The organism is Aliiroseovarius crassostreae (genome assembly GCF_025137635.1).
Lineage (GTDB): Bacteria > Pseudomonadota > Alphaproteobacteria > Rhodobacterales > Rhodobacteraceae > Aliiroseovarius > Aliiroseovarius crassostreae.
Genome location: NZ_CP080773.1, coordinates 1 through 115,343, shown reverse-complemented (window position 1 = coordinate 115,343; position 115,343 = coordinate 1). Strand labels below are relative to the sequence as shown.

The following is a 115,343-nucleotide window of genomic DNA, read 5'->3' as shown; positions in this document are numbered from 1 at the left end:
TTCGGGAACGGTTCCCATCGGGAAAATCCGGCGATACATGAAGCTGTGCAGGAAGAAATACTTGTCTCCCGATGCCACCGCGTCAAACGTAACCTCATTGTCGCGCTGCTTGGTTTCCAGATGACGCCGCAGAAACCGTTTGCCACGCCAGATGCCAGTATCGTGGCAGCAGGCCACATACTCTTCTTCCTGATCGAGGAAAGAGGCCTGAAGGTCCAGTTTGCGCTCGTCCATGTAGAAATCATCACCGTCGATAAAGGTGATGAACCGCCCGCGCGCCTTGGTGATCAGATCACTATGCAGGTGGCGGGCCGTGGGATAGCCAAGCCGATAAGTGTTTTGAAACCGTGGTGCTTCGTAAAGGCGCACGATATGCGGGGCGAGTTTTGCGGCGCGTTCCAGCAATTTGATGGTGCCATCGGTGGACCCGTCATCGCCCACAATGATCTCAAAGGTGAATTTCGTGCGCTGGGTCAGAATGCTTTCAATGCAGCGCCAGGCCGTTTTTGCGTGGTTGTAAGTGGTGACGATAACCGAAATATCAACGGCATTGTCATCGTGTTTGACGTCTGCAGGAGCGGTCTGGGCCGGGGTCGCAGGGATCATGACTGGTGCCCCTCTTCGTCGCGGATAATTTGCCGGATTTCTTCGATCTCCGGTGCGTATGGCTTGCTGCGTGGTGCGATCCGTCGCCGCTTTTGATAGGCACCAGCAGGCGCAGTTTCGGTCGACTCCATCAGATAATCGACCAGTCGCGTGACCTGCCCGGCGGGTTCCAATTGCAGAAAGTCAAAGATCTGCGCCAGCACGGCTTTCGGGTCGGCGACCAGATCTTCATAATCGAGGCTCAGCACCCGTGATGGGTAGCGGGCTTTCAGCAGCGAAGAGATCTCACGGAATTCCGCAATCTTTTCATAGCCGTAAAAGCTGTTTTCATCATTGCCGTTCTTTTGCTCGGCGCGGCGCCAGGTGTCTTCTGTCAACTCGTATTGGCCAAGTTCGGCAAAGGCCGTCAGCTGGGAGGCAATCAGATCTTCGGGCTTGCGATTGAGCAAGATAAGCTGTGCAAGCGGCGAGCGCATCCAGTCATTCAAGTGGTTGTGAAACCGGACCTGCTTGATCAACATGACCGGCGCTGGTCTGCGAGAGACGGATTGGATATGGGTGTCCAGATCTTCGCGGCGCCACTGGCGAATGAAGGGATCCTGGGTGGTGCGCAATTCGGTGGCAAGCGTTTCCAGCCCTTCGTGACCAAGATACTCCTCCAGCCGATCCCGATATTCGTATGACACCAGCGGCTGGTAGCGATAGGCAATGTCCGGATGCCCGGCCAGCAGCATGCCCAGAAGAGAGGTCCCGCTGCGTGGCAGACCGTGCAGAAGGGCGATGCCGTCATCGCGGTTGCGGGGAAGATGGGGTTGTAGGTTCATCGGTCCCATTCAGCTTCTTCCAAAGTATAGTTGCCCAGGGCGGCTTGTAGGTCTGCGATCGGATTGCGTGCAATCAGATCCAGAACAGAAAGGAAATTCCCCCAGCCTTCAGGTTGCCCCTCCGGGGCCATGCGCAGGAAGTTCAGTTTCAACCCAGCTTCCGAGAAGTCCTTGTTGAAGTAAAGCGTCTTGCCGCCGATTGGATTGATGTAATGGGTGCCACCCACGGCTTTGACCAGGCCGATGACCTTGTCAGTTGCGCGCAGGTCCGCGGACAGGTTCAGATCGCTGGACAGCTCAATCGGTGTTGTAATCCCAAGCACCTCACAGGTTTTGCGCAGGTAGTGGACGTTGATATCGCTGATCCGGGTAGAGGTTGGCATGTCGCGCAGGATATCCAGAACCAGTTTGCGGTTCGGGGTTTTTGCATAGAAGCTTTCAAACTGGCCGATGACCTTGCGCATATCCTTGGCAAATTGCGGGGTTTCAATCGCGTTGATATGCGCCTCGACAGGGGCCTTTTGCACCGTTACCCGAAAGTATTCAGGAGTGCCGTTTTTCGACAGCCGGTTTCGTGCAATCCACCCCCCTTTGATGAATTGAACATCGTCATGGATGATGAAACGGTCGGTGGCATTTATGTGCTGGAAATACCCGAAATAGGGGAAGAAATATGGCTGCATAATGCCAACAATCATGATGTCACCTCTATGTTCTGCCGTTTCGGCAGGCTATAGCAAAAAACCAAAACGCACTTGTACCAATTCATGTGGCCTCCTTGTTTCCGGTATTTTCTGAGAGGTCAACCCTTTCCCCCAAGAACATTCCCTCTTGGCAAACAAGAGCAACTTTCGTAGGAAAATACCTGCAATTTTAGTTTATTTTTAGGAGCAGAGCACATGGCGACATATACGCTTGGCGGATATTCATGGGGTTACGACGCAGCAGATAATCCAACGGGTTTTTCTACGACAACTGTTCAGGTTGTGGGCACGGATAACTTGCAGATTTTGTTTGACCCATTTGCGGACCAGTCCGCAAATCCGATGAATGATGTTGAAATCGTTGACGCGGTTGGGCGGACGTATAGCGTGGAGCTGGGGGACGCAGATCCCGACAATATCGAGGTCATCGTTGGCACCATCACCTGGGGTGGTGGACAGACAACCCAGATCCTGGATCTGTATGACTACGTGAACGATGTTGAATATGTTTTCTATCTTTCAGGGGCGACCCTTCCGGCCCTTTCCAGCGCGCAGGACGTTATGGACTTCAGTGATACCATGACTGGCATGTCCACCAATATGGGATCGACCTTCTCGCTCAACTCGACTTTCTCGATCGCCAGTATCCCCGGAACCATCGTGACGCATGATGACACGCTTTACGGGACCGCTGATAATGACATCTATTATATCGGGCAAGGAAATGACCTGGTGCTGGCGGGCGAAGGCAAGGACACGGTCTATGGCAGTGATGGCAATGACATCCTTTGGGGTCAGAACGGGGCAGACCTTTTGAACGGTGGCAATGACTCCGACCGGCTGCACGGCGGCAATGGCGATGACATCCTTGTCGGGGGCGCTGGTCAGGACAAGCTGTATGGCGGCAACTGGTCAGATCGCCTCTGGGGGGGGGATGATCGCGATATTCTCTATGGAGAGGCCGGGAATGACCGCCTCTACGGATCTCATGGGGATGACATCCTGATTGGCGGCAACGGCCAGGATCAGCTTTACGGTGGTATCTGGAGTGATCGCCTCTGGGGTGGGAACCACAACGATACTCTGGATGGCGGTGCGGGTAACGACCGTCTGGCCGGTGGGGCCGGAAATGATGTGCATACTGGCGGGGCAGGGGCCGACCTGTTCATCTTTGCCAGCAATGGCGGCATCGACCGTGTTACCGATTATGCCCAGGGTGAAGACCAGATCCGCATCGAAGGACATTCAGGCGGCTTTGGTGGTCTGACCATCACCAACTACAATGGCAACAAGATCGTGTTCTATGATGGCGGTCGCATTGTGCTGGAAGGGGATGCCGGCCTGACCCTGACTGTCGATGACTTTGTGTTCGGGTGATGGAATGGTTTGTCAGATCATCTGACAAGCCGGTGGAGTGCCACACTCCGTAAAAGTCAAAAGGTGGTCCGCAGGGAATTTGCGGACCACCTGTTTTCAAAGATCTACAGGTTCAGGGCGAACCGCCTCAGTGATCTGCGACAAGCGACAGCAGGTATTTGCCGTATTCGTTCTTGATGAACTTCTGGGCACGTTCGCGCAGCAGTTCTGCGCTGATCCAGCCTTTTTCAAATGCGATCTCATCGGGGCTGCCGGTTTGCAGGCCCTGCCGACGCTCAAGTGTGCGCACGAAATTCCCTGCATCCAGCAGGCTGCCATGGGTGCCGGTATCCAGCCAGGCATGTCCGCGCCCGAGTTTTTTGACCGTCAGAGAGCCTTCGCCGAGATACATCTCCAAAAGCGTGGTGATCTCAAGTTCACCGCGGGCCGATGGGCGCACCTGCCGGGCCCTTTCCGGGGCTGATCCATCCAGGAAATAAAGGCCTGTCACCGCATAGCTGGAGGGTGGGTGCTCCGGCTTTTCGATGATCTCGGTAACCTGTCCGGTGCTGTCAAACCCCACAACACCATATCGTTCGGGGTCTGCGACGCGATACCCGAACACGGTGCCGCCCTGATCCTGTGCGCTGGCCTCTTGCAGGATGCGCGACAGGTCGTGTCCAAAGAAGATATTGTCGCCCAGAACCATCGCGCTGGGGGCGCCATCCAGAAACTCTTCGGCCAGAATATAGGCCTGCGACAACCCGTCGGGAGTGGGTTGTTCGATATAGGTCAGGTCTAGCCCCCATTGGCTGCCATCCCCCAACGTGTTCTTAAACTGTTCCTGATCCTGAGGCGTGGTGATCACAGCGATCTCACGGATGCCCGCCAGCATCAGCGTGGTCAGCGGGTAATAGATCATGGGTTTGTCATAGATTGGCAAAAGCTGTTTCGATACGCCAATGGTGATGGGGTAAAGTCGGGTGCCAGAGCCGCCGGCCAGGATGATACCTTTACGCTGTGTCATGATTAAACCTTCCTGTAAATTTCGGCTTAGGGAGTGATCTTGTCCAGATCACTCAGAATATCGTTGAGACCCTTGCGCCAGTCCGGGCGGCAATATCCAAATTCCGCAAGGGTGGAACTATTATCGAGCCGCGAGTTCAGCGGACGTTTGGCAGGGGTCGGATAGGCCGCGCTGGGAATATCCTCGACCTGGCAGGGCAGGCCGGATTGCCGGAAAATCTCACGCGCGAAATCTGCCCAGCTGACGTCAGGGGCGCCGGAGATGTGATAGGTCCCGCTTTTCTCGGGGGCGTCAATCAGCTGCCGTGCGACCGTCAGGCAAAGATCCGCGATGTCGGCGGCAGGGGTCGGGCCGCCGATCTGATCGGCAACGATGCTCAGCTGGTCCCGCTCGGCCCCAAGTCGCAGCATGGTCTTGACGAAATTGTTTCCATGCGCGCTGACCACCCATGACGTGCGCAGGATCGCGTGGGGGCCAGCCGCCGCGCGCACCTGTTGCTCTCCCGCAAGTTTGCTGCGCCCATAGGCGCCAAGGGGGGCGGTGGGGTGATCGGTGTGAAACGGTTCCGTTCCTGCGCCATCAAAGACATAATCTGTCGAGATATGAACGAAAGGTAGCCCGCGTCCGGCGGCGGCCTGTGCCATACGGCCCGGCGTGCTGCCATTCACCACAGTTGCAAGTGCTTCGTCCTCTTCGGCCTGGTCAACAGCGGTATAGCCCACCGCGTTGATCACCGCGTCGGCATCTGTGGTCTCGATCAGCTGCACACAGGTATCGGGATCTGAAAAATCCGCACTGTCACGTCCGTGAACGTCCAGGATCACGGCACCGGCGCGGCGTTGCAGTTCGGTGGCCACCTGACCGGTTTTGCCAAATAGGAGGATTTTCATCTCAGTTCTTTCCCGAAGTCTGCCCCCGTTTTACGCCTTGGTGCCAAGCCGCTGGCCGACCCCCTCGCGATTTTGCAATGCCTGCCACCAGGAGGTGTTTTCAAGATACCAGTCCACGGTCTTGTCCAGCCCTTCCTCGACCGTCACGCTGGGCCGCCAGCCCAATTCAGTGCGGATCCGTGTCGGATCAATTGCATAGCGGGCATCATGGCCCGGGCGGTCGGTCACAAAGGTGATCTGATCGGCATAAGACCCGGTGTCGCGCGGGCGTTTGCGGTCGAGAATGGCGCAGATGGTCTGCACCAGTTCAAGGTTGGTGCACTCATTCTCGCCGCCAATATTATAGCTGCGTCCATTTTCACCGCGCTGCAGCACGGTCAGCAGCGCATCGGCGTGATCCTCGACATACAGCCAGTCGCGGATGTTGGACCCGTCGCCGTAGATCGGCAGCGGCTTGCCCGCCAGCGCATTCAGGATCACCACCGGGATAAGCTTTTCCGGGAAGTGATAGGGGCCATAATTGTTTGAACAATTGGTCAGGACAATCGGCAGCCCATAGGTTTCATGCCAGGCGCGCACCAAATGGTCCGAGCTGGCTTTCGATGCGGAATAGGGCGAGCGCGGATCATAAGCCGTGTCTTCGGTAAACTGTTCGGATGGGTCCGGTGAGAGAGAGCCGAAGACTTCGTCTGTGGAAATATGGTGAAAGCGGAACCCGTCGGGTTTGCCCTGCCGTTCCCACAGCGCACGTGCGGATTGCAACAGGTTGAACGTGCCCATTACATTGGTTTCGATAAACACGCCCGGCCCGTCAATCGACCGGTCCACATGGCTTTCAGCAGCCAGGTGCATGATTGCATCAGGGGCATGTTTGGCAATCACGGCCTCAACCGCCTCAGCCTCACGGATATCAACCTTTTCAAAGGTATAAAGCGGGTTGTCCGCCACCGGGGCCAGGTTATCCAGGCAGGCGGCATAGGTCAGCGCATCGAGGTTGATCACCTCATGCCCTTGCGCCACAGCCTGTCGAACGACGGCTGATCCGATGAACCCGGCGCCGCCGGTGACCAAGAGCTTCATCACGCATCTCCTTCATAGGTGAAAGGGCTGTCAAACTTATCCAGTGAAGGGGCGGTTTCGTCTTTTTCGGAAAGGACGGGGGTGATCCCTGTCAGAGGCCAGTCGATGCCACAGCTGTCCCATCGCACCGCGCCATCGCATTCGGGCGCGTAGTGATCGGTGCATTTATAGATGATCTCGGTCTCGGGCTCGAGGGTCATGAACCCATGCAGGAACCCTTCGGGGATCCATAGTTGACGACCGTTTTCGAAACTCAGCTCCTGACTGGCCCATTTCCCATAGGTCGGGCTGCCTTTGCGAATATCCACCGCCACATCGAAAAACCGCCCGCGCCCGCAGCGCACCAGTTTTCCCTGAGCGTGCGGAGGGGACTGGAAATGCAGCCCCCGGATCGTGCCGACAGTGGTCGAGAGTGAGTGGTTGTCCTGCACGAACTCGGGCAGGTTGACCCCGGCCGTTTCCAGGGCTTTCTTGTTCCAGCTTTCCGAAAAAAACCCACGGTTATCGCCAAATCGTGGAGGGGTAAGGACAAGCACGCCATCCAGCGCGGTCTTTGCGATTTCCAAACTCTGCTCCTCTACTCACTCAAACAAAATGGTCTTGCTGGGTGCCTACCAAACTGGTCGAAACATGTCATCCCCATTTTCCGCGCCCGCCCTGCGGGTGGGGGAAGTGCGCTCACAGCATTTCGGGATTTTGCCGCGGCGCATGATCTGTTCTGAGGGGCCATGACGGGACAGGCTGTAGCGGATGGATTTGGGGATTGCTTGAGGCCACGAGGGGCTTGCTGTAAGCCGGAGCATATGTGTGGCGAAGCTGAGCACGCGGAATTGTTGCCCCGCTTGCTCAGCCCGTTTACCCGGCCGCTTTCGTGGCCCGTTCTCTTGGTCGGTGAGGTGAGTGATTGTCTGATGCGTTATCGTGATGAGGTGTGATGTGAGCGACCACCCAAAAAGAACGCTTATTCTGCTGGCCACCTATAATGGGGGTCAGTATCTGCGTGCGCAGCTGGACAGTTTCCTGGCACAAACAAATGACCAATGGGACCTCTTGGTGTCAGATGACGGATCGTCTGACGATACATTGGAAATCCTGACTGGGTTCAAAGCGCAGGTGTCTGGCAGGCATGAGGTCACCCTATTGTCAGGCCCGCGAAAAGGCTGTGCTCAGAACTTTCTGTCTCTTATCCGCCATGTCCCCGAAGGCACGGGATTTCTCATGTTCTCCGATCAGGATGATGTCTGGTTGCCGGAAAAAATTGCCCGCGCGCAGGCGGCCCTTGCGCAGGAGGGGGCACAGCAACAGCCTGTCCTTTATGCGGCGGGAAGCCTTGTGAGCAATGAGAGCCTGACGCAGTCTGTCAAATCACCCGCCCTGCGGCGCGCGCCGAGTTTCGGGAATGCATTGGTGCAATCCATCGGCGGCGGAAATACGATGATGCTGAACGGTGCGGCTACGGCGCTTTTGCGTGCGGCGGCTGAGGATGTGGACACGGTTGTTGTGCATGACTGGTGGGCGTATCAGGTGATTTCCGGATGCGGAGGAAAGGTGATCCGGGAGCAATCTCATCTGCTTTACTATCGCCAGCACGGGGGAAATGTGATTGGGGCAAACAGTTCCATTCGCGGCAAGCTCTATCGCCTTGCCTTTGTTGCCGGGCGCCAGTTTGCGCAATGGAATGACACGAATATCAAGGCCCTTACCGCCTCCTCCCATCGGTTGACACCTGAGGCCAGAGAGGCGCTTTTCCAATACGGTGAAGCCCGCAAAGGGGGCGTGTTGCATCGGCTGCGGGCGCTGTGGAAATCAGGTGCTGCGCGCCAGACCTGGAAAGGCACCGCTGCCCTCTATCTTGCCTGCATCGCGCGCAAACTCTGACATTGGCCGACCCTTTCGTGCAGGGCCCAGCGGGGGAGGGGGCGTCAGTTTTCCAGCAGGCGCTGGTGATTGCGGTAAAGAAGCAGCAGCCCGAGGCACATGAGGGTCAAACCGGTGAGCACAGGGAAAGCAAAGGACAGATAGGCGCCCTCGTAAAGCGGGGCATAGATCCCTTTGCGAAGAAATCCCACCACATGCATCAGCGGGTTCCACCACAAGATCTCCTGCGCAATCCGCGGCATTGCTTCAAATGGCAAAAACAGGCCTGAGACAAAGATCAGTGGTCGGGTGAGGATCTGCCAGACCCGTTCCCATACCGGAAAGCTCATCATCACGTAGCAGTTGAAACATCCGACGCCAAAGCCCAGCACCCCGCCGACCAGATAGGCAAGGGCGATTTGCGTGTAATCCGGGTGCAGCTTCAGATCGAGAAAGATGACCATGCCGAAAAACACGATGTAACCCACAAGGATATGGGTCAGCAGGTGCAGCAATGCGCGCGCCATCAGCGCGTCAAGGAAGGTCACCGCCGGATAGCGCAGCAATGGCCGGGAATAATTCAGCGATGTGGCGGTCTTGTTGGCCACGTCATTGAACAGCATGAAAGGCAGATAGCCGGTGGCATAGAACAGTGGGAAACTGTCCCCAAGCGGAGGGGTGCGGATCACGAGGGAAAAGATGATCGACAGGGCAGACAGTGCCAGAACCGGCTCAAGGATGGCCCAGGCATAACCACCCGGCGACCGGCCATATGTGGTCGACATCTCGCGCATCATCAGGGCAAACACTGTCCTGAAGGTGCGAAATTTCCGGGCGCGCATGGTATCGCGTTCCAGAATGTCCTGGCTGGGCGTTTCACCGGTCACTTCATGTTCTCCATGTGATGCGCAATCCCCTGTTCCACATCGTCATACATTGTCAGGCGCCCGTTTTCGAGCACGGCCGCCTTGCTGCATAAATCGCGGATGACGGCCATGGAATGCGACACCACAATGGCGCCGGACGCGCCGATCCGGCGCTTGAACAGGGCGCTTGCCTTGCGGCGGAACTGTTCGTCCCCGACGCTGGTCACCTCGTCGACGAGATAGGTGTCAAACCGGATGCCCATCGACACACCAAAGGCCAGCCGCGACCGCATTCCCGAGGAATAGGTGCGGAAGGGATAATGGAAATGCGGACCCAGCTCGGCAAAATCCTCGACGAAATCATTCAGCATGTCAGTGTCGACACCGTAGATCCGGGCGACAAATCGCACATTCTGTGCCCCGGTCAATTCGCCATGGAACGACCCTGCAAACCCCACCGGCCAGGAAATGGTTCCGTCACTCCAGATCCGTCCGCTGGTGGGTTTCTGATTGCCCGCAATCAACCGCATCAATGTGGACTTGCCCGCGCCGTTTCGCCCCAGAAGCGCCACGGCGATGCCGGTGGGAAACACGGCATTGATGTCGCGGGCGACAACCTTTTCCTCCCCCTGCGTTCGATAGACTTTCCACAGATTTTCGCAGACGATCATGGTTCAGCGCCGATCCCGGATGCTGTAGAAAATCAACAGGCCGATTGACCACAGAAGGGTCATGAACAGAGAGATCACGACCAGCGTCGTCGGGCGCTTCGGATAGAGGCTTTTCTCAGCCAGCGTTGGTTTGACATGCGCCACCAGATAGCTGGCTTTGCGCTTGGCTTCTGACAGGGCCGACTGATAGGTCAGCTGGGCGGTGCGATACGCTTCCTCGGCAAAGGTCAGATCAGATACCAGCCGTTCGTAGCGGGAAAACAGCGTTGCATAATCTTCGCCTCCCGGCCCGTCCCCACCGTAGCCAAACTTTTTCTGCTCAATGTCGATCTGCAGTTGCAGGGCTGAGATTTTGCGGTTCAGGTCCTCCATCCGCGGATCATGTTCGCCCACGGTCTGGCTGAGCAGGTCTTTTTGAATAAGGGCTTCGGCCTGTTGGGTCTGCAATTGCGCAAGGATCCCCATCTGGGCCTGAAGTGTCGCATTGGGGTCAACGATCTGCGCGCTCAGGCGAAAGCTGGTCATGGCTTCGCGGGCAGCCCCCAGGCGCTCCTCTGCGGCCTGAAGCTCGTCGCGGCTGAAGCGGGTGGCGTCCAGCCTAGCCTCTTCGGACAGGCGATTGATCAGATCGCGGCTGTTGCTGTAGATCCGTTCGGTGATCTGCAACGTGGTTTGCGGATCATAGCTGCGCACGGTCAGCGTGACGATGCCATTTTCCGATTGTGTGGTGACATTGTTTTGCCAGTAATCCTGCAGGTCCTCAAACTCACCGGATGGATCATAGGCAAACACGAAATCCATCGGCCATTCCGCCGAGAATACCGAGGCCAGATCAATTTCGGAGTTTACGAGCTGGATCAGGTCGCCGCTGGCGATGAACTGGGTCAGGATGTCAACATCACTGCTGCTGCTGCCCGTGATCGAAGACAGCCCCCCCAGAAGGTCCGTTGCGGATTGCAGGCTTTCGGTGCGCACCGAGAAAGACATGCTTGAAACATATTGGTCTTTTGCAAAGCCCCACAGATAGATTGCTGCCAGAATGATCGGCGCAATCACGACGATTGCGAAGGACTGCATCAGCCGATAATGGCGGGGTTTCATCCGGGCTGGACCAGCAATGTTCGCGACATCGTTCATTACGCTTACCTTCATAAAATTTGTCTCGAACCCGAACGCACCATGTGGTGAGAGGACAGGGGCCGGTTTGCTCAGCCCATACTATTTCTACACCGCAAGCGCAAAATCAATTCATGGATCGGTGTTTTTGCCCGTGTCGAAAGGATTGCACCGGCAGAACGGGTGAATGTCATCGGGGTCTGAGTTCAGCCTTTTTCATCAGTTCGAGATGTTGTTAACCGAGGCGCCAATGCCAACCGCCGCGCCAATCACACCCAGCACGGTGCGGGCAGAGGACACAATGGTTTCGGTACCCAGCACCGTATCTTGCGGGTTGATCTGGAATTTGCGTGCCGCAAACAGCCCATCCGCCGTGGTCAGGTCAAACGCAAAGACAACCTGTTCTTTCTCGGGTCCCAATCCATTCTGGCGCAGTGCCGAGGGGGCATAGTCGCGCAGCACCAGCACCGCGTTGAGGTTTGCGCGCGTATCTGACAACCCCCCAATCATGGACAAGGCTTCCAGCGCCGTGATCTGGTCACGGTCAAAATAGACCAGCTCCTCGCGCCCGGTTGAACCCAGTGCGGTAAAGAACCGTTTGTCTTCTTCCACCACAATCTTGTCGCCGCCCAGAAGGGGGGTGTTCATCTCGGGGTTTGACAGCAGCTTGTCCACCCTGACCTCATAGGCGCGTCCGCGACGCAGAAGGCGCAGGATCGGGTTGCGCAGATCGGGCAGAACACCGCCACCTTCCGCAAGCAGGTTCAGCACCGAGTAGTCACGATTGAGCAATGGATAGCTGCCTGGACGCGATACGCCGCCAACCAGCGCCGCCGAATTGCGTTGCCCGGCACCAACCGAAAGCTGGACCTGCGCCGAGGGGGCAATATTCTCCATTGCCTTTTGAATCTTCTGCCGCGCTGCCTCCGGCGTCATATTGGCAATTTTGACGTCGCCCAGATAGGGGATGAAGATCATCCCGGTGGGGGAGACGAGCATTGGGGGCAGGGCGGCCTGTTTTGCGGTGGCCGGGGCCAGAAGGGAATTTTCCTGCCCTTCCCAGATGACAAGGCTGACCTCGTCCCCCTTGCGCACCAGCTCTGCCTGAGATCCCCGGGTGTTGCTGATCCAGCTCAGCGGCTGTTCCACAGCAGGCTTGGGCCAATCTGCAAGTTGCGGAACGTTGTCCCGACCAACCTGCACAACCTGATAGTCCTTGGTGGCATTGCTGTTTTCAGACAGGATTTCGGAGGACAATGCAGCCCCGCGCGGGATGGCGCAGCCGGACAGCCCCAATAGCACCAAACACAGAAGCACCTTACACGTGTTTCGCGACACTGACCTGACCTCTTTCGTTTGCCTGTCTCAGGCGGATCCCCGGGCAAAACAGCTGCCCGTTTCGTGCGAATATCTATGAACTTCCGACACCGTGCAACACCACGATTGGGCTGCCGGCGAATTTGTGTCGCATCGTTGCGTTTCAGCGATCCCGGCCGCCTGGTCTGTTGCAACGGCGTCACATAGGATCGAGGTTGATACCTTCCATAAGCTTGTGGGAGTAGCGATACGGGTTTTGGGAATTCTCTGGTGCCTGTGTGGTTCATATAATTACCATAACAACTATTATCGGTAGAGCGTTTGTAGCCGGTGGATTTGTCGGAGTGCGTAAATAATGAGACCGAATTGTTGAGGCACCGAATCGTATGTTCTCAACATCTTAGCGTTTTCGCAAAATTTTGAAGAAAACGGCCCTGCCCGTCAACGCAGCCTGGAAATTGTGGTATGAGCTACACCAAGATCCAATGAGATAGCGCGACAGCTCTCACCATTTGCCAAGCGCTCGCGGGCAATCTGGCGCTGATGCTCGGTCAGCTTCGGTTTCTGTCCAAATCTGACACCTTGCTTGGGGGCAATGGCGCGCCCCTCGTTTGTTCGGCGGATGGTACGTTCCCGCTCGTCTTCTGCAAGAGCAGACAGAAACGCCAGGATGCCCTTGCCCATCGGTGTGGTCAGGTCGAGCCAGAGCTTATCAAAAACTTCCACATATGCCCCGCGCTCAGCAATCCGCTGAGTGATGTTGATGCCGTCAATCATGGATCGCGTGGCCCTGTCCCACTCAGCGATCACAAACACGTCCCCTGCCCCAAGAGCGTCTATCGCCCGTTCGAGCTGCGGCCTGCCCTTGACGGATTTCCCTGATATCTTCTCACGAAATATCTTATCGACACTGGCGGCATTCAATGCGCCGATCTGACGATCAAGGGATTGCCCACGACTGGACACTCTGGCGTAACCAATAAGCATGGTTCAAGCCTACCAAACGCGCCCAATATATGCACCGGAAATATGCAACATCTGAATGGCCTTGTTTTCATGGGGCTGAGGTTTTGGTGCAAATATTATGAATTACGCAACAGAGCCGCCATCCGGTGCGTTGTGGGAGAACTGGTAAGGTGCGGACGAAGATAACTTTCACGGTGTCTGTACCAAAGACCGCTTTCGATTTGGTACGGTGAAAACGGTTGATACTGCTGAATAGATCGGCCTGATCAGACGCGGCCATGGGTCTTTGCGAAAATGTCCCAGTCTTTGTCTTGATGCCAGTCATACTCGCTAAACGTTGGGACTTTCTCGGTAGTCTCTTGGTCGTGCATTCCCGCGATTGACCCGCTCTGTACGTTGCGTCAGCGTGAACACGCGGTGGACTGATCCCGGACCCGTTTTCTATACCCTGACGCAAACCGTGTAGTATGTGCAGAAATGCTGGCCGAGATGCTGAGTTTAATCAGGATTTGCTTCGGTTCCTAGCAGCGATTGGCCAAGCACCCCGCGGGTCGAAACCCACGAGGTGCTATTATTGGATCAGAATTTCAGCTCATACAGAAGGCTGCCCCCCCATGTCTCGGATGCGTTGTCGCCAATGCCGTCATAGAACAGGTCAACACTGACGGATGAGCGCTCCGACAGGGTAACAAGCCCCCCGAACTCCACCCCGAACGAGGATGAACTGGTATGGGTTCCCCCATTGTCCGTGTCACTAAAGCGCGCGTGTATACCGGGGGTCAGAAGGATGTCGAAGTCGTTCAGCGTGACAGGGATTTCCAGATCCAAGCCAAGATGTGCTGTCTTCTGTTCCAACGTCTGTTCCGGCACCACAGCACCGACGCTGTTGGTATAGGCGTGTTGGTAATCACGCAGGTACAGAAGATCCACGGATGGGACCAAGGTCATGCCATTTGCCATCGCAATGCTGCCTTCCACCCCAAGCGTTGCCAGTGTGCGGGTGCTGTCAAAGCGATCGGTGGGCCGCCCAGCCAATGTCAGATCATTTTCGGTGCGTCCATGCAGCAGGCTGCCGGTAAAGACCAGTGGTTGATTAGCAAGGCGTGCAGCGAAATACGGCCCAATCAGATAGCCCCTGCTTTCGATGTCGCGCGTGCTGCTCTCGGAACCGGTCCAATCGAATTGTACCATCGCACCGATAATCAGATCCTCGGATACCGAGAAATGGGATCCGAATGTCAGATGCGTATAGGACTGATGATCGTCTCCCTCTTGGTTCCATAGCGCGGTGCCGTCCGCCCAGATATACGCGCCATAGCTGGTCGAGAAGTCGATTTTTCCACGCGTGGCTGTGGCCGAAGCTCTCAGCGAACCGCCACCGGGTTTCAGGAAACGCGACAGTTTTGGCTGCGCCCGGACCAAAAGCCCTGCACGGTATGACATGAAATCACGGATTTCTTCCTGTGACATCGCAACCGAGCTGCCAGCAATGCTGATGATCGCCGAGGCTTCGTTCAGGTTGCCACTTGCGCCAAGGGCACCGTCTTCCTGCACCCGAACCGTGACGGCCTGGTTCTGATCCTGTGGCGTGATCACCAGGCTGTACGTGTCACCGCTGCCCGTAACCCCAGTAACAGCCGCGTTCTGGACGGACACGTCGCTGGCCGTGAACCCGGTGACCGCCTCCGAGAAGAGAACAGTCAGCATGAAGGGCGTGTTGCCGTCATGATAGCTGGGTGCACCAGATAGCGTGACGGTCGGTCGCGTGGTGTTTGCGGCGCCGTTCACGGTGATCGTGACGGTGGAGGCAGGCGAGGCCTCGATGCCGTCATTGACGATCAGCTGGAAGGTCAGCAGCTCGCTTGCGCCAATCGCCACGGTGGGCGCGGTGAAGCTGGGGCTTTGCGCCGTCGCGTCCGACAGGGTGACGCTTGTGCCCGCGGTCTGGGTCCAGGCATAGGTCAGCGACTGCCCCACATCATTGGCATCCGACCCCGAGCCATCCAGCGTGACACTGCTGGCCGAGGGGACACTCTGCGCGCTGCCCGCATCCGCAGTGGGCGTGGTGTTCGCCGCGCCATTGACGGTGATCGTGACGGTGGAGGCGGCTGAGGCCTCGATGCCGTCATTGACGATCAGCTGGAAGGTCAGCAGCTCGCTTGCGCCAATCGCCACGGTGGGCGCGGTGAAGCTGGGGCTTTGCGCCGTCGCGTCCGACAGGGTGACGCTTGTGCCTGCGGTCTGGGTCCAGGCATAGGTCAGCGACTGCCCCACATCATTGGCATCCGACCCCGAGCCATCCAGCGTGACACTGCTGGCCGAGGGGACACTCTGCGCGCTGCCCGCATCCGCAGTGGGCGTGGTGTTCGCCGCGCCATTGACGGTGATCGTGACGGTGGAGGCGGCTGAGGCCTCGATGCCGTCATTGACGATCAGCTGGAAGGTCAGCAGCTCGCTTGCGCCAATCGCCACGGTGGGCGCGGTGAAGCTGGGGCTTTGCGCCGTCGCGTCCGACAGGGTGACGCTTGTGCCTGCGGTCTGGGTCCAGGCATAGGTCAGCGACTGCCCCACATCATTGGCATCCGACCCCGAGCCATCCAGCGTGACACTGCTGGCCGAGGGGACACTCTGCGCGCTGCCCGCATCCGCAGTGGGCGTGGTGTTCGCCGCGCCATTGACGGTGATCGTGACGGTGGAGGCGGCTGAGGCCTCGATGCCGTCATTGACGATCAGCTGGAAGGTCAGCAGCTCGCTTGCGCCAATCGCCACGGTGGGCGCGGTGAAGCTGGGGCTTTGCGCCGTCGCGTCCGACAGGGTGACGCTTGTGCCTGCGGTCTGGGTCCAGGCATAGGTCAGCGACTGCCCCACATCATTGGCATCCGACCCCGAGCCATCCAGCGTGACACTGCTGGCCGAGGGGACACTCTGCGCGCTGCCCGCATCCGCAGTGGGCGTGGTGTTCGCCGCGCCATTGACGGTGATCGTGACGGTGGAGGCGGCTGAGGCCTCGATGCCGTCATTGACGATCAGCTGGAAGGTCAGCAGCTCGCTTGCGCCAATCGCCACGGTGGGCGCGGTGAAGCTGGGGCTTTGCGCCGTCGCGTCCGACAGGGTGACGCTTGTGCCTGCGGTCTGGGTCCAGGCATAGGTCAGCGACTGCCCCACATCATTGGCATCCGACCCCGAGCCATCCAGCGTGACACTGCTGGCCGAGGGGACACTCTGCGCGCTGCCCGCATCCGCAGTGGGCGTGGTGTTCGCCGCGCCATTGACGGTGATCGTGACGGTGGAGGCGGCTGAGGCCTCGATGCCGTCATTGACGATCAGCTGGAAGGTCAGCAGCTCGCTTGCGCCAATCGCCACGGTGGGCGCGGTGAAGCTGGGGCTTTGCGCCGTCGCGTCCGACAGGGTGACGCTTGTGCCTGCGGTCTGGGTCCAGGCATAGGTCAGCGACTGCCCCACATCATTGGCATCCGACCCCGAGCCATCCAGCGTGACACTGCTGGCCGAGGGGACACTCTGCGCGCTGCCCGCATCCGCAGTGGGCGTGGTGTTCGCCGCGCCATTGACGGTGATCGTGACGGTGGAGGCGGCTGAGGCCTCGATGCCGTCATTGACGATCAGCTGGAAGGTCAGCAGCTCGCTTGCGCCAATCGCCACGGTGGGCGCGGTGAAGCTGGGGCTTTGCGCCGTCGCGTCCGACAGGGTGACGCTTGTGCCTGCGGTCTGGGTCCAGGCATAGGTCAGCGACTGCCCCACATCATTGGCATCCGACCCCGAGCCATCCAGCGTGACACTGCTGGCCGAGGGGACACTCTGCGCGCTGCCCGCATCCGCAGTGGGCGTGGTGTTCGCCGCGCCATTGACGGTGATCGTGACGGTGGAGGCGGCTGAGGCCTCGATGCCGTCATTGACGATCAGCTGGAAGGTCAGCAGCTCGCTTGCGCCAATCGCCACGGTGGGCGCGGTGAAGCTGGGGCTTTGCGCCGTCGCGTCCGACAGGGTGACGCTTGTGCCTGCGGTCTGGGTCCAGGCATAGGTCAGCGACTGCCCCACATCATTGGCATCCGACCCCGAGCCATCCAGCGTGACACTGCTGGCCGAGGGGACACTCTGCGCGCTGCCCGCATCCGCAGTGGGCGTGGTGTTCGCCGCGCCATTGACGGTGATCGTGACGGTGGAGGCGGCTGAGGCCTCGATGCCGTCATTGACGATCAGCTGGAAGGTCAGCAGCTCGCTTGCGCCGATCGCCACGGTGGGCGCGGTGAAGCTGGGGCTTTGGGCGGTGGTGTCCGACAGGGTGACACTTGTGCCCGCGGTCTGGGTCCAGGCATAGGTCAGCGACTGCCCCGCATCATTGGCATCCGAGCCGGAGCCATCCAGCGTGACACTGCTGGCCGAGGCAACCGTCTGCGCGCTGCCCGCATCGGCGGTGGGCGTGGTGTTTGCGGCGCCATTCACGGTGATCGTGACGGTGGAGGCAGGTGATGCCGCGATGCCGTCATTGACGATCAGCTGGAAGGTCAGCATCTCGCTTGCGCCGATCGCCACGGTGGGCGCGGTGAAGCTGGGGCTTTGGGCGGTGGTGTCCGACAGGGTGACACTTGTGCCCGCGGTCTGGGTCCAGGCATAGGTCAGCGACTGCCCCGCATCATTGGCATCCGAGCCGGAGCCATCCAGCGTGACACTGCTGGCCGAGGCAACCGTCTGCGCGCTGCCCGCATCGGCGGTGGGCGTGGTGTTTGGAGGCGTTGCAGCAACGCGACTGTTCACAAGTTGGGTGCCGCTCGCCCCTTTGACACCGATTTCGTAGTCATACCATTGGCCGCCATATTGACCGGTAAAGCTTACGCCGACAAAATCATCCGCCGCGTATGTCCCATTGGCACCATCCGAAACATAGTTCGTGATCCCTGTGATGTTGCAACGGGTCGCGATCTCGGATGCGAGGATATCACCTGGTCCCCAGCTCTGAATGCTCCCTCCAAGCCAATAGTTCCCCCCCGACGACCCGCTGGCGAAGTTTACCTGCGCCTCGCTTGTGCCCGGATCATAATATGGATTGAAGTTACAGTTGGTTTCGGTCACGCCAACCGGTTTCAGAACTGTGTCAAAGAAAGTGCCCCCACCAAGCGCGTGGGCTTGAGTGGCCGATAAAACCCCCAGTGTCAGGGCCATAAATGTATTGCGTCGCAAGCAGTTCAGTATCATCGCATCATCCGTTGGTAGTCGGCGCCGCACGCCATCAAAAACGATGATCAGGATAGTTTGAGAAAAATTTATTTCTGTGCGCCGAAGCACAGAGCACGCCGCGGCTGGTGGTTCAGGATTAAGGGGATCTCTGCCTTGGCGGGGACATGAAAGATTTACCCTATTCGGAGTTGACCCATGGAACCATTCCTTGCCCAAATCATGCTGTTTGGTGGAAACTTTGCCCCGCGCGGATGGGCATTCTGCGACGGACAGCTGTTGCCTATTTCTTCAAACAGCGCGTTGTTCAGCTTGCTTGGAACGATCTATGGCGGCGACGGGCGCACTACATTTGCCCTGCCCGACCTTCGTGGACGCGCCCCGATTCACGCCGGAACTGGTCCAGGTCTCTCCCCCCGGCGGCTGGGAGAGAAAATGGGGGTGGAAGACGTCACTTTGAATGTGACCCAGATGCCATCGCATAACCACGGTTTGATGGTTGCAAATCAGCCGGCCGACAACAGCCGTCCCAGTGCGGATATGTTGGCGCGTGCCGAAATCTACACCTCCAACTTAACGTCTCCGACACCGCTTGCCACGCAATCCATTGCAAATGCGGGTGGCGGCCAGTCGCACGAAAACATGCAGCCCAGCATTGCCATGAACTATATCATTGCGCTGCAGGGGATTTTCCCGTCGCGCAGCTGATCCGTTGAAGATCCCAACGTTAAACGTTTGGGCGGGATGCAATTCCCGCCTAAGCTGTTTTTTGAAACAACCACATAAGGCACTGAAATGAAAAATCCATTCTCGTTTTTCTCGGCAGCGATACTGTGTTCCGCACTTGTAGCAGGCGTGGTTTGGGCGTCTGACCATCGGGATGCACCAGCGACGCAAATGGACCCGATGTCCGACATTGGCGACAGTTTCTTGTTCCGTGGCGCGCAGACTGGTGGTCTGACCATGGCTTATACGCTGAACCCGCTGTCGGGCAGTGGCGCGCCGGGGACGCAGGCATCGGATGAAATCCGGCTCGATCCGGAACGTGTCTATATGTTCAAGCTGGATACGGACGGGGATCTGCTTGCAGACATTGCCTATAAGATCCGCGTCAGGGATATCGATGGCGAGAAACAGAAACAGCGTGTCGAGATGCTGCGCGCCGAAGGCCGAGAGGCGCAGTCCCATGAATGGATTGGAAAGCCGGTGGGCAAGGGCTTCACCACGGCGCTGAATGCACCACTTGAAGTGACCCAAGGCGAGAACGGAGAGCTTTTGTTCATCGGCCCACGCCGGGATCCATTCTTTTTTAATTTCACCTCGGTTCAGGCACCCGCTGCCCAGGCGATCAAACAAGCATTGGCCGGCGGCGATCATCTGCCTGCGGCCCCCACATCCCTTGGCGCGTTTGGCATCACCGATATGACCTTGATTGTGCTAGAGGTTCCAGAGCTGGCCGAACAGGCATTGGGCTACTGGGCCGTTGTCGCCGACAGCCTGGGCCATTCCGTAGACCGTATGGGCCGGGCGGGCGTTCAGGGGATCTTCTTCGTGGATCCCCCGGTGGGCTATAACAAGTGGCATTATCTGCCAGTTGAAAACAATGGGCGCCATTATGACACTGTCGGCGAATTCAATGATGCTTACAACGCGGCCAGCCCTGATCAGGGTCTCGAAGATTTCGGGGCGCAATTCCGGTTCAGTTTCAAGCGGCTGGAAGTGCTTGAGGACACAATCGAAGAACACGTCACCTTCTATGCCCCGGATATGCTGCGCTGGGACCCGACGCTAAAGCCCGGATATCCGAATGGTCGGAGCTTTGCAGAGGACGCGATCTATTGGACGATCAAGGATGTGAACCCGTTCATGTGGGAAGATCCGGACAGTTTCCTGCCCCGCACATCGGATCAGAATCTGAACCCTGAAAAATTCCCATATGCTGCGCCATCCATTAATCAGGCTTGGAAGCCCGGCGTGCCGGTGCGGCCTGTTGCCCCGATCTATATGGAGTAATCCTGTGCGGGCCGGAATATATTGACCGGCCCGCGTCCGCGCACGTCGATCTGGCCGTCGGATCGAAATGCGTTTGAGCGCCTCAGCAGCTCAAACGTGCTTTCAGACAACAGCATACTGTTCACATGGCTCGCCCTGACCAGCCGCGCGGCAAGGTTGACCGTATCCCCCCACACATCAAAGCTTAGGCGATCCTGACCAATGACCCCTGTCGACACGGGACCCGAGTTGATGCCGATCCGGATCTGCCACAGCGGCATATCTTCCGTGATCCCAAACGGACGCACGGTCTTGACGTATGTCAGGCAGTTCTGCGCGGCCTGGAGCATCCGATCGGCTGATGCAACATCATCGCTCAACCCGGCGACGCACATATAGGCGTCCCCGATGGTCTTCACTTTCTCGACGCCATGTTTGGCGGCAATGCGGTCGAACTCGGAATAGTACTGGTCCAGAATCTGCACCAGGATCATTGGATCCAGAGTTTCCGCATGGGCGGTAAACCCTACGAAATCCGCAAACATTACCGTTGCGTTCTCAAACCGGCGGGGCACCACGCCGCCATTTTGACGTAGCTCATGCGCCACGGTTTCAGGCATAATGGAATGCAGAAGCTTTTCTGTGCGACGCTGTTCCTTCTGCAGCTGCGCATGCAGTTTCTCAAGCTCTGCTTTTGCGGTCTCAACCTCGGCCAGAACGCGGCGTTGGAAGGACTGGCCCGTGTCAATCAGATGCTCCAGTTCAGCGCGGCGCAGTTGCGATCGTTCCAGCCTTCTCTTCAGCCGTAAGATCTCGCGTTCTGCTTCGCTGCTGGCCCCGGACATGTGCGGTTTACCCTTCTTTTTCCCCTATAAAGACCGCAACAAATGCATTGGTGTGGGTTAGTGGCGGTCCCCCCGGTGTATCCGGACTGATTTCACCATAGCAATAGAAACCGGCTGTGGGGACATCATGGCCAACGATTTCGCGGATCCCGTCGTATTCCTCGCGGGTGCGGGTGCCCAGTGTGGCACGACGTCCACCACAGGAGAACAAGAGCGCGGCGTCAATGCGTCCGCCATCAAATCCGGCCACCGCTTGCCCGGCGGCGTTGCGGGCGGCATCAATGATCTCTTGCCGGGATGCAGTGGCGATCTGCACGGTGCTACCTTCGGCCACCGGGTTTACAAGGTGAAGCGCTCCGGTTTCCGCATCGAAGTTCAACGGTGACGACAGCACCAGTGACTTGCGGCTTTCATCTTTCACAGCCAGCGGAAAGAAGACCGAGGGTTGTTGAAGGTATTCTGCATAAAGATCTGCGGCTGGCCGGTCATCGATGCAATGCACCACCGGGCCATCGGCTTTGGTGACTTTGTGTGGCTGGCCCAAGGGGACGTAACCGGTGGACACACCTGTCGAGACATTCAGCGCGCCAAACACCATCAACACAACAACGCCGTCGCTCATCACCTGATCATTGCAAAGCTGCTTGGTCCCTTCAAAGCGCAGCTGATCCCCGGCCGCGCCGCCAACGATCATCGCATCGGGGCCCGTCGCGTCGCGCAGCCCATCAAGCAGGTGGTGGATATTGGTGCCCAGCCCCTCCAGAAGCGCGACGGTAAGGGCGGGCGGTCCATCTTCACCGGCCTGCGCCATGTCGACAGCCGCTTTTGTGGCGCCTTTCGGGTCTGCGATTGCGCCGGACCCACAGCCGACCGCGAACCGAATACTGTCCGAGGCAAACAAAGTGATAACCAGACTGTCCTCGATAAAGCCTTCTCCGCTGGCGATCTCACCATCCGTGCTGCATCCAGCAATCACAATGTCGGGGAACCGGTCGCGCAGCACCTGTGCTGCGACGGCCAAATCCATGTCGACAGCCGCATAGACCAGCGCAGCTCGAGGCGTTTGCCCATCCAGTGCGTTGACGGCGCTGGTCAGAGCATCTTCTGCAGACAGCTTGGTATCCGGATCATCGGACCAACCGGTTCCAACTTTGAACATTGTATCTCCTTCAAACTCATCGGCTGATTGCCGTTACGGTGCTATCCCCTGGACAGGCCGTGTTCCTTCATAACCGCAAGCGCTGCATCCTGTGCAGTTTTACGGAAACTTTTTACCACTTCAGGCAGATAGTTTCCTTCAGACGTCGCCGAGACCCATGGATCCTGTGTTGTGGAAATCAGGAATGACAGCGCGGCACCTTCGGTCGGTTGCAACCCGGCACGCGCGCCGAAAGCATCCACGAACTCCTGTCCGTAATCGGGTACGTCAAACGCAGACGAGGTCACAAACATCGGCTGTTTCGGAACCGTCCCACCGTCAAAGACACTGATCGACAGCGCCTGATAGATTGCGGTGTTCAGCGCATTCATCAATGCAGGATCGCTGTTCCAACCGTCCCTGGTTTTAAAGTTCGCACTATAGGTAACGATGTTCTGATCCGAGCCCAGCTCTTTGAACAGTTTCAGCGCCTCAGGATCGTTCAGCAGGAACTCGACCAGCTCGTCATTCTGCTTTGGCACGATGTGATCACGGATAAAGGCAATCTGGCGGGCCACCTCGTCCGGCCCCAGCCCCTCTTTCTCAGCGGGCAGTCTTTGGAAGGGAACAACCTTGATGAAATCATCCGTCCCATCCAACGCGACAAGTTCCGCATAAAGACGTTTCGAATTGAAGATACATTTCCCAAGAAGTTTCCCATAGCCGGATTTATCCGGGCGGATCATGGCGTGGGACAGATACACACCTGCCGCCGCTGCGCCGGGCTTGGATCCTTCGATCCCGTAGACCCCGACCGTCGGATCGACACCCCCGTGATACACCACGGGCGCGGTGAAGGTGATCATGTCGCGCATCGCCCCATTGCGATAGCACAGCGCGCCCGCCGGATAGGGAATGAACCCCGCCTTGTGCGGGTCGACAGTTTGCGTATCGGCATGTTTGAAGGCGCGGTATTGGCGCAGGACATAGTCGCTCATGATCATGGCGGGGGTCTGTTCCCACGCACCCGCCTGATCCGGGTCAATGGGATCCTTGCTGTCGCGCAGCATCGAGGCGAAATACCCGCCCCACGCGCCATCCACATGCAAACAGAACTCCAGACCTTTGGCGCGGAATTCTTCGCGCAGCTCGACAATATCTGCCAGCGGGTCAACTGCGCTTTCCTCGGTCGAGCCGATGACGGCCACAACTTCGATCACAGGGCGCTTGTTATCCAGACAGTCCTGCAACATCTCGCGCAGGCGATCCATCCGCATCCGTCCGTTCAGATCCACATGCACGCGGTGCAGCTGGTTTGCACCCAGCCCAATCAGTGCCGCAGATTTCGGCCAGGAATAGTGCGCCGTCGCAGGGGCCAGAACAATCGGAAGGGCCTGCACATCTTTTGCAATGAAGCGTTGCTGATATTCCGCAAGCCCCAGATTCTGTACAGAGTACTTATCCAGTGCGGCCTTGATCGCGGCCTGTGTCACACCAAAGTCCGATTGCAGACGCGGGGACAGGGCAATCACGTCATCCACGGCGACGTTCAAAAGCTCCCAGCAGCTAAGATCCAGCAGCTTGGCAATCTGTCCGTTTGCCAGCGTGACGGTCACGTCCTTGCCTGCCGCCATGCCTGGTTCATTCCGAATGGCCTCGGCCAGAGTGATCGGCATGTATTTCAGATTGCGCGCGGCCCACATGGATTCACCATTGGCGACAGATCCATCGCAGGTGATATGCGCCCATGGGGTGATCTGGTTTGCACCCGAGGCATTATCCTCCGGGACCTCGTAGCCCAGCATCCGGGCCAGATCTTTGCCGACTTCGATTTCCAGCAGGGTTGTCACGGGCGACGCTTCGGCCGCGACATTGTTCTGGTTGTACAGCATCGCCGCGAAATAGCCGATCGCGCCGGGCATGGTGATGTCCCAGTACATATGCGACTGGTTGCGATAGCTGGACAGTGGGATGGAGCCGTGCAGCGCGCCCAGAAGATCGTCAAGCTTATGATCCAGTGCGTCAATGGTGCGCTTATACTCTCCTGAGGCTTTGATCTCGGGCGTTACAAAGGGAGGATCATCGAATTGCGCACCATATTCACGACGGGCGTTACAATGCGCCTCAACCGCGCGCCCCACCGAACGCGACAGGACGTCCTGATTTTCTGCCAGGGGCCCAAGGAACCAACCGGCAAGAGATTCACTGCCCTTGCTACGGTCAAGATCCATCCGTCCCGCATCTTTTTCTTTCTGATGAAACTCCGTCAGGACGGATTGAATGCGCGCCTGTTTCCCTGTCAAACTCATGGGGGTCTCCTCGTTTTTCCTGACGCCCCGATGTCAATGTCGACGGGCGTGCCTGTTCCCACAAATCATCATGCGGAGTTTCTGGTTTCCGACTGTGTCGAGGCGCACGTTTCTGATGGAATGACCTCGTTACATCTCTGCGGAAAGAAGCGCGTTCAGATCGCGAATGACGACCTTCTTGCGCGTGGTTTCGATCACACCCGCCTTGCTCAGTCGGGCCACTGCGCGGCTCACGGCTTCGCGGTTCGATCCGACATAGCCAGCCATCACTTCATGGGTGGGCATGTCCGTAATCTCGCCACCTTCGATCAATTGCTCTTGTTCTTGTGCCAGTTGCATTAACCGGATGCGCAGACGGGTTTCGACGTCGTGTACGATCAGACCAAACACGCGTTCATTCATGTGGCGCAGACGCTCAGCAAGATCACGTGCCAGATTGATGGCAACTTGCGGGAAGCGGTTCAGAAGGTCCAAGAAATCCTCTTTGCGAAGTTTCGCCAGAACGCAATCCGTCTGCGCCGAGATCGTGATCGAACGCTCGGCCCCATCCAACGCCGCCAGTTCGCCAAAATATCCACCCTGCCCGATTTTATTGAACAAGATCTCGCGGCCATTCTGCGCAACAATCTGGCCGATAATCGACCCCGAGATCAGGAAATATGTGTCGGTGGTTTGGTCCCCGCTCATCACGATCAGCCTGCCCTTGGGTGCGGTGACGATCTCGGCGTTCTGGGTAAAACTTTCGACGATTTGCGCAGGCAAATCAGCAAACAGAGAACACTGTCCGAGGGCAGTCGGAATATCTGATGGCTGTATCTTCTGACGCAACATTCTGGCCCCCAATTGGGCGCCCCGAAATACCCGAAAATCAGATTTCCGGCAGTTTTCCGGCCTCCTGTGCCCTGAGACACATATGCAGCACTGCTTGCGCGATAGTCAAGCAACACCATAAGGCGAGTAATCGTCATGGTCGAAACCGAACACCTTCAGAGGAGATTTATTATGTGTGTTAGTGTTGCATTTACAGCAGGTTGCACTTTCTCGGACGTCGCCGAGGCAACCAAAGCTGCTTCGAACGCTCAACTATCTGCAAGCGATAACTGCGTCAGCGTTCTGTTTACCGCTGGCTGCAGCTTTGACAGTGTTGCCGAAGCGCAGGCCGCAGCCCAGCCCCATCTGGATGCCATGGCGGAAGCCGCTGGCAGCTGCGGGAAGGTCATGTTCACGGCTGTCTGCTCTGTCTGATCAAAGCTTGGGGGCAGCACCGTCTGGTTGCTGCCCCTTTTTTCTGATGTTTGACCGAGGCCATCATGGAACCTGTTGCACGCAATATCATGCAAAAGCTTCTGGATCAGAAGCTGATCACAAACCGGGATATTGTGAACGGATCCATCGCCATTCTGATGGGTCGCCAGCGGAACCGTTTCTTCGCGTTCAAACAACTTAACGGCCCGTCCTTTTTTATGAAGCAGGCCCATGAAGCCGAGCCTGGCACGCAAGAGTCGCTTGCGCTTGAAGCGGGTATCTATCAGGCGGTCTCGGACCATCCAGCGTTTGGCAGCCTGCGCAAACTGATGCCGCGGTTGCTGCATTTTGATCCTGACAGCTCGACCCTGACACTGGAGCTGATCCGCGATGCAAGCGACATTGGGTCGGCATCACGAAACGCGTCACATATCGACCCAGAGCTTGTCCGGCAGGCAGGCGTAATTGCGGCCAGGTTTCACTCGGTACCATTGGCGGATATCGAGGATCTGAACCTGAATTTCGACAGAAAACCGCATTGGATCTTCCGCCTGGAAGAAGACCCAAGCCCGCTGCCGTCATTGCGTGGGCGCAGCAAAGCGAGCGCGGAATTGATCGATCTGATCCGCAGTCAGCCTGACCTGAAGACTTGCCTTTCTGACTGCTGCCAGGACAGCTCGTCCGAAGTATTGATCCACGGGGATTTCAAATGGGAGAACTTCCTGATCACGGATCACACTGCAACTGAAAAACTGAAATTGATCGACTGGGAACGCGCAAATATCGGTGATCCCGCATGGGATGTGGGCTGCGGTATAGCTGCGTTTCTGATCCATCAGATCATGCGACCGGACGCCCCCGAAAACCCCGAACAAATTCTTGGTGCCCCGGAAAACGTCAGCAGCATGCAGGCATATTGGTCAGGCTATATGTCAACCCGCCCCTTCACGATGGACCCGCTTGCAGACTTCCGCGCGCATTGTCTGAACATGGCCGCCGCGCGGATGTTGGTTGCTGCATATGAGTACTGCTTTGCACAGGATGAATTGCCGGCGCAGTCACGGGCATTCGTGAACATGGCGCAGTATCTGATTGCCGCTGAAGGGCAGGCTCAGGCGGTCCGCGCATTGTCCGGCACGGAAAGAGCAGCAGCATGAAACAGCGCTTGCAAGACTTCGTATCCCACATCCGTTTCGGCCCACAGGACGCGTTGATTTTCCGCGATCAGCCGACCCAGTCGACATCGACGCCCGAGGTTGATCAGCTGACGCAAGTGACTGAGTTTGTTTACAAATACCTCTATACGCACCCGTCTGGTGACATTGCCCAGGCCTTCCGCGCGACGCCGCCAGATGCAAAGCTGATTGCCAAGCTTTCAAACGCCAACACGACCCGCGCGGATGTTCAGCAAGGGTGGGTCATGCGGACAGCTCTGCCTGATGGCGCCGTAATTGCCGAGCGTTTTGGGAAAGTATGCAAGTTTCTGCCCGGCCAGTTTCTGGCGGATCCCATGTCGCTGCCAATCCGCACGGGCTCGGCTCTGACGGTGACGCATATGACGGGCACCGCCCTTATGCAGCCTGGCTTTTTCCATATGTTCGGGCAAGAACAGATGGATCTGGCAGAACAGGCCAGGACGGTCAGGCTGTATCTGAATCTGAAAGGCGCCGGGGCAGCCGAGCCCGCCGCAGCTTTGCTGACCGGTATGCTGAATAGCTACAAGATTCCGTTTACCTGCAAGTTTGCAACCCGATTGACGGACTATTCGCGCGCCGACACTGCCGTGTTGTACCTGCCCCAGCGATTTGTCCGCATCTTTCAGCTGGCATTTGCGGATGTCCAGACAGCTCTTGGTGCCCATTTGGGTGCCGAGGTCCCGGTATTCACACGCAGGATCGCTCCGGGGGTCGGCTTTGCGGAAGATCCGACCGGAGAAATCAGTTTCGGAGCGGCGCGCAGCAAACTTGTGGCCGAAGCGATGCTGTCCAGCCGTATCTCCAACCGGATGGATACAGACAAATTCTGGTCTGAGTTCTTGGCGCTCTGTGCCGCGCGCGGCCTTGATCCGGATGCGCTGCACCTGAACCCCGGATCGTCAGATACGTTCTATTTCCCCGCCGAAATCGCAGAGGTGGCCGCATGAATGATACCGAAATCCTGAACGCCGCCTTGACCATCGGCAAGATGTTGGCGCGTGACGCGATTTGGGACGGTGACCGTTGCAACTGGCTGGGTCCGGTCAACGATTTCTTCTTTGGCACCATGTTGTCCGGATATGGAACCATGGGCCCTGCGCTCTATGACGGAACCGCCGGCATCGCGTTGTTTTTGGCTGAGCTGGGCAACCTGACAGATGATCATGTCATCACCCAGACGGCGATCGGGGCGATGAACCACTCCGTGTCCCGATATCAGGATTGCCCTGCTTCTGTGTCCTTGTCCTTTTATACCGGGCATGTTGGGATTGGCTATGCCGCCATCCGGGTCGGTCAGCTTTTCGATCGCAAAGCGCTTATCGCCGGTGGGGTGGAGATCATCCGGCAGGCTCTGCACAGCGATAGTTCCGGCAAGTGCATTCTGGACGTGATGTTGGGTGTCGCGGCCTCTATTCCAGCGGTTCTTTCGCTACGCACCGCATTCAATGGGGACGAGCTTGAAGCGCCTTTGCTAAGCTGGGGGCATGCCATTCTGGGCCAAGGTCAGACGAATGATGCGGGCCTATCGTGGAACACCAGCGCCGAGATGAAACGAAATGCGGGCGATGCCGAGTGGCTTCAATCGGATTTGGCCGCGCGCCCAAACCTGCTGGGATATGGCCACGGCGCGGGGGGGATCGGGCTTGCATTGCTTGAACTGGGGACGGCGTTCGGTATCCCGGCAATGTCCAAGGCCGGGTTGCAGGCATTCGCCTACGAGGATCATTGGTTCGATGATGACCGGCAATGCTGGCCGGATTTGCGGTTTCATGACAATCCAGACGCGAAGGGGCGCACCGAAGTCGCATGGTGCCACGGTGCGACCGGGATCGGTCTGGCCCGTTTTCGCGCCTTCGAACTGACGGGGATGCCCGCACTTCTGGAAGATGCCCAAAAAGCAACACGACTGACCCGACAGGCGCTTGCGACGCGATTGACGCCTGCCACCAATCTATGTCTCTGCCATGGGGTTGGCAGTGACCTGGAGCTGATTTTGCGGGCGCGTCAAGAATGCTGCGGCGAAGACCACGAGCTTATCAACAATGTGCATGACTTCATCGCGGGTGACTTTCTGGATCAGCAGCGCCCCCTGCCATATGGAGGAGGGGAACGTCATCAGCCGCCGGGCTTGATGACGGGTCTGGCAGGCACGGGTTACACCTTTCTGCGCAGCCTTGAACAAGCACCGCCATCCTTGCTGTGCCCCGGATTGGGATCAGATGTGACGAGCACGGCCCAACAGCGATTAGCGGGCTGAGCGCCGCTGAAAAGAGCTACTCCAAACGCAGCGAGGTCTCGGTCTCGGACGTGCCGCTCTCATTGCTGAAAGCTGCGCGGTGTGCCGAAACAATGACCCCTGCCCCACCATGCTGGCAGAGGTCTTGCGCTCTACTCAAACTTCTCAGGCGATACTGGCGCCCTTCCTTCAAAGCTGCAGGGGAGCGCAATGTGACAGATCATTCAGTTGTTGTCAGATGATCTCGATGCCTGGTTCTCTGCAACCGAAAGTCTCAAGCAGTTTTCCGATGGTTGGTATCGCCAAGTGTATAATCTCGAATATGCAGCAAAGCGACTGGGGCTTCTGCCTGCCAGGTTGGCGTACCATCATGCAGTCGTTTGCACTGCGCAAGGGCATGCTGAAACCGCCATGAGGATAGCCGACACTGCGGTGGCAAAAACGGGGCCAAAGGCCACAACGCTTCGAGCGTGGATTAAGGCATTTCAGAAAGAGGTAAGTGGCACCTGAGAATTCGACGTTTCAGATTGAAAATCATTGGGTCTTAAAACTTAAGAATTCAAATCGCTAAGTGCTTGATCTTATTGCACTCGGGGTCTCGTCAATGAGCTGGTCCGACAGAATTTTCAAACGAAGCGCTAATTCAGTATCAAAACAGATGTTTGCTTGGGGGCGCTGACCTTCTGTGGACGCTTTCCGACCTAGTGAATGATTTCCTATTCCCCGGAAGATGGGCTTTCAAAGATGAAATGCCAGTCATTATAGGTGGTTAATATGACTTCCTGGCCAGATTGCAGGCGAGAAACCTTGCGCGCAGGTGTCCTGGTGGAGGCAAGAAAAATACCATGGATCTGCCCTTTGGCATTTCTCAAAAGCTCCCATTCGGCGTCCTCGAACGGAGAGACAGGTGCGCGACGCAGGTGGCGATGCTGTCCCATGCGGCTATCATTGAGAAGCTGGTCCAGGCGTGAGGGCAAGGTCGGGTTTGTTGGGTCCAGCTTCCAGTAAAACGCCAGCGCCCGGACAAACGCCTCTCCTTCGGCGGACACACGCTGGTCCAGATGCCGCCGGGCCGCGTGACTTTGGCGAAGCGCAACCCCCTGCCCTGCCACGGCAAGCACAAGCAAAACCCCAAGAATGATCGGATATGAAAACCCGCCCTGCCCCCTTAAAACATTTTGAGGAAAACCGGCGACACTGGGGTTGCTCGAAACGCGTGGAATCTTTTGATTTTGCACGCATTTTGAAATCATCTTGTGGCTCAAGTCAGTTTTGAAACGCTTTAGTTGGACCATGAGGTCAGATCCTGGTTTTCACCGGTGCCCCCCTCGACCCCATCCGCGCCATAGGACAGGATTTCAAAATGCCCGTCCCGACCGGGATACAGGTAAACATAGGGGTTGCCCCAGGGATCCAGGGGAATGTTCTTGCGCAGATATGGCCCGTTCCAACCGGAAATGCCGGGATTTTCGCGTAGAACTGCAAGCCCTTGCTGGGTTGAGGGGAACTGGCCGGTATCCACCCAGAAGCTTTCCAAGGCGGTGGTGAAATTGCCAATCTGCCCGCGGGCAATGGTCTGTTTTGCCGGGTTGATCTTGTTGTAAAGCAAGGGGCCGACAAGCCCGGCCAGCAGGCCGATGATCACCAGGACAACCAAAAGCTCCATCAATGTGAACCCGGCGTCGTCTTTGAGGCGGGATTTGAAATGGTTACCAATCTGCATAAATACTCCCATCAAGCGCGGTTTGCGTTGATCTGCTTTTCACATCCATGATGCCGGCCCGGTCTTCGGTCAGCACCACGTCCCAGTCGGATTGACCCCGCTCTATCGTGTCTTCCGGCAAGGCGCGCAAATACCCCTCTTTCACCAACGCATCGAGTGTTTCAGGATAGGCCAGGTGATCGGCATAATACTCGTCGAGCACCACGCGCATGGTTTTGAGATTGCCCCGCAAACTGGCCTCGCGCGCTTTTTGAACCGAGCTGGTCATCAGCGGGGCGGCCAGCCCGGCCAGCAGACCGACAATCGCCAACACCACCAGAACCTCTGTGATGGTATACCCCTTTTCGGATCGCAGCTTACCATTCATCTATTCTGGTCCCATCCAAGGCAATCCGGTCGGTATTGGCGCGCAGATCAAAAATATCGACCTTGTTCCACCGCGTCGCGTCCGGGGCATCGCGCAGGCCCAAAAGCCGCCATGGCATTTCGGGATCAAGCGCAAAGGGGTTGGGCGGCACCTGTCGTAAATAGCGGCGTGGCCCCTTGCCGTCGCTGGTCGGCACCCCTTCGGTCAGGCTGTCCCAATTGCGGGGATACCCGTCTGGGCTGACCCCCGCCGCCCCGTCCATCAAGGCCCCGTCCATCCAGTCGGCATGAAACCGATCTATGGCGTCGCGCACGGAAATCAGATCCCGGCGCAGCTGGTATTCTTTCTCGCGCAAGGCTCTTTTTTGCACCTGAGGAACAGCAATCATGGTGATGATCGACAGGATCAAAAGCACCATGATCATCTCGACAAGCGTGGCCCCACGCGGATCGCTGAGTTTACTTCGCCACAATTTTCGCAGATCCCAGTTCCGGTTTGACGCCCCCGGCCGGAGGTGTCTCCATCTCGATCAGAAAATAGGACAGGCCCGGCTTGCGGCCCGACAGGGTGAGCTGGGCAAGGGCCCCTGACCCGGTCCTGACCCCGGCGATCGTGACAATCCCTGCATCATTGTCATAGGTGACCTGCGCGCCGCTTCCATTTGCGGCGGTGCCGGATTTCACCAACACGATATTGCGGTTGAACCGGATGCGGAACGTTGCATTGGTCCCTGCGGGCAGGCCTGTTGCCTGCACATCAACCGTCACCTCACCATCCGATGGGATTTCATAGATTGAATTGCTGAACCCGATTTTTGGGGGTGTTGCAGAAGGCGCTGCACCGGCTGCGGGGGCTGTCCCCAATGTCGGTTTCGGAGGTGTTGCAATCACCGGGCTGAGGGTGGCGGGTTTTGCACCGGATTTGCCATCCATATCCAGACGAATGACGGCCCCTCCCGGCGCGCCACTGGACAGGAATTTGAATTCGTTTTCCGAACTCACCCTGCTGCCGGTGCCGGAATAAAACTCGGTATCCGCCGGTGAAGGAATATCCCATCCTTTCACGATCCGTGGTGTCAGGGTCAGCAGGATGTCGGTCCGCGTGCCCTGCCCGTCCCGCACCTGAAACAGCTTGCCAATGATCGGGATCTCTCCCAATCCGGGAACACGCTTCACCGTTGCGCGTTCTTCATCGCGGATCAGCCCCCCCATGATGGCAGTCTCATTGTCATTGAGCACCATATTGGTCGACACATTCCGGGTGCCGATGGAAAAGGCGCTTTCCTCGGCGGTGCCAAGGTTCTGCCCGAGGCTGCTGACCTCAAGGTTCAGGGCAACATCAACGGTATTGTCCAGTAAGACTTTCGGCGTGACCTCCAGTTTGATCCCGATATCGCGATATTCAAACGACGTGCGGGTCTGGCCATTTGGGTCCAGAACGGTGGCGGCGCGAAGTGGCACGCGGTCACCGATATGGATGGTGGCGGGTTTCTGGCTTACCGTTCGGATGCGGGGGCTTGCCAGTGTGCGTGCATCCACATCCTGTTTGAAGAACTTGATGCTGGCCGCCGGAAGCGTGACCACGGAAGAGGCAAGTTCGCTCTCGGCTGATCCATCCCGGATCTGTGAGAGGGTGAGTTTCGGCGGGGATACGGTGATCTGCGACCCGTAATCCACCCCGAGATTTTCACTTTTCGTGCGGTTGACCTCAAGGATCTCCACTTCCATCGACACTTCGGCCAGTCGCCGGTCATTGGCCCGGATCAGGCGATCGGCCAAGGCGAGTTTTTCGCGGGTGGCCCGCAGGGTGATCGAGTTGTTGTCGGTATTGGCGCTGACATTGGACACGTCCAGCACGCGCTCCACCAACCCGCGGATCTGTTCGGCGGGTGCGGTTTCAAGGAAGAAGGTCCGCACATGGTAATCGGAATTGGCCGCGCGCGCTTCCGGGCTGTCCTTGAAAATCAGCACGGCATTGTCCCCCATTGGGCGGAAATGCGTGCCGCTGGCTTTCAGCATCAGCCGAAAGGCCTGATCAAAGGACACCCGTTCGGCGTAAAGAGACAGGCGTTGATCATCGAGACCTGCGTCAAAAATGATGTTCAACCCGTAATTCTTACCAAGTGCCAGAAAGGCATCTTTCATATCCGCATCCCGGAAATTGACCGTTGCGGGCGCCGCGGATTTCAGGCGAATGGGTTTGGGCGCCGTGTGAATCGGGTTGCTGCCATAAGCCCGGTTCAACAGCTGCAGCGCCTCGCGGTTGTTCGGATCAACCTGTAGCGCCTCTTCAAGCTGGGAAATGGCCCGTTCAGTACGGCCGAGTTTCAGGCTGGAACGTCCCTGTGCCATCAGGGCCTGGGACCGGCGCCTGTCTTTGATGTCCTCGAGGGCCGCGCGCAAAAGCTGGCTTTCGGGCACCACCAGCAATCCCTTGCTGAACAGACCTTCTGCTGATCCCAAATCCCCTTCCGCCAGCACCGCTCGCCCGGATTTGAGGTAATGATCTTCCGCGCCTTGAATTGCGCTCAACAGGGCGGTGCGGTGTTCGCTTTGGTCGGGATAGGCATAGGCTTTTTCGCGGGCCAGAGAAACGGTGACCGGCCAATGCGATCCATCTTTCCCCGTTGCCACAAGGGATGGCGGGCGCGTGCGGTCTTCCATACAGCCCTGCAGGAGAAGCCCAATCAGCACGGCACAAGTCGCGCGCAATACCCAAGCCGAAATCGTATTCATGCACTCACTCGACAACAATGTCCCGTACCAAGTCCAATTCCGGATGTGAAATCCGCACCTCGGTCAGGCTCACCACCTCCAAACGCAGCCCTTCCCCCAGATCGGTCCCGGCCAGCGCCGTGCCGTTGAAGAAAGGAGCATTAACCATAGCACTTAAACCACTTTTGGACGAAAGAATACCCGTTATACGAATATTGCGCAGGTTGATGCGGGCGGTTTCAAGGGCGACTTCCCTTGGGTCAGGGGATTGGGGTGCCTTGGGCGGAACCGGTTGCGACAATTTCGGGGCCGTGGGCTGAGGTGGGGCTTTGACGAACACAAACAGGTCCCGTGGGGTCCCGTTCGCCCTCTCCGCGCGAAGTCCGGGGGCATGAAGGTCCGGCAGGGTCGTGGGGGCCAGCGATGTGGAACGCAGTTGTTCCTCGCTGTTTGGCAGTGCTGGCCCGGTCCAGTAGCGATAGAGGTTCAACCCTCCCAGTGTCAGGATCAATAATGCAGCGATCCATGCCCGTCTTGTCATTGCTGCCCCTCCCGCAGGAACGTCACAAGCTTCACCCGCGCCTTCTGTTTGCCCGCCTTCTGAGGTTTCCAGTCCACCTCTTCGATCACATTCAGATAATCGGACCCTTCCAGCAAATGCAGGAAATAGCGGATACCGGCATAGCTGCCTTCAACCGTCAGTTCCTGTCGGAACTGCATCAGCTTGTCCGAAACCGCCACCAAGGTGTTGTCACCGTGCACCACATCAATTGCGGCGCGGCGCACCAGCCGATTGGTCTGGGACACGAGCTGGGCCTGATCCAGCGGGTGAGAAATCAACCCGTCAAGGGTTTGCAACTCGGTGCGGGCCTCTTCGACCCTTTCTGCAATCGCCCGTCGGGATCGCAGATCACGCAATTGCGCGGTTGCGTCACGATGGGTCTGTTGCGCCGCATCAAACGCCTTCCTCTGCGTCTGCCATCCGGTCAGGAACAGTCCAAGATGCGCAATCAGCAGGCCCGCTACGATCATTGTCAGCAAGGCGATGGACGGAATTCTGAGATATCTGAGGATATGTCGGGTCATGGCATCACCCGGAGATCGTATTGCACCAGTCGGCCGGAGGCTCCGTCGAGCGTGATCTGCCGCTCAACCGCAAACTGATTGGGGGCGAGGATGTCACGCAGCTTATGAAGGGTGGCCAGCAGGGTCTGTTCGGTTTCAGACAGGATCGACAGTTGGACAAATTCCCCCGCCCGATCATATGTCAGCCCGCCCAGACGGACGTCTGGCCCGATCCCTTGTTCCAACCCGTCCAGAATTGCGGGCAGGTCAAGAGTGCGGGCCGGAATTCTATCATTGTACCAGTGAATGCGCTGCGCCAATGCGTCAATCTCGGCCTGAGAGGGCAGCGTGCCTTCAGCGGCCTGTTCCTGGGCAAGTTGCCCAGATACGCGTGCTGTTTGCGCCTGAAGGCGGTCTGTCTCGGCTCCAAGCTGTTCAATCTCATCAACCCGAACCCAAAGGCCAAGGATCAATAGAAGGGATATTGCCAAAAGCACCGTGACCAAGGGGCGTTTCAATGACCGTGGGGGGGAGATAACAGACAGTGTCAATTTGCATCCTCCGTCACAAGGCTAGACAGAGGTTTGCCCTTGCAGTGCGGCATGAAATCCACCTCAAGACCAAGCTCGCGCGCAATTTCTGTCACATGGGTAATATCCCGTTCCGGGTGATGTATCAGGCGCAGGATCCCGGCGTTGCCCCAGCTTGCCCCCTGCGACATCACCATCCGTTTCAGTCGCGACCAGACCGGGGCAAGTGAAGCGTCTTTTTCTGACCAGGCTGCAAAATAGAGCGGCGAAAGCCCGGTTCCGCGTAAATGGAAACGCCACCACCCGTTCCCTATAAACAGGTCAATCCCGTCGCTCTGCGCCTGGTGCGTGGGCTGGGCAAACAGGTAAGACCCCAACGCATCTATCCGTGAGGGCAACAGGGCGTGTTCCCACAGCTGGGATTGCAGGGCAGTGACCAGTTCCTGCGATACGGAATGGGCAAAAACTTTTGTTGTCCCGCCCTCAGTTCCACCCGTGACATGGCCCACCGCCCGCGTGGCGGGGTCCAGATCAAGCACTGCCGCATGTTGCCAGGCCACCAGATCATCCGCGGCCTTCTTCTGCGCGGGAAAAACCTCAAATTCCAGTTCTGTGGATTGGAAAAGCGGATCCGGAAGGGCGACATTCAGCGTGACATCAGCCCGTTTCACCGCTCGCGGGAAGCGGTCCACCAATTCGGCCAGGCAGGGTTGGAGATCCGCCAGTTGCCCCTGTCGCAGCCCGGTTTCACAGCTGAGGGTTTCGGTCTGAACGACCTGCCCCTGACCTGTGCGGTAACTCATAGAAAGCTCGTCGCTCCCCAGCACCAGACCCAACCGGCGTTTCTCAGTTCTCATGACGCTTGCCCAATACCCGTTCCACTTCTGCCTGCGAGGTGATGCCCTGCTGCACCAGCTGTTCTGCCGCCTGTTGCAAGCTGCGCATTCCCTTGCGGTTTCGGGCCGCGTTCAGATTGCCAAAAACAGATCGGTTCACGATCAGCTCGGCGATCTCTTCATCCAGAACCAGATGTTCAAGGGCTGCCAGCCGACCGCGATAACCGGTATCGGAACAGGATATGCACCCCACCGCCCGAAACAGGCCTGCCCCCGCTTCGTGGTCAGCTTCTTTGCAGTTCTCGCAAAGCCTGCGAAACAGACGTTGGGCAAAAACAGAGTTCAGTGCGGCGACAAAGTCATGCAAATCAATGCCCCAATGGGTAAACCGGCCGATCACATCCAAAGTATTGTTCGCGTGGATTGAGGCGAGCACCAGATGACCGGTCAGGGCGGCCTGAATGGCAATCTCGGCCGTTTCACGGTCGCGGATTTCGCCAACCATGATCTTGTCCGGGTCGTGACGCAGGATCGAGCGTAGCCCGGCGGCAAAGCTCAGTCCTTTCTTTTCGTTCACGGGAATTTGCACGACATTGGAGATCTGGTACTCGATGGGATCTTCGATGGTGATGATCTTTTGCATGCCATCATTCATTTCACCCAGCGTGCCATAAAGCGTTGTGGTTTTCCCGCTGCCGGTCGGCCCGGTGATCAGCATCAGCCCATAGGGTGCGCGCGCTTCTTCAAGCAGCACTTTCAGGTCTTCTTCGGCGATACCGAGCCCGCGCAGCGACAGCGGGTCACCGGTTTTGGACAACGACCCCTTGTCCAGCACCCGGATCACCACATCTTCGCCAAACTGCGTGGGCAGCACAGAGACCCGAAAATCGATATCCCGGTTTTCAAAGCGCATCCGGAACCGGCCGTCCTGGGGAATGCGCTGTTCAGCGATATCAAGCTCCGCCAGCACCTTGATCCGCGAGACAAGCTCTTCGTGGTGGCTGGCGTCAATATGATCGGTGGCAGGCTGCAAGATCCCATCGATCCGGTATTTGAGTTCCAGCCGCGCTTCGGCCAGTTCAAAATGAATATCGCTGACCTGTTTTTCCAGTGCCGCCATCAGGATCGAGTTCAGCAGGCGCACGATGCCAGTCTGCCCGACGACAGAAGCCAGATCCACCACGTCTTCTTTTCCGCCGCCCGTGTCACGGATCACCTGAGGTTGGAAATCGCGGGCCACATTGCGCAAGACCTGACCGCTGCCATCTGCCCGGCGCAAATAGGCCAGGATGTCGGATTTCTCGGCCACAGCAAGTTCAACCTCACCCCCGGCCAGATGCAGCAATTGATGCTCCAGCGCCATGTTGCCGGGATCAGTGATGGCAATGCGCACGGCCCCGTTATCTGCACGAAAGGGCGCCGCGGTCAGACGCAGGGCATGTTCGACAGACAGGATGTTGAACAGGTCCGGGTCGACCCGGCGGCCGGACAGGGATACCCAGTCAACACCCAAGGCCGCCGCCCGCGCCCGCAGCGTCTCGTGTTGTGACAGGTCTGTGTTGGTCTGGTCCATTTTCGCTTTATCCAATCACGTTTGTGATGCCGAAAATCGGCAGGTAAACCACGATCACGATGACACCGATGACCGCCCCGACCAGCACCATCAGAACCGGCTCAATCAACGAGGTGACCACGTCAACACGGTCCCCCAGATCCTGTTCGTGCAAGCGCGCGATGTGGTGCAGCATCTGGGCCAGTGCCCCGGTGCGCTCACCTGCCCTGAGCAACCCTTCTCCGGCCCCTGTAAACAGGCCATTTTCGTGGCACAGATCAGAAAAACGCCGTCCCGTATTCAGGCCGGCTCCGATCTGCTGCAGCGCGGCCACCAGCACAGTGTTCGGCAAGGTGTTGGCCATCAGGTCAATGGCGGATTTCAAGGGCATTCCCGAATGCAGGAGCAGGGACAGGCCAGACGCCAGCTGCACCATATACCCTTCGCGCTGAAGGGGGCCGTAGAGTGGAAATGAAAGCGTGATCTGGTCAAGCCATCGTCGCCCTGATGTGGTTCGTCCGAGCAGGTTCATCCCGAGCCAGCTGAACCCGGTGCCCGCGATAATCGCTCCGCCCCAGAGCGGGGCTGTTTCAACTGCCCGGATCAGGAATTGCGTGGCCCAGGGGAGCTCCGCCCCGAACTCTGAATACAGGTCAACGAAATTGGGCAGGATCAGGGTGAACAGCACCACTAGAACCACGGCAAGCAGGCCCAGCAGGAACAACGGATAGGTCATGGCCTTTCGAAACTTGCGGCGCAGTTCAATCCGGGTGGAAAGATCCGTTTCATAGCGTTCCAGGGCCATATCCAGATCACCAGAGGACATGCCGATCTGCAGGGTGGTGGCCAGCGCGGGTTCAAACATATGTGGTCGTTCCCGCACCGCCTGGGCGAGGGGCTTGCCACGCCGCACCTCCTGATTGATATCGCGTAGCGCCTGCGTCAGCGGCGCGTTGTTTGGCCGGGTTTCAACCATGCTCAGAGCCTCGGTGACCGAAAGCCCGGCCCCAAGAATGGTTCGCAATTCCCGAAGCAGGGACAGGATCCCGTTTTCCCGTAGGCTTTTGCGCCGGATTCCAGAGGTCCGACGCCAAAATCGCCAGACGCGCTGTTCCCGGATACATGACACCAGCAGACCTTCTGTCAGCAGGGTCTGTCGTAGCCTGTCTTTGGATGGGGCCTGGCGGGTGGATACGACCTCTTTACCGGTTGCATCACGGGCGGTGACCTCAAAGCTCTTCATGCCTGACCTCCGACCATCTGCCACAGCCATGCGCCGAAGATCGCCACGGAAAGATAGGGACCAAAAGCCAGTGGTGCCCCCTGCTTTTCCAGACCAAACATCAGGCCAACAAGTGCCAAGGCGGAGGCCGTGGTCAGAACCAGTGGCATCGGAGACAGGCCAAGCCACAGGGCCGCCACGGCATATAGTTTTACATCCCCCATGCCAAGCGCCTCCCGGCGCAGCAGCCGCGCCGCGATGCTTGCAACCAAGATGCCTGCCGCCAGCAAGCCGAGGCTGGCAACCATACGGGGTGCAATCCCCGCGGTGTCATAGACCCAAGAGAAACATATGCCACCAACAAGCAGGGCAAGGATATGGGTGTTCGGGATGATCCTGCGGCGCAGGTCTGTCAGGGACAGGCTGATCAGAACGGCAAACAGAAATAATGAGAACCCAAACCAGATCACAACACAGCCACGCCCAAGCAACAAAAATCACACAATTCTTGGAATAATGGTAACGCTTCGCCTTTTGGCAATCAACGAGGGAATGTTGAAATGCGTGTAGGCAAGGTGCCGCTGGCGGTTGGGCGTCAGAGCATGTGATGTCCAGACCCGCCAGCGTCCCCTGTGGGAGATACGGGGTTTGTTCGCCAAAAGGTTCAGAAACTGCGCCGGGTGCGTTCCAATAGGGAGGCCGGGCATGTCGCGTCGATCCAGCTGCGGCAGGGCGGGCTGCCCCCGTGGTTTTGCCAGTTGGGCGTTTGTGAAGGATCCATGCGCAGCGGAGGGAACCCGCTTAACTCGTGACAATCTCGTGCGAGGTTGCAACGCGTGGTCATGGCCCAGTTCACATCTGCGTCACAGGTCAGGTCAATGTCGCTGTCGACGAAAACGATGGTCTTCGTGAAGGGCATAACCGTGATAATGTCCCGTGCAAGGCCTGCCTTGTTCACTTTTGCCTCGGGTTTGAGTGCCACGTAAAGCAACAGCATGCCCCCACCTGCCGACGAATAGTGCAGATCAGCAATGTCGTCTGTCAGCTGATCTGAAAGCGCCAGAGAGAGCGCCAAACTGCCCCCCAACCCCAGAATGGCGGACTGCTCGCGTCCGGGTCCCAGCGTGGCTTGAAACACTGCCCCGGGCCGCTGGCTGATTGCGCTCAGGCGGATCACCTGCAGATCTGCCCCGGCCTGGCCGTCATATCCAAGAAACTCGGGCATTGTGACCCCCTTGGGGCGGGGGGAAAGGGTTTCTGCACAGGTTTCCGGGGTCAGGACCCCATGCAGGACCACCTCTGCGGACGAGAGGAATGTTGCAGGCGCGCGGGCATCCCGCGACAGCAAAACCGGTGCCTGTGCCAGACCACCCGCAAGGGAAAGCTTGTCGAAGGCAACAGGCAAATGCGCGGTGGCCGTCGCCGATGCAATCGCAACGGCCGGGGGCACGCCAATATTGATCGAAATTGGCAAATCTCGCCCCGCATCCCACGCGGATTGCGCCATATGCCGCAAATGCCGGCTTGAGAGCATGGAAATGCCCAGATGCTTTTGATCCAACACCAGCATGCGATGTGCGGACAGGGCTGGTGGCTGATCGGGTTCTTCGGCCAATACGAACCCCATGGTCACATAGCGCCCCGCGTCACGTGGGCTGGACTTCGGAATTGGCAGCCCCGCCAGATCAACCTGTGGCCAAAACTGATGATCGTGACCTGACGGGACAGGCGCACGCGGTGTCAGATTGCGAGCGGCAGCGGGCATGGGGGCAGACCTCAATGCCGGGGTCCAGTTGCGCAACCGCGTCTCGGACCCATACAGACCTAGCAGCAGATCCGGTGTGTCCGGCTGGGCATAGAGCACAGCCGGTTCGTCTGTTGCGGCAGGGCGCGCGGGCAAGCCCGCATGATGACGTGCGAAATCGGCACATGCGGCATCCGGAGCAAGGCCCCTTTTGAAAAGAAAAGGCGCAGGTTGCGTTGATCTTACGGCCGGGGCGGCGGTCTGAAGCTCGGCCAGAGCTGCCTGCAGATCGCATGCAGACCAGTTTTTTTCCATGAGATCAGGCTGTTGCATCTTGCGCCCCCAACTGTGCCTGAACCCTGTCCCCGGTTCGGGCCTTTAGGAATTTTGCATAAAGCATCAACACGGCCGGCCCGACAAACAGCTCTGACATCAGTGCCAAAATGGCTCCGCTGGCCATCAGCAACCCAAAGCTCTGAATGTTGTTCATTGAGGACAGGGTGAAGACGGTGAAGCCTGCGGTGACCACCAAGGTTGTGGTGAAAAGGGCGCGTCCGATGTCGGACATGGTATTGGCAATGGCCTTTTCCATTTCTTCCCCAGCGGCAAAACGTTCGCGCACCCCGTGGAAGAAATGCAGCGTGTCGTCCACGATCAGTCCGGTGATGATCCCGCCAATCAAAACGGTGAAAGTATCAAGCGGAATGCCCAGATATCCCATCAACCCCAACAGCAACGCAAAGGGCACAACATTGGGAACCATGGACACCAATCCCAATCCGACCGATCTCAGCGCCAGTGCCATCATCGTGGTCACCAGAGCCAAGGCAAGACCGTAAGAGATCGTCATGCTGTCCAGCACTTTCTTTGACGTTTTTGCCAGCAGCGCAATCAGGCCGGTGCTTTCGACTTTGGCGGTGGCGCCAAGTGCTGCGTTGAACCGCGCTTCGATTGTGTTGATCACGTCCGTATAGGCCTTTGCTTCCAGCCAAGGGGTTTGAAAGGATACCCGGCCCGAGGAGTAATCAAGGGACACATAACGCTTCATGTCGTCGATCCCCTGCCCTTCAAGCAGCAGAAGCTGGTCCCAAATGGCCTCCTGCTCGGGAATGCGCAATTCCTGCGGGTCTCCATCGTGAATGGCCTGGTTGGTCTCTTCGACAAAAGAGATGATGCTGGTGTGTCGCCCAATGGGGATGTCCACGGCGTCGTAAGATCCGCGGGCGGTTGTTTCCACCGCTTTCAGCAAGGTTTCATCGCGGAAATCAAACCCTTCGGTCGGGGTGATGACCATTTCCAGGTTCACGGTTCCCTTGAAATTGGCGTCCATGAATTCTGTGGAACGGCGCGCATCATTGTCCTGTGGAAGCCACAAAAGCGAGTTGTGGGAATAGCTGAGCTGTGTCATCGCAACGCCTGCTATCATCAGCAGAACAGACGTTGCCCCCAATGTCAGACCGGGTGCGCGCGCAGCTGAAACCGCCAAGGATCGCATGCCAGAGGCAATCATGCCAGCCGTGTCGCGCTGTGCATTCAGGAACCGTTCCGGCAGGGTGCGGAACACCAATGTCGCCCAGACCATGGCCAGAATATATGACAGGCCAACGGACACCGCCCCAAAGACTCCAAGCGCAAAAATGGGGGCAAGTGGGGCGGCTGCAAGGCCCATCAAACCGCCCGCCGTCGTCAATGCCGTGAACAGGATCGGCGTGTTGGTGGCCGCCACAGCCTTGGCCAGCGCGGTTGGGCCATGGGGTTCCGTGCTGCGGGTTTTCAGCAAGGTTGCGATGAAATGGATGTAGGTGCAAAGCACGACGACCAATGTCATCGGGATCAACAGCTGCGTGGGCGGCGTCATGGCAATTCCGGATGCAGCCACGGTTGCAAGGGTGGACAGCAGCGCCGAGGCAAAGGATAAAAACGCCCCTAGCGCGATAAGAAAACTGCGGTGCAGGATCAGCATCGTGAGCACTGTCAGCACGACACATGCCAGGGTGAAGCGCGGCATGTCCTGTTCCATCATCTTCACAATCTCGGTGGACAGAACCGGGGCCCCTGCGATGTGGATGTCAAACCCCTCGCCCTCGTATCTGGCGGCAATCTCTTGTGCGACTGCGGTCATCTCGGCGTATTGCGGTGCCCCGAGCAGCGCGCGTTCGGAGAGGGGGGTGAACACGACGGGACAGGTTATCCCCTCGGACGGGTTGGGCACACAATCGGCCTTGGCCGGCGCATAGCGATAGGGCTCAATCACCACGGCGGCAGTGTGGCCATCTTCGGAAATGATGAAGTTCCGATAAAGCGGTGTGGTCAGGATCCGATCCCGCAGCTCCATCGGATCGCGGCCCCGCGCCAGCAGGTTGCGCACCAGTTCTTCCAGATACACACCGCCATTTTCATGTTCGATGAACGGAATATTATAGGGTGAGAAGACTTCTGAAACATACGGAACTTTCTCGGCCAGTTCGCGGTGCATCTGCGAGAATTTTGTCAGGAATTCCGTGCTGAACACGGCGTCCGAGGTTACCGCCACGACAACACGATTGTCCTGACCAAATTCGCGGCGCATCGCATAATATGTGGCAAGCGCCGGGTCGTCGTCATGCATGAAAGCTTCGACGCGACCGTCTTTTTGAATGTTGGGCAGGTTGCTTGAGATAAAGCCGAACAAGGCGGCAATCAGAACAATGACGGCTTTGATCCGGTATGTGTAAACCAGAGTCAGCAATCCCGTCATCACCCTTTGAAACAGGGAGATCAGCTGCATGGTGGGTATCCTATTTTGGGGCAGGATTGGTCAGGAAAGTGATGCGGGAACCAAGGGGTTCCCGCGTTGGTAACCTGTCAATGCTCAATGAGAGGCGATGGAGGTGCTGCGAAAATCTTTGAAACCGCTTTCCGCGCGCCCCAGATCGTCGAGCGAGAACCATTCCGCAGGAAGGCCAATATTGAAACGTTCGCCTTCCGTATGGAAGTTCGAGAAAGAAACCACCCTGCCCTCTTTGATGGTTGAGACGCGGTAATGTTCCGGGGCAAAAACACCATCCACCCAGCGCAGATTGAGAGTTTCCAGCACGCGTTGCTCATTTGGCGCATCAGCGTTGAAACTGGAATAAAGCGGCATGAAGGTTTCGGTATCGACCCAAAGCTCTCCATCGCGCAGCCCCAGGCGGATCACCTCGTCTTCGGTGCGTGGGTTCACATAGATCTTGTAGATCGGGTAATTGAGGTACACATCGGTGCCCAGCATTTTGCAGTCATAATCATCTGCCTGGCGGATCAGCATTTCCCCAACAGCCAGATCGGATCCATACAGCCGTTGGGACAGGTCTTCGGATTTCACTTCGATGTTCTTTTCAGCCGATGGAACATGCAGCCACACCCGGTCCGGCACGCCCTCTTCAAAGCTGTCGCGCACAAAGGATTGCACATTCGCCAGCTCCTCCGGGTCGAACACATGTGAGCGCAATTTGCGATTGATGCCGTCATTGCGGTGCGCCGCGGCGATCCGGCGGGTTTTGATCGCGCCGGTTTCATCGGTGATTTCCATATGCACGATGCGCCAGCTGTCATACCCGTTATAGCGGTTCTGAACGCCTTCCATCACATCACGACAGGTTGTCAGCACGGGTGAGGTCGGGGTGGCGGGAGCCAGAAGAACGTCACCCTCCGCGTTGGCTGTGGAAGCTCCAAAAATGGGGAGAAGTGCTGCGGTCAGAGCCATGGCGGGTAAATTGATCTTGGTGAACATGATGTTTCCTTTGTCACAATTATGTCGGTCAGATTTCAAAAATGAACCTTGCGTTAAGTTCGCAGGCAGACTGGCGCGAAAAGGATCAGGAACAAAAAGATGATTGGTTCTTAAATCCAACGAAAAGAAACGGAATATTTTCCTCTGTGATGAAAAATTTCCGAAAATTCTATGGATCTGCCCCTCGATCCGCATGGCACCATTGTCAACGGATTTCGTTTCAATGGCTTAGGGCGTCTTTCCCAAGTCAACCGGGGCTGAATTATTTTGCGACCAGAGAAATAATTCTTCAGATCATTCAACACTGCGTCACGCAGAAAATCCGTAACCTTCCCCCATGCGCTCGCATTCATTTACGCATCAGGAGAAGAATTATGGATGTAAAGATCTGCGGTATTACAGAGCAGAGTGAGCTGGAAATCCTGCACCAGGAAGGGGTCCGCTATGCCGGGTTCTGGACAGGGATCAATGGGCATCCACGCAATCTGCACGATGCCCGCTTTGTGGAGCTGACAGGAAAATGCCGCGATGTGACCCCTGTTGCGGTTTGTGTGAAACGGCCGGTGCGCACTCTGTGGTCCATGTTGCAGCATACGGACGTGCGCCATGTTCAGCTGCACGGGTTCAACGCGCCAGGAGATGTGGCCTTTCTGAAGGCACAGGGCTGCACCGTCATCAAGACCCTGCATGTGACCGACAACGGCGATTGTCCGGGGGAACGGCTGATTGACGGGTATGCCAAAAGCGGGTGCGACGTCTTTCTGATCGATCGATTTGGTGGGCGACAGGCGGTTGGGTCCAGTGGGATCAGGCTGGAGCAGCCCATCGTGCAGCGTTGGCAGCATCATCTGCAAGGTCATCGGATCTGGCTGGCCGGAGGGTTGACCGCAGACAGTATCAGCACGCTGGCAGATCAACCCGGTATTGAGACGGTCGATGTTGATACCGCCGCCCGTCTTGATGGTGGTGCCATTCACCGCAAGGCCGCGCGGATGCTGGTTCTGGCCTCTGCGCCCTCAAGTCAAATTCAGGCTGCGTAATGGGCTATAAATCTGCCCCCCCCTCCCCCGCTTTCGTGCCCTTCACCGCTGGCCACCCGCGCCTGTGCCCGCTGATCATGGCGGGGGACCCGGATCTGGATACAACCCGTGCGCTGTTGACCCGCTGCGTTGATCTGGGGGTGCGTATGGTGGAGCTTTGCGTGCCGTTTCGCAATGCTTTCACCGATGGTGACACCCTGCGACGGGCCCATAAACGGGCCCTGAAAAATGAAGTTTCACCGAGTGAGACGGTCTTTGCCGTGCTCGACATGGTGCGTGCGTTTCACAAACAAATAGACATCGTGCTTCTTGTGGACAGCAGCCACACCCTGCGCCCGGTTGGTATGGACCTGCTGCTGGGCCGCGCCAAAGAGGCAGGCGTGTCTGCGGTTCTGCCCCATGGATTGCCTCCGCGGCTGGTAGATCCGTTCAACACAGCGGCCCGGCGGGTTGGTATGCCGGTGGTCGGCACGATCTATGCAAATGCAACGCCCGAGGTCCGGCAGAAGGTGCTGCATCAGACCTCGGCCTTTCTTTATCTGGTGTCGACCTATGGCCGCTCCGGGGGCGCGGTTGACCCCTGCGATTTGACCCCTCGGATTGAGATGTTGCGGACCCAGACGGATGTGCCAATTGCACTGGGGTTTGGCCTGCGCAGTCCGCAGGACGTGGCCCGCGCCTTTGTCGCGGGTTGCGACATTGCCATCGTCGGCAGCGCCATCTCTGCCGAGGTCGACGCAGCACTTGACGCGGGTGAAAGCGTCGTGGACCGCGCAGGATCATTTATTGCCGCCCTTCAGGCCGCCGTGCAGCCCACAAGACAGGAGAGCACAGCATGACGGTTCTTGACCGACGCATGAACCGCCGCAACATTGTCCTGGATTATGGTCAGGGAGATGTGGAGCAGAACCGCGCGCAGTTGATCGTCGACCAGACACATCCGTTCTTTTTTGACCACCCGCTGGATCATGTGCCGGGACTTTTGCTGCTGGAAGGGGCGGTTCAGGCAGCCCAGAACAGCGCCACATTCCCGTGTTTTGTTGCAGCCATTCGGGCACAGTTCGTCAAATATGCGTATTTTGAGCGGCCCATTCATGTCACCTGGAAAAGTCCTGATGAAGACAAGGGCCAGCAGAGTTGCCATGTCGAGATCTTGCAGGACCATACGCTATGTGCCCGGATCACCGTTGATCTGCGCCCGGAAACCGGTCTGGTCCGGGCGGGGCGATTGTCCGGGCGGCCAGCGGCCTCCGGGTTGGAAAACGGGGGTATATGCAAGGCCTCTGTCGGGCGTGATGCGGCCTGTGATGGCGGGACGCTGAACAAATTGCACGCCGAAAACGTGCTGATCACCACGCCCCATCTGGGGACAGAGCATGTCACGGCACAGCTGTTGCCCATGGCCGATACCTGTCTGTTCGGGGATGGGTTTGACGTGGTGCACCCGCTCTACCTGCTTGAAGCGTTCATGCAGGTGCAGCGCTATCTGAATGCAACGCAAGATGGGGATAAACGCATTCGCGATATTCTGACCGGGGTCAGCATTGATCTAAGTCGCCCCCTTGCGTCACTCACAAATGTAACTCTGCACGGCACCCGCGTTTTCCAGAGCGACAATCGCGGTCGCCTGTGGCGCGGCGCGACATTGCAGGCAGATGGGCAGGCCTTTGCCCAGTGCAGCATCGAAACCGCCCGGCTGACACGCGCGCGCAAATCCCGAACCAGCAAAAGAGACTGATCATGAAACCTGTACATATTATTGGCGCCGGTATTTCGGGCCTTGGCGCGGCGCATTTTCTGGCCCGCAAGGGGATTCCCAGCATTTTGCACGAAGCGGGCGATTATGTCGGGGGGCGTGCCGCCTGCCTGCAACAGGGGGCATATGCTTTCGAAATCGGGGGCAAGAATTTCTCCAGCGCCTGGCCACGTTTCAACACCCTCCTGCGTGAGTTCGGAATGAATGAGTTTGAAGATCAGCACCCTGGTTTTCACATTGTTCTGCGGGACCAGCTGATCGCGCTGGAGAAGTCCAAAACCCTGGCGGGGGATTTGCGTCTGGCGACGGCCCTGGGTCCACGCGGTGCGCTGCAATTTCGCAACTTTCTGTCCTTTGCCCGCAAGAATGCCGATCGCCTGAACTATAGCTCCGGCCTGATCGAAGAGGTGGAGCGACGCTGGGACCACGCCACGATCGACAGACATTTCAGCAAAGCCCTGAATGATGGGCCCCTGCGACTGTTCTCAATCATCATGGGGGCCGCGGAACCGAGCGAGCTTTATCCCTCGTTGATGATGTTGTTTGCCTCAGGGTTCGGCAAGGGCTCTCATCATGCAATCAAGGGGGGCATTGGTCAGTTTCACGACAAGCTGGCCGCCGGGAAAGATATTCGACTTGGCAGCCATGTTACGGGGATCAAGCTGGAAAACGGGGCGGTGTGCGGGTTGGAAATGGCAGGTGGGGACGTTCTCTCGACCGACAGGGTCATCTCAGCGGTGCCGGCACATGTTTTGCGGCGGTTGGTTGATCTGCCTGCCTATGGCCGTGTCGCCTTCGATGCGTTGCGTTACTACCCCCTTGCCATGGTGAATGTTGTCTACGATGCCCCGGTGTTCCGCAACGGGGTGCATTCCATCATGTTTGAGCCCGGCGCACCGCTTGGGCATTGCTCGGCCAACCGGCTTGATACCCCGAACCACGTGAGATTCACCCTGTCGGGACGTGCGGCGCGGGATATTCTGGATCGCTCGGATGATGAGCTGGTGACCATCGCAGAGGAGACATTTTCCAAGCGATTGCCCATCACCGCTCAGCGCGTGCAGGTGCATGTCGCGCGTCATCCGGGCGGGATTTGTGGCTATGCGCCCTATTTCAGCCGTGTGAAACGCGACATCCTGCGGGCGGTCGACAATGTGCAGGGGTTGGAGATTGCCGGAGATTATCTGGAAGGCCACACGATGGAAGGTTGTCTGACCTCGGCTGATTTGGCGGTTGAGCGTCTGTTGCAACAGCAGCCCCTGTCCCGGGTGGCTGCATAATGCGGATCCCGGTGTGGTCCTTTGCCCGGAACATCACGCCCGCGCCGGTGATCTGGGCTGCCAGTGCATGTTCGGTATTGAGCGGCGCAGCGATTGCACCGGCCCTTCCGGAAATCGAAAGGGCTCTCCTTCCTGTGGGGGCGGGCATTGGCGTGTGGGGGCGGTTGGCACTTGTTCTGCCTGCGCTGGTCATCATGCTGATTGGCCCCTGGATTGGACATTGGTGTGCAAGGGTGCGTCCCGGACGCGGATTTGTGCTGTCACTGGTGGCGCTGGCCGTCAGCGGTGTTGCGGGCGCGTTCAGTTCGGGCATGGCGGATCTTCTGATTTCCCGTGCGCTGCTGGGGGGCGCGACGGCTGCAGTCTTGTGTTTTGCAACAGCTGCCATCGCGGGCCTTTATGCCGGACCTGAGCGCGCAAGGATCATCGCCGGGCAGTCGGCCATCAATACATTTGGGGGCGTTGTGTTTGCACTTTTGGGCGGGGCGCTGGCGATCTGGGGCTGGGAGATGCCCTTTTTGCTCTATCTTCTGGCTGTGCCAATTGCCTATTTCGCAGCCTATCAGAATTGGGGGGAGGCGCCGGGGGTGGCAAAGGTTGCGCGGGATCGACCGGCTGTCATCTGGCCTCCCCTGCTGGCGCTTGCCGGGCTGATGATGGGGTTCTACCTGATCCCGACGCAAGTCCCCTTTGTGCCCCTTCTGGCGGCGGCCCCGGCCCAGACAGGTCTGGTGATTGCGACCGGCACGCTTTGCAGCGGGGTTGCCTCGCTTCTGCTGGCCAGGAGGCCAATGGCGCAGCACCCTGTTCTGATCAACCTGGCGGCAGGAGCGATGGTGCTTGGCCTGTTCGGACTTGCGCTGGCCCATGGTCTGGCCCTGCTTTTATGCGGTGCGGCGCTGGTGGGAGCAGGGTTTGGCATTCTTCTGCCCGTGAGTGTTCGTCAGATTATGGAAACGGCTGCACAAGGCGGCGCGCATGTCCTTTCCGGCCGGATCGCGTCCGCCCTTTACGCAGGACAGGTGGGCGCCTCGGTGCTGGCGGTGAGTGCCGGACCACTCCACCCCTCTGCGCCGTTTTGGATCATGGGTCTGGCGCTGGGGGGAGTGTATGTGTTTTGGCATGGTCGTGAAGGGACATGGAGACGCATTCCTCACCCTGATGGCCCCTCTTATCAGGGCACAGCCATGTCGGAACTCGATCGCTGAAGGAAAGACAGAATGAGTATTGAATTTTTGGTGACGGCTTTTGTGGTCTGCCTCGCTCCGGGCACAGGGGTGGTTTTTACCCTGGCCTGCGCCATCTCTCACGGCAGACAAGCCGCCTTTGCAGCGGCGCTGGGGGGAACTTTGGGGACGTTACCGCATCTCGCCGCAGGTATTCTGGGACTTGCGGCAATCCTGCAAAGCAGCCCGCTCCTTTACATGACATTGCAATATGCCGGACTGTGCTATCTGCTCTACCTGGCGTGGCAGACGTTGCGCGACCGTAGCACGTTTGAGGTCGGGACAGACATGAGCACCTCGCTCGTGCAAATAGTCAAACGAGGTGTCGTGATGAACATCCTCAACCCCAAGCTATCAATGTTTTTCTTCGCCTTTCTGCCGCAATTTGTCGACGCGAATGCACCTAGGGCAACGCAGGAGATGCTTTTGCTGGGGGGAATGTTCACCGGCATCACGTTTGTCGTGTTCATCGGATATGGGATGGCGGCTGTTTTTGTGCGCAGCCGCCTTTTGAACCAACCGCGTGTCATGGCCACAATGCGCTATGTATTTGCGCTTTGCTTTGTTGGCCTTGGAGCGCGGCTGGTGTTGCTGAGCTGATCCGGGCCGGTTCCGGGATCAGTCGGTGCCGGGGTCGCCCCAACGGGGGGCAAGATCCAGATGCAGCCCCATCAGATCCAGCCAACGCTGAACCTGATGATCAATCTGCGCCTCGATGTCATGACCTTTCGTGTAAAAGGCAGGCATGGGCGGGGCAATAATTCCGCCCATTTCCGTGACCATTGTCATATTGCGCAAATGGGCCAGGGTGAACGGAGTTTCGCGCACGCCCAGCACCAGACGCCGCCGTTCCTTCAGTGTAACATCCGCGGCACGAGACAAGAGGCTGCTGCCAATCCCGTTGGCAATTTCAGCAAGGGTTTTCACGCTGCATGGTATGATGAACATGCCCTGCGCCCGAAACGATCCGGAAGCGATCGCCGCCCCGATATCGCCGTTGGAATAGACATGATCCGCCAGCGCGCGGGCCTGTTCCAAGCCGTTTTCCGTTTCCACCGATAAGGTCTGCGCAGCGGCTTTGCTGGCAACAAGATGTGTTTCAATGGAAAACCCCTGCAAAACTTCAAGCATTCGCAGTGCAAACGGCATGCCTGAAGCGCCGGACAGGCCGACAATCAGCCGGGTTGGCGTGCTCCCCCCCAACGGGAGACCGGCAAAATCTCCGCCCGTCTGCGATTTGATTGACGTTTGGGAAGGATGCACGTGCAAGTTGGCTTGCTTCATGGCAGACTACCTTATAAATTGAAACCCGTTGACCTAGCTGTTTGTTACCAAAACGGTGTAAAAAGGAACGGACCTTCGTAACTGGGTAACTGGCCCGCCATTGACAGATCTTATTCCGAATGGTGGCCAGAGGCATATGTAGAAATGTGTTATTTTAAAGCAGAGTGTGAAAATGAAAGTCCTTCTGATTGATGATGATGTGGACCTGGCAGAAGTCACCCGTGACGTTCTGAAAAATTACAGCCTGGAGCTGGATGCGGTTCACACCCCAAGCGACGGATTCGCCGCGCTGGAGTCCAAGGAATACGACATTGTTTTGCTGGACATCATGCTGCCTGAGATAAATGGCCTGCAGATGTGCAGTAAAATCCGTCACAGCAACGCGCCTTACAAGGATGTGTCGATCATCATTCTGACCGCGCGCACCGAATTGACCGATATGGTGGTGGGGCTGGAAACCGGCGCTGATGACTATATCAAGAAGCCCTTTGAGCCGCGCGAACTGGTTGCACGGATCAATGCCATCTTGCGCCGGACCAATGCCGTTGATGCAGCCACGGTTCCCGGCCCTGCCCCGCGGGCAGATGCCCCTTCCGGGTCTGGCTTGCCTCAGACTGGCCGCGGTGGTTTTGAAATCACCCTGGAAGGGGACAAGCTGCAGATCGATACGCTGCGCGCGCAGGTTCTGGTCAATGGGCGCAAGCTCGAGACGACCTCGATGGAGTTCGAATTGATTGCGGCGCTGGCCCAGCGACCGGGCGAGATCTTGCACCGCGATGATCTTTTGGGGGAAGTGCATGGCACCAAGGTCATTTATACCCGCAGCATTGATGCGCTGATCTACCGTCTGCGCACCAAGATCCGCGAAGCCGGCGCCGAGGTTGATTTCATCCGCACCGTGCGCGGGCGGGGATATTCCCTTGTCGGACATGTCTTGTCAGCAGGTTGAGGCAGGCGTCAGGGTATTTCTCCATCTTTTGTCACGAAAGATCACAGAACGGATCTCGAATAGCGCTGTGAATTGATTTTTGCAGATATGTGGAGGGCCATTCCCAACACATATGGCCATGGCTAAGCTGTTGGTGTTTTCGGTTCAAAAGCAGCTTACGCCATGCCTCGCGCTCAGATTATACTTTGTCTTGCTCCCATTGTCCTTTTCGGTGCGATCGGAGGGTTCTTCTATGCCTATTCGGTATCGGTCATGATTGGGTTGGATGCCCTGCCCGAGCTTCAGGCCATCCATGCCATGCAGTTGCTCAATCAGGGAACACGCAACGCGGTTTTTCTGGTGACATTCCTGTTTACGCCGATCATCACATTTTGCTGTGCCATCGCACTCTTCTTCACCCGGCGCCGGTGGTCTGCACTTTTGTTGCTGGCCGCTGTAATCGTCTATTTTTTCGGCTCATTCCTTCCGACAGTTGGCATCAATGTTCCCCTCAACCATGCGCTTGAGGCATTGGTGCCCAGCGAAATCCCACTGGAGGACGCTCCGGGTATCTGGGAACAATACCGGGCAAGCTGGACCTTCTGGAACACCGTCAGGGCGACCATGGCTCTGCTGGCTTTGCTGTTGTCCGGTCTTGCCATGTATTTCCTGCCAAGACCCCGGACACCTTCACCCGAACAGCGTTGACATCAATAAAGCGGTTCCCGGTGGTGTGGCGACAGCGCGGGCCAGACCTCCTGCCTTCCTGAGAATTTCTGCGTGAGCCCCCCGCCGATCGTGGTGCCTCAGTTGCGCCCAGAATGTGATCTTGCCAACCGCGCCCGTTTTTGGAACGACCGAGGGGGATTTTCCCTACATGGCGAAATATGGCGTCTGTATGATCCTACATGAAGCGCCTGTCACAAGCCGACATATTCATAATTATATCATTCGGATTGCGCGTTTTATTTGCATTCTTTGTCGTTTGAAATCCGACGGTTGGTCTTTCACCCTAAAGCAAGATCGAAATTCAACCCAAAGGATTGCAAACATGAATACGGTTCATTCTTCAATCGCATTTGGCAGCAGCCCGGTGCCGGGCCAGCAGGCCCTGCGGGCATCTGCACAATCTGTTGTTCGCTTCAACAATATCTCGCGTATCTTCCGCATGGACAGCGTTGAGGTTCCGGCTTTGCGTGATGTCAGCGGTGAAATCGAACGCGCCACAACAACCTTCCTGACCGGCCCTTCTGGCAGCGGGAAATCCACGCTGCTGAACATTCTCGGCCTTCTGGATGCACCCAGCAGCGGAACGCTGGAAATTCTCGGGCAGGACGTGAGCACATTGTCAGACCAAGCCGCAGCGGATTTTCGCGCCAAGCATATCGGTTTTGTCTTTCAGAGCTTCAATCTGATCCCGGTGCTCAGCCTGCGTGAAAATGTTGAATTCCCCCTTATGAATCGCCGGATGCCAGCCAGCGCACGTAAAGCCAAGGCGATGGAATATCTGGATGCCGTGGGCCTGGGGGATCTGGTGGAACGTCGTCCCGGCGAAATCTCCGGGGGGCAGCGCCAGCGTGTGGCCATTGCCCGTGCGCTGGTCACCGAACCCACATTGGTCATCGCAGATGAACCGACGGCCAACCTCGACAGCAAGACCTCGCGTGACATCGTTGCCCTGCTGGAACGCGTGCAGCGTGACCATGCCACCAGCGTGCTGATCTGCACCCATGATACCGAGCTGATCGCCCCGGATGCGCAGGTGATCCACCTTGTCGACGGCATGACCGTCCCTCAACCCGGACAGGAGTAACATCAGATGATCTGGAAAATTGCCCTCCGCAACGTCATCAAAAATGCCCGGCGCTCCCTGACGACCGCACTTGCCATCGGTGTTGGCGGCATGGCGGCACTGCTGTTTGGTGGGTTTGTCACGTCGATCTGGTTCGGGGTGCAGACCTCGATGATCCAGGAACAGGGAAACCTGCAGATTTATCGCAATGGATTTCTGGAGTTCGGTGCGGCCAATCCCGACCTATATACGATCGAGAACTGGGATCAGGTGGCGGCCCGCCTCGCCTCGGATCCGGTTCTGGCGGAACAGCTGATCATGATCACCCCCCGCATCGACCTTGCGGGGGTTGCCGGGAATGCCGCCACCGGAAACTCCAAAACCTTCATTGGCACCGGCATTCTGCCTGATCAGGTTGATACGATGCGGAAATGGGATGGATGGAATATCGGCCAGATTGCCCCGAGCACAGGGCTGAATTCCAGCGACCGGGGGTCGGTGATCCTGGGCCTTGGCATGGCGCGCATGATGGGGTTGTGCGGCGCATTGAATGTGCCGAACTGTCAGGACGCGCCCGTGTCTGAAGAGGAGCTTGCCAGCGTCGAGCAGGATTTTTCTGATCTTGTTGCCGCCGAAGGGGAGCTCAGCAGTCAGAATGCGCAAACCGAAGCGCCTCAGTTGAACGTGATGGCCGCCACCTCTGCCGGGGTGCCGAACATCGCCCGCGTCAGCGTATCAGATGCCCGCGCGCAATCCATCCGTGCCATCGACAATGCATTTGTAATGATGCATTTCGAACAGGCCCGCGCGCTTCTGTATGGCGACAGCCAGGAAGCCACCACGCTGATGCTACAGCTGGCGGACCCCAATCAGGCTGAGCTTGTAAAGGCCCGTGTGGCGCAGGTGATCAAGAACAACGGGTATGATCTGTCGGTCTACCATTTCACTGAGGTGGATCCGACTTTCGACCGTATCTTTGGCATGTTTACCTTCATGTTCATCGTCGTGTCCTTTGTGCTCGCCATTGTGATCGTCTTTACCATCGTCAACACTGTTTCGATGACCGTGGTGGAGCGGGTGAAAGAAATCGGCACGATCCGTGCGCTTGGCTTCCGCAAGGGATTTGTCCGTGCGCTGTTCCTGGCCGAAAGCACCCTGATTGGCCTGATTGGGGCGGTGATTGCGGTGGTGGCGGCGGTGCTCCTGTCCAATCTCATCAATGCCGCGGGCCTTCAATGGACCCCGCCGTCCAATGCAACGCCCCTGACAGTGCAGCTGATGGTGCTTGAAAACCCGGTCTTTGCGATCGGAGTGGCCCTGGCATTGGTGATCATCGCGGTGCTGGCGGCTGTTTTCCCGACCTACAAGGCGGCCCGCCTGAACATCGTGGAAAGCCTGCAACGCGCCTGATCCTTGGGGCGCTTCACGCGCCCCGAGCATCCCTGTTCTCACCTTTCAATAAAAGGATAATCGTCATGACCCTTGATCGTCGCACCTTTGGCCAGTTGATGCTGGGCAGCCTTGCCACGGCCGGCCTGAGCGGAGTGCCCTTATCTGCCCTGGCTGCCGGGGATGCCACTGCAATCTTGAAAAAAGCGGATGCAATCCGCAATCCGCAAACCTCGTTTGTGGTGGATGTCAATCTTGTGAATTATGAACGGGGTCGCGCCAAGGAAAAGACCAAGGTCACCACCTATTCCCGTCCCACGGGCGCGCAGTTTCAAACACTTGTTCACATCGACAGCCCCGCAGCTGACCGGGGTAAAATCCTGCTGCGCAATGGCAACATCCTTTGGCTTTATGACCCCGCTTCGAAAGCCTCGGTGAGGATTTCGCCGCGCCAGCGCCTCTTGGGGAATGCCTCAAACGGCGATGTTGTCAGCTCGAACCTCGTGGGTGATTATTCCGTGCGTCTGGCCGGCCAAGAGACGGTTGTGGATGGCGACCGCAAAGAGCGCAGTTGCACCAAGCTCATGCTGACACAATCCGCAAGCTCTGCCCCATATAGTGCGGTGGAATTCTGGGTGGATGCATCGTCAAACCAGCCGGTCAAGGGCAAGTATTTCACCAAAAGCGGCAAGCTGATCAAAGTCGCATGGTATCGCAAATTCAAATCTCAGATGGGCACCAAGCGGCCCACGGAAATCGTGATTGCGGATGGGTTTGATCCCAACAAGGTCACGGTGATGACCATGAGCAAATATCGTGCGCAGGATATTCCGTCCAGCTGGTTCAACAAGGAGTGGCTGCCGAATTTCCGGGCGTAACACATCGGGGCCTGTCCCGTAGCGGGGCATGGCCCATTCTTTCTATCTCATCCACCGAGCAGGAGCTTGCCTTATGCATCTTGTCCTGAACCTCTCCGTCGTCGCAGTGACCACCCTCGCCATCGGCCTGCCCTCCTTTGCGCAGGGCTATGACATGCCACCTGATCTTCCCGGTGCGCAGACCGAAGACGTCACGCAGGTTGAGGGCACGACCCAGCCTGTGCCAGCGGATCCTTACGATCTTCCACCATCTGATGCGGCCACTGCCGACCTGTCCCCCTCCTCATTCAGCATTGGGGAAAATGCCACCCTGGAACTGGAGAGCCGCCTGTTTTCCAATCACTCCCGTGACGGTGACAGCAGCTTTTCTCTGCGCCAGCAGGTCCATTACTTCGGCTCCCGTTCCTTGGGGCAGGCCATCAGCCTGGACTATAATCTGCGCGCCCGGGCCGACTGGACCGAGGGGCAACGGTTTCATTTTGGAGATGATTTCAACATAGATGTGCAAGAGCTGGCCCTGAGCGTTGCGTTTGATGACCAGACCAGCTTGCGGCTGGGTCGGATAAATCTTCGTAACGGGGTTGCCATTGGGTTTAATCCGACAGACTGGTTTCGCGACAACAGCCTGGTTTTAAGCGGTAGCGCCGCCGCGGCAGACCGGCGCAATGAACGGCTGGGTGTGGTCGCAGTCACCGGCACCACCAGCATCGGTCGGACGCTGGTGCAGGTGGGCTATCGGCCGAAAATCACGGCGGGCAGTGGCAGCATCTGGTCGGACAAGGATACGATCGGCCTCGGGTTGGACCGGACAAACGCGACCGAGGCTGCCTTTGTCAAAATCACCCCGGATTTTGGCACCAACCTGTCCGTGACCGCAAATGCCCTGCTGCTTGATGGAGAGCCGGGTTTCGGGGTCGAAGTCAGCGGCACCCTGGGCGACAACCTTGTGCTTTACGCCGAGGCCATGGGGCAACGGCGCCAGTCCCTTGCCTCGGAAGCCCTGGCCAATGGTGTTGGTTCTGCCTCTTTCAGGGCAGGTCTGGGGGCGGGTGCCGGAACAAATTGGTATGGTCAAAGTGCGATTGGTCTGAACTGGGCCCTGCCCCAGAAATGGGTCGGGGCGCGGGACATATCCCTGACCTTTGAACATCACTACAGCGGGGCAGGTCTGTCAGGTGCGCAGATTGAAACCCTGGCCGCTGCCAGCGGCCCAGACGGAGCGGCCGCAGGTGCGCTTTATCAGCTGGCAAACCGCAGGCAGGATCCTCTGGCCCGGCAGCAGCTTTTTGCCCGGTTGGCCTGGAACGATATCTGGAGTGACGCGGACCTGTCCCTGCTGGCCTATTACGTCCCGGCAGATGACAGTGGCCTGGGGCAGGTTGCGCTGGATGTGCCGATCACCCAGGCCGCAACCCTGAACCTGCGTGCGATGCATGCATTCGGTGACAAAATGTCGGTCTATGGCGCCAGTCCGAATAAAACCTCTGTTCAGGCGGCTGTGCTCTGGCGGTTCTGACGGTTGTGTATTGGCGGTCCGGACGCCTGGCCGCCCCTCAGTTAACGATTTCACATAAGACAAGAGGACCTTACCTTGCGCGTTCTGATCCTGGATGACGACCAAGAACTTGGCCCGCTGATGCAGCAGGGCCTTGCGAAATATGGCATTGACCTGCACCTCGCCTTTACCCCGCAAGAGGCTTTCGCACGGTTGGAGAGCGAGCCGTTTGATGTATTGGTGCTGGATATGATGCTGCCTGGTCAGGACGGGATGTCCGTTTGCCGCGACATTCGCCAAAGCAACAAACCCTTCAATGACATTCCGATACTGGCCCAGACTGCGCGTGCCGATGTCACCGACAGGATCGTGGCCCTGGAAAGTGGTTTTGATGATTTCATCGCCAAGCCGGCCGAAATGCGCGAATTGGTTGCCCGGATCGGGGCCGTTACCCGTCGCGGGCGGGTGAGCGTTCCGGCACAGGGTCTGGCCCGCGAAACCCTCTCATCTCCTGATCGTCACCCCGCGGGCTTCACCCTTTCCGAGGCCCATCTCAGCGCAAGTTTCCAAGGCTTTACCGTCAATCTGACAGAGCTTGAACTGCGGGTCCTGCAGGCCCTGAATGATAAGCGCGGACAATGCCTTAGCCGAAACGACATTCTTGATCGCATTGGCTATACCTCTCAAACTGACCCTGCTATCGTCGACACGGTGATTTACCGGGTTCGGCATAAATTCCGTCTTCAGGGCCTGACCGATGATTTTATCAGAACCCTGCGCGGACAAGGGTATTCGTTAAAGGTAGAGCAAGGCGTATGATCCAGTTTTTCAACTCACTCAGATCATGGACCGTCTCGCGTTCTGTCTTCAGTTACCTGTTGATCGCAACCTTGGCCTCGACGGCGGTTCTGTCGACTGTGCTGGTGCTGCTGCTTCAGCGAGTCGCGGATGAACACCCCCGCCGCTATCTGGCGCGCGCGCTGTTTGATGCGTTTGCGGTGCAGGCCCTCGTGCCTGAAAGTGACCTGCCTGTAATCGGTGATGCCCCGATGATCCTGATGACCCCGGATGAGGCGCGCGCCTCGGAATATGCACAGCTTTATCGTGCCGCCGCAAATGACAAGGACGGCATCGCCATCCGCCAGTTCGGCGACCACTACGCGGCTGTCTCGGTTCGGGAAGAGATGGTGGCCATCCTGCCGCAATTCGGACAACGCATTTCAACCTATGCCCTGTTTCTGGTCAGCATCGTGGTTTTGGCGGTGCTGACGGCAATTATTGTGATCTACCTGCTGATCCGGCGCCTGACCCTGCCCTTTGATGTGCTGACGCAGGGGGTTCACACGGTTGAAGAAGGGGATATGGAGTTCCGCATTCCTCTTGATCAGACCTTTGGGGAATATCGGACGCTGGCCGCCGGGTTCAACAAGATGGTGGCAGAGCTGCAAAGGATCCACGAAAGCCGCCGCCACATGCTGCTGGCAATCCCTCATGAAATCCTGACCCCGCTGGCCCGGCTCAAGGTCCGCAAGGACATGATTGATGATCGCAACCTGCAACTGCAAATTTCCAAGGATATCTCGGTGGTTGAGGAACTTCTGTCCTCCATTCTTGCCGCGGAAAAACGAAGCGCGGGTGAAAGTTCGGCCGAATTCATTGACATAGAACCCTATGCCCAAGAGCAGCTGGCGGAGTTGACGCCGGAAGGGGCTGACATCTCGATCGAAAACAACTGCACACAGAAAACCGCCTATTTTGACAGTTTCCTTACCAGCATCTTGTTGAAAAACTTTGTGTCGAACGCCGTGCGTTATGGCGAAGGGAAACCCATCAAGGTGATATTCGATCGCGCCGGGGAAGGTGGGTGCAACCTGCGGATTGCGGTGCGGGATCAGGGTATCGGAATTGCCCCCGACCATCTCCAATATCTGATGGAGCCATTTTGGCGCGCGGATGAAAGCAGGGGGCGGGCGTCGGGGGGATTTGGCATCGGCCTTTATCTTTGCAACACGATTGCACAGGGGCTGGGCGGTTGGATCGACATTGAAAGCACCCTGGGAGAAGGCACTGAAATCAGTGTGACCCTGCCCGATGCGCTTTGTTCGACGCTGGAGGAGTTCTGATCATGACATTGCACAATGGCGCACCCGAACCAGACCTGTCATCTGCCCCGATGATACATGAGGTGGATTGGTCGGACCCCTGTCTGGCCGTCACCGCATTTCTTGATCACGATTCACCTGAAATTGCAGAATTTGTGGCCAAGGCCGTGGGTCATCCGGACAGGGCCACCGCTCTGGCACAGGAAGATCCACGCACGCTTGCGGTGAAACTGTTCTATGCGGTGCGTGATGGGCTGTTTTATGAGATCTACAATGCCGATTTCGCGCGCCCTGCCCTGAAGGCAAGTGCCATCCTGCGCCGTCGCACCGGTCTGTGCATCCACAAATCCATCGTCTATGCCGCCGCATTGCGCCATGTGGGTATCCCCTCCAAGATCTGGCTGACCGATGTGAAAAACCATCTGTGCTCTCCCAAGTTGGAAGCGATGATGGGTACGCGGGTGTTTCATTTCCATGCGCTTGTGATTTTGAAACTGGATGGGCAGTGGCGGAAAGCCACGCCGGTCTTCAACGCCCGCCTTTGTCAGCTATATGGCATGACACCCTTGGAATTCGACGGCCACGAGGACTGTGTCCATCATGCTTATGACAGTGAGGGGCGGACATATATGGAATTCCTGGCGGATCATGGCACTTTCACGGATTTGCCCTATGACCTCCTATTGACCGGTCTGCGTGAGAAACATGGTGCCCTGTTTGCCACGGATACAAAATTCAGATCCGGCTCTCTGATTGCGGACGCAAAGTAAAAACTGACCTCAAGCAGGAACGAAACGCGCCAACTGGGCGCGTTTTTTTTCGTCAAAATCCGTAACTAAAGCGTTTCGGGATAAACTTGACACACATGTTTATTCCGAAACGCCCACAACATTGATATCTCTTACCGCGTTTCGGTTTTGCCCTGTGTCAGGTTAAAACCGAAACGCTTTAAAAGTTGGCGAAAATTTTTCTAAAAATCCATCACATACCAAAAATATCTGTCACCAAGAAAAATACTTGTGAACACTTCGACAAACTCAAAAACATGAAAACCTCCTAATGTCAGCGGTGACTGAACCAATAAAACAGTCTCTTGAAGCCTAACTGACATGAGGTTGAAATGATTATTAACTCACTGGAAAAAATCGCTAATTCTGAGCGTGATGTGGACTGGGGCAATGGGAAAAGCCGCCGCCTGCTGATCGAAGGCGACAATATGGGCTATTCGCTGACCGACACGGTCATCGATGCCGGTTCCGCATCTTTGCTGGAATACAAAAACCACCTTGAAGCCTGCTATTGCATCGAAGGTGAAGGCGAGGTCGTCGACACTCAGACCGGTGAAGTGCACAAGATTACGCCGGGCACGATGTATGCGCTCGACAAACATGACCAGCATTGGCTGAAGGCGGATAAAACCATGCGCCTGGTCTGTGTGTTCAACCCCCCGCTTAAAGGGCATGAGCGTCACGCGCTTGGCGACGACAGCTCCGCCTACTAAGCCCTGCATTTTCCCATCGCCCCTAAATTTCCAAAGGTTGCTTCCCATGCCGGACAGCATTGTTGTCACCGTCAGCTGCGCTGACCTGCCCCGTCCCTGTGCCCTTCCCACAGGGAATGCAACGCAGGAGATGGCGCATGTGGGTGCGGTTCACAACCGAGCGCCTCAGAAGCAACCGAATACACCCCAGGATATTTGGGGCGATGCGATCTTGCGACTGGATCATAGTGAATTCGAGGCGGATGAGCGCGCCGCCAAAGCACGACAGACACGTCTCTCCCATCGTCTGGAGCGGATGATCCAGCGCCTTGCAATTGCGGCAGACCTGCCCGTGTCGGAGCTGCAAGGCCCGGGTACCGGACTGGTATCCGGGTCTCAATTTGGCTGCTCTCAGGTGTACCAGATGCAAAGCCGGTTGCATGAGTTCGGTCCGCGCGGCATCGACGCGGTGCGATTTGCACAGGCCACCCATAACTACCCGATCACTTCAGCCGCAATCGAGTTTGGTATTCAGGGACCAAGCCTTGCCGTGGTCAGTGGATCCCAGGCAGGGTCGGATGCGCTGACATGCGCTCTGGACTGGCTGCGTGACGGGCGGTGCGCCCGGGTTCTTGTCACCGCCTATGAGGATTTTGCACCCCCGCTCACAACCCATCTCGCTCAGCGCGCCCGTGCTCCCGAAAGGCCCGTCTTTGCAGAAGCCATGGTGCTGATGCTGTTGGAGCAGGAGAGCGCGGCCCGGTCCCGTGGGCGACACCCTATCCTGTCCCAACCCCAACGACCGCACCCTCTGGGCTCATTTGCCGGGGTCAACTTTCTTGGTGCCACCCCATTGGTTGCGCTGCATCAACAGATTGCCTCGATGACCCCTGGCTCCCCCTCATCGGACACTCTGTATTCACAAAAAGAACATGAGGTCACCTGATGGCACGATCTGTTGTGATCACTGGCCTGGGTGTCGTGACCCGGGACGCCGAAAATCAGACCCAGTTTTGGGAGTGCCTCCGCTCAGGCGGTCAGCCACCCATGCCGCCACGCCAGTTTGATGCCAGCCGGTTCCGGGCCAAACAGGCCTTTGCGACCGATCCTGATGCGTTGCATCAGCTGTGCGAAACACGGGTCTCGGCGCATGCCGATTTGATCCATACTGCCCCAACCGAAGCACAATTGCTTTGTGCCGGGCACGGGATCAGCGCAGCCCTTGAGGCCATTGTGCAGGCCGGGCTCAGCCCTGTTCAGCTGCAGCAAGCAGGATGCGCCCTGGCAACAACCTCTGGCGGCATGATGGATGATTACATTACATGTTCCCCCCCACCGCCAGAGGGCGCTCTGCTGGCCCCGGCCAGTGCCGCTGAAATCCTGCACGCCACCTTTGGGCTTCAGGGGCCGTTCAGCAGCTTTTCCTGTGCCTGTATTTCATCACTCGCTGCAATCTCTTACGCGGTTGCGCGCATTCGGACTGGCGATGCTCCGATAATGATCGCAGGGGGATCTGATCGCATGCGCGAAGCGGATTTCGCCGGGTTCAATGCGCTGCGCGCCATGGATCGCGACATATGCCGCCCCTTTGACAGGACTCGAAAGGGCATGATGATCGGTGATGGGGCCGCCATGCTGGTTCTGGAGGATGAGGCGCTGGCCATAGAACGCGGCGCCACCATTCTCGCCCGTATTACGGGCATGGGCCTCAGCAGTGACAGCCATCATATCACCAGCCCCAACGCAAATGGTCTGATCCGTGCAATGCGGCAAGCCCTGACACAAGCGGGCTGCAAAGCGCAGGACGTCACATACGTGAATTGCCATGGCACCGGAACACCGCTGAATGACGCCGCTGAGGTGCAGGCCCTGTCAGAGGTGTTTGACAGTCGGGCACCGCGCCCGATGATCAGCTCGACCAAAGGCACGACAGGGCATCTTCTGGGCACGGCCGGTGCGGTTGAAACGGTGGCCACGGTGCTGGCCTTACGCCATGGGATGGCCCCTTTGATGGCGACAACCCCGTCGCCGGAAGAAACCGGCTTTCCGCTTCCCCTGCCCGGAGTGAACCGCAATCTGACCGGGCGCATTGCCATGAAAAACTCACTTGGGTTTGGCGGGCTGAACGCCAGCATGATCATGGAAGCCCCCGCCCCCCGCTCAGCACAGAAAGAACTCTCATGCGCATGAAACACACGCCGCTGGTCCCCCATGATGCGCAGTCCTATCGACAGGATCTGGTCCAGACGCTGCTGGAAGGGCTGGACCAATGGGCAGATGCCCTGAACGAGGGCTGGCAGCAGGACGACCAGGCAGGTCATTTTGGTCCATCACGATGGGAGGCCGCGGTGCAGGCCGGCCTGACCAGCCTGATCAATGATGAAAACAGCGGAGGGTTGGATCTGTCGGTCGCGGAATTGGCAGATGTGCTCGAGCATCTTGGATATCTTTGCGAAGATGCGGGCCTCGGATTTTCACTGGCCACCCACCTGTGCAGTACCTGCCTGCCCGTTCGCATTTTTGGCAGTGACATATTGCGTGCCGAATTGATGGAAGATCTCTCATCCGCTGCCCGCGTCGGCGCCCATGCGATCACCGAACCCCATAGCGGCTCAGATGCCTTTGCAATGAAGACCTACGCGGTCCGTGAGGGTGATGATTACCTCCTGTCGGGCGAAAAATGCTTTATTTCCAATGCTCCCATTGCGGATATCTGCGTGATCTATGCCCGAACCCATCCGACCAAAGGTGCCTTGGGAGGGTTCTCGGCCTTTGCCGTTGACTGCAAATCCAAAGGGTTTCAGATCGGGAAACCGCGCAAGAAAATGGGGTTGCGCACCGCGCCCATGGCAGACCTGTATCTTGATGACGTCCGGGTCCCCGCCACCCGGTTGATCGGGCGCGAGGGGCAGGGTTTCTCGATCCTGGACTATGTCATGCGGTGGGAGATCCTCAGCGTGTTTGCCATCCAGCTGGGCGAAATGCGTCGGCAGTTGGAGCGCTGCATAACCTATGCCAAGGAGCGGCAACAATTCGGGGCGCCGATCGGGTCATACCAGGCGATTTCCCATCGGATTGCCGATATGCATCTGCGCCTGCAATCCGCCCGGAACTGGCTGTTTCGCATGGTGGTTGCGCTGGACAAGGGCGGGCAGGCCACACTGGAATTTTCGGCTGCGAAACTTGCGATATCCGAAGCCCATGTCGCCAATTCGATTGATGCAATCACGCTGCATGGCGGCGCGGGTTACATGGCGGAGACCGGGATTGAAAGCCATCTGCGAAATGCTGTGGGCGGGCTGATCTATTCCGGCAGCTCCGACATTCAGAAAAATCGCATCGCTGCCATGTTGGGGCTCTGATCCCCAGACCTGACACATGAGGAACCCCATGCCTGACACCGCAATTTCACCCGCTCTGACGCCTCGAAACACCGATCAGATACCTTCGCCCACCAGCGGGCCAGGTGCCTTTTTTCAACAGCTTCAATGTGAAATCCTGGCAACCCCGGATGCCAAGATTTTTGGCGCGGATGGGAAAGCGATCCACTATCCTGACCTGCTGGCGACTGTTGCAAAACTGGCGGTAAAATTGCCGGCCTGCTCTCCCCTCTGCGATCAAGTTGTCGCCATCTGCACGCAAAAGACACCGGCGGGGCTGGCGGCAGTTCTGGCCGCGCTGGCCGCGGGTCAGGCCTATGCCCCGCTGGACCCGACACACCCGAGCACCCGCCTCCTGCATATTCTGGACGATCTGCATCCGGCGGCATTGATCGTGGACGATGTCACCGCACCAAAGCTGCTTGGCTGGGCAGAGGCCACCGGAACCTTGCTGATCAATCTTTCCACCCTGTCCGACCCTATGAGATCAAAGGGGCTGCCGCCGACAACCGGGCCATCTCAGACCCTTGCGGCGGTTCTTCATACGTCCGGGTCAACCGGCACACCCAAACGGGTTGAAATCACTGCCAGTGCGCTGGATGTCTTCCAGGATTGGGTGGTGCAGGAACTGGACCTGCACCCCGGTGACTGCCTGTTGTCACATGCCCCGTTTGCCTTTGACCTGTCCTTCCTCGATATTTACGCCAGCCTGATGGCAGGCGCGAACCTGGTGCTTGCCGATGCACAGGCAGCCCGAAATGGAGCCCGTCTTCTGACCTTGTTGCACGACTGTAAGGTCACCATCTGGCATTCAGCCCCCTCTGCGCTGAAGCTGTTGGCAGAGTCTGCTGCGACAACAACATGTCCTGATCTGCGCTGCGTCCTGTTTGCCGGCGAACCCATGCCCGACAAAACGCTGCAACGCCTGTTTCACCTTTTCCCCAATGCCCGGTTCATCAATATCTATGGCTGCACGGAAACGAACGACACGTTTTTCTATGACGTGCCCCGCCACGCCACACCCTCCCCACTGCCCCTCGGCGCCCCCCTGCCTTATGTCGAATATCTGATCATCGACCCTGCCGGCATCCCCCTGACCGGCCCATGCGAAGGCGAGCTGTGGGTCCGCTGCCCGACAATGATGCGCGGGTATGGAAATGCCGCCCTGACCGCCCGTGCGATGGTCCATCACAAAGGCCGACGTTACTTCCGCTCAGGGGATCAGGTGCGCAGGGACGCAACCGGCTGTCTGCATTTTGTCGGGCGCAATGACAGCATGGTCAAACTCAGTGGTGTCCGTGTTGATCTGAACGAGATCGAAACCCTGCTCCTGTCGCACCCGAGAGTGGGAGAGGCCGCCTGTTTCCTGACCGAAACAGCGGCGGGAAAAGAGTTGAATGCCTGGGTCAGCGCCTCTTCCAGCACGGCAGGCGCTCCGGACCTGACCACGCTGGACCTGCGAAAACATCTTGCCGCGCATTTGCCAGCTGCATCCTTGCCACGCCGCTATCAGATCCTTTCCGATCCCTTGCCGAAAAATTCCAATGGCAAGACCTGCCGCAAACAGCTCGCGGTGCGCGCGATGGAGGATATCGCTTAACCCTGCTCCCCTTCACCAGGATCAGAGCCTTTTTTCAAGACCTTAACCCAAGGAGTTTTCCCCATGTCTCTCACTGCACTGCGCAGCTTTATCATCGAAGAATTTGCCATGGACCTTACCCCCGAACAGCTGACCGACGACCTGGAACTGCTCGAAACCGGGATCATCGACAGCCTCGGCGTTCTCAAGCTGATTGCATATATCGAAGGCGAATTCGACCTGACCATTTCCCCGGACGAGCTGGACAGTGAAAACTACCGGACCCTCGGTGTGATCGAAGCCTTCATCGCGTCGAAATCCACGGCTGCAGCCTGACGCCTGCAGTCCCAAACCCAGGAGCGAAGGCCATGTCCCCGGAAGAAACAGCCGCTGCGCTGATCGCAGGCATCCCCGTAAGCGAAGAGGCGATGGGGGCCTATTGGCGGGTCACCGATCAGGGCCTTCGCCCCAAGCAGGAAAGCGTGGCCATTCTTGCCGCACTTTCCGCCTCGGCACCCCATCCGGCATATATGAGAAGTTTTGTCCGGTTTGTGCGAGAGACCTACCCCCCCATCGCCCTGCCCTCCGCAGAAAATGCCATCAATATTGTCGGGACGGGCGGCGGGTGTTCCACCTTCAACATTTCGACCACAGCCGCATTTGTAGTAGCAGCCGCTGGTGGGACAGTTCTGAAATCCGGCTCTTCCGCCTATTCATCCACTGTCGGGTCCGGTGATCTCCTGGCAGCGCTCGGGTTGGCCCGGGCAGTATCGGATGGCACCATCAACGCGATGCTGAAGGAAACGGGCCTCGCCTTTGCGGCACCACAGCGATATGCGCCGATCTGCAAACGGCTGGCCCTGTCCGCACTCCCACTTGGGTTCAAGGTGATTGGCCGTTTCGTGAATGCGCTTGGCCCGCTGATCTGCCCTTATGCGGTGCGGGCAAATGTGATCGGAGCGTCCTCGCCACAACTGATGGAACAAATTGGCAGCATTGCGGCCGATCTGAACATCCCTGCCCTGATGGTCCATGCTGAACAGGGTGTTGATGAACTCCTCAGCACGGGAACAAATATCTGGCAATGGGCCGATGCACCCAACAGCCAGAAACTCGACCCGGCCACAATCGGTTTGCAGCCCGGTCCGATCGACGCCTTGGCCGGGGGAAATCTTGAACAGAACATCCAGACCCTGACTGACATTCTGCGCGGCGCCGGGGGCCGTGAATGCACCGAGACCGTCGCGCTGAATGCGGGTGCAGCCCTTTATGCCGGGGGACAGGCGCAGGACCTTGAAGCGGGCACCCGACTTGCGCTGGAGTGTCTGCGAGATGGTGCGCCTTATGCAAAACTGGAACAGGCCCGCGCCTTTGCCGCGCAGATAGAGCCGTTGCCTCCGGTCCCACCGATACGCGGCAAAGCAATTGCCAAAATGGAGGGCGCATCATGAGACGGGCACAGAGTTTGGCAAAAACAGATCCCGGGGGAATGGCCTCCTCCCTGCCGTTTTTTGCGGCGCTGACCAACGCCCCCGCCCCCCTCATTGCTGAAATCAAACCAAGCTCACCCAAAGTTGGCCAATTGCTGGCACGTCGGTCTGTTGCGGATGTGGCTCGGGATTATGCCCGTGCAGGCGCCCCCTGTTTGTCGGTGACCACCGGGCACTGGCACAAAGGCTCCGTTGAGATGATCGAGGAGATAGCCTGCACCGGCTTGCCAATTCTGCGCAAGGATTTCATCACCTCGGTTCGAGATCTGGAGATCTCAAAACGGGCCGGCGCATCGGCGGTTTTGCTTACCTGCAAACTGATCCGGCAGCAGGATATTCTGCGCCTGGCAAATCACGCGCTCGACCAGGGCCTGACCCCCTTCGTCGAAGCTTCTTGTGTGACCGAGCTTGAGGGGTTGCAGCTTCCGGAAGGGGCCATTCTTGCCATCAATAACCGCGATATTCGCCAGCAGGAAACGGATGATGGCGGTATTGAGCACAGCCTCAGCTTGTGGGGGACGGCCAGGGCCCAACACAAAGGCCTTCTGATCAGCGCCTCTGGATTGAACTGCCCGAATGATGTCCGGCGCGCAAGATCCAAAGGATTTGATGGCGTTTTGATCGGCACCGCCCTTCTGTCTGATCCCGATCTGTCCCCATTCGATACCACCCGCCTTTATGTCGAAGCCAGCAGAGCCCCGACCCCGATGTGACTCCGGGCGGAACACACCTGTCCGGGGATCACTCCCCCATCCGAACGTGCGCAGCACTGGGCCATCGATATCGGTCACATAGCCGGGCGAGCCGAGGTGATCGGGGTGGTAGAAGTAGAAGATGCGTTCTGCTTGCGGGCCGGTGGCATTGGGAACACCGGAAAACCGTCAGCTATCACCTCTTGCAGTAGACAATTTTCTCGTCATCAAATGCCATTTGATATCCTGCTTGCCACATGGAAAACCCCATCGAAAAATCAATCTCAAACCCAATGGCTGGCGCGAGCACATAATGTGGAATGATGTATTCATTGTCTATTCCATACAGTGCCTCTTCGAGGTGTCGGAAACGAACTGGTTGTTCAAACAAGCGGTCAATAAATTCATCACCGATTTCTCCGGAAATCTCTGACTGATGATATCCTTCACGACGTCTGATCACCTCAACATCACCCTTGCTAGCCTCACGGACTTCCGCAGTGGTCAGGTATTTTACAATGTCATCACGCCCAAGATGGGCAAAAAAACGGGAAAGCTCAGATATCGCTTCGTTCGCCAGATCCTGGCCATTTACGCCTACTGACCAGCCACATCTTTTCGCTTCCAGAGCCTTCTCAATTCGTTCCCTGAGTTCATCGGCGCCAGAGAAATCTGCCAGCAGGACGGCAACCTGTTCCGGTTGAGAAACTTCGGAAAAGAGTGTTGTAAAATGGTACTGGTCATACTCCGCACCCGAAAGCATGGAACGCCAATTTTCAGAGAGATTTCCCATATTGCCCAAATTCAAAACGATACCGTGAAACACATTATCGCAACTTAAACCGATGCGGTTGAAATAAGTTGCCCAGTCACATGCCAGTAAACATCCAGATCTATCAGGTGCATATTTTCGAACGTCTCCTGCCCACCCAAGAAGGCAGGCACGTCCAAACCACAGACCTGCCCCGCTTCCGGGTGTTTTCCCCCTGCAGCCAGATAGTCACGAAAAAACTCTTTGGCGAGTGAGTCATTAGGATAGTCGACCAGTTCATTATTGTGGAACCCGACAAAATCTTCGGGAACCTCAAGCGCGCGCCGATCACTTAGATCAAACATCAATATCAGAGGTTGATCATCTTTGCGCCGTGCCCCGTCAATTCCGAACGCCCGACCCATCCAGTCAAATCCAAAAATGATCGTCCGCTTTGAAAACTCTGGGAAAGCCGCGACGATGCTTGCGGTGAACTCCGGGATCTTCTCCTTCGGCAGAAGCTGATAAAGACCCTTGTTGAAGGAGCAACCGGAATATTTCGCAAATAGCGCGTCAAAGCCGGCGATGGCATATTTCTGCTCTATTCCCCCCATATTTTGCAGGGGGTTATCCGCCTTAAAATGCGCTTCAAATCGGTCGAACAAATGGCTTCTCAACTTTTCAAAATGAACTCGATCGAATACCCGCTTTGCTCCAAAAAGCTGCGCAGCCTGGCATAGAATTCCACCCCTTTGGGGGAACGGTCAAACTTTCCGTAGACCTGCAGCTTGATATCATACCCCACAACATCAGGATAATCTGAATACAGTTGCCGGGTTTCGACATATGCCAGATAGGAGTTCAGCTTCTCCTGCAACAAATACATATGCTGATCATCCGCATCACCGATGCCCTCCCAGGGAAGATGATCCGCGACAATGAGGTTCACGCGCTGATCACTTGCGTTCACTTGAACAAAATCAATGGTATCGGTTTCGGATATGGTCATATCAATTTATAGGCCGACACATTGATCATCACCAGCAACGATCTAGCAATAGTTTTCTTCAATCAGCACTCTTAGTGATTTGCTTCCCGGCTCTTCACCCCATTGCTCCATCAATTCAGACGCCAATCCATCACAGTGTTGAACAATTTCATCTGCATCAACAACCCGCCCGTCTAAAGTCGCCTCCGCTTGGAGTGCATTGGACAATTTCGCGACCAAGGAAGCGAAGCTGTTCACATGCTCTGCCCCAATTGTGGCGAGCGGATATCGGAGCTGTATTTGGTCAACCTTCTCTTGGGCATCCACTTCCTTTCCATCACAAAAAAGATAGACACTCGCAAGGTTCTCGGATTGCCAGTTCGCTCCAGGTGACGAGCGTGGGAAAGAATATACGTCGTAGTGAAGTATAGCCCCCATTGATTTTAGAATTCGATTAAGTGTGCCCGGCTCCTGCCGCACGCTCAATCGAATGCTCACTTCAATTTCTTGGTGAAAGGGATCTTTCTTCAGCTTCAAACGGCCAATCATCCCATATATTTTTCAATTTCTTTTTCCAACCCCGCACCGAAGGTATCATTGATCGCCGCTCGGAGAACCTCGGAATATCTCTCTAGTCTAGTTGCTTGGTCTTTGTCCTTGGTCGCGAAGTAGCCAGAGGCTGCATTATCCATCTCCCGAGGCAAACCAACCTTTCCCGCGACTGTAGGGTTATTTTAAGGCCATGCTCTTGACCCACTTGTTCTCTATACCCGAAAAATAATCGGAAAGGCGGTCCTCAACATGCTCTGGGTTCCAGACAGCTGCTCGCTCCAACCCTCGGCACTCCTCTAACGTAGCCGGTCGCTCTTCATAACCCGCTGGATAGTCAAGTGATTTGTGATATATCGTCAGCCTCCCCGAAAGCTGATCTTGCTTGAAAAAGTCGGATCCTCGCTTTTCATCTTCGTTCAACTCGAGAACACCAATCCGTTTCCAGCTACTATTTTTGTTAAACGCATAGTTCATCACCCAAATGCGAAACAATGTTTCTGCACTTTCTAGAACTTCAACATTCTCTAGCTTCTGAGCGGATTGGTAATTCAGAAAGGCATACTCACCATAGGGTAGGCATTTCACATACCCAAAACTACCACCTGATAAGGGGATTTCGTATACTTCACCCGGCTTAGCACGGAGCTTAGCCATGTTATCTCCTACTCCTACATCGGACCGAACTCTGAATTCGCAGTATCCAAGTATCTATCGCGTTTCGGGTTGCTATTGGCAATCTCCTGAATGGCGTTTCCAGATGTTCCGCCCTGTGACGCTGCACCACCATTTGCATCAATGAGCTGCTGCTCGCGTCCGCGAATTGCATCCTTGTTGGTTGAAGACCGATCCAACACCGCCGGGCCAAAACCCCGATCTAGTTGCTTAATCTATAACTTGCCCTCAAGAGTGAAACTTATTTTTCCAATCGAAGGGTGAAAGACAATCCCGTATGAATTTTGGGTGGCAACAACGTTTTTAAACAAACCAGAGGCCCAAACTTCATTTTCAACCAATAGCACTTCTGCGCTATTAGAAGATCGAACGACCAGAGGGTTCGGAATGAGAGACTGGAAGTCTAACAGCAAACTTTTTCTATATTTTTTAAATTCTTCCGCACAATTGAAAACCAATTGTTGCTTTGTATACGAGACATCTTCGGCTTGAAGTTCAGCCTTGGAAAGTCGAGTTTGATTTCTTTCCGCTGCAAGTTGCCTGACCCATCGAAGATCTTCGGTATCCATCTGATCAAAACGCGATAGTGAAAAATCATAGGGGTACTGATCCGAGTTTCCTTCTTTCACTTCAATCCAAAAATATGTTTTTGGATTGCCGCTGCGCTCGCCGGCTTGGTTCTGCCGAAACAAATCCACCTGGAAGACGGGTGACAGAAGCTTTTGGAATTTCGCGCTAAATGAACCCCATGTCTCGCGAGAGAACAAAATGCCCCCCAACGAGCGATCCAAAATGACATCGCAGAAATATGCTGGATATTTCAACTCCAACTCAATCGAATTTACCACCTTGATATGTGCTCGCATGTTTGCCAGCTCAGAAAAGGTTGCGAGTTGAGTACTGCGAAATCCGGGCACATGTATGGGCTGATGCCCACCGCTGGCAATCGTTCCTTCATCAGGAGATAGTAAATACCATTGTTCATCACTATTCATTGGTAACTACATTCCCAGCTCTACGAATGCTTGTCCGTTCACTTCTAACAAGTCCTCTCACAAAAGATAGTGCTTCCTGAGGAGAATAGCTTGGGTTGTCCCTCGCAAAATCCGCAAGTCGCCCCGCAAGTCTTCCAGTCCTGCGTCCATGTGAACCGGCTTGAGCGTCAACATTCATTCCATTTTCAACTCCATTGAAATCGAAACCCGCTTCGAGCGCCGCTTGAACCACCGGGCTATCGAGAACGTCTACTGGCATCAAATGGTGGGCCTGTTTCCCCCTTGGAGTACGCATCGCCGAACGCAGTTTTGAGCGTTTTTGAATTGCATCATACGCAAGATCCATTCGGTTCTGAATCCGGGTAACTTGACGGTAAATTTCAGGCGAAACCTTTGCCAACTTACCCAGAGAGTAAGCATCACCCGCATAAGGAACCATTTCGAAGAAAAACTCAAACCAATTCCCTTCCAAGGCTGACATTGCGACATCGACAGCATCAAGCGCATTGTCACCAATTCGACGAGCTACTCCAGATACATTCCGACCACCCAGAGAATACATCCTGCGCGTAATTTGGTTTCTGACCGCAGAAGTAACTTCTTGTCGAATTTCACGATAGCGAGTTTTTTTTGCGGCCCACGATAAGGGGGATTCTCCATTAGGGTCAACAAGTTGAACTGGCCGGTTATGCACATATGCGAACAAATTCAGATTTGGTGGCGCATAGATTCCGCCTGCTGGGGAACCACGCAAATACTCCGCCAAAATCGGATCCGGCGACTGCCACACTGACGTCCGCGGATCATAATACCGCGCGCCGAAGTAGTAGAGTTGGACGTCTTCGTCGAGCTCTTTGCCGGTGAACAGGTAAGGCGTGCGTTGGCGGTTGGAATGTTCTTCCACCCGACGCCTGCGGCCAGCTTGCTCTCACTAATTAATCTACTGACGCTTCAAAACAAGAAACCTGTCGCTGGGACGCGCGAACATCTAAGCTTTCAACTGTTCACAGCGACGCGGACCCAGACGTCATAAAACTCATCACGCGAAATCTCCTCTGCAGTGAACTCACCCTCTGAACTCCACAACGCGTCTTTCTCAGGGAACACACCTTCCGGCAAGACGACTCCGTTGGTACCCGTTGGGTGTTCCTGTGAGGCACACCCAAACTGGCCATTTCTTAATTCTTCAATACATCGCATTGCATAAAGGTCATCACCAATTTCGCAATACTGCACGCGGGACATGCTGTCGAAATCCTGTTTGTAGGTAATTTTCAGATAGTACATTTGTTCATTCCAAACCGTTGGGACCAGCTGCAATGATCCGCCCGGCTAGCGGAAGTGGTCCTTCGTTAGGGATGACGTATACATGTGGGCGCCCATTTACGACAGGCAAGCCTGTCACATCAATCGCGACAAAATTCTTAAACCTTGAACCTTGGAACGGCATGCCAACGAATGTTCTAGACAGTTGGGCATTCGTGCGAGTTCCCGGAACAATGTCAGACACGTACTGACCATCCCCATAAAATGCGTCGTTCGGGTTTGCAGCCTTGGTCGAAGGCAGCAATGTTTGAGATCCAAGAATTCCAACCAGTCCCGCGTCATCGGTGTAATGGAACATGATCGTACGACCCCGCATCGTGTCCGCATCAACATCCGCCATTGAAGTGGGAACCGCTTGAGTCTGGGTCTGCTCTGAGCTGCCGGTAATTGCGTTCCAAAGACCTTTAACTTGATCACCTGCCCATTGCGCACCTGCGACAACGTATGGAGAAGTTTCTTCGATGATCTCTGTGCCAACACCAGCAACATAGCCAAGTGCACCACCAATTAGGGCCCCTGCACCTGCACCAGCAGGAGAGCAAACGACAGCACCAACGGTGCACACTGCACCCGCAGTTCCTCCGATAGCTGCGCCTCCGGCAGCGCCTGCCGCCGTTGTCGCAAGGATGCGGTCATAGTCAATACGACCGACTTCATTACCGTCCGGATCCAGCATGATAACCGGTCTTTGATGACTATATCCAAACAGGTTGAGATTTACCGGAGTGAACACACCTTCGCCGGAACGCTTCCCGTTCAAATACTCCGCCAAAATCGGATCCGGCGACTGCCAGACAGACGTCCGGGGATCATAATACCGCGCGCCGAAGTAGTAGAGTTGGACGTCTTCGTCGAGCTCTTTACCGGTGAAGAGGTGAGGCGGAGCAAGGGAACGTCCGGGGGACGTTCACGCCGTCGAACGCGTGCGTTGGCGGTTGGAATGCTCCTCCACCCAGGTTTCACCGAAGGGGAGAGAAGCGGATCAGGCGGTGGTCCAGAGGCCCCTGCCCCGCTGAACGCCCGCAGCCAGCGCAGCGCGGCGGAGGGCCTACGTGTTGGATGAGGATGGATCAGGGCGTGATCCCGGGGATCACTCCCCCATGCGAACGTGCGCAGCACAGGACCGTCGATATCCGTCCCATAGCAGGGCGAGCCGAGGTGATCGGGGTGGGAGAAGTAGAAGATGCGTTCTTCTTGCGTTATGCAGAGTTGTTTTAGTACTCCGCTTTACTGCGTTGATAATCCGCATACCACGTTTCAGCACGTTCGGCCCAGTCTAATTCACCTTCCAAAAGTTTTGGCCAGTAGTCCGAATTTGGGTTGAATTCTTGAGCGATTGACCAAAACTCCTTTGGATCGTACCGAACATAGTCGACTCCATATTCTATCAGACCCTTACGAAGTGCTTGGGTGCAAGCTTTGAGCATGCCCTCCACATTGTCAAACGCCGTTAGGTATTCGCGTTCTTCTTCTGGAACACTTAACTGGAAATAGGCTCCAAATTTGAGTTGGCTCGGGTGAGTTGGTAATTCTGTGTGAAAATACATACGAAGCGGACACCATTTTGTATCCTGAGAATGAGAGAAGCTTACCAAATTGGGTCCAAGTGACTTATTCTGGCCTTTTATAGAATTTGCCATAAGCCAAATTCCCCGTATCGGCACCCATGCGAAATCCAAAAATAAGCAACCTTGCCATTGGGAAACTTTATTAGGCAGATCAGGTCCGTCAAACAGATAATAGAGCGCGCACAGGTCTAAAGGCAGAACTATCCCTAAACCTTCCAAGTGTTCGAAGTAGTTTCTTTGTTTGCGGCCCCGCTTCATGTATGGAACCACAAGTGACCCATTGGCTTCATGCGCAGCTTTAAAATCCTCCAAGAGCGGCAGGAAATCTGCCGCCCTCCTTTTGATGTCATCCTCGGTAAATTCCATGTCAGTAGCCCCTATTCAGGCGGAGGAGTGTAGACATTCCCCGGGACAATATAAACATGAACTGTGTCTCCAGCTTGACAGTTTTGCACAGCACACGCCCCTCTAATCAGTCCACCTTGTACAAACTGCTGCCAAAGTGGAACCTTTTCAACATGCGCGCCAGCTCCGCCCTGAAGTGTGGCCGCAAAGGGATATTCTTCGTATGAAGATGGTCTTAGCTGGTTGTCGAGCGTGACATAACTGCCAACCGGGTAGGATTGTCCACTGAGCGCTGCGCGCCGTCTCGCTGCGCTGTTTTGGCCGTCAAGCGTTCCACGCGGATCCCATGTCAATACATTTCCATGGCCGTCTGCCATACCCCGCGCGTCAGCTGCCGCGATATCGGGTATGACCGCTTCAGGGATAAGAATGTACTTTTGATTATTGCGCGTTGCTTCCTGCCCAGCTGCGGTGTCGATGAACGCCAATTTCATTTCTCTAAAGCTTGTACGTTGCAATACGGCATTAGCGATAGCTCCAGCCTCCGAAACCTGTGCCATATCAGCCAAGTCACCCGGCGCAGGCCCTGAGTTCGTCAGCGCCTCGTTGGCCAGATAACCTAGGCCAAGCGCGGAAACTACCCAGCTCAAGCCCTTTCCAGCCGCTGCAACAGCACTCACACAGGCGCCGGTGATCGGTGGAATCGCACAGGCTTGTGCTGCATTCCCATCCGGATCAATCATTACTACCGGTCTATTATGGCTGTAGGCATACAGGCTTAGATTTTCTGGAGTAAATACGCCCTCGCCACCTCGCTCACCTTTCAAATAGCTCGCCAAAATCGGATCCGGGCTTTGCCAGACAGACGTCCGCGGATCGTAGTAGCGCGCGCCGAAGTAGTAGAGTTGGACGTCTTCATCCAGCTCTTTACCTGTGAACAGGTAAGGCGTGCGTTGACGGTTGCTGTGCTCCTCCACCCAGGTTTCACCGAAGGGGAGTGAAGCGGATCAGGCAGGGGTCCAGTGGACCCCTGCCCCGCTGAACGCCCGCAGCCAGCGCAGCGCGGCGGAGGGCCTACGTGTTGGATGAGGATGGATCAGGGGGTGATCCGGGGGATCACTCCCCCATCCGAACGTGCGCAGCACAAGATTGTCGGTACTGTTATGTTCGTGCTTTTGTTTGCGGATCAGATCATTTTCTCTCGCCACGCATCAAGCGTGTTCAAAAATTCACCAAACCCCAGTTCTCTACTATCGATACGTTTCATTACGGTTGAGCATATATGCACAACAGGGCACTGATCATCATGAGGAAATCCAATCACTGCGGGTTGACCAGAATGGGCATATCCTCGATCAGCAATTCCCCACCGCAATCCCGGAAACTCTTTAAGTAAACATTCCCCAAAGTAATATCCCATCCGGAGCAAGCACATATTTGAATCATGATCATAATATGACTCCCCTTTTGCATGCATCGGAAGTTCTTTTAGATACTCAGGCAAACGATCCCCCCAAGGCCGATACTTCGGGCGAACAATGGGGTCAAATTCCTTAAAATACGAAAGCAAATACTCTCGCCCTATATCAAAATCCTGACCCGCTTCGTGTTTTAGACGAATGGTTTCGTGAAGGATTTTTCCTTCGGTAGCAAGGAACTCATGCAAAAACTGACCCGCTTCTGCATCGCTCATTTCATCGAATGATTTTGGTTCATCATCAATGCTCAATGTATTTGATTCCATTTTGTTTTAGGAAATCTTTAATTGATTGATCCGCTCCTTGGAAGAAGTGCCAAACTACATCATCCACTTTACCTGTACGAACTAACTCAGCATCTTTCAGAATCTGCGTACGATAAGATGAATTGAGTTTTACGTTCAATCCAGCTTTGGCTTCGTGGGCAACACCATCAACCAGCCTATCCACATATCGCAATCCTTTTGACGTTTTGAATGCCTTGGATGGTTTAGTTCCAGCAAATTTGAGGTATGCTCCAAGTCTAGTTTCACCCCATTTACCAAGTGGCACCGCAGCTTTTGGTACAAGTGCCCCAGCTCCATCAACCGCTTGCTTGCCTCCCGATACGGGTGCCTTAGCGGCACTACCGATGCCCAAAGTCAACGGACCGAGCAATTCTGCCGCCGTAAGGGCATCATCCAATCCTCTCATGAATCGGCCTTTACCAACCCGCCCCATCTGGCTGTTTGCCAAGATTAGAGTGTCTCGAATATATACTTCACCAATTGCTTGATTAAGCCTACCTTCCTCAATCGCGATTTGGAGCTGTTCAGCTCGAGCATAGTTCTGGAGAGCAGTTCCCAAGTTTACGGCATCCGCTCTTTGTTGTGTGTCGAATAGATCAAAGATGGGTTCTTCACCATTTGGATCACTGAGAACCACAGGCCTTTGGTGACTATACCCAAGCAAGTTCAAGTTCCTCGGCGTATAAACACCTTCACCTGACCTCTCTCCCAAAAGGTAGTCAGCCAAAATCGGATCCGGCGACTGCCACACTGACGTCCGGGGATCATAATACCGCGCGCCGAAGTAGTAGAGTTGGACATCTTCATCCAGTTCTTTACCTGTGAACAGGTAAGGCGTGCGTTGACGGTTGGAATGTTCCTCCACCCAGGTTTCACCGAAGGGGAAGTATTCCACGTGTTGGAACACCAATCCGTCGATATCGGTCACATAGCTCGACGAGCCGAGGTGATCGGGGTGGTAGAAATAGAAGATGCGTTCTTCTTGCGGGCCGGTGGTGCCAGTGCCGCCTGATCCACCGCCAGTGCCGCCTCCGTTTCCGCCACCGGACCCGTTTCCATTGCCATTGGCGCCGCCCGCATTCGGGTTGTTGCCATGGGCGTTGGCGCTGCCCGCGCCTTTGCCATTGCCGTTGTTGCCATCAACGGGCGCTGCAAGGGTGGTGGGGGTCGAACTTGTTGACGTGCTGTCTTCGAACACCGGCTGCGAGGCCAGTTTCGTGACAAGCCGCTGCGCGCCGCCGAAGATGTGTTTCGACCCCACCTGACGGCCACGAATGACGTAGAACTGGTTGACATAAACCGTCTCACCCTGCGCGCCGACCTTGAAGATCCGCTCGCCCGCGTCGTTGTATTTATAGGTGGTTGTGGCCCCGTTATCGGCGATCGACTGGATACGGTTTTCCTCGTCCCAGGTGATCGTGCGACGGGTGCCGTTCTGGTCATGCTCCCATCCGGTCTGGTTGCCGTTGGCATCATAGCTGAAGGCACGGTCCCCGATATGGGACGGCGCATGGGGCTGGGCCCCGCCATAATCATAGGCCCAGTCATAGCTGGTCTTCATCTGTTCGCGATCCGTGACCAGATGGCTTTGCGTCTTGGTCGTGATGTTGTGGATCGTGTCGTAAGACATCGACAGGGTGAAGCTTTCGGGGTTGTTGGGAGCATTCCAGCTGCCCGTGGCCCCGATCAGGCGATACAGGTCGTCATACTGATAGCTATAGGCCGTGGCCCCGCCCAGCAGGCTGGGATCGGCATTTTCCGCCAGGTTGGCCTGCGACAGGATATTGCCCACCAGGTCATAGCCATAGGTCATGTTCTGGAAGGTGCGACCGGTCTGCGCGCTGTGGGTTTGCAGCGTGTCCAGACGACGGGTGTCATCGGTATAGCTGTAGGTCGACGTGGTGTCATTGCCCAGGCGCATGAACACACGCTGGCCGAACTTGTCGTATCCCATTTCCTTGAGATAGCTGTAGTCGAACCCGGCTTTGGCCCCGTCAATGGTGATCAGTTTGCCACCGCTGTCATAGCCGTTCACCAGCACCTCACCATCCGGGTAGATCATGCTCTGCAGACGGTTCCAGGTGTCATAGGTGTATTCGGTTGTATAGATCTCGGGGCTGCCCGCCGAATTGCCCTGCGTGTCCGAGGCCACCGTCAGGATGGTTTTCACCGTCTCCCCCAGGCGACCATAGAAACGCTCTTCGGTGCCTGCCTGCGACTGCACGGTCACAATCCGGTTGGCCCGGTGATCCGATGCCCCCGGCGCGCCGTAAGTGTAGGCGATATTGTTGCCGGTGAACTCGGGATAGGTCACGCCCATCAGGCGGTTGAAATCATACTGATAGGTGATCTCGCTGCCGGCTGCCGCCAGGTTTGCGGTCTGTTTGGCAATCAGGTTCGAGGCCGGGTCATAGGTGAACTCGGTCAGGCCCATATCCGGGCTGTCGATGGCAATCTGACGTCCCAGATTGTCATAGCTGGCCGTGGTCTGGTTGTCCTGATCATCGGTTACCAGCGTGATCTGTTTCAGCGGATCATACTGATACGAGGTCCAGATTGTCGGTTGCCCGCCGGTCGGGTTCATCTCTTTGACCGAGGTCATCAGCCCGCGCACATCCGCATAGGTTTCGCGCATCTTGCCTTCGGCATCGGTAAAGAGTGTGCGGAACTGGGTCAGCCCCTCACGGTCCGGGCCGAAATCATAGGCCATCTGGGTCGAGGACCCATCCGGAATGGTGATGATCAGCGGACGATCCAGAATGTCGTAAGTGGTGACCGTCGGTGCAACATTATCCTGGGTGTCGTTGAACACACCCTGGCTGCCAAGGGCTTCCTGCACCGGGTAATATTGCTCAATCTGGCGCCCGACATGGTCAAACATCACGCGGCCCGAGGCCACCATCATGTCAACATAGCTGCCGCCCTGATAGATCGTTGCATCCTTCTTGGTCTGCAGCACGCGGCCAAGGCCATCGGCAAACAACACCGTTTCGATCGGATCCGACAGGTCACGATAGCTGTCGATATGCTGGGTCAGTGCCCAGGACAGATCCACAGCCGGGTAGGTGACCGGCGCATTGGGCACATCACGCTTGGGGTGGTAGGCGAAGGTGATCGTCGCATCGGCATCCTGATAGGGACCGGTGATGGTCAGAACCCGGCCGAACTCATCCAGCGTGTTGGTGATGGACTGGGCGTTGATATCGGTGGTGCTGGTGACCTCGCCAAAGCGGAAGTCGTATTCAGCGGTCGAGCCATAGCCGAAACTGTCCGACGTCGCGGTGACATAGGTCTGCACAACCGGGTCAAACGTGTAGTCCAGCGTATAGCGCTGCCCGTTCAGGTTCTCAGCCCCCTGAACCTGTATCAGGTTCCCACGGATGTCATAGGCCAGCGTGGTCTGCGACACGGTGCCGTTGGCCAGATGGGCGTTTACCTCCAGCAGGTTGCCGGTGCCGGTTTCAAACACGGCGGTGCGGCGGCGCATCTCTGCCCCATTGCCATTGACCACAACCTGGTTGGCCTTGCCGACGATATAGGCCGCCGGATCGCTGTGATAGCTGATCAGGCTTTCCACATCATCCGCTGCCGTATCCAGGTTGGCGGCATCAAAGAAGCGGGTCACATTGCCAAGATAATCATAGGCGAAGGTGGTGTAGGTCGATTTGCCTGCACTGCCCTGCCCTTCATAAAAGGCCTTATCGGTGCGCACCAGTTGCGGGAAGATGGTGGCCGTCAGCGACGCAACATCCCCTGCGCTTCCCGCATGAACATCGCGGAACGCATAGCTGTTGGTGGTTTCAAGATACCGGTTGCCCGCCGCATCCTGCGTGAGCGAGGACAGCATCAACCCTTTGCCATAATAGCTCGTGTTGTCGTAGCTGTTGGTGATCGTGCGATAGACCGTCTCGTTGCCCGCTGACACATAGTTCAGGTGGTTTTCCGTCACGGTCGCAAAGCCATAGAACTCGCGTTCCTGACGATCATAATAGCCGTCTGCATAGGCAAAGGTCGACACAAGACGATCAGACCCGTCCCCGTCAAACCCGTCATAGACTTCGACGCGGTTCATCACCCAGCGGTTCGACGGCTGGTCATAGGTATTGCCGGTCACGCCATAGTTCATCGCAATCGTGCTGCCCAGCGGACGATGCACGGTCTTGAGCATATTGGTCCGGCCTTCGGTGCCATAGCTCACCCGCAATTCATTGTCGTCGGTTGACCGCAACAGATCCGGGTCGCCATCACCATTCACATCCGAAATGCGCACCAGCGACCAGCTGGTGGTTTTCCCAAAGTTGAGACCTCCACCGATGTCGATATAGAAGACCGGGAAGAGCGGAATGACCGGGATATAGCCGGTGGCACTTCCTCCGCCGACGCCCAGCGATTTCGAGTTCGTCTCGACAAACGCGCTGCCCTGCCCGCCACTTGACCAGGAAACGGCGCTTTCAAACCCGCTGCCCGAGTTCAGGGCGACAATCAGATCCCCCGAGGATCCGCGGCGCACCGCATCCAGCATCCCATCGCCATTGATGTCGTTCAGGCTGGCGTTCACGCGGCTATACCCTTCGGAATAGCTGCCCGACACACTCAGGCTGCTCAGGCCGGTGTTGAAGCCCAGCGAGATGGTATCACTGTGGTTCTCCGCATCGTTCAGCGGGGTCAGGCCATAAGTTTCATCAAGCGGCAGGTAGGAATAACCGGTGCTCAGACGCACTTTCAGCGCATTCCCATCCTGCTTGACCAGATCCGGCAGCCCGTCGCCATTTACATCCTGCAGATCGTAATCCGCATAGGTCTGTGTGGTCGGGGTGAACGAGATACCAATCGTGGCGCGACCAAGGTTCAGGGACAGTTGGCCATAGGCCCCCCCCGATCCTGAGGCCGAGAGACGACCGTTCTTGTCGGCCATCGGGAAGAATTTGCCATCGCCAATCGACAGATATTCGTTGGAGGCATGGCTTCTGCGCGTATAGGCCTCGTGGTTTGCGGCCGTGGAGGTGGTGTTCTCCAGCGCACCCAGCATATGGGTGTATTGGGTCCGGCCATTCGGCGACAGGATGTCCGGGAAGCCATCGCCGTTCACATCCATATAATCCAGGATGGAATAGGACTTCGTTTTGGTGAAGTTCAGCGCAAGCCCGACCGCACCAACCGTAAAGTTCCGGTTTTCGGTGACGGAGATCTGCGGAACACCCCGTGCGCCGACAAACACGGTCGGATCCGGCACAGACGGGAAATTGTTGTTCATGCGCGACGATGCCATCTGCGCATCTGCAATAAAGATCTCGTCTTCCTGACCCACCCAACGTGCAACGTCATATTCGGGTGTCAGGGCAAAGATCTTCTGCTCAAAGGACTCGTAGATCGCATCATCTTCATTGCGATCCTCGGCCGCCGTCTGAACGTCAGCTGCCAAGGCTTCCATTTCTGCCTGGGTCGGACCCTCCAGATCAGCCTCGCTGATCGCAATCGGTTGTTCCGGTTCGCTGCCGTCATAGCCAAGATGCAGCCAGCCACGATGGGCTTCGCCCGCCATGGGGGCATAATCCGCACTGTGCAGTTCAGCGACCCACAGCTCATCCACAAGATTGTCGATCGGTGCCGTGGTATCCAGCGGGTCCGGCAGTTCGATATGCAATCTGGCCTCGGTGACATAGCCTGCCACAGCCGCGGTGGGATCGGCATATTCGATCCAGATTTCATCCCCGGCGGTCAGATCAAAGCTGAACTGGCTGGCCACAAGAGACCCACCCACTACCGACAGTGTGTCCTTGTAGATCCGGTTGCCGCCCGATTTGAAGGTCAGAACCATTGATCCATCCGGCACACCTGCGGACAGGTCCACCTCTGGCGTCAGAAGATATGTGCCGGTTTCCGGCACCGTCCAGGCGGTGGCCGGGGTGCTGAAATTGCTGCCCGCCATCAGGTTGATCGTGGAATAAAGATCAACTTCTACCGTCGGGTTTCCATTTCCATCAACCACATCAGACCCATCGGCAAAGGCCGTGTAGGTAAAGCGCGGCGTGTCGGTTGCAGACCAGTTCAGCGCAGAGGCATCAATCCGGCTGTCATTTGACAGGCGCACGGCAATTGTGTCCGCCTCTTGCGTAACCGTGCCGGTATTGGTGTCCACCACCATTGCGACAACGGCCAGGCTTTCCGAGATCGAATAAGACCCGGTGCTGGCGGCGGCGAATGTGTGGCTATCGACCACAACACCGTTCACCAGAAGGTCAAGGACAACATCATCGGTGGTTGCGGCGGTTTTGTTCAGCGTGCCGCTGATCTGAACCGTGCCATCCTTTGGCGCGGACACAGCCCCGTTTCCAAACCCGAAGAGGGTGAAATCCGTATCATGGTCATAGACATGGACCGACAGATCATTTGCGTCTGTCTGCGCAAGATCCACACCGACATATTCGATATGCGGCTCCCATGCGACCTGATCATAAGCCCCGTCATAGTTCGATTGCACCCGGAAATAGATCCGGTCGCCTTTCGACACCGTCAACGGCCCGACATTTGCAGCCTTGGGGGTATAATCATCCTGGGCAATCGAGGTCGTCCAAAGCTCGGCGCCTTCCAGTTGGATGGCCACGCGCACACCATCAGCGGTTTCATAATCCGCCCGGTCCGCCCCGGTGAACTGATGCAATGCAACATCCGACGTGACCTGAACCTGCCCGTCATAAGGCGCTTCCCAGATCGTGACCGCATCCACCAGCGGAGAGGCCTTCTCGATCGCGGCCAGCACGCTGGACAGATCCACATCCAGAACATCCGCAGAGGCGGCACTGTCCGGGATCGGATAAGGCGTTTCGCTGACATTCAGCGTGAACTCGGGCTCGCCATTGGAGTTGATCGTGTTGAACAGAACAGTTGCCCCGTTGATCAGGTCAACAAGCCCGTCCCCGTTCACATCCGAGAAATAGATCTCGCTTTCCGTTGTGCTGTCCGACTTGGTCAGGCCCGCGGTGATCCCCACAAAGGCCACTTCAATCGAACGGTCACCGCTGCGCGAGTTGGACGCGCCAATGCGCTGCAGATTCACAACCGGTTTGGACACGCTGGCAAATGCCACCGAACCACCCCCGGCAGGACCGGAAAGGTTCTTGCGATAGCTGACATTTGACCCGTTTTTGAAAACTTTGTCCGCCAGCCCGTCGCCATCAATATCAATCAGCGCAAGCAGCTCTTCGACGTCGCCTTTGCCGCCGCCAAACTTCGCACCAACAGTCAAAGGCGCGTATTCCCAGGACGGAACGAAGAAGCTCAGACCAATATTGAAGAAGCCACCAATGCTGTCCGTTTCAGACCCCTGGATCGCGCTGACCTTGCTGACATCCCCGCCGGGCACGTTCCAGCTGACCTTCGGCGCAAACCCCTTATAGCTGCCATCGGCATTGCGGGCATCATCATGATAGTCAAAGCTGTGCGAGTTGAAGGCGGTGCCATCGGCGCCATATTGCGTCACGGATTGCAGCAGCGTCTTGTGATAAGCACCTTCGGTATAGGCGAACTCATAGGCCCGCACCGGCGTGCCATCCAGGCGCACTTCGATATGGCGCAGAAGGTCAGCCGTCACCTGCTTGAACCCGCCGCGACCATCAATCACCGTGTCTTTGCGCTCGACGAAACCGGGCAGTTCGCGGTCGCGGGTAAAGAGCACCTCATAGCTGCCCTCTGCCCCGTTATGGCCGGTATAGGTGATCCGCTCGACATAGATGTTCTTGCCGGGGTTGGCCCCCTGCTTCAGACCGGTCGAGGCCACTTTGCCATAGTGGTATTTGACAAAGTTGCCGTTGGCGTCCCGCACCTCGGTCAGTTTCCAGCGGAAAACATTGCCCGCATCGGTCAGAAGAGCTGCGGAAACGTCAATTGCACCACTGTCCAGATTGCCGCCATAGGCGTAACGGGTGCCCATCTTGTCGACCACTTCGAACCAGTAGTTCGACGGGTGGCTGCCGTGGCGGATGATCTTCTGGAACCCGCCTTCGATCCGCGCCTGGAATTCACGATCAATTTCACGTGCCACCAGCGCCGCGCGGTGTGCAACCGGCGTCAGCATCTGACCGTTGAACGAATAGGTCTCGGTCTCGAACCCGGCATCATAGCGCGGCACACCCCAGCGGGTGTCGATCGAGATCTCGGGAACCGTCAGGTTCCACCCCTGCCCCATCCAACCGTTCTGCGCCCCCGAGCTGTAACCCAGCTGCAGCGACGGCGCCATGCCAAGACGGCCCGCCGGCAGTTCAATCGGATAGCCCAGGTTGGCGTCCCCCATATTGCTGGCAGACGGCGCTTCGATCAGGTTGATCTTGGCCGTGGGATCCGCGGCCTTGATGCCCTGGATCTGGGTCGGGTTGAAATTCGCGGTTTGCGGCGATTCCGGTGCTACAACCACGCCTGCGATAAAGTCGGTGAAGTGATCGGTTTCGGCCTTCACCCAATTGGCGTTCTTGTTGACCTGAATACCGGTCAGCGCCACCCAGCGCCCTGCCCCTTCGTCAAAGAAATAGACCTTGATGTCGTCTTCGCCATATCCGGTCGGAATGAAGCTCTCATCATAATCCAGCTTGATGCGGACCTTTTTGTTGAACTTCATATGCGGCAGCATCCGATAGCCTTTGGTGCGGCCACGGGTCACGTTTTTCAGGCCCAGATCCATCCGCGCCAGTTCCGCCGGCAACAGCGGGGTGATGCTGATCGCCACATCCGAATTGACCGATGCCGCGTCCACCTCCAGGGCGGCCCCTTCATTGGTCAGAACCGACGCCGCATCCGCGGTCACGGTCTCGACCGAAGGTTCAGGCAGGTATCCCTCGACCGAGCTTCCGGCATCCTCCAGCGCGGCAAACGGAACCGTGGTCACGGTTTCCACCCCATCCGGGGCCACAAGCGTGACCTGCACCGACCAGGGCTGATCCAGCGTCGTCGCTCCAAATCCGGCCTGCTCGCGCGAGACCAGAGCCTCAAACGAGCCGCCCGACATGGTCACAGGCAGACCCGCCACAAACACCTGAGCCGCCCCATCGGCGGTTTCCGGTTGCGAGACAAAGCCGCGCACAAGGCCAACCGTGCCGTAGTTTTCGCCGTTAAGAGGCCAGCTCAGCTTCAGCTGGCTGTCGCCCCATGTGGCCCCCAGTTCGGACCCCGAAACGGAAATCTCCGAAAGGCTGAAAGGCACTGAAATATCAGCGAAACTCAGTCGATATTCAGAGGCTCCATAAGAGGATACGGGCAGATCGACCACGTCGCCTGCCGCCACGGCGGACAGGTCAATTGCGGATCCGGCCGCAACCCATTCCGATCCGATCTTCGCCGCAACCTGCACCGTTCCGCTGGGCACGCTGGCAAAGGACACGGAAATCGCCTCAAGGTCGGCTGTTTTCTCAAGCCCCAGAACAACGTCTGACGCGCTGCTATCCACGGTCAGGGTCGTTGCCGGGTTTGCGTCAAGAACGGCTGCAGTTGCGTCGGTGACCGCAATTTTTGCACCCGTGGCAAGTTCCACCACCAGGCGCATATTGCGCAGCTCATAATAGCCCATCGACGCGCCAAGCGCGTAGCTTACATGGTTTTGACCCGCCTTGAGATGGGTCGGGTCGATTTCCTCAATCTGCGCCACCCAGTCTTCGCTGGGCGCAAAGGGATAGCCCCCCTGGAACGGCTGGCCGTTAAAGGCGCGACCCAGCGCGATCATCGCCTGATCCCCACGACCTTCATAGGCCAGGTAAGCAGCGCGGATTTCGGTTGTCAGATAGGGAAGATCAAATTCCGACGTCACAACCGGTGTTGTGTCATCCAAAAGAACCGGATCTGCTGCCGACAGCAGATCCACCCGGCGCCATGCCCCGTGGCTGGTCTGTTCCGTGAGTGCGGCCATTGCGGCGTCACGTGACACGGCGCCAATGGGTTGGTCTCCCCAAAACTCGATCTCGGCCAGCGCCGTGGCATCACCACCAGCGATCGGAGTCAGTTCAAGCGAAATTGTCTGGGTTTCAGCGATGTTTGCAAGCGCAATCCGGTTCCACCCATCTCCGAGTGTGGACAGATCAAGCGAAAGGTCAGGCGTGGTGGTGCTGGCAGAGGTGGTCAGGGTCAGTTTGTATGGTGCCGGGCCAAACACACGCATTTCGCGAACCGGATGCTGGCCATCAAGGGTGATGTCCACACGGGCGTTGCCAAACAGCGTCAACCCGGATCCGGTGTCGCGATCAAACGCCAACAGCCGGTCTCTCTGCTCTTGCAAAGCAACCGAAGCGGGCAAAGCATCATCTGATGTGAGAGAGACTGATCGGACCGGCAATCGGGCGATCGTATCAGCATGGGCAGTTACAGTTGAAACAAAAAGAACTGGTACAAACGCGAGAAACAGAGCACGAGACAAAAGTCGCCCAAACATAGCATCACCTACAAAATACAAACTACTTATAAGGGTATGTTAGTCATTAACCTTTAGTCAACCTTTTGTTGTATTTTTATTATCTATATTTATCAGTTAGTTATGGCGATATTTTTTACGGATGGAATACATATTCAACTATTGGCGGATCTTGTTTTGCAAGTTAAATATTCAGCACCGAGAGCGCCCGACAGCTTGCACGCCTATCCACCCGACCCTGACGGCCCGCGGCAAAAATCTCACGACTGAATTACGGTATGAGGGCAAAATTCCTCTGGCCGTGGCGTGGCGTGGGCGGATTGATCGCAAAATCTGACTTTGACCCGCCGTTTTGGGCGGCACAGCGTCACCTGAGTGCAACCTATGCCAGAAAGATCCTGCGCGCGCCAAAAACCACGTGAGATGCCCCCCCTCCCCCTACGGATCGCCTGCAACCCAAGCGAAACTGCGCTCGGTTCTATCACACCGGAGCGCAGCCTCTCTCAGCTCTGCCAACTGATCAGATGGATTGGGCGAACAGCCTGCTCTCATGTGCTTTTACACACATACGGACGGTTTCCCCGAAATTCCCGGCACTGCTGCGCAGCTCTGGGAATACGGCGAAAAGCTCCTCTCGGGCCTGATCTTCCACCGCGTCCAACCCGGTGCCGCCGGGGAAAAAGCTCTCGGTGGCGGCGCCTTCGGCATAAACGATCTCGTGCTGGTCGAACATGATATGCACATAGGTGACCTCACCGCCGACCTGTTCGGCAACCGTCCCCCCGTTCACCAGATGTTTGGCCGTGGCAAGCACTTCGCTTTCCCCGAAGATCAGGTTGGCATTGGCCCCCTGGATCAGCATCCGGTGCTGTGGACTGACAAGCAGAGGGCGGGTGTTGCCCAACGCGCCCGGCGCAAAGCGGATTGGCGCAAGGCTGCCCCGTGCGGGCACGGTGCGCTTTCCAACCCAGCGTATCGGTTTCACCCCATTGTCGCGGGTGAGAACCAGATCACCCGGGCGCAGGTCCTGCACCTCACGCGTGCCAGCTGGCGTGGTGATGCGCGTGCCTGCCGCAAAGCAGATGATGATATTTTCGATCTCGCTGAAGGTCACCACCGAACCGTCATCAAGCGTGGCAAAGCCGCTCATGCCGCCACCGACCCCCGGATCGGTGTTGGTATAGGTGATGTTGTCCCAATGGGTCAGGCCGCGGAAATCCAGCGTGTCACCATTGGTTTCGTCAGTTTCACCGCCGACAACAGTGATATTGCCCGTTCCGGCCTCGCCGTAGTCGGTGACAACAAACAGGTCGTCCCCACCGTCCCCATAGACGGTATCCCCTTCGGCAAGGGTGATCGTGTCCGCATGATCCCCGCCGTGGATCTCGTCCGCGCCTTCCCCGCCGGTAAGAACATCACTTCCGGTTCCGCCAAAGACGGTATCATCCCCTGTGCCCGAAAGAACGGTATCATCACCGGCACCGGCAAGAATGCTGTCATCATTCGACCCGTCGGAATGGTCATTGCTGTCAACCAGATCCCCTTCGGGATCCCCCGTATAGGAGCCGTCGATCAGGTCGCCGCCGCTGGTGCCCTCTACGATATAGTCGCGGCCGTCCGGGATACCGATGGCAACCAGTTCATCAATGGAATCCACCTGTTCCGGCGTCACGCCGACCAGCGTGATGCTCTCTCCCCCCGGGAAGTTCAGAACCGCGTTGCCCGACCCGTCATCGGTCACCGTCACATCCGTTGTGGTCACCGGTGTGGTTCCGCCATCGCTGGTCAGGCCCGACACATCCAGCTGGTCATTGGCAGTGCCATCACCGCTATCGGCAACATCGAAATTCGCAACCTGTCGGTCCCCGGACCCATCCGCCAGGATCAGCGTGTCACGCCCGCCGCCCAGATAGATTTTCTCGATTTCCGAATAGGTTGCGGTTGAACTGCCATCCGAGATCGTGCCCGCCTCGGGGTCGGATCCGGACATATCAACCGTAACACCCGTTGAGCCGGTCAGGGTGATCGTGTCCAGATCTTCGCCGGTGGTCACACCCTCGCCGCCGACAATCGTATCATTGCCAAACCCGTCATCAAGCAGGAAGACATCATCATCGTCGCCGCCGGTCAGACTGTCCGCCCCGGCCCCGCCAGAGATCGTGTCCGTTCCCGCGCCACCGTCAATCACATCCTGACCGGAGCCACCGGTGATCATGTCATCCCCGGCCCCGCCAGACAGGCCAAGACCCGAGCTGTCAAGGCTCGCATCAATGGTGTCGTCACCGCTGCCGGTGGCAATGTTCTCAATCTCTGTGAAGGTTGCCGTATTGGTGCCATCGGTGAACGTGCCGGCCTCGTCGCCCGTGAAGGTCACCGTGGTGTTGGTGGTCATGGCGCCACCGTCAATCACATCCTCATCCGTGCCGGTGGTGGTGGTTTCCCCGCCGATGATCGTGTCGTTGCCGAAACCTTCCTGCACCAGGAAACTATCCGCATCGGCCCCACCATCCAGGCTGTCATTATCCGCACCACCATCAATGGTGTCGGCCCCGGCGCCACCAGAGATCACGTCATCCCCGGCCCCACCATCAATGCTGTCATTCCCGGTGTCGGTTGTCGTGCCGAAAGCATGAGATTCTTCAAACGGAACAGGGTTGGGCCCAAACTCCCCCCCGCTGATCGTCATATCCAGATCCTGGGAATTTGCGGTTGTGTCCTTGGCATACAGAATGACGACATCATGGGTGCCAGGTGTCAGCGTGATCGAACCGCTGGCGGAATTTTCGCCAAGGGATTCGGACAAGAACACCTGCTGACCGTCAATATAGAGAGCCGCCGAGTTGTAGAAATCCGCATCAAACGTATATGTCCCGCCTTCAACCGTAATCTGGGTCGAATAGACAAGTGCGTGACCTTGCGTATCCCCATATCCAATGCCCGTCGGCGGGGACTGAGCCTGAATTTCGGGATCAAGGAAATCGGACGTGGTGGTCCCATTCTCATTGACCCGCAAATAGGCGCCACTGGGGGCAAGATCGCCCGTGCTGACATCAATTGTCCCGTTGGTCAGGTCAAAATACGTGTCAAGCGTGGTGGCTTCTGTATTGTTGGTTAGGCCATCAATATCAATGTATTGAACCGAGAAATTTGCCGATAGCAGACTGTCATCACCGCTGATGACATCATCCCCAGCGCCGCCCTGAATGGAATCGTCGCCCTCTCCGCCATAGATGGTGTCGTTGCCCTCACCGGCCACCACCGTATCCGCGCCCGCCCCGGCATCAATGCGGTCATCATTCGACCCATCCGAATGGTCGGTATTGTTAACCTTGTCTCCTTCGGGATCCCCCGTGTAGGAGTCGTCGATCAGGTCGCCGCCACTGGTGCCCTCGACAATATAGTCAGACGGCGCCGCATCCCGGAAGTCCAGGTCATTGACCATCGGCGTCGCACCGGAGCCATCCGCCCCGGTATCACCATCGCTGTCCGCCAGCGAGAAGTTACCCGACCCGTCGACATCCGCGTCATTCACGTCATGGCCAACCACATCGTCAACCACGTCCTTGATGCCGTCCCCATCGCTGTCTGCCGACGCGTCAATCTCGGCCTGGGTGAAGCCATGACCAGCTTCGTCCACATCCAGAATGCCATCATTGTCGCTGTCAGTATCGAGGTAATCGGCGGTCCCGTCCCCATCTGTGTCGACCGGGGTCAGCCCCGCCGCCTCATAGGCATCATCGAGCCCGTCCCCATCGCTGTCCACGCCGCTGGGGGCGACATAGCCATCGGTGGTCTGCATCTCGACATTGTCGGTGATGCCGTCATTATCACTGTCCAGATCAAGGTGATCGGCAATGCCATCGCCATCGGTATCGGTGGTGGTAATCGTGGTCTCAACCGCGAATGTGTGATCCGCCTGCGTTCCAAAAGACGGGTTCGCGCCGGAATCAATGACCGTCACCCCGTCAACAGCCACCTGATAGCTGCCCAGGGAGCCACCGGTCATCCCATCGCCATAGGTGTCATAGACCGTGAATGTATAATCCCCGAGGTCGGTCACCGCGACATTGGTAACCTCAACCACGTTATTGGCCGGGTTGCCACTGGCAATCAGCGTGCCGGACGCATCGCGCAATTCCCAGGTGTTTTCTGCACCCGACCAGTCATCCCCGTCAAAGGTGATGGTAATCGTGCTCGGCGTGCTCTCGCTATACCCTTCATCCACATCCAGGGTGCCGTCGCCGTCATCGTCGACATCCACGGAATCCATCACACCATCACCATCTGTATCAACATCCGGGATATCGAAGGTGAAATCTGAAATCCCCGATCCCCCCGAAGAGGGGGCATCGGTGCCGTTGTCAAGTATCAGGACAATGCGGGAAATCGACCCGCTATAGCTGAAATTGACATCATTCGCAGTGGTTCCCTCGCTTTCAAGCGTCACCGATCCGTCCGGATTGGCATAGACAATGTCCTGATCCATGCCGCTCAGCGAGGCGATGATCAGCGAGGAATCGATCAGATCGCCGTTTTCGTCATAGGCATAGATCGTCCACATGTCGTCATAGGTCGGCTCACTGCCATTGACGTGCTGGAAATCGAAGCTCAGATTATCAACCGGGTTCGAAAAACTGTAATCAGCAGTGATCGCTTCGGTTACACCAAACGCCCCCAGATCAGCGATGTTGTAACCCGATTGGGTCGCATCCCAATTGCCGGTAAAATCAGCCGTAACCGTGGTGCTGCGCGTCCCATCTGAGATGACGGTCGATCCGTCCTCGGCCAGACCCGTTGCCCCGTTGATCCAGAGACCATTGTCCAGAATTGCCATTACCCGTTCCTCACTACCACGCCGCGCTCATCGGCATCACACAAAATCCAGCTTTCTATGCGCTTGTTGGCGCAGGTATTTCCAACCATTGCTTAAAAAAGCAAGCACCCACGGCAATCATTTGACCAAACGAGGGCGTTTTGAGACGCAAATCTGGCCGAAATGTGGCGCGCGCCTTTAAAAAGGGTGCAAAATCAAAGTTTTTCCAGAATCTCACAACCCAAAAGGGAACCCCGGCAGCTCCACAACTTTACCCTGTCTCGATCCTCGGGCGGCGTCAGAATCCTTTGTGCATTTATCGCCACTGCGCTGTGCGGAAACCGGCCTTACACGGGCGGGGGCCCAGCCCCACATCTGTGCGGAAAGGAGTAGGACCATGCTCAACACCCTCACCATCCGCACCCACAATATGCCAGACGAGATGCAGATCTTGCTCGACAGCTACCCGCGGGAAAGCTGGGACACACATCCCGGTTTCAGGGAAAAAACCCGCCACTGGCTGGGCGCGCATCAGATGTTTCGCAACCTGGCCGCTTTGGTTCGCGAAGACACGGAAACCTATCTTGACCAGAAGGTAGAAACCGACCGCTATGCGGGCCGTCTTTCCTATTACGGAGGCCTGCTGGTGGGCAATCTGCAGGGCCATCACGGCTGGGAAGATCACGCTTTCTTTCCGGAACTGGCCACTGCCGATCCCCGGTTTGATACCGGGCTTGAAATCCTGGAACAGGATCACGCCGATCTCGACCAGGTTCTGGATCGCTTCACCCGGCAGGCCAATCGCGTCATCAAGCTGGGGCAGCTGGACCAAAAACAGGCCCGCGAAGAGGCCGCCCTGTTGCATCAAAGCGCAGAAATGATCGACCGCTTTCTGACCCGCCACCTGACGGATGAGGAAGACCTTGCCGTGCCGATCATCCTGCATCACCGCCTGCGGGGATGACAGGCGCATGTCCCAAAACCTGCCCCTCAGCCAAGGGGGCAGGTCCTTTGCCATCGCTTACCCGTTTCGAAAAACCAAGTGTTTCAGGTTTGTCCCGAAAGGCTTCAGACCTGACCGGGCAACCAAAGCACAATTGCAGGGAACGCAACCAGAAGCGCGATGGTCACCGCGTCCGCCACGAAAAACGGTGTCACGCCCTTGAATACATCCTGCACCGTCAGGTCATCGCGAACACCCGCGACAACAAAACAGTTCAGGCCAATCGGCGGGGTGATCAGACAGAACTCTGCCATTTTCACCACAAGTATCCCGAACCAGATCGCACACATTGGCCCGGACATGCCAAAGGTGCTGTCGGCGGCCGAGACAAATTCACCCCCGTTCAACGCCATCACCGCCGGATAGACCACCGGCAGGGTCAGAAGCAGCATGCCAATCGCGTCCATGAACATCCCCAGCACCGCATAGGCCAAGAGGATCATCACAAGGATCAGCATTGGCGACATGTCGAGCGATACGATCCAGTCGGAAAACGCCCCCGGCAGATCGGCAAATCCCAAAAAGCGCACATAGATCAGCACGCCCCAGATAATGGTGAAAATCATCACCGACAGTTTTGCGGTTTCCAAAAGCGCGTCTTTCAGCTCTGACCAGCGCATCCCTTTCCAGACCGCCATGGCAAAGACCACAAAGGCCCCGATCGCCCCGCCTTCGGTTGGCGTGCCCCAGGCGTCACCGCCAAACGGGTTGTAGACAAAGAAAATGATGGTGATGACCACAAACACGATGGGCAGCGCAGGCGGCAGAGCCACGAACCGCTCTTTCCAGGTGAACCCGCTGACCGGCGGGCCAAACCCCTTGATCACCTTGGCAAGGCCAATGATCAGCAACCCGTAAATCACCGCCGAAAAGGCGCCGGGGATGAACCCCGCCAACAACAGCTTGCCCACATCCTGCTCAACAATGATGGCGTAGATCACCAGAATTGCCGAGGGCGGGATGAGGCTCGCCAATGTGCCGCCCGCCGCCACAACCCCCGCTGCAAAGCGCTTATCATACCCGATTTTCAACATTTCGGGAATGGCGATCCGGGCAAACACGGCTGACGTGGCCACCGATGCCCCTGACACGGCGGCAAAGCCTGCGGTGGCAAAAACGGTTGAAACCGCCAGCCCCCCGGGCACCCAGGCCAGCCAGCGTTTTGCAGCTTCGAACAGGGCCCTGGTCAGCCCCGCGTAATACGCCAGATATCCGATCAGGATAAAGGTGGGGATCAGCGACAAAGCCTGCGAAGAGACCTTGGAATGCGGCACCTGCCCCGCCGTTTTCACCGCAATGGTCAGCGCCTTGCCAAACCGCTCCGGCGCATAACCAAACTTGGCCCAGAAGATCCAGATCAACCCGATCATGCCCGCCGCAGCCGCCGCAAACGCCACCCGCATCCCCAGCACGACCATGACCAGAAGACCGCCCGAGACGATCAGCCCAATATCAATCGGTTCCATCTGCCCGCCCCTTACCTGTCGTGACCCGAGACATGCTCGGCCTCCATTGCCGCCTGCGTGGCCGCATCCGCGACCAGGGGCACCGCAACAGGGGCTGTCGCCCCGGTGATAAATGCCCGCCCATAGGCCCAAAGCTGCAGCACCAGCCGCAGGCAAAGAACCGCAAACGCCACGGGGGCAAGCAGTTTGGCGGGCCAGAGCGGCAGCGAAATATCCATGGAGCTGTCTGCACTCCACATCGGTGCGGACAGATCAAAGCTGCGATCAAAATGGGCCCAGCTGCCCCAGACCAGCGATAGCATCAGCACAAGTATGATCAGCGTGGTCACGAACTCGGCCATGTAAAGCACCCGCCCTTTCAGCGCCCCAACCAGCATGTCCATGCGGATATGCCCGCCGTCGCGCTGCGTAAACGCAATCCCCATGAAGGCAATCAGCGGCATCGCCTGTTCGATCCAGTCCACATAGCCCGGCACCGGTTGGTTCATCACATTGCGCCCACCGACGGAAATCACCGCAAGGATCATCAGCGAAAACACGGCCAGCCCGCTGACCAGCGCCAGCGCCCCTTCGATGCGATAAAGACGCTGATCAATCCGGCTAAGCAGGCTGTTGTCGCGCAGGACAAGAGAGGATCCGGCCATGGGTCACCCTGTATCTAGTTGAATATAAATCAATATTCACCCCACCCGCATGTTCGGGGTGGGGTGAAATGGTCAGGCAGGATCAGCTGCCTTCCGCAATCATGCCGGTCACGAGGTCGTAAAGCTCCTGCGCAGGAAGACCGCGCGCGGTATTGTCCTCGATCCAGGCCTTGGCGGCCGGGGCGGCGGCCGCCTCTTTGAAGGCCGCAAGCTCCGCCTCCGAGAAGCTCACCTGCTCAATGCCCCGCTCTTCCAGCGCCGGCCCCCAGGCCACCATGGTCTTGTTGTTGTAATTGTCGACGTAATAGGCCAGCGCCTCGTCCACAGATCCCAACAGCGCCTCGCGATGTGCGTCCGGCAGGCTTTCCAGTGCGGGGGTGTTCACCACCACCGGACAATTCACCGTGCCGGGGTTCAGGTTTGTGGTCCACCAGGTGGCGTTTTCGATGGTGCCGAAAGACATATGGGCATGGGGGGCAAAGCTGACCGCCTTGACGATGCCGCTATCCATGGCCTGACGCACCTCGGTGGCGGACATGGATGTGGGCACCGCGCCGATGGTTTCCATCGCCTTGCCAATCCCGCCAGTGGCCCGCACGCTCAGCCCTTCGAAATCCGCCAGCGTTTTGGGGGCATCCCCCACACCCACCAGGTTATATTGCGGCAACGGAGAGGGCATCAGCAGGGTGGCATCCCACCGCGCCAGGTCCTTCACGGCCGCCGGGTGCTGATACACCGCCTGTGACAGCGCAATTTCCTGTTCCAGCGACGTTACCCCAAGAAACGGCAGTTCCAGCACCGTGATCGACGGGTTCTTATCGCGATGATACCCCGCGCAGAACTGTGCCATCTCGAACGCACCGATGGAAATCCCGTCCAGATTCTCGCGGTTCTTGGACAGGCCACCATAGGAGATATTCAGGGTGAATTCGCCATTTGTCTTCTCGGAGACCAGCTCGGCCAGCTTCTCGACATGTTCGGTAAAGGCCCGGCGCTTGCCCCACAGGGATACGTTCCAGTCAGTGGCCATCGCCTCGGTTGCAAAAGCAAGGGACAGGGCAGCCAGGGCCACCCGGTTCAGGGTTCTGTGCATGATTTTCCTCCCAGATACATGCTTGTCGTTGGGACAAGTATGAGCGCAGGGCGGGACGCAATCCAAGAAGAAATATGCCCCTGATGGCCCCTACCCCTGGTTGTTGCCGCAACGGAAAGGGGAATGTTTCCCCTGCGGATTTTGCGTGGGCCGGGGTCGGACGCCGACATTGCCCCTTCGGGGGCATAGGGAATTAGTTCATATTTTCAATAGATTAGAATCTACTAAAAAATTAGTTTGACACAAAGCCCCGGCTTGTGAATTCATAGTGAAAGTCAAAAGCCAACGTGCTTGCCGACTTCAATAACAATGGGAGGAGCAAAGATGCGCAAGTATCTTTTCTCCGCGGTTGCGGTATCTGCCGTGATCGCGGGATCGATGGGGTATGCCGATGAGGCCGCCGCATCCAAATGGATCGATGAGGAGTTTCAACCCTCGGTCCTGACGAAAGATGAACAGATGGCCGAGATGAAATGGTTCATCCAGGCCGCCGCCCCCTTCAAGGGGATGGAAATCAATGTCCTGTCCGAAGGTATCCCTACGCACAGCTATGAAAGCGAAGTCCTGACCAAGGCGTTTGAGGAAATCACCGGCATCAAAGTGAACCACCAGATCCTGGGGGAAGGTGAGGTGGTGCAGGCGGTTCAGACCCAGATGCAGACAAAGCGCAACCTCTATGATGGGTATGTGAATGACAGCGACCTGATCGGCACCCATTCGCGCCTGCAGCTGGCCTATAACCTGACCGACCAGATGGCCGGGGATTGGGCGACAACCACCTCACCGACACTGGATCTGGATGACTTCATGGGCACCCAGTTCACCACCGGCCCGGATGGCGACCTCTACCAGCTGCCCGATCAGCAATTTGCCAACCTCTACTGGTTCCGCAAGGATTGGTTCGACAACCCGGACCTGCAGGCAAAGTTCAAAGAGAAATACGGCTATGATCTGGGGGTGCCGGTCAACTGGTCAGCCTATGAAGACATCGCCGAGTTTTTCTCGAAAGACGTGAAGGAAATCGACGGAACCGCCATTTACGGCCATATGGATTACGGCAAGCGCGCGCCGGATCTGGGCTGGCGCATGACCGATGCGTGGCTGTCGATGGCCGGCGCCGGATCGAAAGGCGAACCCAACGGGGTGCCGATCGACGAATGGGGCATCCGCATGGAGGCAGGGTCCTGTAACCCGGCCGGGGCCAGTGTCACCCGCGGCGGGGCCGCCAATGGACCGGCCGCTGTCTATGCGATCCGTAAATGGGATGAGTGGCTGCGAAACTATGCCCCGCCGGGTGCAGCGAGCTATGACTTCTATCAGTCACTGCCCGCCCTGGCACAGGGTAACGTGGCCCAGCAGATCTTCTGGTACACCGCCTTCACCGCCGACATGGTGAAACCACAATCCGAGGGCAACAATACGGTGGATGCCGAAGGCAACCCGCTGTGGCGCATGGCCCCCAGCCCGCATGGCCCCTATTGGGAAGAAGGCCAGAAGGTTGGCTATCAGGATGTGGGATCGTGGACCTTCCTGAAATCCACCCCGTCGGACCGCGCACAGGCCGCCTGGCTTTACGCCCAGTTTGTCGTGTCGAAAACCGTGGACGTGAAGAAATCCCATGTGGGTCTGACCTTCATCCGCGACAGTTCGGTCAACCATGCAAGCTTCACCGAACGGGCCCCGAAACTGGGTGGACTGGTGGAATTCTACCGCTCGCCGGACCGCGTGGCCTGGTCGCCGACCGGTGTGAACGTGCCGGATTATCCGAAGCTCGCGCAGATCTGGTGGCAACAGATCGGTGACGTGAACTCGGGCGCCTTTACGCCGCAGCAGGCAATGGATCGCCTGGCCGAGGAGATGGACATCACCATGGGTCGGATGCAACGCGCGGACGAGCAGGCCAATATCTATGGCGGTTGCGGCCCGCGTCTGAACGAAGAGAAGGACGCCGAATGGTGGTATGCCAATGGAGGGGCCAAGCCGCCGTTGGAAAACGAGAAACCGCAGGGTCAGACCGTCAACTATGACGAACTGGTGGCCCGCTGGTCCTCACAATAAGGCGGGGTCTCCCCTAGGTCGGGCGCGCATCTTGCGCCCGCCCCCTGCCCCACCCGCTCTCCACCATCCCACGGGTGGGGCCTATCCCAACGGGCCAGCTGGCCAATTTTGCAATCGGCGGGACGCCGGAAAGCCCTCTTTCGATGACACTTGAACTTCAAAACGTGACCAAACGCGTGGGCGCGAACCTGCATATCAAGGAAACCTCCCTTGTGCTGGAGCCCGGTCACTTCAACGTCCTTCTGGGCGCAACCGGGTCCGGCAAGACCTCTCTGATCAAGCTGATGGCGGGGCTGGATCCGCTGGCCAGCGGCACAATCAGGATGGAAGGTCAGGACGTGACCCGCCTCAGCACGCAAAAGCGCAATATCAGCCTCGTGCACCAGTTTTTCATCAACTACCCGCATATGACGGTCTATGAGAACATCGCCTCGCCCCTCAAGGTGGCTGGAATGGCGAAATCCGAGATCCAGGGCCGGGTGGAAGAAGCCGCCGACATCCTGCAACTGCGCCCGATGCTGCATCGCCGCCCGCATGAACTGTCAGGCGGCCAGCAACAACGCTGCGCGCTGGCCCGTGCCATTGCCAAGGAATCCAAGGCGGTGTTTCTGGACGAACCGCTTGCCAACCTCGACTACAAATTGCGCGAAGAGCTGCGCGACCAGCTGCCGGACCTCTTTGCTGGGCGCGGCGCGGTGGTGGTCTATGCCACGTCCGAACCGGAAGAGGCGCTTTTGCTTGGTGGGAAGACCGCGCTGATGCGCGATGGGCGCGTGACCCAGTTCGGCCCCACCGCCGAGATCTATCGCAACCCTGAGAATGTGGAGGCCGCCCGCGTGTTCTCCGACCCGCCGATCAATACCGCGCATATCGAAAAGCGTGGGGATGCGGCCCATCTGGGCGCGGTAAGCTGGACCCTGGCCGGCCCCGCCACATCGCTTGACGATGGCCCCTACACGATCGCCATTCGCCCGCATCACGTGCTGCCCCTGCCCTCTGAGACCGCCAATGTGCGGATGCAGGGCCATGTGCAAGTGACGGAGTTGTCCGGTTCTGAAAGCTCAGCCCATTTCGAAATGGGACAAGGCAGCTGGGTTTCGCTTTCATCGGGCGTGCACCCGTATGAGGTGGGCGAACCCCATGATTTTTATATGGATCCCTCAGCGTGCTTTGTTTTTGCACCTGATGGTTCCCGTGTGGCGTGAGGTGAGACATGGCTAAAATCACTCTTTCCAACCTGCGTCATTCCTATCATCCGACCCCGTCTTCGGACGCGGATTATGCATTGAAGGAAATCGACCTCGACTGGCGCGATGGCGGGGCCTATGCGCTGCTTGGCCCGTCCGGTTGCGGGAAATCGACACTTCTGAACATTATCTCGGGGCTGCTGGTCCCGTCCGAAGGCAAGGTCCTGTTTGACGGGGCCGATGTCACCGACCTGCCACCGGATCAGCGCAATATCGCGCAGGTGTTCCAGTTCCCGGTGATCTACGACACGATGAGCGTTTACGACAACCTCGCCTTCCCGCTGCGCAATCGTGGCCGGGATGAACAGGTGGTGAACGAGCGGGTGATGGCGATTGCCGAGATGCTTGAGGTCACCGACATGCTTGACCAGAAGGCCGCGGGGCTTAGCCCGGACAACAAGCAGAAGATCTCAATGGGGCGCGGGCTGGTGCGCGAAGATGTGAATGTGGTGATGTTCGACGAACCGCTCACCGTGATCGACCCGCATCTGAAATGGAAGCTGCGCTCGAAACTGAAGGAACTGCATCAGCGCGTGCGCGCGACGATGATCTATGTGACCCATGACCAGACCGAGGCGCTGACCTTTGCCGATCAGGTCGTGGTGATGCAGGACGGAGAGATCGTGCAGATCGGCACGCCGGTTGAGCTGTTTGACCGCCCCGCCCACACCTTTGTCGGCCATTTCATCGGCTCGCCCGGCATGAATGTGCTGCCCTGTGAGGTCACCGATGGCGTCGCCATATTCGCAGGTCACGCGGTCCCGCTGGAAGGCCCCATCACCGGCAACGCCCCCACAACCGGCACCGGACAAAGGGCCCGGACCGAGATCGGCATCCGCCCGGAATTCGTATCCATCGCCCCAACCGGCCTGCCCGCCATTGTGACCAAAGTGTCGGATGTGGGGCGCCATGTGGTGGTCGAATGCCATGTCGGAGATCACCGCATCAACGCAATCACCGAAGGGGGGGCACCGGCGAAAGGCGACACCGTGCATCTCAACTTCTCCCCCGGCCAGACCCGGCTTTACATCGACGGCTGGGTGGCAACCTCGCCCGCCGCCCCCGTCCCCGAGAAGGAGGGCTGAGACATGAAAACCGAAAACCAAAAGGCATGGTTCTTCGTGCTGCCGGTGCTGCTGCTGGTCGCCTTCAACGCGCTTATCCCGATGATGACCGTGGTGAACTATTCGGTGCAGGAGACGTTTGGCGACAATATTTTCTTCTGGCAAGGCCTTGACTGGTTTGAACAAATCCTGCGGTCAGAGCGGTTTCACGCAGCCCTTGGGCGGCAATTCCTGTTCACCTTCCTGATCCTTGTGATCGAAGTGCCCCTGGGCATTGCCATTGCGCTGTCGATGCCACGCAAAGGGGCCTGGGTGCCGGTCTGTCTGGTGCTGATGGCACTGCCAATGCTTATTCCGTGGAACGTCGTGGGGGCGATGTGGAACATCTTTACCCTGCCCGATATCGGACTTCTGGGCTATTTCCTGAACCACGTCCTTGGCATCCATTATGACATGACGCAGGACCCGGTGGCGGCCTGGGTGACAATTGTGACCATGGATGTATGGCATTGGACCTCGCTTGTGGTGCTTCTGTCTTATGCGGGGCTCGTCTCGATCCCGGATGCTTATTATCAGGCGGCAAAGATCGACGGCGCGTCGAACTGGTCGGTGTTTCGCTTCATTCAGCTGCCCAAGATGAAAACCGTGCTGACCATCGCCATCCTTCTGCGCTTCATGGACAGTTTCAACATCTACACCGAGCCGTTTGTGCTGACCGGGGGTGGCCCCGGCAACTCAACCACGCTTCTGTCCATTGATCTGGTGAAAATCGCCCTGGGTCAGTTTGACCTCGGTCCGGCCGCCGCGATGAGCCTGATCTATTTCGCAATCACCCTTCTGGTCAGCTGGCTGTTTTACACGCTGATGACCAAAGACGATCTGAACTGAGGGTTTGATCCATGAAGAAACGATCCATTGTCCCGATCCTCTATATCCTGTTCCTGATGCTGCCGATCTATTGGCTGGTGGCGATGAGCTTTAAGACCACAAACGAGATCCTGTCAGGCTTTTCGCTGTTTCCCCAGACCTTTACGCTGGACAGCTATCGCACGATCTTTACCGATCCGACCTGGTATTGGGGCTATATCAACTCGATCCTCTACGTGTCGCTCAACACGGTGATTTCGGTTGGGGTGGCGCTGCCGGCGGCCTACGCGTTTTCACGCTACCGCTTTCTGGGCGACAAGCAGCTCTTTTTCTGGCTGTTGACCAACCGGATGGCCCCGGCGGCCGTGTTTGCCCTGCCCTTCTTTCAGCTTTATTCCGCCGTGGGCCTGTTTGACACCCATCTGGCCGTGGCGCTGGCGCATTGCCTGTTCAATATCCCGCTGGCCGTCTGGATCCTCGAGGGGTTCATGGGGGGGATCCCAAAGGAGCTGGATGAAACCGCCTATGTGGACGGCTATTCCTTCCCGCGCTTTTTCGTCACGATCTTTATTCCCTCGATCAAGGCGGGGGTTGGCGTGGCCGCGTTTTTTGCCTTCATGTTTTCCTGGGTCGAGCTTCTGCTCGCCAAAACCCTGACCGCCGTGGCCGCCAAACCGATTGCCGCCACCATGACCAAAACCGCGTCATCAGCAGGGTATGAGCTGGGCCTCCTGGCCGCCGCTGGCACATTGACAATCATTCCGGGCGCAATCGTGATCTATTTCGTCCGCAACTACATCGCGAAGGGCTTCGCGATGGGGAGGGTGTGATGCTTTCATGGATGGCCTGGACATGGCCCACAGCACTTGTATTCATTGGGATTTTCACCGCAATTGGCGTGCTGATCGTGCTTGAAATCCGCAACCCGGGCGGGGATGAACGCCAAGGCGTGCTGCGCCTGACCACCACCCGCGGGGACCGGTTGTTCATCGCCCTTCTGGGCACCAGTTACATCTTTCTGGCCTGGCTGGGCCTGGTTGGTATGCCGCTCTGGACACCGCTGGCCCTGTCGATCGGCTGGGGGATCTTTTGCTTCTGGAAGGTCTGATCGTGCCAAATTCGCCCGAATCCACGCATCTTCTAAAAAATTAGTTTTGGAATTGCCAAAGCTGTGGTTAAGCTGCCCAAACGTAAATCTGATCCAGACCGGGACCCCCGATGCGACGCAAGAAACAGGACAATTCGCTGCTGACCGAAGTAGAGCTCGAATTCATGACCGTCATCTGGGAAACCGGTGGGGGCACGGTGCACGAGATCCTGGCCGAGCTGAACAAGGTGCAGGAACGGGCCTATACCTCGGTGGCCACCATCCTGAAAATCATGACGGAAAAAGGGTTTCTGGTCAGTGCCCGCAAGGACCGGGCGCTGGTCTATACCCCGGCCATTCCCAAGGCGGATTACCAAAAGACCACGCTAAAAAACCTTTCGAGCAAGCTTTTCAACGGCACCCCTGCCGCCCTCGTGGCGCGGCTGGTGGATGATGAAGACGTGACGGATGACATGCTGCAGGAAATGCGCGCATTGCTGAACGAAAGGTTGGGGGACAATGACACCTGATGCCTGGCTGAACACCTATCTTGATCTGAACCTGCTGATCATCGCCGGGACGGCGATCTGGTTCGGGTTGCGATGGGGCATTGCACGGACATCGCTGAATGTGGCCTTTCGCCCGCAATTGCGCCTGCTGAACGCGCTGACCGTGTTCCTTGCGCTGACCCCCTTTCTGGCGCTGGCCATGACCACATGGATCGTGCACCGCCCGCCCAACCTGTCGGATCTTCTGGTTGCGCAATATCTGCAGGGCAATGTGAACATGTCGGCCAGCACGTTCGAAACGCTTCTGGGCCTGCGCGAGGATTTCGTGCGCGAGGTGCTCACCGGCCAGACCCTCTGGGCCCAGATCCTGACCGCGCTGATCGCCACCGGCACGTTGCTGGTCGCCATGCAGGTCATCCTGTCTGTCCTGCGTCTGCGCCACAGCCTGCGCCGCGCCCACCCCTACAAACGCATCGGCCGGATCCGGCTTCTGCTCTCGGATCACAGCCGGGTGGCCTATTCCACCCGCGGCCTGTTCACCCGCTACGTGGTGCTGCCCACCGCACTTCTGCAAGACAGCCGGGATCTGCGCCTGACCGTCGCACATGAATTGCAGCATTTCCGCCAGCGCGACGTTGAATGCGAGTTTCTGCTGGAAATTCTGCGCCCCCTCACCTTCTGGAACCCCTGCTTTTTCCTCTGGCGCCGTCAGGTGCGCCTGCTGCGCGAATATGCCTGTGATCAGGCCCTGATCGCCCGTCACAGGCTGGAGGCACGGGCCTATTGCGAATGTTTGATCCGCGCCTGTGCGAAAGCAGCCCGCGAACCGGCACTGTTTGCCCGCACCACCCCCTCGGTGGCCCTGGTGGACCGGCGCGAAACCCGCAACCGATCCAGCCTGCGCAACCGGATCCTTGCCGTCGCCGCCACCGAACAGGGCCTCGGGCAGACCCACGGTCCGATCTGGATGGTGTTGACCGGCTGCCTGATCAGCGCGGTTGTGATGACCATGCTGCTGATGCAACGCCCCGGTGACTGGAGCCATGACCGCATCATGCTCTCGACCATCGTCAATCTGGAGCGCATGGCCAACCGGCAATCCACATTTGCCACCCCCTTGGCAGCTCTGCCCGCAGATCACGCACCGCAGTAAAGCGTTTCAACTTTCACCGGAAAACACGCGCCGGAGGCCAGTGCGCATCAGTCCTGCGCCGCCTGTGTTTTCCAATCCATAATCGCGGCTTCGAAACGCGACATTGGCCAGTCATCAGGCAGGATCTTGTCTGTCACGGGGATCGACAGTTCCGGCCCGATCCGAAAAACCATCCCGTCTCCGACCTTTGTCACCGGGACCGTGCTCCACCCCAACCGGATATCCTGCGCAGGCGCGATTGACCTCAGACCAGAGGCGCTAAATTCCAGTTCAGCTTCGACGGGGCGTTTCTTGCGCCATTCAACCGGGCCCAGACGGTGCAACATTCGGGGCTTGAGGTATTTGTCAAACCATCTCACCGCAAGATACCCAGCGAGGAACCCAAGCAGGCTTTCCGTGCTGATCCCCCCGGCAACCCACAGGCCCGCCGGAACAAGGATCAGAACACTGCGAAGCGCTTCCACCAGCACATGGTCCACCGGGCTGCGCCATCCGCCACGTCGCAGCCGTCGCAGCTCCCGCACGGCCAGCTCTGGATCCACCGTCAGCCTGAGAGGGTGCGTGTCGCTCATGTGGCGGTTTCCGGGTCAGCCGGGGCGGTTGCCGCAATCCACTCCTGAATTTGCGCGGCCACTTTCTGCATCTCTTCGGCATCCCGAAACGCCGCGGCTTCAATCGGGTAATATTCATAATCACTATGCAGGATCAAAAGGGCTTGCGGCGTCGCAATCACTCCGGGGACGTGGCTCCAACGGGTCAGGCTTGTATGCCCCGGATGCTCCAGCGCATAGCCATCGGGCGACAGCCGGATCTGCGTGATGCCAGATCGTATCGGTGCTTCCAGCATCGCCTTCTGACCTCTCCGGCCATACCAGGTCAAAAGCCCAATCAGTCCACCAAAGAATACCACATAGGCAAGGGAATTGCCCAGATTGCCCCCGATCCCGCCGGACACCAGACCTGTCACGACGCCGATTGCCAAGGTGCCCAAGATTAACCCGCCCCATCCGTCCAGAAAGCCACTGGCCCGCCCGCGCCTTTTTCTCAGCGCCTTGCAGGCTTTCTTGAAATTGACATTCTGAAATGTCGATTGAAAAACAAAATCACTCATCTGACCTTCACCCTAAAGCATTGCAAAATTAAAGCATTTCGGTTTTAACCTGATACAGGGGGAAACCGAAACGCGGTAAGAGATATCAATGTCGTGGGCGTTTCGGAATAAACATGTGTGTCAAGTTTATCCCGAAACGCTTTAATTTGAGACAAGGGTAATTTCGAAACGCCCTCAACATCAACAGGTTCCGCGCGTTTCGTGCAAAGTGATGCCGAAAGCCGCGTGTCAGAACAAGAGAGACTGAACCTGTGGCAGGGTCAAAAGCAAAACGGGCCCCGAAGGGCCCGCTTTTCAACATAGCACTCGTTCAACGAACCACATAAACCGACGCATCAGAGTGGCGCACGATCCGGGCTGCGTTTGGCCCCAGCAGGTAATCCTTGAAATCAGGGCGATGCGCCCCGATCACGATCAGGTCTGCCGCGTTCAGATCGGCGGTCTGCAGCACTTTTTCATAGACCGACCCAATTGCCACGATATGCCGGGTCCTGCCGTTCACCTCCGCCCCAAGCGTTGCCTCGCACATATCGTGCAACAGTTTCTTGGCCTTGTCCTGAGCGGTCGAGACATGGTGGTCCTGAAGATAGGCGCCCACGATATTGGCCCCGAAATCGGGCACCACGGTGATAATGTCCAGCTGGGCCCCATCCATATCCGCCAGTTTGGCGGCCCGTTCCAGGACCTTGCGGTCCTCTTCCGGGCGGTTGATGTCCACGGCGCAGAGTATGGTCTTGGTCATGCCGTCACTCCTTGAGCTTCGAGTTTGCGGGCGCGTCCGGTTTGCAGGAACGCGACCAATGCCAGCAGCATCAGCGCCGGGATGAAGATCAGCTCTTTCGGAAGCTGATCAGCTGCGGCCTGCACCCGGGTGATCGCCACCGGATCATCGCCATAGAAGTCAAACGAGCCAAGCTGGTTGGAAAGCTCGGTTCCAAAGGCCGGTTCATCCAGGCGCATCACCTCTCCTTCCGGCACCAGCATCAGCCCCAGCGCCTGCAGGCGGGCATCGGCCCCCTCGGCATCCGGCACGATCAGCGGCACGGTCAGGTCCTTGACGGCAAGCGTATCAAAATCCGGTCCCGAAATCACCGTGCGCAACGTGCTGCCGGGCTCAGCCGCTTCCAGCGCCTGCACAAAACCAGCCGGTTCGATGGTTTCATAAGGCGGCTGGATCTGGTCCATGAAGAACCCCGGACGGAACAGGGCAAAGGCCACAACCAAGAGCGCCACGGTTTCCCAGATCCGCGACCGGGTCAGGAAAAAGCCCATCGTGCCCGCGGTGAACACAAGGATCCCGATCGTGGCAATGATAAAGACGATGATCCCCTGCATCCATGTCACGTCAATCAACAGAAGGTCGGTGTTGAAAATGAACACAAACGGCAGGGCCACGGTGCGCAGGCTGTAGAAGAACGCCGTGAAACCGGTGCGGATCGCATCCCCGCCCGACACGGCGGCGGCGGCAAAACTCGCCAGACCCACGGGCGGCGTCACATCCGCCATGATCCCGAAGTAAAAGACGAAGAGGTGCACTGCGATGAGCGGCACAATCAGGCCCGATTGCGCGCCCAGCTCCACCACAACCCCCACCATCAGCGAGCTGACCACGATATAGTTCGCCGTGGTCGGCAGGCCCATGCCAAGGATCAGCGACAGGATCGCCACGAAGACCAGCATCAGGATCAGGTTGCCGCCCGAAAGGAACTCAACAAAATCGGCCATCACCTGACCGATCCCGGTCAGCGATACGGTGCCGACGATGATCCCGGCGGTGGCGGTAGCCAGACCGATCCCGATCATGTTGCGCGCGCCATCAATCATGCCTTCAACCCAATCGGTCACCCCTTCGCGCAGGCGGCCCATCGGGTCGCTTTCGCCGCGGAAAAATGCCTTCAGCGATTTTTGCGTAAGCAAGATCGCAAAGAGCAGCAGCGTGGCCCAGAAGGCCGACAGACCCGGCGATTTACGCTCGATCATCAGGAAATAGACCAGCACGATGATCGGCAGCAGATAGTAAAGACCGGATTTGTAGATCTGGGCCACGTCAGGCAGTTCGACCACCTCGGCATTGGGATCATCCGGCTCCAGATCATCGGTCTGCGCGGCAAGGTAGATGAGGGCGATATAGATCGCCAGCAGCAGGGCTGCGAGGATCCAACCGGACCCGGCGGGCACCATGGCCACGATCAGCCGGACCGGGAATTGCGTCAGATAGCACAGCCCGGCAAACCCCGCGAAAAAGGCAAACATGCCGCCAATGGTTTTGCCCATCGACACCACCTTGTTGCCAATCGTCGGCATGTTGTTTTTCACCGCTTCCAGGTGAACGATATAGACCAGCGCGATGTAGGAGATCACGGCGGGCAGGAAGGCGTGGGTGATCACCTCGACATAAGAGATGCCGACATATTCCACCATCAGGAAGGCCGCAGCCCCCATCACCGGCGGCATGATCTGGCCATTCACCGAGGAGGCCACTTCAACCGATCCGGCCTTTTCAGCGGTGAACCCCACGCGTTTCATCAGCGGAATGGTGAAGGTGCCGGTGGTCACCACGTTGGCGATGGACGAGCCTGAGATCAGGCCGGTGGCCGCCGAGCCAACAACGGCCGCTTTTGCCGGTCCGCCACGCAGGTGACCCAACGCGCCAAACGCCATCTTGATGAAGTAGTTGCCAGCCCCGGCCTTATCCAGCAGGGCCCCAAAGAGGACAAACAGGAACACGAATTTTGTCGACACGCCAAGCGCGATGCCAAAGACCCCTTCCGACGTGATCCACATATGGCTCATCGCCTTGCGCAAAGACGCCCCGGCCCAGCGGATCTGGTCGGGAACCACTTCGGATGACCCGAAAAAGACGTAAAACAGGAACACGATCGCCAGTGCAACCATCACCGGGCCAAGCGTGCGGTAGGCGGCGATGAACAGGAACACCAGACCCGCAAGGGCGAAATAAGCGTCTGATGTATCCGCCAGCCCGCCATTTCCGACAATCTTGTCGTAGAAGACATAGCCATACATGGCCAGGAAGGCGCCCCCCAGCCCGAGGATCCAGTCATACCACGGGATCTTGTCACGGGGCGAGGATTTGAACAGAGGGTAGGCCATGGCAGCCAGGAAAATGGCAAAGGCCAGATGGATCTGCCGTGAGTTGTTGATCAGATCACCACTCAGCACGTAGTTTGAAATCGGCGATGCCAGCAGCACCTGAAAAACCGACCAGATCAGCGCCACAACGGCAATCATTGTGCCAACCCAGCCAATTGGTGCGCGCGCACCGCTGTCACTGGCAGCAACCAGTTCCTGCAGCTCTTCTTCGCTCAGTGCGCGATTTTCACTGTCAGCCATGAACCTTCTCCCCGTTTGAAATTGGTAATTTCCAACTTTTTATGGCCCCATAAGGGGGAAAGGGCCGGGAAGTCCCCGGCCCAGTTTTTGTGGCTTATTCGATGATACCGGCTTCGCGGTAGTATTTCTCGGCACCCGGATGCAGCGGGGCAGACAGACCGGCAGAGGCCATCTCTTTCGGATCGAGATTGGCAAAAGCCGGGTGCAGGCCCTTGAAGTCTTCAATGTTTTCAAAGACCGACTTCACGAGGGTGTAAACCACCTCTTCCGACACTTTGTCCGAGCTGACAAAGGTCGCGCCCACACCAAAGGTCGCGGTGTCCGCGTCATTGCCGCGATACATGCCACCCGGAATGGTGGCCGAACGATAGAAGGAGTTGTCTTCGATCAGCTTGGCAACGTCATCACCAGACACTTCCACCAGCACACTGTCGCAGGCGGTGGTGGCTTCCTGGATCGACCCCGAGGGGTGGCCAACGGTGTAAACCATGGCATCAATCTGGTTGTCACACAGAGCGGCAGATTGTTCAGAGGCCTTCAGCTCGGTGGCCAGGGCGAAATCACCCGTGGTCCAGCCTTTGGCTTCCATCAGCACTTCCATCGTGCCGCGCTGACCGGAACCGGGGTTGCCGATGTTGACGCGCTTGCCCTTGAGGTCATCAAAGGTCTTGATGCCGCTGTCGGCACGGGCCACCACGGTAAAGGGTTCCGGGTGCACCGAGAACACGGCGCGCAGGCCTTCGAACGGGCCGGCCTCTTCGAATTTCGAGGTGCCGTTAAAGGCGTGATACTGCCAGTCGGACTGGGCCACGCCGAATTCCAGCTCACCCTCGCGGATGGTGTTGATGTTGTAAACCGACCCACCGGTCGATTCGACCGAGCAGCGCACACCGTGGTCGCGACGGCCCTTGTTCACCAGACGGCAGATCGCGCCACCGGTGGGATAATAAACACCGGTCACACCGCCGGTGCCGATGGTGATGAATTCTTCGGCCATCGCAGCCGGGGCCATGACGCCCGCTGCGGCAAGACCATATGCCGCGATTTTCAGCTTCTGGAACATTTCGAAATCTCCTGTCGAGTGTTTGTTCTTACGTGTTTGTGTTCGTCCAAAACGACCCCATGGCGACCACATCCCGCGCTTTGGATCGGGAGGAGCCGCAAAGAAAGAGTGTCCCTATGTGAAAGCGCTTCTTGATGTTCGTCGTCTATACGTATCATTACTTATGGTGCTAAGCGGAACAGTCATGAAAAGGTGGCCAAGCTGGTTCTGGCTGGGAAAAAAATGATATGGAACGACGGCGGTACTCTTTAAGACTGGTTCTGGCCGTGGCCCTGGTCGGGCTGCAGTTCATCGCCGTGTCGGCAATCATTTTCTTCACCTTTCTCAGCTCTGAACGTGCCTTGCTGCGCCAGTCACACGCGTTGCTGGGCGAAGCGGGCGAAACCGTGGTCAGTCAGGTGCGCAGCTTTCTTGCCCCTGCCCGCCAGAGCCTGGATGTCACCCGTCGCCTGGCCGAAAACCGCGTTCTGGACACAACTGATGACGCCCTGCTGGAAAGCCATTTGTTCCAGCAATTGCTGGTCGCCCCCCAGATCTCGGGGTTTTATTTCGCTGAACCGAACGGGCGGTTTGTCTATGTCATGCGCAGCGAGACCGAGGGCCGTTTCCGCACCAAGATCATTGAACCCTTCGATCAAAGCAGCCCCGCCCATCCCGCGCATTATGTCTGGCGCAACGATCAGTTCGAGATCCTGGGCGCCGCTTATGATGACAACGACACCTACGAGGCCCGCACCCGCCCCTGGTTCACTCAGGCCAAGGCCACACAGGGCAGCATCTGGACAGATCCCTATATCTATTTCACCACCAGACAGCCCGGCATCACCTATGCCGCCCCGGTCCTGTCCGAGGACGGAACCTTGCTGGGCGTGCTGGGCATCGACATCGACATCAACGCAATTTCCGGGTTTCTGGCCGAACTTTGGGCGGATAAGGGCGGGGCTGCGATCATCATGAACCGGAACGGAGAGGTTGTGGCCCACCCCGAACTGGTTCTGATCAGCAATGATTCGGACATGAATCACCCAACCCTGACCATGGTGAACCAGATCACTGACGAGGTCGCCAAAGCCGCCTTTGGCAAACTTTTGTTCCTGTCGGATGATGCCACCTCCACCTCCGCCCGCGAGCTGGAATTGCAGGGAAAGCGCTTTGTCTCTCTGCTGATGCCAATCCCCGAACCCAACCTGACCTGGACTGTCGGGATCTATGCACCAGTCGAGGCCTTCATCGGTGAAATCACCAAGGACCGGATCCGCTGGATCTGGGTGGCGGGCCTTGTTGCAGTCCTGACCGGGCTGGTCGGGCTGCGGCTTGCGGACTGGATCAACCGCCCCCTGCGCACCTTTGTCAAAGACACCAAACAGGCCACCCGTGGTGGGGCCAGCCTCGATGACGGGTTGCATAGCCCGTATACAGAGCTTGAGGGCACGGGCGAAATGCTGGTGCGCGAAATTCGCACCCGGCAAAGATATGAAGCCGCCTATGGGCGCACGTTTGAACTGACCTCTCGCGGCATGGCGCAGATCGAACCGATCTCCGGCAACTTCCTGCGTGTCAATGATCAGCTTGCAGACCTGCTCGGGGTCAGCACCACCCAGCTCGTCACGATGTCACTTTATCAATTTGCCCCACAAGAGGGAAACACCCCGCTTGAAAACTTCTCGTCCATCCTGAGTGAAGACACGGAATTCATTGAAGATATCTGCTTTTCGCTTCCCGATGGATCAACCACATGGCTGCGGGTAAACGCCATCCTCATCCTTGATGAATTTGGCCAGCCAGACCACGCGGTCGCCATCTTCGATGATGTGAACGCGCAAAAGAAATCCGCCGCCCTGACCCAGCAGCTGAGCCGGGAAATGACCCATCTTTCGCGGGTCAACCTGATGGGCGAAATGGCAACGGGCATGGCGCATGAACTGAACCAGCCGCTGAGCGCCATCGCCTATAATGCCGACGCCCTGCATCTGGCGCTGAGCGAGTTGGGGGGCGACACGGAGGAGGTCAGGCAGATCAGCGCGGATATCGAACGACAGGCACATCGGGCGGGGGACATCATTCGCGGGCTGCGCGACCTGGTCCGCAAGGATCGCGGCCGCATGGTGCCGTTTGACATGGTCGCCCTTTGCAGCCAGACCATCAAACTGGTCGAGGGGGAAGCGCGCGCGCGCTCAATCCAGATCGAATTTGCGCCAGGGGGGCAATCTGACAAACCTCTGAACGCAACCGGAAACCGCACCCAGGTTGCGCAGGTTCTGGTCAACCTTCTGCGCAATGCGATTGACGCACTGGCCAAGGATGCAGATCCCCATGCAAAGATCACCGTTTCGCTCTCTTTCAAGAAAGGCGAAGTGCAGACCTGTGTTCAGGACAACGGGCCGGGCATTCCCGCAGATTTCGAGTTGTTTCGCAAGTTTGATACAATAAAGTCGGGGGGCATGGGGCTGGGCCTGTCCATCTCGCGCTCGATCATCGAGGCCCATGGTGGAACAATCTGGCACGAAACCCCCTCGCAAGGCGGCGCACGGTTCTGCTTTACCCTGCAAACCAGCCCCGGAACGGAAGAGACTGCACATGACTGATCCTGCCCCCCTGGTCTATCTTGTCGATGATGACGACGATGTGCGGGCCGCCCTGACCCGGTCGCTCAGCAAGCGCGGTTTTCAGATTGAGGCGTTCGCCGATGCCAAAGAGTTCCTGAACGCGTTCGACAAAACCCGGCAAAGCTGCCTCATTCTCGATTACGGCCTGCCCGAAATGGATGGGCTGGCGCTTCAGGAAAAACTCATCACGGACGAAGTCATCCTGCCAATCATCTTTATCACCGGACATGGCGGCATCCCGGAATCGGTGCGGGCCATGCAGGCCGGGGCGATGGATTTTCTCGAAAAACCCTTTCCGCTTGACCTGTTGATGGAACGGGTCCAGTCCGCCCTTGCGATGAGCCTGCAATTGCAGGACGAACAGCGCCAGCGCCAGAAACTGGACCTGAAACTGGCCGACCTGACCGCGCGCGAACGCGATGTGCTGGATCACATCCTGACCAACCCGGCCCGTGTCTCCAGCAAGGAAATCGGCGCCGCGCTGGAAATCAGCCCCCGCACCGTGGACATCCACCGTGCCCGTCTCATGCAGAAAATGGGGGTCAAATCGCTGCTCGAACTTGTGCAGCTTTGCATGGTGCCCTGACCGCCGCCAACACCGCACAAACAGATCCGCCGGGCCCGCGTGACCCGGCAAATCCTTTCATATACGCCAAACAGCAGGCCCCACGGCCCGAAACCTGCCACGTGTCAAAGGGTTTACCCCGCGCAGCAGTATTTAGTTTTGACGTTTGAGTAGAATTCTGCGGCGTATTTACCCTGTTCTCTTGCACCATAGCTAGAGGCTTTTGTGCCGCCGAATGGGACGTGGTAATCGACGCCTGCGGTTGGGAGGTTGACCATGACCATACCGGCCTGTGCGTTGTGTTTGAAGCTGCGGGCATGTTTCAGGCTTGCGGTGCAGATCCCTGCGGAGAGGCCAAATTCGGTGTCATTTGCGGTGGCCAGCGCCTCGTCGAAATCGGCGACCTTGATGATCGAGGCGCAGGGGCCGAAGATTTCTTCGCGTGAACTGCGCATCTGGTTGGTGGCCCCGACGAACATGGCCGGCGCCTGGAAGAAGCCTTCGGTGTCGCGATTGAGGCGTTCCCCGCCGATCACCTCGGCCCCTTCGGAGCGGGCCAGATCCACATAACCCAGATTGCCGTTCAGCTGGTTTTCGGACACAACCGGGCCGATCTGCGTGGCCACATCCAGCGGGTTGCCCACGGTGAGCGCCTGCATTTCCGCCGCAAGCCGCTCCACAAACGCGTCATGGATGCCCGCCTGCACGATGATGCGCGAGGACGCGGTGCAGCGCTGGCCGGTTGAGAAGAAGGCGCCATTGAGGACGGTCGAGACGGCAATGTCCATCTCGGCATCGTCCAGGATCACCATCGGGTTCTTGCCCCCCATTTCCATCTGCAGCTTTTTCATGCCGCGCGCAGCGTCCACAGCCATGTTGCGCCCCACCGGCACCGACCCGGTAAAGCTGATCGCGGTGACGCCGGGATGATCCACGATGGCCTGCCCGACAACAGATCCGCGCCCCATCACCAGGTTGAAGATGCCCGCGGGCACACCGGCCTCGTGCAGGATCTCGGCCAGCAAATGCGCCGATCCCGGCGTCAGGTCCGCGGGTTTGAACACCACCGCATTGCCATAGGCCAGCGCCGGGGCGATTTTCCACGCGGGGATCGCAATCGGGAAGTTCCAGGGCGTGATCAGGCCCACAACCCCCACCGGTTCGCGCGACACTTCCACATCCACATCCGGGCGCACCGAGGCAACCGCATCCCCGGTCACACGGATCGCCTCTCCGGCAAAAAAGCGAAAGATCTGCGCCGCGCGGACGGTTTCACCGATCGCCTCCGCCAGCGTCTTTCCCTCTTCCCGGGCCAGGATCGTGCCGATCTCATCCTTGCGGGCAAGCAGCGCCCCCGCCACGGCCTCAAGCAGGTCCGAGCGCAGTTGCGGCGAGGCATTCGCCCAGGCCGGAAGCGCCGCATTGGCCGCCGCCACCGCGTCATTGACCTGTTCAACGGACGCATGGGCATAGGTGCCAATCACATCCGACAGGTCGGCGGGGTTGAGATTTGGAACGGCATCCACGCCATCCAGCCATTCACCGGCAATCAGGTTTCGCTTCAT

Annotated in this window: 98 protein-coding genes and 1 pseudogene (1 of these 99 running past the window's edge); 42 read left to right on the top strand and 57 right to left on the bottom strand. The window is 57.5% G+C overall.

Annotation, left to right across the window (positions count from 1 at the left end):
* The 3 genes in view from K3J57_RS15620 to K3J57_RS15610 are tightly spaced (each overlapping or abutting the next) and all read right to left on the bottom strand, a layout consistent with a single transcriptional unit that may run on beyond the window.
* A protein-coding gene (locus tag K3J57_RS15620) for a glycosyltransferase family 2 protein (protein WP_259797850.1) crosses the window boundary here: on the bottom strand, window positions 1-606 show its 5' portion. It extends 438 nt beyond the left edge of the window; the window shows 606 of its 1,044 coding nt (coding positions 1-606); it begins with the start codon at window positions 604-606; its stop codon lies beyond the left edge, outside the window.
* Window positions 603-1,430: a sulfotransferase gene (locus tag K3J57_RS15615; RefSeq protein ID WP_259797846.1), complete on the bottom strand. Its 828-nt coding sequence runs from the start codon at window positions 1,428-1,430 to the stop codon at window positions 603-605. The genes K3J57_RS15620 and K3J57_RS15615 overlap by 4 nt, the downstream gene beginning before the upstream one ends.
* Entirely contained in the window at window positions 1,427-2,128 is a 702-nt protein-coding gene (locus K3J57_RS15610; RefSeq protein ID WP_259797844.1) for a WbqC family protein, read from the bottom strand. The genes K3J57_RS15615 and K3J57_RS15610 overlap by 4 nt, the downstream gene beginning before the upstream one ends.
* Before the next feature lie 201 nt (window positions 2,129-2,329).
* Between K3J57_RS15610 and K3J57_RS16065 the strand changes: the two genes are divergently transcribed.
* Window positions 2,330-3,511, top strand: coding sequence for a calcium-binding protein (locus K3J57_RS16065; protein WP_311196523.1), 1,182 nt, complete (start codon window positions 2,330-2,332; stop codon window positions 3,509-3,511).
* A 127-nt stretch (window positions 3,512-3,638) separates the two neighbouring features.
* Here K3J57_RS16065 and rfbA read toward each other — a convergent pair whose 3' ends face one another.
* From rfbA to rfbC, 4 genes are read right to left on the bottom strand one after another with little or no spacing between them, the layout of a single operon-like run.
* Window positions 3,639-4,517 (bottom strand): glucose-1-phosphate thymidylyltransferase RfbA, encoded by an 879-nt coding sequence (gene rfbA, locus K3J57_RS15595; protein ID WP_259787158.1) that lies wholly within the window; start codon window positions 4,515-4,517, stop codon window positions 3,639-3,641.
* A gap of 26 nt (window positions 4,518-4,543) precedes the next feature.
* On the bottom strand, window positions 4,544-5,407 hold the full coding sequence (gene rfbD / locus K3J57_RS15590) for a dTDP-4-dehydrorhamnose reductase (protein WP_259795021.1): 864 nt from the start codon (window positions 5,405-5,407) through the stop codon (window positions 4,544-4,546).
* A 30-nt stretch (window positions 5,408-5,437) separates the two neighbouring features.
* On the bottom strand, window positions 5,438-6,487 hold the full coding sequence (rfbB, locus tag K3J57_RS15585) for a dTDP-glucose 4,6-dehydratase (RefSeq protein ID WP_259797843.1): 1,050 nt from the start codon (window positions 6,485-6,487) through the stop codon (window positions 5,438-5,440).
* On the bottom strand, window positions 6,487-7,053 hold the full coding sequence (gene rfbC, locus K3J57_RS15580) for a dTDP-4-dehydrorhamnose 3,5-epimerase (RefSeq protein ID WP_259787155.1): 567 nt from the start codon (window positions 7,051-7,053) through the stop codon (window positions 6,487-6,489). The genes rfbB and rfbC overlap by 1 nt, the downstream gene beginning before the upstream one ends.
* 370 nt (window positions 7,054-7,423) lie before the next feature.
* Between rfbC and K3J57_RS15575 the strand changes: the two genes are divergently transcribed.
* Window positions 7,424-8,365 (top strand): glycosyltransferase, encoded by a 942-nt coding sequence (locus K3J57_RS15575; RefSeq protein ID WP_259797993.1) that lies wholly within the window; start codon window positions 7,424-7,426, stop codon window positions 8,363-8,365.
* 44 nt (window positions 8,366-8,409) lie between these two features.
* Here K3J57_RS15575 and K3J57_RS15570 read toward each other — a convergent pair whose 3' ends face one another.
* The 6 genes from K3J57_RS15570 to K3J57_RS15545 form a co-directional block, all read right to left on the bottom strand.
* The gene (locus K3J57_RS15570; protein WP_259777533.1) at window positions 8,410-9,231 is read right to left on the bottom strand and encodes an ABC transporter permease; all 822 of its coding nucleotides are present in this window, start codon (window positions 9,229-9,231) and stop codon (window positions 8,410-8,412) included.
* Entirely contained in the window at window positions 9,228-9,881 is a 654-nt protein-coding gene (locus tag K3J57_RS15565) for an ABC transporter ATP-binding protein (protein ID WP_173485077.1), read from the bottom strand. The genes K3J57_RS15570 and K3J57_RS15565 overlap by 4 nt, the downstream gene beginning before the upstream one ends.
* A 3-nt stretch (window positions 9,882-9,884) precedes the next feature.
* Complete coding sequence (locus tag K3J57_RS15560; protein WP_173485076.1) at window positions 9,885-11,018, bottom strand: KpsE/RkpR family capsule polysaccharide export protein; 1,134 nt, start codon at window positions 11,016-11,018, stop codon at window positions 9,885-9,887.
* Between the two features lie 198 nt (window positions 11,019-11,216).
* Window positions 11,217-12,335 carry a polysaccharide biosynthesis/export family protein gene (locus K3J57_RS15555; protein ID WP_259795004.1) on the bottom strand — a complete coding sequence of 373 codons (1,119 nt, stop codon included), beginning with the start codon at window positions 12,333-12,335 and terminating at the stop codon, window positions 11,217-11,219.
* Window positions 12,336-12,755: 420 nt separating this feature from the next.
* Window positions 12,756-13,301: a recombinase family protein gene (locus K3J57_RS15550; protein WP_259797991.1), complete on the bottom strand. Its 546-nt coding sequence runs from the start codon at window positions 13,299-13,301 to the stop codon at window positions 12,756-12,758.
* A 558-nt stretch (window positions 13,302-13,859) separates the two neighbouring features.
* A complete protein-coding gene (locus K3J57_RS15545; protein WP_259797990.1) occupies window positions 13,860-18,458 on the bottom strand; it encodes a PKD domain-containing protein in 4,599 nt (1,532 codons plus the stop codon).
* A gap of 210 nt (window positions 18,459-18,668) precedes the next feature.
* Here K3J57_RS15545 and K3J57_RS15540 point away from each other — a divergent pair, with 210 nt between their 5' ends.
* Together K3J57_RS15540 and K3J57_RS15535 are read left to right on the top strand one after the other, a co-directional pair.
* Window positions 18,669-19,178, top strand: coding sequence for a phage tail protein (locus tag K3J57_RS15540; RefSeq protein ID WP_259795259.1), 510 nt, complete (start codon window positions 18,669-18,671; stop codon window positions 19,176-19,178).
* A gap of 87 nt (window positions 19,179-19,265) precedes the next feature.
* Window positions 19,266-20,483, top strand: a complete 1,218-nt coding sequence (locus K3J57_RS15535) for a DUF4331 family protein (RefSeq protein WP_259797989.1) — start codon at window positions 19,266-19,268, stop codon at window positions 20,481-20,483.
* Here K3J57_RS15535 and K3J57_RS15530 read toward each other — a convergent pair.
* The 4 genes from K3J57_RS15530 to K3J57_RS15515 form a co-directional block, all read right to left on the bottom strand.
* The gene (locus tag K3J57_RS15530; RefSeq protein WP_259795258.1) at window positions 20,471-21,307 is read right to left on the bottom strand and encodes an adenylate/guanylate cyclase domain-containing protein; all 837 of its coding nucleotides are present in this window, start codon (window positions 21,305-21,307) and stop codon (window positions 20,471-20,473) included. The genes K3J57_RS15535 and K3J57_RS15530 overlap by 13 nt on opposite strands.
* 7 nt (window positions 21,308-21,314) lie before the next feature.
* Window positions 21,315-22,466 carry an FIST signal transduction protein gene (locus K3J57_RS15525; RefSeq protein WP_259797988.1) on the bottom strand — a complete coding sequence of 384 codons (1,152 nt, stop codon included), beginning with the start codon at window positions 22,464-22,466 and terminating at the stop codon, window positions 21,315-21,317.
* 41 nt (window positions 22,467-22,507) lie between these two features.
* A complete protein-coding gene (locus K3J57_RS15520; protein WP_259797987.1) occupies window positions 22,508-24,754 on the bottom strand; it encodes a pyridoxal phosphate-dependent decarboxylase family protein in 2,247 nt (748 codons plus the stop codon).
* 129 nt (window positions 24,755-24,883) lie between these two features.
* Window positions 24,884-25,516 carry a Crp/Fnr family transcriptional regulator gene (locus K3J57_RS15515; protein ID WP_259795249.1) on the bottom strand — a complete coding sequence of 211 codons (633 nt, stop codon included), beginning with the start codon at window positions 25,514-25,516 and terminating at the stop codon, window positions 24,884-24,886.
* A 240-nt stretch (window positions 25,517-25,756) separates the two neighbouring features.
* Here K3J57_RS15515 and K3J57_RS15510 point away from each other — a divergent pair, with 240 nt between their 5' ends.
* The 4 genes from K3J57_RS15510 to K3J57_RS15495 all read left to right on the top strand — a co-directional run bounded on the left by K3J57_RS15510 (window position 25,757) and on the right by K3J57_RS15495 (window position 29,452).
* Entirely contained in the window at window positions 25,757-25,999 is a 243-nt protein-coding gene (locus K3J57_RS15510; protein ID WP_259787105.1) for a hypothetical protein, read from the top strand.
* A 65-nt stretch (window positions 26,000-26,064) separates the two neighbouring features.
* A complete protein-coding gene (locus K3J57_RS15505; protein WP_259797986.1) occupies window positions 26,065-27,156 on the top strand; it encodes a phosphotransferase in 1,092 nt (363 codons plus the stop codon).
* A complete protein-coding gene (locus tag K3J57_RS15500; protein WP_259797985.1) occupies window positions 27,153-28,142 on the top strand; it encodes a T3SS effector HopA1 family protein in 990 nt (329 codons plus the stop codon). The genes K3J57_RS15505 and K3J57_RS15500 overlap by 4 nt, the downstream gene beginning before the upstream one ends.
* The gene (locus K3J57_RS15495; protein ID WP_259797984.1) at window positions 28,139-29,452 is read left to right on the top strand and encodes a lanthionine synthetase LanC family protein; all 1,314 of its coding nucleotides are present in this window, start codon (window positions 28,139-28,141) and stop codon (window positions 29,450-29,452) included. Before K3J57_RS15500 ends, K3J57_RS15495 begins: the two co-directional genes overlap by 4 nt.
* Window positions 29,453-30,147: 695 nt before the next feature.
* Here the strand turns inward: K3J57_RS15495 and K3J57_RS15490 are convergent.
* The 15 genes from K3J57_RS15490 to K3J57_RS15420 all read right to left on the bottom strand — a co-directional run bounded on the left by K3J57_RS15490 (window position 30,148) and on the right by K3J57_RS15420 (window position 44,935).
* Window positions 30,148-30,552 (bottom strand): hypothetical protein, encoded by a 405-nt coding sequence (locus K3J57_RS15490; RefSeq protein WP_259797983.1) that lies wholly within the window; start codon window positions 30,550-30,552, stop codon window positions 30,148-30,150.
* Between the two features lie 161 nt (window positions 30,553-30,713).
* Window positions 30,714-31,154, bottom strand: a complete 441-nt coding sequence (gene gspG, locus K3J57_RS15485; protein ID WP_259797982.1) for a type II secretion system major pseudopilin GspG — start codon at window positions 31,152-31,154, stop codon at window positions 30,714-30,716.
* The gene (locus tag K3J57_RS15480) at window positions 31,141-31,521 is read right to left on the bottom strand and encodes a type II secretion system protein (protein ID WP_259797981.1); all 381 of its coding nucleotides are present in this window, start codon (window positions 31,519-31,521) and stop codon (window positions 31,141-31,143) included. The genes gspG and K3J57_RS15480 overlap by 14 nt, the downstream gene beginning before the upstream one ends.
* Window positions 31,511-31,993, bottom strand: a complete 483-nt coding sequence (locus tag K3J57_RS15475; RefSeq protein ID WP_259797979.1) for a type IV pilin protein — start codon at window positions 31,991-31,993, stop codon at window positions 31,511-31,513. Before K3J57_RS15475 ends, K3J57_RS15480 begins: the two co-directional genes overlap by 11 nt.
* A complete protein-coding gene (locus K3J57_RS15470; protein WP_259797977.1) occupies window positions 31,980-34,184 on the bottom strand; it encodes a secretin GspD/PilQ domain-containing protein in 2,205 nt (734 codons plus the stop codon). The genes K3J57_RS15475 and K3J57_RS15470 overlap by 14 nt, the downstream gene beginning before the upstream one ends.
* A 76-nt stretch (window positions 34,185-34,260) precedes the next feature.
* The gene (locus tag K3J57_RS15465; RefSeq protein WP_259787092.1) at window positions 34,261-34,776 is read right to left on the bottom strand and encodes a hypothetical protein; all 516 of its coding nucleotides are present in this window, start codon (window positions 34,774-34,776) and stop codon (window positions 34,261-34,263) included.
* Entirely contained in the window at window positions 34,773-35,321 is a 549-nt protein-coding gene (locus K3J57_RS15460) for a hypothetical protein (protein ID WP_259795233.1), read from the bottom strand. The genes K3J57_RS15465 and K3J57_RS15460 overlap by 4 nt, the downstream gene beginning before the upstream one ends.
* Complete coding sequence (locus tag K3J57_RS15455; RefSeq protein ID WP_259795231.1) at window positions 35,318-35,851, bottom strand: hypothetical protein; 534 nt, start codon at window positions 35,849-35,851, stop codon at window positions 35,318-35,320. Before K3J57_RS15455 ends, K3J57_RS15460 begins: the two co-directional genes overlap by 4 nt.
* Window positions 35,848-36,687, bottom strand: coding sequence for a hypothetical protein (locus tag K3J57_RS15450; RefSeq protein WP_259795228.1), 840 nt, complete (start codon window positions 36,685-36,687; stop codon window positions 35,848-35,850). The genes K3J57_RS15455 and K3J57_RS15450 overlap by 4 nt, the downstream gene beginning before the upstream one ends.
* A complete protein-coding gene (locus tag K3J57_RS15445) occupies window positions 36,677-38,239 on the bottom strand; it encodes a GspE/PulE family protein (RefSeq protein ID WP_259797974.1) in 1,563 nt (520 codons plus the stop codon). Before K3J57_RS15445 ends, K3J57_RS15450 begins: the two co-directional genes overlap by 11 nt.
* Before the next feature lie 7 nt (window positions 38,240-38,246).
* Window positions 38,247-39,461, bottom strand: a complete 1,215-nt coding sequence (locus K3J57_RS15440; RefSeq protein ID WP_259797971.1) for a type II secretion system F family protein — start codon at window positions 39,459-39,461, stop codon at window positions 38,247-38,249.
* Window positions 39,458-39,934 (bottom strand): prepilin peptidase, encoded by a 477-nt coding sequence (locus K3J57_RS15435; protein WP_259797970.1) that lies wholly within the window; start codon window positions 39,932-39,934, stop codon window positions 39,458-39,460. The genes K3J57_RS15440 and K3J57_RS15435 overlap by 4 nt, the downstream gene beginning before the upstream one ends.
* A gap of 170 nt (window positions 39,935-40,104) precedes the next feature.
* Complete coding sequence (locus K3J57_RS15430; RefSeq protein WP_259797967.1) at window positions 40,105-41,340, bottom strand: UbiD family decarboxylase; 1,236 nt, start codon at window positions 41,338-41,340, stop codon at window positions 40,105-40,107.
* Between the two features lie 163 nt (window positions 41,341-41,503).
* Window positions 41,504-43,951, bottom strand: coding sequence for an efflux RND transporter permease subunit (locus K3J57_RS15425; RefSeq protein WP_259797965.1), 2,448 nt, complete (start codon window positions 43,949-43,951; stop codon window positions 41,504-41,506).
* Between the two features lie 84 nt (window positions 43,952-44,035).
* On the bottom strand, window positions 44,036-44,935 hold the full coding sequence (locus K3J57_RS15420) for an outer membrane lipoprotein-sorting protein (RefSeq protein ID WP_259797964.1): 900 nt from the start codon (window positions 44,933-44,935) through the stop codon (window positions 44,036-44,038).
* A 374-nt stretch (window positions 44,936-45,309) separates the two neighbouring features.
* Here K3J57_RS15420 and trpF point away from each other — a divergent pair, with 374 nt between their 5' ends.
* The 6 genes from trpF to K3J57_RS15390 are packed head-to-tail and all read left to right on the top strand — an operon-like array spanning window position 45,310 to window position 50,837.
* The gene (gene trpF / locus K3J57_RS15415; RefSeq protein WP_259797963.1) at window positions 45,310-45,975 is read left to right on the top strand and encodes a phosphoribosylanthranilate isomerase; all 666 of its coding nucleotides are present in this window, start codon (window positions 45,310-45,312) and stop codon (window positions 45,973-45,975) included.
* Window positions 45,975-46,814 carry a tryptophan synthase subunit alpha gene (trpA, locus tag K3J57_RS15410; RefSeq protein WP_259797962.1) on the top strand — a complete coding sequence of 280 codons (840 nt, stop codon included), beginning with the start codon at window positions 45,975-45,977 and terminating at the stop codon, window positions 46,812-46,814. Before trpF ends, trpA begins: the two co-directional genes overlap by 1 nt.
* Window positions 46,811-47,713, top strand: coding sequence for an AfsA-related hotdog domain-containing protein (locus K3J57_RS15405; protein ID WP_259797961.1), 903 nt, complete (start codon window positions 46,811-46,813; stop codon window positions 47,711-47,713). Before trpA ends, K3J57_RS15405 begins: the two co-directional genes overlap by 4 nt.
* Before the next feature lie 2 nt (window positions 47,714-47,715).
* The gene (locus K3J57_RS15400) at window positions 47,716-49,011 is read left to right on the top strand and encodes a protoporphyrinogen/coproporphyrinogen oxidase (RefSeq protein ID WP_259795205.1); all 1,296 of its coding nucleotides are present in this window, start codon (window positions 47,716-47,718) and stop codon (window positions 49,009-49,011) included.
* Window positions 49,011-50,219, top strand: a complete 1,209-nt coding sequence (locus K3J57_RS15395) for an MFS transporter (protein WP_259797959.1) — start codon at window positions 49,011-49,013, stop codon at window positions 50,217-50,219. Before K3J57_RS15400 ends, K3J57_RS15395 begins: the two co-directional genes overlap by 1 nt.
* Before the next feature lie 12 nt (window positions 50,220-50,231).
* The gene (locus K3J57_RS15390; RefSeq protein WP_259797957.1) at window positions 50,232-50,837 is read left to right on the top strand and encodes a LysE family translocator; all 606 of its coding nucleotides are present in this window, start codon (window positions 50,232-50,234) and stop codon (window positions 50,835-50,837) included.
* An 18-nt stretch (window positions 50,838-50,855) separates the two neighbouring features.
* On the opposite strand, the gene K3J57_RS15385 is transcribed toward K3J57_RS15390, so the two are convergent.
* A complete protein-coding gene (locus tag K3J57_RS15385) occupies window positions 50,856-51,521 on the bottom strand; it encodes a UbiX family flavin prenyltransferase (RefSeq protein WP_259797955.1) in 666 nt (221 codons plus the stop codon).
* A 172-nt stretch (window positions 51,522-51,693) separates the two neighbouring features.
* Between K3J57_RS15385 and K3J57_RS15380 the strand changes: the two genes are divergently transcribed.
* The 17 genes from K3J57_RS15380 to K3J57_RS15300 all read left to right on the top strand — a co-directional run bounded on the left by K3J57_RS15380 (window position 51,694) and on the right by K3J57_RS15300 (window position 68,747).
* Window positions 51,694-52,470 (top strand): response regulator transcription factor, encoded by a 777-nt coding sequence (locus K3J57_RS15380; protein ID WP_259797996.1) that lies wholly within the window; start codon window positions 51,694-51,696, stop codon window positions 52,468-52,470.
* A 252-nt stretch (window positions 52,471-52,722) separates the two neighbouring features.
* Entirely contained in the window at window positions 52,723-53,157 is a 435-nt protein-coding gene (locus K3J57_RS15375) for an anthrone oxygenase family protein (RefSeq protein ID WP_259797954.1), read from the top strand.
* Window positions 53,158-53,617: 460 nt separating this feature from the next.
* The gene (locus K3J57_RS15370; RefSeq protein WP_375542851.1) at window positions 53,618-54,262 is read left to right on the top strand and encodes an ABC transporter ATP-binding protein; all 645 of its coding nucleotides are present in this window, start codon (window positions 53,618-53,620) and stop codon (window positions 54,260-54,262) included.
* 6 nt (window positions 54,263-54,268) lie between these two features.
* Window positions 54,269-55,651 (top strand): ABC transporter permease, encoded by a 1,383-nt coding sequence (locus K3J57_RS15365; RefSeq protein ID WP_259795197.1) that lies wholly within the window; start codon window positions 54,269-54,271, stop codon window positions 55,649-55,651.
* A 65-nt stretch (window positions 55,652-55,716) separates the two neighbouring features.
* Window positions 55,717-56,508: an outer membrane lipoprotein-sorting protein gene (locus K3J57_RS15360; RefSeq protein WP_259787272.1), complete on the top strand. Its 792-nt coding sequence runs from the start codon at window positions 55,717-55,719 to the stop codon at window positions 56,506-56,508.
* 73 nt (window positions 56,509-56,581) lie between these two features.
* Window positions 56,582-58,024, top strand: coding sequence for a hypothetical protein (locus K3J57_RS15355; RefSeq protein ID WP_259797952.1), 1,443 nt, complete (start codon window positions 56,582-56,584; stop codon window positions 58,022-58,024).
* A 75-nt stretch (window positions 58,025-58,099) separates the two neighbouring features.
* The gene (locus K3J57_RS15350; protein WP_259787269.1) at window positions 58,100-58,822 is read left to right on the top strand and encodes a response regulator transcription factor; all 723 of its coding nucleotides are present in this window, start codon (window positions 58,100-58,102) and stop codon (window positions 58,820-58,822) included.
* Window positions 58,823-58,881: 59 nt separating this feature from the next.
* Entirely contained in the window at window positions 58,882-60,126 is a 1,245-nt protein-coding gene (locus K3J57_RS15345) for a sensor histidine kinase (protein WP_259787268.1), read from the top strand.
* Window positions 60,127-60,128: 2 nt separating this feature from the next.
* Window positions 60,129-60,875: a transglutaminase-like domain-containing protein gene (locus tag K3J57_RS15340; RefSeq protein ID WP_259787267.1), complete on the top strand. Its 747-nt coding sequence runs from the start codon at window positions 60,129-60,131 to the stop codon at window positions 60,873-60,875.
* Window positions 60,876-61,225: 350 nt separating this feature from the next.
* Window positions 61,226-61,606, top strand: a complete 381-nt coding sequence (locus tag K3J57_RS15335; RefSeq protein ID WP_259775076.1) for an ectoine synthase — start codon at window positions 61,226-61,228, stop codon at window positions 61,604-61,606.
* Window positions 61,607-61,652: 46 nt separating this feature from the next.
* The gene (locus tag K3J57_RS15330) at window positions 61,653-62,531 is read left to right on the top strand and encodes a beta-ketoacyl synthase N-terminal-like domain-containing protein (RefSeq protein ID WP_259797951.1); all 879 of its coding nucleotides are present in this window, start codon (window positions 61,653-61,655) and stop codon (window positions 62,529-62,531) included.
* Entirely contained in the window at window positions 62,531-63,775 is a 1,245-nt protein-coding gene (locus tag K3J57_RS15325) for a beta-ketoacyl-[acyl-carrier-protein] synthase family protein (protein ID WP_259797948.1), read from the top strand. The genes K3J57_RS15330 and K3J57_RS15325 overlap by 1 nt, the downstream gene beginning before the upstream one ends.
* On the top strand, window positions 63,766-64,947 hold the full coding sequence (locus K3J57_RS15320) for an acyl-CoA dehydrogenase family protein (RefSeq protein ID WP_259797947.1): 1,182 nt from the start codon (window positions 63,766-63,768) through the stop codon (window positions 64,945-64,947). Before K3J57_RS15325 ends, K3J57_RS15320 begins: the two co-directional genes overlap by 10 nt.
* A gap of 28 nt (window positions 64,948-64,975) precedes the next feature.
* Window positions 64,976-66,565 (top strand): AMP-binding protein, encoded by a 1,590-nt coding sequence (locus K3J57_RS15315; RefSeq protein WP_259797946.1) that lies wholly within the window; start codon window positions 64,976-64,978, stop codon window positions 66,563-66,565.
* Window positions 66,566-66,628: 63 nt separating this feature from the next.
* A complete protein-coding gene (locus tag K3J57_RS15310; RefSeq protein WP_259775081.1) occupies window positions 66,629-66,880 on the top strand; it encodes an acyl carrier protein in 252 nt (83 codons plus the stop codon).
* Between the two features lie 32 nt (window positions 66,881-66,912).
* A complete protein-coding gene (gene trpD / locus K3J57_RS15305; protein WP_259797945.1) occupies window positions 66,913-67,995 on the top strand; it encodes an anthranilate phosphoribosyltransferase in 1,083 nt (360 codons plus the stop codon).
* Window positions 67,992-68,747, top strand: coding sequence for a beta/alpha barrel domain-containing protein (locus tag K3J57_RS15300; RefSeq protein ID WP_259797943.1), 756 nt, complete (start codon window positions 67,992-67,994; stop codon window positions 68,745-68,747). Before trpD ends, K3J57_RS15300 begins: the two co-directional genes overlap by 4 nt.
* Before the next feature lie 175 nt (window positions 68,748-68,922).
* Here K3J57_RS15300 and K3J57_RS15295 read toward each other — a convergent pair whose 3' ends face one another.
* The 15 genes and pseudogenes from K3J57_RS15295 to K3J57_RS15225 all read right to left on the bottom strand — a co-directional run bounded on the left by K3J57_RS15295 (window position 68,923) and on the right by K3J57_RS15225 (window position 92,912).
* The gene (locus tag K3J57_RS15295; protein ID WP_259797940.1) at window positions 68,923-69,519 is read right to left on the bottom strand and encodes a hypothetical protein; all 597 of its coding nucleotides are present in this window, start codon (window positions 69,517-69,519) and stop codon (window positions 68,923-68,925) included.
* Between the two features lie 44 nt (window positions 69,520-69,563).
* Complete coding sequence (locus K3J57_RS15290) at window positions 69,564-70,142, bottom strand: DUF1851 domain-containing protein (protein ID WP_259797938.1); 579 nt, start codon at window positions 70,140-70,142, stop codon at window positions 69,564-69,566.
* 8 nt (window positions 70,143-70,150) lie between these two features.
* Window positions 70,151-70,486 carry a DUF6572 domain-containing protein gene (locus K3J57_RS15285; protein ID WP_259797937.1) on the bottom strand — a complete coding sequence of 112 codons (336 nt, stop codon included), beginning with the start codon at window positions 70,484-70,486 and terminating at the stop codon, window positions 70,151-70,153.
* Between the two features lie 42 nt (window positions 70,487-70,528).
* Complete coding sequence (locus K3J57_RS15280) at window positions 70,529-71,014, bottom strand: hypothetical protein (protein WP_259797935.1); 486 nt, start codon at window positions 71,012-71,014, stop codon at window positions 70,529-70,531.
* 180 nt (window positions 71,015-71,194) lie between these two features.
* Window positions 71,195-71,671: an Imm26 family immunity protein gene (locus K3J57_RS15275; RefSeq protein WP_259795162.1), complete on the bottom strand. Its 477-nt coding sequence runs from the start codon at window positions 71,669-71,671 to the stop codon at window positions 71,195-71,197.
* Window positions 71,672-71,904: 233 nt separating this feature from the next.
* Entirely contained in the window at window positions 71,905-72,684 is a 780-nt protein-coding gene (locus K3J57_RS15270; RefSeq protein ID WP_259795161.1) for a hypothetical protein, read from the bottom strand.
* Window positions 72,677-73,588, bottom strand: coding sequence for an RHS repeat-associated core domain-containing protein (locus K3J57_RS15265; RefSeq protein WP_259795159.1), 912 nt, complete (start codon window positions 73,586-73,588; stop codon window positions 72,677-72,679). Before K3J57_RS15265 ends, K3J57_RS15270 begins: the two co-directional genes overlap by 8 nt.
* 92 nt (window positions 73,589-73,680) lie before the next feature.
* A complete protein-coding gene (locus K3J57_RS15260; protein ID WP_259795158.1) occupies window positions 73,681-73,971 on the bottom strand; it encodes a DUF6881 domain-containing protein in 291 nt (96 codons plus the stop codon).
* A 4-nt stretch (window positions 73,972-73,975) separates the two neighbouring features.
* Window positions 73,976-74,686: an HYD1 signature containing ADP-ribosyltransferase family protein gene (locus K3J57_RS16100; protein ID WP_375542850.1), complete on the bottom strand. Its 711-nt coding sequence runs from the start codon at window positions 74,684-74,686 to the stop codon at window positions 73,976-73,978.
* Window positions 74,681-74,878: pseudogene (locus tag K3J57_RS16095) on the bottom strand (RHS repeat-associated core domain-containing protein); the annotation flags it as partial. The pseudogene K3J57_RS16095 and the gene K3J57_RS16100, both read right to left, overlap by 6 nt.
* A 346-nt stretch (window positions 74,879-75,224) precedes the next feature.
* On the bottom strand, window positions 75,225-75,944 hold the full coding sequence (locus K3J57_RS15245; protein WP_259795157.1) for a hypothetical protein: 720 nt from the start codon (window positions 75,942-75,944) through the stop codon (window positions 75,225-75,227).
* Between the two features lie 11 nt (window positions 75,945-75,955).
* Window positions 75,956-76,900, bottom strand: coding sequence for an RHS repeat-associated core domain-containing protein (locus K3J57_RS15240; RefSeq protein ID WP_259797933.1), 945 nt, complete (start codon window positions 76,898-76,900; stop codon window positions 75,956-75,958).
* Between the two features lie 209 nt (window positions 76,901-77,109).
* Entirely contained in the window at window positions 77,110-77,667 is a 558-nt protein-coding gene (locus tag K3J57_RS15235) for a hypothetical protein (RefSeq protein ID WP_259797931.1), read from the bottom strand.
* Window positions 77,642-87,946: a SpvB/TcaC N-terminal domain-containing protein gene (locus K3J57_RS15230; protein ID WP_259797927.1), complete on the bottom strand. Its 10,305-nt coding sequence runs from the start codon at window positions 87,944-87,946 to the stop codon at window positions 77,642-77,644. The genes K3J57_RS15235 and K3J57_RS15230 overlap by 26 nt, the downstream gene beginning before the upstream one ends.
* 652 nt (window positions 87,947-88,598) lie before the next feature.
* Entirely contained in the window at window positions 88,599-92,912 is a 4,314-nt protein-coding gene (locus K3J57_RS15225) for a Hint domain-containing protein (RefSeq protein ID WP_259797924.1), read from the bottom strand.
* Between the two features lie 376 nt (window positions 92,913-93,288).
* On the opposite strand from K3J57_RS15225, the gene K3J57_RS15220 reads away from it, so the two are divergent.
* Window positions 93,289-93,855: a hemerythrin domain-containing protein gene (locus K3J57_RS15220; RefSeq protein WP_259797921.1), complete on the top strand. Its 567-nt coding sequence runs from the start codon at window positions 93,289-93,291 to the stop codon at window positions 93,853-93,855.
* A 104-nt stretch (window positions 93,856-93,959) separates the two neighbouring features.
* Here K3J57_RS15220 and K3J57_RS15215 read toward each other — a convergent pair whose 3' ends face one another.
* The 3 genes from K3J57_RS15215 to dctP form a co-directional block, all read right to left on the bottom strand.
* Window positions 93,960-95,360 (bottom strand): TRAP transporter large permease, encoded by a 1,401-nt coding sequence (locus K3J57_RS15215; protein WP_259774944.1) that lies wholly within the window; start codon window positions 95,358-95,360, stop codon window positions 93,960-93,962.
* Between the two features lie 11 nt (window positions 95,361-95,371).
* Window positions 95,372-96,004 (bottom strand): TRAP transporter small permease subunit, encoded by a 633-nt coding sequence (locus K3J57_RS15210; protein ID WP_259795151.1) that lies wholly within the window; start codon window positions 96,002-96,004, stop codon window positions 95,372-95,374.
* Window positions 96,005-96,086: 82 nt separating this feature from the next.
* On the bottom strand, window positions 96,087-97,097 hold the full coding sequence (gene dctP / locus K3J57_RS15205; RefSeq protein WP_259795150.1) for a TRAP transporter substrate-binding protein DctP: 1,011 nt from the start codon (window positions 97,095-97,097) through the stop codon (window positions 96,087-96,089).
* 324 nt (window positions 97,098-97,421) lie between these two features.
* Between dctP and K3J57_RS15200 the strand changes: the two genes are divergently transcribed.
* From K3J57_RS15200 to K3J57_RS15165, 8 genes are all read left to right on the top strand, one after another.
* Window positions 97,422-99,155, top strand: coding sequence for an ABC transporter substrate-binding protein (locus tag K3J57_RS15200; RefSeq protein ID WP_173485072.1), 1,734 nt, complete (start codon window positions 97,422-97,424; stop codon window positions 99,153-99,155).
* Between the two features lie 143 nt (window positions 99,156-99,298).
* The gene (locus K3J57_RS15195) at window positions 99,299-100,360 is read left to right on the top strand and encodes an ABC transporter ATP-binding protein (RefSeq protein ID WP_259797920.1); all 1,062 of its coding nucleotides are present in this window, start codon (window positions 99,299-99,301) and stop codon (window positions 100,358-100,360) included.
* A gap of 8 nt (window positions 100,361-100,368) precedes the next feature.
* Window positions 100,369-101,487: an ABC transporter ATP-binding protein gene (locus K3J57_RS15190; protein WP_259797919.1), complete on the top strand. Its 1,119-nt coding sequence runs from the start codon at window positions 100,369-100,371 to the stop codon at window positions 101,485-101,487.
* Between the two features lie 3 nt (window positions 101,488-101,490).
* Window positions 101,491-102,354: a carbohydrate ABC transporter permease gene (locus tag K3J57_RS15185; protein ID WP_259797918.1), complete on the top strand. Its 864-nt coding sequence runs from the start codon at window positions 101,491-101,493 to the stop codon at window positions 102,352-102,354.
* 11 nt (window positions 102,355-102,365) lie between these two features.
* Window positions 102,366-103,163, top strand: coding sequence for a carbohydrate ABC transporter permease (locus K3J57_RS15180; protein WP_259779220.1), 798 nt, complete (start codon window positions 102,366-102,368; stop codon window positions 103,161-103,163).
* Window positions 103,163-103,441 (top strand): DUF2160 domain-containing protein, encoded by a 279-nt coding sequence (locus K3J57_RS15175; RefSeq protein WP_259774950.1) that lies wholly within the window; start codon window positions 103,163-103,165, stop codon window positions 103,439-103,441. The genes K3J57_RS15180 and K3J57_RS15175 overlap by 1 nt, the downstream gene beginning before the upstream one ends.
* 110 nt (window positions 103,442-103,551) lie before the next feature.
* Entirely contained in the window at window positions 103,552-103,950 is a 399-nt protein-coding gene (locus K3J57_RS15170) for a BlaI/MecI/CopY family transcriptional regulator (RefSeq protein ID WP_259797917.1), read from the top strand.
* Window positions 103,940-105,082: a M56 family metallopeptidase gene (locus K3J57_RS15165; RefSeq protein WP_259797916.1), complete on the top strand. Its 1,143-nt coding sequence runs from the start codon at window positions 103,940-103,942 to the stop codon at window positions 105,080-105,082. The genes K3J57_RS15170 and K3J57_RS15165 overlap by 11 nt, the downstream gene beginning before the upstream one ends.
* Before the next feature lie 47 nt (window positions 105,083-105,129).
* On the opposite strand, the gene K3J57_RS15160 is transcribed toward K3J57_RS15165, so the two are convergent.
* The 5 genes from K3J57_RS15160 to K3J57_RS15140 form a co-directional block, all read right to left on the bottom strand.
* Window positions 105,130-105,654, bottom strand: a complete 525-nt coding sequence (locus tag K3J57_RS15160) for a hypothetical protein (protein ID WP_259797915.1) — start codon at window positions 105,652-105,654, stop codon at window positions 105,130-105,132.
* Entirely contained in the window at window positions 105,651-106,193 is a 543-nt protein-coding gene (locus tag K3J57_RS15155) for a YcxB family protein (protein ID WP_259795134.1), read from the bottom strand. The genes K3J57_RS15160 and K3J57_RS15155 overlap by 4 nt, the downstream gene beginning before the upstream one ends.
* Window positions 106,194-106,503: 310 nt before the next feature.
* Window positions 106,504-106,935 (bottom strand): universal stress protein, encoded by a 432-nt coding sequence (locus K3J57_RS15150; RefSeq protein WP_173485062.1) that lies wholly within the window; start codon window positions 106,933-106,935, stop codon window positions 106,504-106,506.
* Window positions 106,932-109,544 carry a TRAP transporter permease gene (locus K3J57_RS15145; RefSeq protein WP_259797914.1) on the bottom strand — a complete coding sequence of 871 codons (2,613 nt, stop codon included), beginning with the start codon at window positions 109,542-109,544 and terminating at the stop codon, window positions 106,932-106,934. Before K3J57_RS15145 ends, K3J57_RS15150 begins: the two co-directional genes overlap by 4 nt.
* 94 nt (window positions 109,545-109,638) lie before the next feature.
* Window positions 109,639-110,607, bottom strand: a complete 969-nt coding sequence (locus K3J57_RS15140) for a TAXI family TRAP transporter solute-binding subunit (protein ID WP_259797912.1) — start codon at window positions 110,605-110,607, stop codon at window positions 109,639-109,641.
* A 227-nt stretch (window positions 110,608-110,834) separates the two neighbouring features.
* On the opposite strand from K3J57_RS15140, the gene K3J57_RS15135 reads away from it, so the two are divergent.
* Both K3J57_RS15135 and K3J57_RS15130 read left to right on the top strand, forming a co-directional pair.
* Window positions 110,835-113,192 carry an ATP-binding protein gene (locus K3J57_RS15135; protein WP_259795128.1) on the top strand — a complete coding sequence of 786 codons (2,358 nt, stop codon included), beginning with the start codon at window positions 110,835-110,837 and terminating at the stop codon, window positions 113,190-113,192.
* On the top strand, window positions 113,185-113,799 hold the full coding sequence (locus tag K3J57_RS15130) for a response regulator transcription factor (protein WP_259787228.1): 615 nt from the start codon (window positions 113,185-113,187) through the stop codon (window positions 113,797-113,799). Before K3J57_RS15135 ends, K3J57_RS15130 begins: the two co-directional genes overlap by 8 nt.
* Before the next feature lie 113 nt (window positions 113,800-113,912).
* On the opposite strand, the gene K3J57_RS15125 is transcribed toward K3J57_RS15130, so the two are convergent.
* The gene (locus tag K3J57_RS15125; protein WP_259791629.1) at window positions 113,913-115,343 is read right to left on the bottom strand and encodes an aldehyde dehydrogenase family protein; all 1,431 of its coding nucleotides are present in this window, start codon (window positions 115,341-115,343) and stop codon (window positions 113,913-113,915) included.

Coding starts and splice junctions, on each gene's coding strand:
- K3J57_RS15525 (WP_259797988.1), bottom strand. CDS start 22,466: ATGTTCAAAGTTGGAACCGGTTGGTCCGATGATCCGGATACCAAGCTG.
- K3J57_RS15375 (WP_259797954.1), top strand. CDS start 52,723: ATGATTGGGTTGGATGCCCTGCCCGAGCTTCAGGCCATCCATGCCATG.
- K3J57_RS15365 (WP_259795197.1), top strand. CDS start 54,269: ATGATCTGGAAAATTGCCCTCCGCAACGTCATCAAAAATGCCCGGCGC.
- K3J57_RS15380 (WP_259797996.1), top strand. CDS start 51,694: ATGAAAGTCCTTCTGATTGATGATGATGTGGACCTGGCAGAAGTCACC.
- K3J57_RS15425 (WP_259797965.1), bottom strand. CDS start 43,951: ATGCAGCTGATCTCCCTGTTTCAAAGGGTGATGACGGGATTGCTGACT.
- K3J57_RS15370 (WP_375542851.1), top strand. CDS start 53,618: ATGGACAGCGTTGAGGTTCCGGCTTTGCGTGATGTCAGCGGTGAAATC.
- K3J57_RS15135 (WP_259795128.1), top strand. CDS start 110,835: ATGGAACGACGGCGGTACTCTTTAAGACTGGTTCTGGCCGTGGCCCTG.
- K3J57_RS15225 (WP_259797924.1), bottom strand. CDS start 92,912: ATGGCAATTCTGGACAATGGTCTCTGGATCAACGGGGCAACGGGTCTG.
- K3J57_RS15185 (WP_259797918.1), top strand. CDS start 101,491: ATGAAAACCGAAAACCAAAAGGCATGGTTCTTCGTGCTGCCGGTGCTG.
- K3J57_RS15245 (WP_259795157.1), bottom strand. CDS start 75,944: ATGGAATTTACCGAGGATGACATCAAAAGGAGGGCGGCAGATTTCCTG.
- K3J57_RS15405 (WP_259797961.1), top strand. CDS start 46,811: ATGACGGTTCTTGACCGACGCATGAACCGCCGCAACATTGTCCTGGAT.
- K3J57_RS15280 (WP_259797935.1), bottom strand. CDS start 71,014: ATGATTGGCCGTTTGAAGCTGAAGAAAGATCCCTTTCACCAAGAAATT.
- K3J57_RS15200 (WP_173485072.1), top strand. CDS start 97,422: ATGCGCAAGTATCTTTTCTCCGCGGTTGCGGTATCTGCCGTGATCGCG.
- K3J57_RS15445 (WP_259797974.1), bottom strand. CDS start 38,239: ATGGACCAGACCAACACAGACCTGTCACAACACGAGACGCTGCGGGCG.
- K3J57_RS15470 (WP_259797977.1), bottom strand. CDS start 34,184: ATGGAAGACCGCACGCGCCCGCCATCCCTTGTGGCAACGGGGAAAGAT.
- K3J57_RS15195 (WP_259797920.1), top strand. CDS start 99,299: ATGACACTTGAACTTCAAAACGTGACCAAACGCGTGGGCGCGAACCTG.
- K3J57_RS15140 (WP_259797912.1), bottom strand. CDS start 110,607: ATGTTCCAGAAGCTGAAAATCGCGGCATATGGTCTTGCCGCAGCGGGC.
- K3J57_RS15165 (WP_259797916.1), top strand. CDS start 103,940: ATGACACCTGATGCCTGGCTGAACACCTATCTTGATCTGAACCTGCTG.
- rfbD (WP_259795021.1), bottom strand. CDS start 5,407: ATGAAAATCCTCCTATTTGGCAAAACCGGTCAGGTGGCCACCGAACTG.
- K3J57_RS15325 (WP_259797948.1), top strand. CDS start 62,531: ATGGCACGATCTGTTGTGATCACTGGCCTGGGTGTCGTGACCCGGGAC.
- K3J57_RS15535 (WP_259797989.1), top strand. CDS start 19,266: ATGAAAAATCCATTCTCGTTTTTCTCGGCAGCGATACTGTGTTCCGCA.
- K3J57_RS15300 (WP_259797943.1), top strand. CDS start 67,992: ATGAGACGGGCACAGAGTTTGGCAAAAACAGATCCCGGGGGAATGGCC.
- K3J57_RS15310 (WP_259775081.1), top strand. CDS start 66,629: ATGTCTCTCACTGCACTGCGCAGCTTTATCATCGAAGAATTTGCCATG.
- K3J57_RS15530 (WP_259795258.1), bottom strand. CDS start 21,307: ATGTCCGGGGCCAGCAGCGAAGCAGAACGCGAGATCTTACGGCTGAAG.
- K3J57_RS15390 (WP_259797957.1), top strand. CDS start 50,232: ATGAGTATTGAATTTTTGGTGACGGCTTTTGTGGTCTGCCTCGCTCCG.
- K3J57_RS15395 (WP_259797959.1), top strand. CDS start 49,011: ATGCGGATCCCGGTGTGGTCCTTTGCCCGGAACATCACGCCCGCGCCG.
- K3J57_RS15260 (WP_259795158.1), bottom strand. CDS start 73,971: ATGTACTATCTGAAAATTACCTACAAACAGGATTTCGACAGCATGTCC.
- K3J57_RS15565 (WP_173485077.1), bottom strand. CDS start 9,881: ATGATCGTCTGCGAAAATCTGTGGAAAGTCTATCGAACGCAGGGGGAG.
- K3J57_RS15360 (WP_259787272.1), top strand. CDS start 55,717: ATGACCCTTGATCGTCGCACCTTTGGCCAGTTGATGCTGGGCAGCCTT.
- K3J57_RS15285 (WP_259797937.1), bottom strand. CDS start 70,486: ATGACCATATCCGAAACCGATACCATTGATTTTGTTCAAGTGAACGCA.
- trpA (WP_259797962.1), top strand. CDS start 45,975: ATGGGCTATAAATCTGCCCCCCCCTCCCCCGCTTTCGTGCCCTTCACC.
- K3J57_RS15510 (WP_259787105.1), top strand. CDS start 25,757: ATGTGTGTTAGTGTTGCATTTACAGCAGGTTGCACTTTCTCGGACGTC.
- K3J57_RS16100 (WP_375542850.1), bottom strand. CDS start 74,686: ATGCTGGATCCGGACGGTAATGAAGTCGGTCGTATTGACTATGACCGC.
- K3J57_RS15545 (WP_259797990.1), bottom strand. CDS start 18,458: ATGGCCCTGACACTGGGGGTTTTATCGGCCACTCAAGCCCACGCGCTT.
- dctP (WP_259795150.1), bottom strand. CDS start 97,097: ATGCACAGAACCCTGAACCGGGTGGCCCTGGCTGCCCTGTCCCTTGCT.
- K3J57_RS15155 (WP_259795134.1), bottom strand. CDS start 106,193: ATGAGTGATTTTGTTTTTCAATCGACATTTCAGAATGTCAATTTCAAG.
- K3J57_RS15420 (WP_259797964.1), bottom strand. CDS start 44,935: ATGTTCACCAAGATCAATTTACCCGCCATGGCTCTGACCGCAGCACTT.
- K3J57_RS15315 (WP_259797946.1), top strand. CDS start 64,976: ATGCCTGACACCGCAATTTCACCCGCTCTGACGCCTCGAAACACCGAT.
- K3J57_RS15130 (WP_259787228.1), top strand. CDS start 113,185: ATGACTGATCCTGCCCCCCTGGTCTATCTTGTCGATGATGACGACGAT.
- K3J57_RS15160 (WP_259797915.1), bottom strand. CDS start 105,654: ATGAGCGACACGCACCCTCTCAGGCTGACGGTGGATCCAGAGCTGGCC.
- trpD (WP_259797945.1), top strand. CDS start 66,913: ATGTCCCCGGAAGAAACAGCCGCTGCGCTGATCGCAGGCATCCCCGTA.
- K3J57_RS15500 (WP_259797985.1), top strand. CDS start 27,153: ATGAAACAGCGCTTGCAAGACTTCGTATCCCACATCCGTTTCGGCCCA.
- K3J57_RS15355 (WP_259797952.1), top strand. CDS start 56,582: ATGCATCTTGTCCTGAACCTCTCCGTCGTCGCAGTGACCACCCTCGCC.
- K3J57_RS15175 (WP_259774950.1), top strand. CDS start 103,163: ATGCTTTCATGGATGGCCTGGACATGGCCCACAGCACTTGTATTCATT.
- K3J57_RS15270 (WP_259795161.1), bottom strand. CDS start 72,684: ATGAATAGTGATGAACAATGGTATTTACTATCTCCTGATGAAGGAACG.
- K3J57_RS15460 (WP_259795233.1), bottom strand. CDS start 35,321: ATGACCCGACATATCCTCAGATATCTCAGAATTCCGTCCATCGCCTTG.
- K3J57_RS15450 (WP_259795228.1), bottom strand. CDS start 36,687: ATGAGAACTGAGAAACGCCGGTTGGGTCTGGTGCTGGGGAGCGACGAG.
- K3J57_RS15180 (WP_259779220.1), top strand. CDS start 102,366: ATGAAGAAACGATCCATTGTCCCGATCCTCTATATCCTGTTCCTGATG.
- K3J57_RS15480 (WP_259797981.1), bottom strand. CDS start 31,521: ATGAATGGTAAGCTGCGATCCGAAAAGGGGTATACCATCACAGAGGTT.
- K3J57_RS15560 (WP_173485076.1), bottom strand. CDS start 11,018: ATGAACGATGTCGCGAACATTGCTGGTCCAGCCCGGATGAAACCCCGC.
- rfbA (WP_259787158.1), bottom strand. CDS start 4,517: ATGACACAGCGTAAAGGTATCATCCTGGCCGGCGGCTCTGGCACCCGA.
- K3J57_RS15320 (WP_259797947.1), top strand. CDS start 63,766: ATGCGCATGAAACACACGCCGCTGGTCCCCCATGATGCGCAGTCCTAT.
- K3J57_RS15400 (WP_259795205.1), top strand. CDS start 47,716: ATGAAACCTGTACATATTATTGGCGCCGGTATTTCGGGCCTTGGCGCG.
- K3J57_RS15150 (WP_173485062.1), bottom strand. CDS start 106,935: ATGACCAAGACCATACTCTGCGCCGTGGACATCAACCGCCCGGAAGAG.
- rfbB (WP_259797843.1), bottom strand. CDS start 6,487: ATGAAGCTCTTGGTCACCGGCGGCGCCGGGTTCATCGGATCAGCCGTC.
- K3J57_RS15295 (WP_259797940.1), bottom strand. CDS start 69,519: ATGGGAAATCTCTCTGAAAATTGGCGTTCCATGCTTTCGGGTGCGGAG.
- K3J57_RS15220 (WP_259797921.1), top strand. CDS start 93,289: ATGCTCAACACCCTCACCATCCGCACCCACAATATGCCAGACGAGATG.
- K3J57_RS15145 (WP_259797914.1), bottom strand. CDS start 109,544: ATGGCTGACAGTGAAAATCGCGCACTGAGCGAAGAAGAGCTGCAGGAA.
- K3J57_RS15440 (WP_259797971.1), bottom strand. CDS start 39,461: ATGAAGAGCTTTGAGGTCACCGCCCGTGATGCAACCGGTAAAGAGGTC.
- K3J57_RS16065 (WP_311196523.1), top strand. CDS start 2,330: ATGGCGACATATACGCTTGGCGGATATTCATGGGGTTACGACGCAGCA.
- trpF (WP_259797963.1), top strand. CDS start 45,310: ATGGATGTAAAGATCTGCGGTATTACAGAGCAGAGTGAGCTGGAAATC.
- K3J57_RS15520 (WP_259797987.1), bottom strand. CDS start 24,754: ATGAGTTTGACAGGGAAACAGGCGCGCATTCAATCCGTCCTGACGGAG.
- gspG (WP_259797982.1), bottom strand. CDS start 31,154: ATGCAGATTGGTAACCATTTCAAATCCCGCCTCAAAGACGACGCCGGG.
- K3J57_RS15330 (WP_259797951.1), top strand. CDS start 61,653: ATGCCGGACAGCATTGTTGTCACCGTCAGCTGCGCTGACCTGCCCCGT.
- K3J57_RS15170 (WP_259797917.1), top strand. CDS start 103,552: ATGCGACGCAAGAAACAGGACAATTCGCTGCTGACCGAAGTAGAGCTC.
- K3J57_RS15615 (WP_259797846.1), bottom strand. CDS start 1,430: ATGAACCTACAACCCCATCTTCCCCGCAACCGCGATGACGGCATCGCC.
- K3J57_RS15540 (WP_259795259.1), top strand. CDS start 18,669: ATGGAACCATTCCTTGCCCAAATCATGCTGTTTGGTGGAAACTTTGCC.
- K3J57_RS15125 (WP_259791629.1), bottom strand. CDS start 115,343: ATGAAGCGAAACCTGATTGCCGGTGAATGGCTGGATGGCGTGGATGCC.
- K3J57_RS15210 (WP_259795151.1), bottom strand. CDS start 96,004: ATGGCCGGATCCTCTCTTGTCCTGCGCGACAACAGCCTGCTTAGCCGG.
- K3J57_RS15385 (WP_259797955.1), bottom strand. CDS start 51,521: ATGAAGCAAGCCAACTTGCACGTGCATCCTTCCCAAACGTCAATCAAA.
- K3J57_RS15335 (WP_259775076.1), top strand. CDS start 61,226: ATGATTATTAACTCACTGGAAAAAATCGCTAATTCTGAGCGTGATGTG.
- K3J57_RS15190 (WP_259797919.1), top strand. CDS start 100,369: ATGGCTAAAATCACTCTTTCCAACCTGCGTCATTCCTATCATCCGACC.
- K3J57_RS15465 (WP_259787092.1), bottom strand. CDS start 34,776: ATGACAAGACGGGCATGGATCGCTGCATTATTGATCCTGACACTGGGA.
- K3J57_RS15505 (WP_259797986.1), top strand. CDS start 26,065: ATGGAACCTGTTGCACGCAATATCATGCAAAAGCTTCTGGATCAGAAG.
- K3J57_RS15550 (WP_259797991.1), bottom strand. CDS start 13,301: ATGCTTATTGGTTACGCCAGAGTGTCCAGTCGTGGGCAATCCCTTGAT.
- K3J57_RS15610 (WP_259797844.1), bottom strand. CDS start 2,128: ATGATTGTTGGCATTATGCAGCCATATTTCTTCCCCTATTTCGGGTAT.
- K3J57_RS15495 (WP_259797984.1), top strand. CDS start 28,139: ATGAATGATACCGAAATCCTGAACGCCGCCTTGACCATCGGCAAGATG.
- K3J57_RS15215 (WP_259774944.1), bottom strand. CDS start 95,360: ATGGAACCGATTGATATTGGGCTGATCGTCTCGGGCGGTCTTCTGGTC.
- K3J57_RS15235 (WP_259797931.1), bottom strand. CDS start 77,667: ATGGAATCAAATACATTGAGCATTGATGATGAACCAAAATCATTCGAT.
- K3J57_RS15275 (WP_259795162.1), bottom strand. CDS start 71,671: ATGGCTAAGCTCCGTGCTAAGCCGGGTGAAGTATACGAAATCCCCTTA.
- K3J57_RS15340 (WP_259787267.1), top strand. CDS start 60,129: ATGACATTGCACAATGGCGCACCCGAACCAGACCTGTCATCTGCCCCG.